This window comes from Cohaesibacter marisflavi (assembly GCF_963665895.2).
In the GTDB taxonomy this organism is placed as follows: Bacteria; Pseudomonadota; Alphaproteobacteria; order Rhizobiales; family Cohaesibacteraceae; genus Cohaesibacter; species Cohaesibacter marisflavi.
On sequence record NZ_OY762534.1, the window covers coordinates 4,949,979 to 5,065,321 of the forward strand.

General features: G+C 54.1%; 97 protein-coding genes, 1 tRNA gene and 1 pseudogene (2 of these 99 cut by a window edge). 43 read left to right on the top strand and 56 right to left on the bottom strand.

All coding sequences use genetic code 11. The annotated features are described in order from the left end of the window. The 11 genes and pseudogenes from ACKPCT_RS22960 to lgt form a co-directional block, all read right to left on the bottom strand. Window positions 1-544, bottom strand: the 5' portion of a protein-coding gene (locus tag ACKPCT_RS22960) for a 50S ribosomal protein L25/general stress protein Ctc (protein WP_090073081.1). The gene continues 77 nt to the left of window position 1, outside the view; 544 of the gene's 621 nt are visible here — the first part of the coding sequence; the start codon lies at window positions 542-544; its stop codon lies beyond the left edge, outside the window. Window positions 545-790: 246 nt separating this feature from the next. Continuing rightward, complete coding sequence (locus ACKPCT_RS22965) at window positions 791-2,656, bottom strand: tetratricopeptide repeat-containing sulfotransferase family protein (protein ID WP_319568075.1); 1,866 nt, start codon at window positions 2,654-2,656, stop codon at window positions 791-793. Window positions 2,657-2,710: 54 nt separating this feature from the next. Then, window positions 2,711-2,800, bottom strand: a pseudogene (locus ACKPCT_RS22970) (hypothetical protein); the annotation flags it as partial. A 473-nt stretch (window positions 2,801-3,273) separates the two neighbouring features. Then, window positions 3,274-4,077, bottom strand: a complete 804-nt coding sequence (locus ACKPCT_RS22975; protein WP_319568076.1) for a glutamate racemase — start codon at window positions 4,075-4,077, stop codon at window positions 3,274-3,276. A 108-nt stretch (window positions 4,078-4,185) separates the two neighbouring features. Further along, complete coding sequence (locus tag ACKPCT_RS22980) at window positions 4,186-5,118, bottom strand: ribose-phosphate pyrophosphokinase (protein WP_090073075.1); 933 nt, start codon at window positions 5,116-5,118, stop codon at window positions 4,186-4,188. A 332-nt stretch (window positions 5,119-5,450) separates the two neighbouring features. Next, window positions 5,451-7,832 carry an ammonium transporter gene (amt, locus tag ACKPCT_RS22985; protein ID WP_319568077.1) on the bottom strand — a complete coding sequence of 794 codons (2,382 nt, stop codon included), beginning with the start codon at window positions 7,830-7,832 and terminating at the stop codon, window positions 5,451-5,453. A gap of 389 nt (window positions 7,833-8,221) precedes the next feature. Further along, on the bottom strand, window positions 8,222-8,818 hold the full coding sequence (locus ACKPCT_RS22990) for a hypothetical protein (protein ID WP_319568078.1): 597 nt from the start codon (window positions 8,816-8,818) through the stop codon (window positions 8,222-8,224). A gap of 229 nt (window positions 8,819-9,047) precedes the next feature. Beyond that, entirely contained in the window at window positions 9,048-10,205 is a 1,158-nt protein-coding gene (locus ACKPCT_RS22995; RefSeq protein WP_090073071.1) for a M24 family metallopeptidase, read from the bottom strand. A gap of 47 nt (window positions 10,206-10,252) precedes the next feature. Then, on the bottom strand, window positions 10,253-11,020 hold the full coding sequence (pgeF, locus tag ACKPCT_RS23000) for a peptidoglycan editing factor PgeF (RefSeq protein ID WP_319568079.1): 768 nt from the start codon (window positions 11,018-11,020) through the stop codon (window positions 10,253-10,255). A 159-nt stretch (window positions 11,021-11,179) separates the two neighbouring features. Further along, entirely contained in the window at window positions 11,180-12,289 is a 1,110-nt protein-coding gene (locus tag ACKPCT_RS23005; RefSeq protein ID WP_319568080.1) for a class I SAM-dependent methyltransferase, read from the bottom strand. Then, entirely contained in the window at window positions 12,282-13,079 is a 798-nt protein-coding gene (gene lgt / locus ACKPCT_RS23010; RefSeq protein WP_319569455.1) for a prolipoprotein diacylglyceryl transferase, read from the bottom strand. Before lgt ends, ACKPCT_RS23005 begins: the two co-directional genes overlap by 8 nt. A gap of 220 nt (window positions 13,080-13,299) precedes the next feature. Here lgt and ACKPCT_RS23015 point away from each other — a divergent pair, with 220 nt between their 5' ends. From ACKPCT_RS23015 to ACKPCT_RS23030, 4 genes are all read left to right on the top strand, one after another. Further along, window positions 13,300-13,617 carry an accessory factor UbiK family protein gene (locus ACKPCT_RS23015; protein ID WP_319568081.1) on the top strand — a complete coding sequence of 106 codons (318 nt, stop codon included), beginning with the start codon at window positions 13,300-13,302 and terminating at the stop codon, window positions 13,615-13,617. Between the two features lie 241 nt (window positions 13,618-13,858). Further along, window positions 13,859-14,680 carry a pyrroline-5-carboxylate reductase gene (proC, locus tag ACKPCT_RS23020; protein WP_407062724.1) on the top strand — a complete coding sequence of 274 codons (822 nt, stop codon included), beginning with the start codon at window positions 13,859-13,861 and terminating at the stop codon, window positions 14,678-14,680. 240 nt (window positions 14,681-14,920) lie between these two features. Further along, window positions 14,921-15,643, top strand: coding sequence for a hypothetical protein (locus tag ACKPCT_RS23025; RefSeq protein ID WP_319568082.1), 723 nt, complete (start codon window positions 14,921-14,923; stop codon window positions 15,641-15,643). Between the two features lie 48 nt (window positions 15,644-15,691). Then, complete coding sequence (locus tag ACKPCT_RS23030; RefSeq protein WP_319568083.1) at window positions 15,692-16,045, top strand: tRNA-binding protein; 354 nt, start codon at window positions 15,692-15,694, stop codon at window positions 16,043-16,045. Window positions 16,046-16,134: 89 nt separating this feature from the next. On the opposite strand, the gene ACKPCT_RS23035 is transcribed toward ACKPCT_RS23030, so the two are convergent. Genes ACKPCT_RS23035 through ACKPCT_RS23045 form a run of 3 tightly spaced genes read right to left on the bottom strand, consistent with a single transcriptional unit; the run spans window position 16,135 to window position 18,921 of the window. Next, window positions 16,135-17,598, bottom strand: a complete 1,464-nt coding sequence (locus ACKPCT_RS23035) for an ATP-binding protein (RefSeq protein WP_175528064.1) — start codon at window positions 17,596-17,598, stop codon at window positions 16,135-16,137. Between the two features lie 53 nt (window positions 17,599-17,651). Continuing rightward, window positions 17,652-18,353 carry a response regulator gene (locus ACKPCT_RS23040; RefSeq protein WP_090073060.1) on the bottom strand — a complete coding sequence of 234 codons (702 nt, stop codon included), beginning with the start codon at window positions 18,351-18,353 and terminating at the stop codon, window positions 17,652-17,654. Window positions 18,354-18,366: 13 nt separating this feature from the next. Next, window positions 18,367-18,921 carry a MarR family winged helix-turn-helix transcriptional regulator gene (locus tag ACKPCT_RS23045; RefSeq protein ID WP_319568084.1) on the bottom strand — a complete coding sequence of 185 codons (555 nt, stop codon included), beginning with the start codon at window positions 18,919-18,921 and terminating at the stop codon, window positions 18,367-18,369. A 353-nt stretch (window positions 18,922-19,274) separates the two neighbouring features. On the opposite strand from ACKPCT_RS23045, the gene ACKPCT_RS23050 reads away from it, so the two are divergent. Further along, window positions 19,275-20,165, top strand: coding sequence for a branched-chain amino acid aminotransferase (locus tag ACKPCT_RS23050; protein ID WP_090073056.1), 891 nt, complete (start codon window positions 19,275-19,277; stop codon window positions 20,163-20,165). Between the two features lie 232 nt (window positions 20,166-20,397). Here ACKPCT_RS23050 and ACKPCT_RS23055 read toward each other — a convergent pair whose 3' ends face one another. The 10 genes from ACKPCT_RS23055 to ACKPCT_RS23100 form a co-directional block, all read right to left on the bottom strand. Beyond that, a complete protein-coding gene (locus ACKPCT_RS23055) occupies window positions 20,398-21,183 on the bottom strand; it encodes an SH3 domain-containing protein (RefSeq protein ID WP_407652447.1) in 786 nt (261 codons plus the stop codon). Between the two features lie 233 nt (window positions 21,184-21,416). Then, window positions 21,417-21,890, bottom strand: coding sequence for a molybdenum cofactor biosynthesis protein MoaE (locus ACKPCT_RS23060; protein ID WP_210186750.1), 474 nt, complete (start codon window positions 21,888-21,890; stop codon window positions 21,417-21,419). A gap of 101 nt (window positions 21,891-21,991) precedes the next feature. Then, window positions 21,992-22,243 carry a molybdopterin converting factor subunit 1 gene (gene moaD, locus ACKPCT_RS23065; protein ID WP_090073055.1) on the bottom strand — a complete coding sequence of 84 codons (252 nt, stop codon included), beginning with the start codon at window positions 22,241-22,243 and terminating at the stop codon, window positions 21,992-21,994. An 89-nt stretch (window positions 22,244-22,332) separates the two neighbouring features. After that, window positions 22,333-22,908, bottom strand: coding sequence for a CDP-diacylglycerol--glycerol-3-phosphate 3-phosphatidyltransferase (gene pgsA / locus ACKPCT_RS23070; protein ID WP_090073053.1), 576 nt, complete (start codon window positions 22,906-22,908; stop codon window positions 22,333-22,335). A 109-nt stretch (window positions 22,909-23,017) separates the two neighbouring features. Continuing rightward, complete coding sequence (uvrC, locus tag ACKPCT_RS23075) at window positions 23,018-25,015, bottom strand: excinuclease ABC subunit UvrC (RefSeq protein WP_407652448.1); 1,998 nt, start codon at window positions 25,013-25,015, stop codon at window positions 23,018-23,020. 108 nt (window positions 25,016-25,123) lie between these two features. Then, the gene (locus ACKPCT_RS23080; protein WP_407652449.1) at window positions 25,124-26,038 is read right to left on the bottom strand and encodes a calcium/sodium antiporter; all 915 of its coding nucleotides are present in this window, start codon (window positions 26,036-26,038) and stop codon (window positions 25,124-25,126) included. A gap of 434 nt (window positions 26,039-26,472) precedes the next feature. After that, window positions 26,473-26,871, bottom strand: coding sequence for a hypothetical protein (locus tag ACKPCT_RS23085; RefSeq protein WP_319568086.1), 399 nt, complete (start codon window positions 26,869-26,871; stop codon window positions 26,473-26,475). Window positions 26,872-27,133: 262 nt separating this feature from the next. Then, complete coding sequence (locus ACKPCT_RS23090) at window positions 27,134-27,817, bottom strand: ribonuclease T2 family protein (protein WP_175528063.1); 684 nt, start codon at window positions 27,815-27,817, stop codon at window positions 27,134-27,136. A gap of 69 nt (window positions 27,818-27,886) precedes the next feature. Beyond that, window positions 27,887-28,741, bottom strand: coding sequence for a 23S rRNA (adenine(2030)-N(6))-methyltransferase RlmJ (locus tag ACKPCT_RS23095; protein WP_319568087.1), 855 nt, complete (start codon window positions 28,739-28,741; stop codon window positions 27,887-27,889). A 148-nt stretch (window positions 28,742-28,889) separates the two neighbouring features. Beyond that, window positions 28,890-29,585, bottom strand: a complete 696-nt coding sequence (locus ACKPCT_RS23100) for a hypothetical protein (RefSeq protein WP_319568088.1) — start codon at window positions 29,583-29,585, stop codon at window positions 28,890-28,892. Window positions 29,586-29,845: 260 nt separating this feature from the next. On the opposite strand from ACKPCT_RS23100, the gene ACKPCT_RS23105 reads away from it, so the two are divergent. From ACKPCT_RS23105 to ACKPCT_RS23115, 3 genes are all read left to right on the top strand, one after another. Further along, the gene (locus ACKPCT_RS23105) at window positions 29,846-30,481 is read left to right on the top strand and encodes an MBL fold metallo-hydrolase (RefSeq protein ID WP_090073040.1); all 636 of its coding nucleotides are present in this window, start codon (window positions 29,846-29,848) and stop codon (window positions 30,479-30,481) included. Window positions 30,482-30,541: 60 nt separating this feature from the next. Next, window positions 30,542-30,781 carry a DUF2164 domain-containing protein gene (locus ACKPCT_RS23110; protein WP_090073038.1) on the top strand — a complete coding sequence of 80 codons (240 nt, stop codon included), beginning with the start codon at window positions 30,542-30,544 and terminating at the stop codon, window positions 30,779-30,781. A 136-nt stretch (window positions 30,782-30,917) separates the two neighbouring features. Further along, window positions 30,918-31,922, top strand: a complete 1,005-nt coding sequence (locus ACKPCT_RS23115) for a DUF1402 family protein (RefSeq protein ID WP_407062726.1) — start codon at window positions 30,918-30,920, stop codon at window positions 31,920-31,922. A 77-nt stretch (window positions 31,923-31,999) separates the two neighbouring features. On the opposite strand, the gene ACKPCT_RS23120 is transcribed toward ACKPCT_RS23115, so the two are convergent. Continuing rightward, the gene (locus ACKPCT_RS23120) at window positions 32,000-32,368 is read right to left on the bottom strand and encodes a septal ring lytic transglycosylase RlpA family protein (RefSeq protein ID WP_407062723.1); all 369 of its coding nucleotides are present in this window, start codon (window positions 32,366-32,368) and stop codon (window positions 32,000-32,002) included. Window positions 32,369-32,790: 422 nt separating this feature from the next. Here ACKPCT_RS23120 and ACKPCT_RS23125 point away from each other — a divergent pair, with 422 nt between their 5' ends. Then, window positions 32,791-34,119 (top strand): anaerobic C4-dicarboxylate transporter, encoded by a 1,329-nt coding sequence (locus ACKPCT_RS23125; protein ID WP_319568089.1) that lies wholly within the window; start codon window positions 32,791-32,793, stop codon window positions 34,117-34,119. A gap of 97 nt (window positions 34,120-34,216) precedes the next feature. Here the strand turns inward: ACKPCT_RS23125 and uvrB are convergent, their stop codons facing one another. Continuing rightward, window positions 34,217-36,907: an excinuclease ABC subunit UvrB gene (uvrB, locus tag ACKPCT_RS23130; protein ID WP_090073034.1), complete on the bottom strand. Its 2,691-nt coding sequence runs from the start codon at window positions 36,905-36,907 to the stop codon at window positions 34,217-34,219. Window positions 36,908-37,142: 235 nt separating this feature from the next. Between uvrB and ACKPCT_RS23135 the strand changes: the two genes are divergently transcribed. Beyond that, window positions 37,143-38,414: an NAD(P)/FAD-dependent oxidoreductase gene (locus ACKPCT_RS23135; RefSeq protein WP_319568090.1), complete on the top strand. Its 1,272-nt coding sequence runs from the start codon at window positions 37,143-37,145 to the stop codon at window positions 38,412-38,414. Window positions 38,415-38,523: 109 nt separating this feature from the next. Here ACKPCT_RS23135 and ACKPCT_RS23140 read toward each other — a convergent pair whose 3' ends face one another. From ACKPCT_RS23140 to ACKPCT_RS23150, 3 genes are all read right to left on the bottom strand, one after another. Then, on the bottom strand, window positions 38,524-39,471 hold the full coding sequence (locus ACKPCT_RS23140; RefSeq protein ID WP_319568091.1) for a DMT family transporter: 948 nt from the start codon (window positions 39,469-39,471) through the stop codon (window positions 38,524-38,526). A gap of 170 nt (window positions 39,472-39,641) precedes the next feature. Then, window positions 39,642-40,202, bottom strand: coding sequence for a class GN sortase (locus tag ACKPCT_RS23145; protein ID WP_319568092.1), 561 nt, complete (start codon window positions 40,200-40,202; stop codon window positions 39,642-39,644). A 144-nt stretch (window positions 40,203-40,346) separates the two neighbouring features. Beyond that, a complete protein-coding gene (locus tag ACKPCT_RS23150; RefSeq protein WP_319568093.1) occupies window positions 40,347-42,881 on the bottom strand; it encodes a marine proteobacterial sortase target protein in 2,535 nt (844 codons plus the stop codon). 256 nt (window positions 42,882-43,137) lie between these two features. Here ACKPCT_RS23150 and ACKPCT_RS23155 point away from each other — a divergent pair, with 256 nt between their 5' ends. Next, on the top strand, window positions 43,138-43,341 hold the full coding sequence (locus tag ACKPCT_RS23155; protein ID WP_090073024.1) for a YgaP family membrane protein: 204 nt from the start codon (window positions 43,138-43,140) through the stop codon (window positions 43,339-43,341). 123 nt (window positions 43,342-43,464) lie between these two features. Here ACKPCT_RS23155 and ACKPCT_RS23160 read toward each other — a convergent pair whose 3' ends face one another. The 4 genes from ACKPCT_RS23160 to ACKPCT_RS23175 all read right to left on the bottom strand — a co-directional run bounded on the left by ACKPCT_RS23160 (window position 43,465) and on the right by ACKPCT_RS23175 (window position 48,663). Then, the gene (locus ACKPCT_RS23160) at window positions 43,465-44,184 is read right to left on the bottom strand and encodes a cytochrome b/b6 domain-containing protein (RefSeq protein WP_319568094.1); all 720 of its coding nucleotides are present in this window, start codon (window positions 44,182-44,184) and stop codon (window positions 43,465-43,467) included. 12 nt (window positions 44,185-44,196) lie between these two features. Beyond that, window positions 44,197-45,951, bottom strand: coding sequence for a tetrathionate reductase family octaheme c-type cytochrome (locus ACKPCT_RS23165; RefSeq protein WP_319568095.1), 1,755 nt, complete (start codon window positions 45,949-45,951; stop codon window positions 44,197-44,199). A gap of 263 nt (window positions 45,952-46,214) precedes the next feature. Then, a complete protein-coding gene (locus ACKPCT_RS23170) occupies window positions 46,215-46,931 on the bottom strand; it encodes a cytochrome b/b6 domain-containing protein (protein ID WP_090073019.1) in 717 nt (238 codons plus the stop codon). A 13-nt stretch (window positions 46,932-46,944) separates the two neighbouring features. Further along, window positions 46,945-48,663 carry a tetrathionate reductase family octaheme c-type cytochrome gene (locus tag ACKPCT_RS23175; RefSeq protein WP_090073017.1) on the bottom strand — a complete coding sequence of 573 codons (1,719 nt, stop codon included), beginning with the start codon at window positions 48,661-48,663 and terminating at the stop codon, window positions 46,945-46,947. Between the two features lie 506 nt (window positions 48,664-49,169). Between ACKPCT_RS23175 and ACKPCT_RS23180 the strand changes: the two genes are divergently transcribed. The 4 genes from ACKPCT_RS23180 to ACKPCT_RS23195 all read left to right on the top strand — a co-directional run bounded on the left by ACKPCT_RS23180 (window position 49,170) and on the right by ACKPCT_RS23195 (window position 54,413). Continuing rightward, complete coding sequence (locus ACKPCT_RS23180; RefSeq protein WP_090073015.1) at window positions 49,170-50,369, top strand: pyridoxal phosphate-dependent aminotransferase; 1,200 nt, start codon at window positions 49,170-49,172, stop codon at window positions 50,367-50,369. Window positions 50,370-50,880: 511 nt separating this feature from the next. After that, window positions 50,881-52,935, top strand: coding sequence for an elongation factor G (locus ACKPCT_RS23185; RefSeq protein WP_090073013.1), 2,055 nt, complete (start codon window positions 50,881-50,883; stop codon window positions 52,933-52,935). Between the two features lie 270 nt (window positions 52,936-53,205). Beyond that, entirely contained in the window at window positions 53,206-53,529 is a 324-nt protein-coding gene (locus tag ACKPCT_RS23190) for a DUF190 domain-containing protein (RefSeq protein ID WP_090073011.1), read from the top strand. A 170-nt stretch (window positions 53,530-53,699) separates the two neighbouring features. Beyond that, window positions 53,700-54,413: a DUF554 domain-containing protein gene (locus tag ACKPCT_RS23195; protein ID WP_319568096.1), complete on the top strand. Its 714-nt coding sequence runs from the start codon at window positions 53,700-53,702 to the stop codon at window positions 54,411-54,413. A 606-nt stretch (window positions 54,414-55,019) separates the two neighbouring features. Here the strand turns inward: ACKPCT_RS23195 and ACKPCT_RS23200 are convergent. The 3 genes from ACKPCT_RS23200 to ACKPCT_RS23210 form a co-directional block, all read right to left on the bottom strand. Next, window positions 55,020-55,910 carry a LysR family transcriptional regulator gene (locus tag ACKPCT_RS23200; RefSeq protein WP_090073007.1) on the bottom strand — a complete coding sequence of 297 codons (891 nt, stop codon included), beginning with the start codon at window positions 55,908-55,910 and terminating at the stop codon, window positions 55,020-55,022. Between the two features lie 211 nt (window positions 55,911-56,121). After that, window positions 56,122-57,066, bottom strand: a complete 945-nt coding sequence (trxB, locus tag ACKPCT_RS23205) for a thioredoxin-disulfide reductase (protein ID WP_090073004.1) — start codon at window positions 57,064-57,066, stop codon at window positions 56,122-56,124. Between the two features lie 48 nt (window positions 57,067-57,114). After that, window positions 57,115-58,092: a mitochondrial fission ELM1 family protein gene (locus tag ACKPCT_RS23210; protein WP_319568097.1), complete on the bottom strand. Its 978-nt coding sequence runs from the start codon at window positions 58,090-58,092 to the stop codon at window positions 57,115-57,117. A 200-nt stretch (window positions 58,093-58,292) separates the two neighbouring features. On the opposite strand from ACKPCT_RS23210, the gene ACKPCT_RS23215 reads away from it, so the two are divergent. Continuing rightward, a complete protein-coding gene (locus ACKPCT_RS23215) occupies window positions 58,293-58,769 on the top strand; it encodes an Lrp/AsnC family transcriptional regulator (RefSeq protein ID WP_090073142.1) in 477 nt (158 codons plus the stop codon). Between the two features lie 150 nt (window positions 58,770-58,919). Here the strand turns inward: ACKPCT_RS23215 and greA are convergent, their stop codons facing one another. The 3 genes from greA to ACKPCT_RS23230 form a co-directional block, all read right to left on the bottom strand. Next, complete coding sequence (greA, locus tag ACKPCT_RS23220; protein WP_090073000.1) at window positions 58,920-59,393, bottom strand: transcription elongation factor GreA; 474 nt, start codon at window positions 59,391-59,393, stop codon at window positions 58,920-58,922. A gap of 124 nt (window positions 59,394-59,517) precedes the next feature. After that, a complete protein-coding gene (gene carB / locus ACKPCT_RS23225) occupies window positions 59,518-62,826 on the bottom strand; it encodes a carbamoyl-phosphate synthase large subunit (RefSeq protein ID WP_319568098.1) in 3,309 nt (1,102 codons plus the stop codon). Window positions 62,827-63,116: 290 nt separating this feature from the next. Next, window positions 63,117-63,410, bottom strand: a complete 294-nt coding sequence (locus ACKPCT_RS23230) for a helix-turn-helix domain-containing protein (RefSeq protein ID WP_244544696.1) — start codon at window positions 63,408-63,410, stop codon at window positions 63,117-63,119. Window positions 63,411-64,091: 681 nt separating this feature from the next. On the opposite strand from ACKPCT_RS23230, the gene ypfJ reads away from it, so the two are divergent. Then, window positions 64,092-65,000, top strand: a complete 909-nt coding sequence (gene ypfJ / locus ACKPCT_RS23235) for a KPN_02809 family neutral zinc metallopeptidase (protein ID WP_319568099.1) — start codon at window positions 64,092-64,094, stop codon at window positions 64,998-65,000. A 151-nt stretch (window positions 65,001-65,151) separates the two neighbouring features. Here the strand turns inward: ypfJ and carA are convergent, their stop codons facing one another. After that, the gene (gene carA, locus ACKPCT_RS23240; RefSeq protein ID WP_319568100.1) at window positions 65,152-66,375 is read right to left on the bottom strand and encodes a glutamine-hydrolyzing carbamoyl-phosphate synthase small subunit; all 1,224 of its coding nucleotides are present in this window, start codon (window positions 66,373-66,375) and stop codon (window positions 65,152-65,154) included. Between the two features lie 849 nt (window positions 66,376-67,224). Between carA and ACKPCT_RS23245 the strand changes: the two genes are divergently transcribed. From ACKPCT_RS23245 to rpoD, 3 genes are all read left to right on the top strand, one after another. After that, window positions 67,225-67,674 (top strand): GatB/YqeY domain-containing protein, encoded by a 450-nt coding sequence (locus ACKPCT_RS23245; RefSeq protein WP_090072991.1) that lies wholly within the window; start codon window positions 67,225-67,227, stop codon window positions 67,672-67,674. Window positions 67,675-67,921: 247 nt separating this feature from the next. Then, window positions 67,922-69,934, top strand: a complete 2,013-nt coding sequence (dnaG, locus tag ACKPCT_RS23250; protein ID WP_090072989.1) for a DNA primase — start codon at window positions 67,922-67,924, stop codon at window positions 69,932-69,934. A 484-nt stretch (window positions 69,935-70,418) separates the two neighbouring features. Beyond that, window positions 70,419-72,470 carry an RNA polymerase sigma factor RpoD gene (gene rpoD / locus ACKPCT_RS23255; protein WP_090072987.1) on the top strand — a complete coding sequence of 684 codons (2,052 nt, stop codon included), beginning with the start codon at window positions 70,419-70,421 and terminating at the stop codon, window positions 72,468-72,470. A gap of 186 nt (window positions 72,471-72,656) precedes the next feature. Here the strand turns inward: rpoD and ACKPCT_RS23260 are convergent, their stop codons facing one another. Beyond that, window positions 72,657-73,373 carry an SIMPL domain-containing protein gene (locus ACKPCT_RS23260; RefSeq protein WP_319568101.1) on the bottom strand — a complete coding sequence of 239 codons (717 nt, stop codon included), beginning with the start codon at window positions 73,371-73,373 and terminating at the stop codon, window positions 72,657-72,659. Between the two features lie 244 nt (window positions 73,374-73,617). Here ACKPCT_RS23260 and ACKPCT_RS23265 point away from each other — a divergent pair. Both ACKPCT_RS23265 and ACKPCT_RS23270 read left to right on the top strand, forming a co-directional pair. Then, window positions 73,618-73,694 (top strand) — tRNA-Ile (locus ACKPCT_RS23265). Between the two features lie 326 nt (window positions 73,695-74,020). Continuing rightward, on the top strand, window positions 74,021-74,731 hold the full coding sequence (locus ACKPCT_RS23270) for an SDR family oxidoreductase (RefSeq protein ID WP_090072890.1): 711 nt from the start codon (window positions 74,021-74,023) through the stop codon (window positions 74,729-74,731). Between the two features lie 100 nt (window positions 74,732-74,831). Here the strand turns inward: ACKPCT_RS23270 and ACKPCT_RS23275 are convergent, their stop codons facing one another. Beyond that, on the bottom strand, window positions 74,832-75,740 hold the full coding sequence (locus ACKPCT_RS23275; protein WP_319568102.1) for an AraC family transcriptional regulator: 909 nt from the start codon (window positions 75,738-75,740) through the stop codon (window positions 74,832-74,834). Between the two features lie 218 nt (window positions 75,741-75,958). Then, window positions 75,959-76,336, bottom strand: a complete 378-nt coding sequence (locus ACKPCT_RS23280) for a winged helix-turn-helix transcriptional regulator (RefSeq protein WP_319568103.1) — start codon at window positions 76,334-76,336, stop codon at window positions 75,959-75,961. Window positions 76,337-76,417: 81 nt separating this feature from the next. On the opposite strand from ACKPCT_RS23280, the gene ACKPCT_RS23285 reads away from it, so the two are divergent. Further along, on the top strand, window positions 76,418-77,923 hold the full coding sequence (locus ACKPCT_RS23285; RefSeq protein WP_319568104.1) for an amidohydrolase family protein: 1,506 nt from the start codon (window positions 76,418-76,420) through the stop codon (window positions 77,921-77,923). 89 nt (window positions 77,924-78,012) lie between these two features. On the opposite strand, the gene ACKPCT_RS23290 is transcribed toward ACKPCT_RS23285, so the two are convergent. Beyond that, a complete protein-coding gene (locus ACKPCT_RS23290; protein ID WP_319568105.1) occupies window positions 78,013-78,567 on the bottom strand; it encodes a DUF4865 family protein in 555 nt (184 codons plus the stop codon). Window positions 78,568-78,737: 170 nt separating this feature from the next. Between ACKPCT_RS23290 and ACKPCT_RS23295 the strand changes: the two genes are divergently transcribed. The 7 genes from ACKPCT_RS23295 to ACKPCT_RS23325 all read left to right on the top strand — a co-directional run bounded on the left by ACKPCT_RS23295 (window position 78,738) and on the right by ACKPCT_RS23325 (window position 87,012). Then, window positions 78,738-79,652: a LysR substrate-binding domain-containing protein gene (locus tag ACKPCT_RS23295; protein WP_319568106.1), complete on the top strand. Its 915-nt coding sequence runs from the start codon at window positions 78,738-78,740 to the stop codon at window positions 79,650-79,652. 181 nt (window positions 79,653-79,833) lie between these two features. Next, the gene (locus tag ACKPCT_RS23300; RefSeq protein ID WP_319568107.1) at window positions 79,834-81,255 is read left to right on the top strand and encodes a mannose-1-phosphate guanylyltransferase/mannose-6-phosphate isomerase; all 1,422 of its coding nucleotides are present in this window, start codon (window positions 79,834-79,836) and stop codon (window positions 81,253-81,255) included. A gap of 106 nt (window positions 81,256-81,361) precedes the next feature. Then, window positions 81,362-82,777 (top strand): phosphomannomutase, encoded by a 1,416-nt coding sequence (locus tag ACKPCT_RS23305; RefSeq protein ID WP_319568108.1) that lies wholly within the window; start codon window positions 81,362-81,364, stop codon window positions 82,775-82,777. Window positions 82,778-82,865: 88 nt separating this feature from the next. Next, the gene (locus tag ACKPCT_RS23310; RefSeq protein ID WP_319568109.1) at window positions 82,866-83,897 is read left to right on the top strand and encodes a glycosyltransferase family 10 domain-containing protein; all 1,032 of its coding nucleotides are present in this window, start codon (window positions 82,866-82,868) and stop codon (window positions 83,895-83,897) included. Window positions 83,898-83,901: 4 nt separating this feature from the next. Continuing rightward, complete coding sequence (locus ACKPCT_RS23315; RefSeq protein WP_319568110.1) at window positions 83,902-84,801, top strand: alpha-1,2-fucosyltransferase; 900 nt, start codon at window positions 83,902-83,904, stop codon at window positions 84,799-84,801. Between the two features lie 71 nt (window positions 84,802-84,872). Then, window positions 84,873-85,913, top strand: a complete 1,041-nt coding sequence (locus ACKPCT_RS23320) for a glycosyltransferase family 4 protein (RefSeq protein WP_319568111.1) — start codon at window positions 84,873-84,875, stop codon at window positions 85,911-85,913. A gap of 22 nt (window positions 85,914-85,935) precedes the next feature. Then, complete coding sequence (locus tag ACKPCT_RS23325; protein ID WP_319568112.1) at window positions 85,936-87,012, top strand: glycosyltransferase family 2 protein; 1,077 nt, start codon at window positions 85,936-85,938, stop codon at window positions 87,010-87,012. Between the two features lie 55 nt (window positions 87,013-87,067). On the opposite strand, the gene ACKPCT_RS23330 is transcribed toward ACKPCT_RS23325, so the two are convergent. After that, window positions 87,068-87,865: a glycosyltransferase family 2 protein gene (locus ACKPCT_RS23330; RefSeq protein WP_319568113.1), complete on the bottom strand. Its 798-nt coding sequence runs from the start codon at window positions 87,863-87,865 to the stop codon at window positions 87,068-87,070. Between the two features lie 449 nt (window positions 87,866-88,314). Between ACKPCT_RS23330 and gmd the strand changes: the two genes are divergently transcribed. Genes gmd through ACKPCT_RS23345 form a run of 3 tightly spaced genes read left to right on the top strand, consistent with a single transcriptional unit; the run spans window position 88,315 to window position 91,543 of the window. Then, window positions 88,315-89,436: a GDP-mannose 4,6-dehydratase gene (gene gmd / locus ACKPCT_RS23335; protein WP_319568114.1), complete on the top strand. Its 1,122-nt coding sequence runs from the start codon at window positions 88,315-88,317 to the stop codon at window positions 89,434-89,436. 5 nt (window positions 89,437-89,441) lie between these two features. Beyond that, complete coding sequence (locus tag ACKPCT_RS23340; protein ID WP_319568115.1) at window positions 89,442-90,374, top strand: GDP-L-fucose synthase family protein; 933 nt, start codon at window positions 89,442-89,444, stop codon at window positions 90,372-90,374. Further along, the gene (locus tag ACKPCT_RS23345) at window positions 90,371-91,543 is read left to right on the top strand and encodes a DegT/DnrJ/EryC1/StrS family aminotransferase (protein WP_319568116.1); all 1,173 of its coding nucleotides are present in this window, start codon (window positions 90,371-90,373) and stop codon (window positions 91,541-91,543) included. The genes ACKPCT_RS23340 and ACKPCT_RS23345 overlap by 4 nt, the downstream gene beginning before the upstream one ends. A 72-nt stretch (window positions 91,544-91,615) precedes the next feature. Here the strand turns inward: ACKPCT_RS23345 and ACKPCT_RS23350 are convergent, their stop codons facing one another. From ACKPCT_RS23350 to ACKPCT_RS23385, 8 genes are all read right to left on the bottom strand, one after another. Beyond that, the gene (locus ACKPCT_RS23350) at window positions 91,616-93,061 is read right to left on the bottom strand and encodes a pectinesterase family protein (RefSeq protein ID WP_319568117.1); all 1,446 of its coding nucleotides are present in this window, start codon (window positions 93,059-93,061) and stop codon (window positions 91,616-91,618) included. Window positions 93,062-93,119: 58 nt separating this feature from the next. After that, entirely contained in the window at window positions 93,120-94,343 is a 1,224-nt protein-coding gene (locus ACKPCT_RS23355; protein ID WP_319568118.1) for an efflux RND transporter periplasmic adaptor subunit, read from the bottom strand. A gap of 60 nt (window positions 94,344-94,403) precedes the next feature. Then, a complete protein-coding gene (locus ACKPCT_RS23360; protein ID WP_319568119.1) occupies window positions 94,404-96,767 on the bottom strand; it encodes an ABC transporter permease in 2,364 nt (787 codons plus the stop codon). Window positions 96,768-96,779: 12 nt separating this feature from the next. Beyond that, window positions 96,780-97,502, bottom strand: a complete 723-nt coding sequence (locus tag ACKPCT_RS23365; protein ID WP_090072856.1) for an ABC transporter ATP-binding protein — start codon at window positions 97,500-97,502, stop codon at window positions 96,780-96,782. A 172-nt stretch (window positions 97,503-97,674) separates the two neighbouring features. Then, window positions 97,675-98,799 carry an ABC transporter permease gene (locus ACKPCT_RS23370; protein WP_319513643.1) on the bottom strand — a complete coding sequence of 375 codons (1,125 nt, stop codon included), beginning with the start codon at window positions 98,797-98,799 and terminating at the stop codon, window positions 97,675-97,677. 1 nt (window position 98,800) lies between these two features. After that, a complete protein-coding gene (locus tag ACKPCT_RS23375) occupies window positions 98,801-99,739 on the bottom strand; it encodes an ABC transporter ATP-binding protein (RefSeq protein WP_319568120.1) in 939 nt (312 codons plus the stop codon). Further along, window positions 99,736-100,698, bottom strand: coding sequence for an HlyD family secretion protein (locus tag ACKPCT_RS23380; RefSeq protein WP_319568121.1), 963 nt, complete (start codon window positions 100,696-100,698; stop codon window positions 99,736-99,738). Before ACKPCT_RS23380 ends, ACKPCT_RS23375 begins: the two co-directional genes overlap by 4 nt. Then, window positions 100,695-101,306: a CerR family C-terminal domain-containing protein gene (locus ACKPCT_RS23385; protein ID WP_407652450.1), complete on the bottom strand. Its 612-nt coding sequence runs from the start codon at window positions 101,304-101,306 to the stop codon at window positions 100,695-100,697. The genes ACKPCT_RS23380 and ACKPCT_RS23385 overlap by 4 nt, the downstream gene beginning before the upstream one ends. A gap of 252 nt (window positions 101,307-101,558) precedes the next feature. On the opposite strand from ACKPCT_RS23385, the gene ACKPCT_RS23390 reads away from it, so the two are divergent. The 7 genes from ACKPCT_RS23390 to ACKPCT_RS23420 all read left to right on the top strand — a co-directional run bounded on the left by ACKPCT_RS23390 (window position 101,559) and on the right by ACKPCT_RS23420 (window position 109,182). After that, window positions 101,559-102,077, top strand: coding sequence for a GNAT family N-acetyltransferase (locus ACKPCT_RS23390; protein WP_319568122.1), 519 nt, complete (start codon window positions 101,559-101,561; stop codon window positions 102,075-102,077). Window positions 102,078-102,081: 4 nt separating this feature from the next. Next, a complete protein-coding gene (ung, locus tag ACKPCT_RS23395; RefSeq protein WP_319568123.1) occupies window positions 102,082-102,792 on the top strand; it encodes a uracil-DNA glycosylase in 711 nt (236 codons plus the stop codon). A gap of 111 nt (window positions 102,793-102,903) precedes the next feature. Then, on the top strand, window positions 102,904-104,004 hold the full coding sequence (locus ACKPCT_RS23400; RefSeq protein ID WP_090072846.1) for an AI-2E family transporter: 1,101 nt from the start codon (window positions 102,904-102,906) through the stop codon (window positions 104,002-104,004). Window positions 104,005-104,174: 170 nt separating this feature from the next. Beyond that, the gene (locus tag ACKPCT_RS23405; protein WP_319568124.1) at window positions 104,175-105,116 is read left to right on the top strand and encodes a sensor domain-containing diguanylate cyclase; all 942 of its coding nucleotides are present in this window, start codon (window positions 104,175-104,177) and stop codon (window positions 105,114-105,116) included. A 217-nt stretch (window positions 105,117-105,333) separates the two neighbouring features. Next, window positions 105,334-106,986, top strand: a complete 1,653-nt coding sequence (gene ettA, locus ACKPCT_RS23410) for an energy-dependent translational throttle protein EttA (protein ID WP_090072842.1) — start codon at window positions 105,334-105,336, stop codon at window positions 106,984-106,986. A 433-nt stretch (window positions 106,987-107,419) separates the two neighbouring features. Then, window positions 107,420-108,499, top strand: coding sequence for a DUF2336 domain-containing protein (locus ACKPCT_RS23415; RefSeq protein ID WP_090072840.1), 1,080 nt, complete (start codon window positions 107,420-107,422; stop codon window positions 108,497-108,499). Between the two features lie 332 nt (window positions 108,500-108,831). Next, window positions 108,832-109,182 (top strand): VOC family protein, encoded by a 351-nt coding sequence (locus ACKPCT_RS23420; protein WP_090072836.1) that lies wholly within the window; start codon window positions 108,832-108,834, stop codon window positions 109,180-109,182. Window positions 109,183-109,325: 143 nt separating this feature from the next. Here the strand turns inward: ACKPCT_RS23420 and galU are convergent, their stop codons facing one another. Then, the gene (gene galU, locus ACKPCT_RS23425; RefSeq protein ID WP_090072835.1) at window positions 109,326-110,225 is read right to left on the bottom strand and encodes a UTP--glucose-1-phosphate uridylyltransferase GalU; all 900 of its coding nucleotides are present in this window, start codon (window positions 110,223-110,225) and stop codon (window positions 109,326-109,328) included. 200 nt (window positions 110,226-110,425) lie between these two features. Between galU and ACKPCT_RS23430 the strand changes: the two genes are divergently transcribed. From ACKPCT_RS23430 to hisN, 3 genes are all read left to right on the top strand, one after another. Then, on the top strand, window positions 110,426-111,676 hold the full coding sequence (locus tag ACKPCT_RS23430; protein WP_319568125.1) for a lytic murein transglycosylase: 1,251 nt from the start codon (window positions 110,426-110,428) through the stop codon (window positions 111,674-111,676). A 42-nt stretch (window positions 111,677-111,718) separates the two neighbouring features. Beyond that, window positions 111,719-112,939, top strand: a complete 1,221-nt coding sequence (locus ACKPCT_RS23435) for an SGNH/GDSL hydrolase family protein (protein WP_319568126.1) — start codon at window positions 111,719-111,721, stop codon at window positions 112,937-112,939. A gap of 223 nt (window positions 112,940-113,162) precedes the next feature. Then, window positions 113,163-113,954 (top strand): histidinol-phosphatase, encoded by a 792-nt coding sequence (gene hisN / locus ACKPCT_RS23440; protein WP_319568127.1) that lies wholly within the window; start codon window positions 113,163-113,165, stop codon window positions 113,952-113,954. Window positions 113,955-114,004: 50 nt separating this feature from the next. Here the strand turns inward: hisN and ACKPCT_RS23445 are convergent, their stop codons facing one another. Together ACKPCT_RS23445 and ACKPCT_RS23450 are read right to left on the bottom strand one after the other, a co-directional pair. Continuing rightward, the gene (locus ACKPCT_RS23445; protein ID WP_319568128.1) at window positions 114,005-114,991 is read right to left on the bottom strand and encodes an alpha/beta hydrolase; all 987 of its coding nucleotides are present in this window, start codon (window positions 114,989-114,991) and stop codon (window positions 114,005-114,007) included. A gap of 195 nt (window positions 114,992-115,186) precedes the next feature. Further along, window positions 115,187-115,343, bottom strand: the final stretch of a protein-coding gene (locus ACKPCT_RS23450; protein ID WP_319568129.1) for a hypothetical protein. 503 nt of this gene lie beyond the right edge of the window; only the last 157 of its 660 coding nucleotides appear in the window; the start codon falls outside the window, past its right edge; it ends in the stop codon at window positions 115,187-115,189.

Consider the following 115,343-nt stretch of genomic DNA (forward strand, 5'->3'; position numbering starts at 1 on the left):
TAGCGATGGTGAAGTCGCGATCGGTAATGGTCGGGTTCACACCTTCCGGCAAGGTCGTTGCGGAAATGTGGATCGAATCGCCAAGATCGGCTTCTTTCAGATCGAATACGAAGGATTCCGGAATATCGGTTGCCGGGCATTCAACTTCGACGTCACGACGAACGATGTTGAGGGCGCCACCGCGTTTCAGGCCTGGGCATTCTTCTTCGTTGATAAATTCAACTGGAACACCAACAGTGATTCTGGTGGTGCGTGAAACACGCAGGAAGTCGACATGCATCGGGAAGTCACGGATGACGTCGAGCTGGTAGTCGCGAGGGATCGCGCGGATCTTGTCACCATCCACATCGATGGTCACGATGTGCGTCAGGAAACCGCCCTTATGGATCTGAAGGTTGGTTTCCTTGTAAGGGATAGCGATGGAGATAGGATCTTTCTTGTCGCCATAGATGACGGCAGGGATCTTGCCTTCGCGACGCAATGCACGAGCGGACCCCTTACCGACCCGGTCACGGCGTTCTGCTTTGAATTCAAAGTTAGCCATTGGATATACTCCTGAAAAAATAGAAAAAAGGCCGAATGTTCGGCCCCGCTGCTGCAACTCCTCCAAGGGTGTAGAGGCAGCTGGAGGGCTTATAAGACATAAGGGTGCTATTGGCAAGCGGTGGTAACGCAGAAATCAGCGATTTTTCGCGGCGACCTTTGCCCGTCCTGTTATCGGAGCCGGACAGGCTTGTCTGGCCTATGCAATCAAACTCTCATGCAACGGTGTTGCCGGCAACTGCGATCATTAAAGCAATTCGTCAAAAGCCCCATCAAGGAACGGCTTGAATTTGAGCCATTCTTTGGAACTGTTTTTGTAGATTGACTTTCTGACCTGCAAATTCGATGCGGTTTTGACCATGCGGCTGTTTGCATGAGGAGACAGACAAGCATCCTGCCAGTCGAGGTTCAAATAGCTGATCAGCTTTCTGATTTCAGTGTCATGGTCATTGGTCAAAGCATCATAATCGACTTCTATTATCCGGTCGCCATATGTCTGGTTCCAGAAGGTCATGAGGTCTTCATATAGCTTATAGAAGCGCACGACGGCTTGAAGATCATAACTGTATCCCAAACCGTTGCCGACGAAGCATGTCTTGAAATTCGACCAGCAGATCGCTGCTGCATCGCGCTTCACATGGATGATCTTCGCTTCGGGAAGCGCCGAACAGATAAGGCCGATCTGGCGGAAATTGTAGGGCATTTTGTCGGTGACATATGCTTTGCCTTCGGATGCTCTTTTCAGTTCCGACAAGTATGTCTGTCTGAAAATCTGTAAATTTTCAGTCGTTGCAGGAACGGTTCCCAAGCTGATTTTTAAACCCAAGTTCGTTGCATAGTCGAGTTCGCCACCTCCATGGACGTCACCATGGCTCGAAATGATTTGCTCAATCAATGTTGTGCCAGATCGCGGCATGCCGAGAATGAAAATCGGTGTGACAGTCTCATCGTCTCGGGAAGGAACCAATGCTTGTGCTTTGATGCCGGGCGCTGACTGCCGGATCTTTTCGAAAAGCTCTTCATCCTTTTCGATAGTGTAGTGCACACGGTTGATCTGCAGTGCGCCACCCGCTTTATAATGCTTGAGAGACTCCTCCAACTGGCCTGTTTCTTCATGGATTTTTGCCAGAGTGTAATGTAGCAGGATCTTGTCCTTGCTTGACAGATCCTGCTTGTTCAAAAGGCCTTCGATGAAGCCGATTTGAGGATCATCTGGAGTGTGGTCTAAATAGGAACCAATATTATGGAGCGTTTGTGCGTCATCTGGCTTGATGGACAGCGCTTTTGTGTAAGCCTCCATAGCCTTGTCGGGCTCGCCGGCCGATGTAAAGATAACGCCGAGATTGGTGTAGGCGCTTACATGCTCGGGGTTGAGAGACAAGGCTTTGTTGCAAGACGCAATGGCCTCCTCGATGTGACCTTGCTCATACAGGGCCGTTCCGAGATTGCTATGGGCTTCGGAAAATGCGGGACGATGGCGTATGGCCTTTTGGAATGCCTCGGTTGCCTCGTCAATTTTTCTTTGTTCCAGATAAACTGTGCCAAGATCATTGTTGGCCTCGGGCAGGTCTGGCTTTATGGACAGGACCTTTCGGTAAGCACTCTGCGCCTCTTCCATCTTTTCAAGATCCTGCCAGCTGCGGCCCAGGTTATACAATGCCTCGGGAAATGCCGGATTGATCGACAGGGCTTTCTGGTAAGCTGCAATTGCTTTGGTCAGCTTGCCCTGTTGGCGAAGAGCATTGCCGATATTGTTGTGGGCTTGCGGCAGATCCGGCTTGATGGATAAAACCTTCTGAAACGAAGAAATGGCCTGCTCGTGCAATCCCTGCATTTGCAGGGCGTATCCTTTGTTCAGGTGAGCCTCGATATAGTCTGGCTTGAGAGAAATTGCTCGATCAAAGGCAGCTATGGCCTGATCGAGCTTTCCAAGCTGGATGGAAGCAATACCGTGAATATACCAGATGACAAACACATCGGGGCGTTGCTTGAGGATTTCCTGAGACTGGTCAATGGCATCTTGGAAGAAGCCTTTGGAAAGCAATCCACCCAGTGTCCTGATCGTTTCGTTGATGGGGGTGTTCGCGCCTCTTATTTTAATCTGCTTTTCCACGAGAGCTAACCCCTGAACTGCGCGACTGTTGCCGGGGAAGACTTCCAATACAGTCTGATATAGCCTTCTCGCTTCGGAATAATTGCCCTTTTGGGCCAAGGCTTGAGCATTCTTGAGGGTGAGATCTACTTTTAGTTTTGCCAACGTGAATAGCCTTCAACAGTGAAAAGCGGAGATGTAAGATCAGACTTTGGCAATCTCAAGATGTGAAACAACAACTGCTGCCAAAGAATGAGCTTTGTATTGGGCGATGTGAAACGGCCCTCAGAATAGAAACAACCTTGAGCTCTTGGTACGTATAATTGTCAATAAGATGTGGTCAGCACACGTCATTGAGGTGGGCATTCTATCGGGGGATGTGTCGAACAAATCAGACAGGATGGCGGTAATTTACTCCAGATTCGCAGCAACGCAAGGAATGATTGTTATCCAATTGTAACCAAGCGTTTTCCGCGAGTTGGAGAAGAGCGTCGTCCCGGCCAATCAAGTAAATGACTCTGGGGAAGGGCGCTCAAACAAAAAGCACGCAGCATCAGATGAGACTGCGGGGTTATCGATTTTCGCGCTAACAGGGAGGGGGCTGAAGCAGCTTGAGCTATCCCGTGACTATTCAAGTGCTATTCCGTTTGAGGCACTATATTGGGCTCGATATGGGAATATCCAATCAGATCAAGCATCTTTTTCAGTTCTGGCTGCGTCATGCTTAGGTCGATATTCTCCGTTGTAAATGCTGTGATTTGACCGCTGCCATCATTGGGCAGGCGCATTTCCAGAACCAATTCTTCGGCTGGGTCCAAAAATACTTTATCTGGACAAGCTCTCTCGAAAGCAAATCGCAACCATGGTAAATGTGTGCTGGAGAGCGTATAGGCGGCGACCCCCATTTGTTGGGGTGTCAGGTTGCTCATATAGTCTCGCACACGCGCTTCCGTCCTGTCAGGATCTGAAACGAAGATGCCTGTTTCCACCAGCTCATCGATCAAGGGAGATGCGTTCGCAAAGCTGGCTTTGAGAGACGAGGGCTTTAAACGCTCAACAAACTCTCTTAGCTTTGGATCAGTAACCATTGCCTCTACGCCCAGAATACAGAAATTGCCGTATTCGGCAGCTCTTCTGACGGGCGGAGTTACGCCATATAGCTCCAACTCAGGAAAGGCTTCCTGCAATCGCTCCATAACAACCATGCTTAGCACATTGGCTGCGACAATGACTTTTTGGGCCCCATGAGACTGCAAGAAAGAGACGCTCTTTCTTCCTGTCTCAAATAGCTGATCTGGTGTCTTTTTGCCGAGAGGAAAGCTTGTTCGATCTGCAAACCAGATAATATCCTGATTGGGATAATGCTTCTTGACGGTTTCAACTATCCCAAAGCTGCCAATGCCAGCGTCGAAGATGCCCACCGGGGTTCCTAATTGATCCATACTGTTATGGCTCCAGAGAAACAAAAGCCCACAGCATTTATGCGATGCTGTGGGCAAATTTATTTAAGTTCCTTCGACATTTCGCGCCGAAAGACTTCAGCGTGCTGCCTAGTCGAACAGGGATGAAACCGACTGTTCGTTGGCTGTGCGGGAAATGGCTTCGCCGAGCAGGTTGGCGACACTCAGAACGCGGATGTTATGGGCGTTCAGAACCGCTTCAGTCGGCTCGATGGAATCGGTGATGACCAATTCGCGCAGCTTGGAAGCGGTAATGCGGGCAACAGCTCCACCAGACAGAACGCCGTGGGTGATGTAAGCTGTAACCGATGCTGCACCCTTGTTGATGAGGGCTTCTGCTGCATTGCACAGGGTGCCGCCGGAATCGATGATGTCGTCTACGAGTACGCAGTTGCGGCCTGTTACATCGCCAATGATGTTCATCACTTCGGATTCACCGGCGCGTTCACGACGCTTGTCGACGATGGACAGCGGGGCGCCAATGCGTTTTGCCAGAGCGCGGGCGCGAACCACGCCGCCAACGTCCGGAGAAACCACCATGACGTCTTCGACTTCGTTGCGTTCCAGAATGTCGCGGGAGAAAACCGGAGCGGCATAAAGGTTGTCAGTCGGAATGTCGAAGAAGCCCTGAATCTGGGCTGCATGCAGATCGAGTGTCAGGACGCGATCTGCGCCCGCATTCGAGATGAGGTTGGCAACCAGTTTTGCCGAGATTGGTGTTCTCGGGCCGGGTTTCCGGTCCTGGCGTGCATAGCCGAAGTAAGGCACGACCGCGGTAATGCGGCGTGCTGATGCGCGGCGCAGAGCGTCGATCAGGATCAGCAGTTCCATCAGATGGTCGTTGGCCGGATAAGAGGTTGGCTGAACCACGAAGACATCCTGTCCGCGCACATTTTCGTGCACTTCGATGAAGATTTCCTGGTCCGCAAATCGTCTTACGGAAACATCGCTGATTTCAATGCCGAGATAATCGGCAATGCGTTTGGTGAGAGTCGGATTGGAATTGCCGGCGAGAAGTTTCATGAACCTTATGCCCTGTCGCTTCGCAAGATTGGGGGAGCCGTTGGTCGGGGGATGGCTCCTATGGGCCCCTGATTAACAATCCCCTTTTCAACGATTGAGACTTTCAAAAGTTGAAAAACTGATTGCTTGAAAACTATTGGAGTGGATGCCGCGTTCCTGGAGGATGCGCTGTATTGTAGGGGCCTTGTAAACAACGAACCCCCGTCTTGTAAAGTTTATGTGACGCAGTGAACCGCTTTTTTCTCTAAAAATAATGCTAAAAAATGAGCCTCCGGCCCGCTTTCGGGTCGAAGGCTATAGGAAGGTCTTACGCCTTTCTGTCCGAATTACCGTCAGACCTTGAATTCGGCGACGGACTGGACAAGGCTCCGGGATACCTTTTTGAGCGATTGAGCACGGTCTCTTGTCTGGCTGGCGTTGCTTTCGCCGCTTCTGGCGCGACCATTCAGAATTCCGCTGGTTTCAGACAGGCCTTTGGAGGCGGTCGACATATCGTTGGCTGCCATCGAGATCTCGCCGATGCCGGAGGACAGTCCTGTGATTCTGTTGGTCATGTCCTCTGCCATGGAGCTGATCTGAGACGTGCTCTGGGCGATGTTGGAGGTCGACTGGCTTTGCTGATGAGTCGTCTCGCGGATCGTTTCCACGCCTTCGCGAATGGCCAGAATGATTTTGGAAACCTCATCGATGCCTGTCTGGGCACTGTTGGAGCCGCTCTGGATGCGGTTCACCTTTTCCTTGATTTCTTCCACGGCCTTGGAGGTCTGTACCGCTAGCTGCTTAACCTCGTCGGCCACAACGGCAAAACCTTTGCCCGCTTCGCCCGCGCGGGAGGCTTCAATGGTGGCGTTGAGGGCCAGCAGGTTCGTCTGGTTTGCCATATTCATGATGAACTGCACGACCACGTCAATTTCTTTGGATGCAGCCACCAGTGCTTCCATGGTGTCGTTGGCATTGGACGACAGATTGGCTGCCTTGAGTGAGATTTCCGAGGCATTGTCCGCGCTGGAGGCGATCTCCTCCACAGACTGGGCGAGATGGCCCACCGTATCGGATACTTCGCGGATCTCGTTGGACATGCTGCGGGCCGAGGAGACGATTTCCTCGCCATATTTGGCCATTTGTGATGAGGTGCTCTGGGCCGAGCCGATGCGGCTTTCAACGCCGGAGACCACTTCATGCATGCTGGAGGAATGACTGGCCAGCATTTGGGAGTTGTCGGTGAATTCCTGCGAGATCTCAACCAGATTTTGCGAGGTTTCGTCCACGGCCTCCGCCTGTCTGGATATTTCGGAGACGAGGTGATGGACCTTGTCGACAAAAGGGTTGATCACCTGGGCTAGCTCGCCCATTTCATCCCCGGAGCTTTCGTCAAAGCGGCTGGTCAAATCGCAGGTGCCTTCGGTCATTTCCATCAGCTTGCGCTGTAACTCGCCAGTGCCGAGGGTTGCGCCATGTTCGGAAATGTTGAGGCCGCGCAATTCGTCTTCAGCGTCAACGCGCAGGCCGACGGTCATATCAATCAGTTTGAACATGACGATGGCAGCAGTGAAGGCCCAGACAAAGCAGAGCAGCACGCCTTGTCCCTGAACCAAAAACTGGTCAACACGGGAGCCTGCGGCCAACTTGCTGTCAATGGCAAAGGGAGCAACGAGCAGGGTGCCCAATGCACCGCCCACACCATGAACCGAGACGGCGCCGACCACATCATCGAGCTTCAATACGCCAGCGATAAAGTCTTCGGCAAGGCATACGGCTAGGCCTGCGATGATGCCTATCATCACTGCGCCATGCGGGTTGACTGCATCACAGCCTGCGGTGATGGCGACCAGCGCCCCGAGCATGCCGTTGATGGAGCGGCTGGGTTCGAACACGTCATCCTTGACCCAGCCAAGCAGAAAGCCTGCCGTGCCGCCAAAGACCGCTGATAGCAATGTGTTGGCAATGATGCGGGCAAAGTCCGGTGTGCCTGCTGTGGTGGAGCCACCGTTAAAACCGATCCAGCCGAACAGCAGAATGATGGCCCCGGCAGAGGCAAGAACGATGGAATAGCCCTGGATCTTGTTGGGCGTACCGTCTTTATTGAAGCGACCGATGCGGGGGCCGATGATGATGATGCCAGCCAAAGCCACCCAGGCTCCGACCGAATGGACGACCGAGGAGCCTGCAAAATCGATGAAACCTTTGTCCGCGAGCCAAGCGGTGTTGTCGCCGCTTAACAGGTTGCCCCATGCCCAATGGCCAAAGACCGGATAGATGATCATGGAAATGAGCACAGAGCTGGCGAGATAACCGGTAAAAGTCATACGCTCGGCCACCGCGCCGGAGACAATGGTGGCGGCAGTGCCGACGAACACGGCTTGAAAGACAAAGAAGGTGTAATTCCAGTCGGGGAAAGAATCCCACGCGAACAGATCGGTTTGCCAACCGATCCAGCCGCCAAGACTGGTGCCAAACATGAGCCCGAAACCAAGCAGGTAGAAAAGGGAAATGGAAACCAGAAGGTCGAGAATATTCTTCTGGGCGACGTTGATGGAATTTTTCGAGCGCACCATGCCGCCTTCAAGCAAAAGGAAGCCAACCTGCATGAGCAAAACCAGCGCGGCGGCCGTCATGGTCCAGATGTGATCCGAGTTGACCTGCTGGGCGTGTATACCCTGTGCAATCTGGTTTTCAAGCTCGGTAATACGTGCCTCAAGCGCTGGCGTGGCCATGGCACTTGCAGATCCGAATAGAAAAGTAACAAAAGATACTGTAATACTACTGATATAAATAAAGCACGACTTTCGCTGCTTTATTGAAGAGAAGTATTGCATTATTTTATTCCCCTATAAAATTGCTTTATTTTTGTCAGGGATGATATTTTGTTGTTTTTTAAACGTGGTTAACAAACTAAAAATCAAGTATAGAGAGACAATTTGTCGCGCTGTTGTGCCGAATAATACAATTTTTAAATTATAGTTTTTCTAGATATCGGAAAAATATATTGGATTTTTGCCAATTCCGAATTTGTGTCGCCTCCACTAAGATGATGCATAGAAAAGCGCCCGCTGAGATCTGTGGGCGCTTTTGGGCAACTTGATTATTGTAAAGCTGTGCTGTTCTAGATGCTGGCGTGCCAGGTTTTAAGCTTGGCGGCTGTATCCGTTGCCACCTTGTCCAGAACTGGGCCGGTGACGCTATCCCATGGATCGGAAGAGACCATCTGGGTCTTTTGCGTTCCGGTCACGCGATTGACGCGTTTGCCCTTCGCATCGAAAATATCCCAGACATAGGAGACCACGCACTCGGAGCCGGATTTGCTGGCAGAGAAGTAGCCCTTGATCCGATGGGTGACCTTGCTGTCGGTGCGCTTGACCACAGGCAAGGACTGTTGTGCCACGCGCATGCCAAGCGCTGTTGCCAATTCGCGGGCAACACGGCTGGGTGCGCCAACCATAGGCTCGAATGTTAAGACCGCACGAGAGGCAGGAGCCTGATATTGCGTTGCTGGCTGGTTGGTGCTGGTCGCGTTGGGAAGGCTGGTGGCCGGGGGAAGACCTGCCGTGTCTGCTGCGGCCAGATTGGTCATGCCATCCTGACCGGTTTCATCAGCAGGAGCCTCTGCCGGTGGCAGGCTTTCCAGAATGGAAGGAGGGGTGTCTCCAATTGCTCCGGGAGGTGTGGGGGCTCCTCCGCTGGCGCATGCAGTTACGAGCATCGCCAGAGAAACCAAAGCTGAGACTCTGCTCAGTAAACCCAGGTGTTGATTATGCATGGTATCATCACTCCGCATTTCTGTGCGCTCAATGTCATTTTTGCCCAATGGCCTCATTGGCAAAAAGAAGGAACGGGGTCGGTTCACTTGAGCCAAGCGGACCCTGTTCCTGTTGCGTTGTGACCCTATCAAACAGGATTTGTTTTAACTCTTCTTTAAGAACAATAAATTGTTACCGAACAATCAATTCCAGTGGCAGTTTCGAGAGTGATTCTGGCTCGGATTCCGTCGTCAGATATGTCTGCCCCAAGGTCATGGCTACCTGTTCGTCGCTATCCATGATGATCATATGCGCAAACAGGGTCATGTTCGGGCAGATGGCATATTCGTTGCCGCGATAGATCAAGGGCCAGTCCATCCAATTGGGGGCAAAGCGGGCACCAACGCTATAACCGCAGGCATTGAGGCGATGGGCATGGGCGCCCATTTCATCGATAACCTTGGCATGGGTATCAAAGATGTCGCCAATGACGTGCCCCGGACGCATGACCTGTTCCACCGCCAGCAGCGCTTCTTTGGCAATTTCATACAATTCCAGATGCCTTGGGGATGGTCGTCCGATGACGAGGGTCCGCATTGCAGGTGCGTGATAATGGCGGAAGGCGCCGGACCATTCGATGGTCAGCTGATCTTGCGCATCAAGGGTGCGGCGGCCGGTCTTATAGCGGCAGAGCAGGGCCGATTCCGACGAGCCAATGGAGAAATGGTTGGCCGGATAGTCGCCGCCATGTTCCAGAACGACGCCTTGCATGGTTGCCAAAATCTTGCCCTCATCGGCGCCAGCCTTGATGAGTGGCAAAGCCTCGGTGAAGGCAAGGTCGGTCAATTCTGCAGCTTTGCGGGTATAGGCAATCTCTGCGCCGGACTTGATGGCCCTGAGCGGTGGGATGATTCTGGAAGCGTCCTCGGTGTCGGCAAAGGATTTGAGGGAATCGTCCAGCGTTTTGGCATCTTTGCCCGTTAGCCCGTGGGCGTCATATTCGATGCCGATGCGGCTGCCAAGCAGGTCCAGCTTTTCCAACAGGCCACGCAGTTGCACCGCCGGTGAGGCTTTCTTCTTCTTGCGGTCGGCCCAGATATGGATGGTGCCGATATTGGATGTCTGTTCAGCCTGGCGTACGTCGGCTGAACGGGTCAGCAGATCGGTGCTGCCATCCTTGCGCAAGACCAGACACTGGAACAGATTGAAGCCCGTTGTGTCATAGCCGGTGAGCCAATACATGGTTTCTTGAGCGAAGATCAGCATGGCATCGAGTTTGCGATCTGCCATTTTCGCCAGAAGAGAGGCCTTGCGGCTTTCGAATTCATCCGATGAAAAGTGTAGCGCCATGAGAAGCTCCTTGGTTGGCGGGCTCAAACCTGCCGGAATATAAATGGTCAGATGATTGCTATTGCTGAAATCAATCGGCCATAGTCGGGTTCATTGCGGTGTGTCGTCCGGCGATAGCTGAAGAACAACTCTTCTTCGCCATAGGTGCAACGATCGAGATTGATCGCGGTGCCAACACCGCTTTCCTTCAATCTTGATAATATGAAGGCTGGCAGATCAAACTGCACATGTCCATCCCTTTTGCCCGCGCTGAAAAAGCGGTTCCAGCTTGCGGATCTTTCAAGGAAGCGGTCCATGAAGGCCTGATCGACCTCGTAATTGTCACGTGAAATGGTGGGGCCGAGAATGGCCGTGATGGCTTCAGGCTTTGCTCCCAGCTCGCACATCTTGTCGACCGTATCGGCGATGACGCCTTCAAAGGCGCCGCGCCAGCCAGCGTGGGCCGCAGCTACGACGCCTGCCTGCTGGTCTGCGAATAGCAGTGGGCCGCAATCAGCGGTCAGGATCGCCACGGCAAGGCCGGGTGTGTTGGTGACGAGCGCATCCAGTTTTGGCGTTTCGCCTTCTCTGAAGGGAGCGTCGACGATCATCGCATCGGGGGAGTGGACCTGATAGGCGGTGACAAGCCTGTCGCTGGCAACGCCGAGGCTTTTGGCCACCAAAGCGCGATTTTGCCTTACCTGCTCTGTGTCATCGCCCGAACCGAAACCGCAATTGAGGCTATGATACGTCTCTTTCGAGCTGCCGCCTCTGCGCGTGAAAAATCCGTGCGCTATGCCATCAAGGGCCTCAAGTGACGGATGTTGAATGCGCATGCTGTCTCCCGGTTGTTGGTTCTGATTTGAGCGTTGTGGGCAGGGCTCCCCAAAGACTCTTTTCCTTTGAGAGGGAAGTCAACAGGAAAAAGAGACTAGTGAGACGCCCTGTCACATGAAAATACCCGTATTTCTCTATCTCCGCTTCCGCCCCGCTCACTATGTGAGCGTAGCTGGTGGCAGAGATGTCCCCTCAGGCATCAGGGCAAGACATTTGAACAGACTTCCCATTTGCTCTGGGCTTGCAAGCCGCTCAACCGCTTGTGATAGTCTCTCTTGCACTTGCTGGCTCTGCCCGGCTCCAATTTGCCCGGCGCGCTGCAAAAGCCCCATGGCAAGCAGGAAATCTCCTTGTGTCATCACCGGTGGGGCAATCATTCGGCTGACTGGAGCTTTAGCGAATTCTTCCTTTGCGCGATTGCGTAGAGCAGTAAAATTCACATGCGCCGTGAGGTCGTGCGCGCCGGGATTGGCGAGCGGATCAGCATAGGCGTGGTGGCGCATGGCCTGAAAGGTATCCCCATATGCGGGGGTATCATAGCCATAGTCGATGAAGAGTCCTGCGCCGCCATGGGAAGCAAGATGAGTGCTAATGCTGCCCATCATCGCGTCGCTGGCAGGCGCGCGCTCGAGAATGGCGCCGTCTTCAGCTGTCTCTTGCGGGGTGCCCAAGCCGCGGACAGGGCCAAGGCCGAAGCATAAGTGATCCTCAGCGTCGAGCCCGATCACCCGTTCATGCCAATGGCCTTTGTGAAAGACCCATTGATGGATAGGTAGGCAATCGAAAAATTCATTGCCGACTATAAACAGAGGGGCTTCTGGCAGACTGGCAAAATCTGTGTGCCACTCTTTGGAGGCGTCAAAGTTTGCCAAGGCTTTATTCTGCTCACGCTTCAATGTCGGGCTGATCTCAACAAGATGCACATGCAGATGCATGGCGGCGTCTGCGTCGGTGGCTATGGCGCGGATCATGTCGCTCATCAGCGTGCCGCGACCAGGGCCGAGCTCGACCAGATGAAACGGCTTCGGGCGGCCTGACTGTTGCCAGATGGCAAGCATCCAGATGCCCAGCAGCTCGCCGAAAAGCTGGCTGATTTCCGGTGCGGTTATGAAATCTCCTCCGGAACCGATCGGCTGCTGGCTTGTATAATAGCCATCTTGCGGATCTGAGAGGCAGAGACTCATATAATCGGCAACGCTGATCGGGCCGGTTGCCCGGATCATGCGCTTGAGGCGCTCATTTAGAGAGGTTCGTGCGTCTTTACCCATCGGATCGCTTCAGCTGGGCATGGATGATCATGGCCAGACCGGCGAAGATCATCGGGGCCGAGAGCCACATGCCCATTGTGGTACCAAGGCTGAAATAGCCAAGCTGGCTATCAGGCACCCGCACCAGTTCCACCAGTGAACGGAAAATCGCATAGAGAATGGCAAACAGGCCGGCAACGGTTCCCGGCTTTTTCAATGCGCCTGTCCAGTGGCTGAGGACGCGCAGGATGATGAACAGCAAGAGCCCTTCCAGTGCCGCTTCATAAAGCTGACTGGGGTGGCGCGGCTCCGGTCCGCCATTGGGGAAGACAACGCCCCACGGAAGGCTGGTGGGGAGGCCCCAAAGCTCTGAATTGATGAAATTGGCAATGCGTCCGAAAAACAGCCCGATGGGAGCGGCCATGGCGACAAGGTCGAACATGGACAGAAGCGAAATGCTCTTGGCACGGGCAAACAGGATCATGGCCAGTGTGACGCCAAGGAAGCCGCCATGGAAGGACATGCCGCCGGTCCATAGGGCCAGTATCTGCATGGGATGCTGTAGATAGGCATCGAGATTATAAAAGAGGACATAGCCCAGCCGACCGCCAAGAATAATGCCGATGGTGGCCCAGAAGACAAAATCATCCAGAGCTGCAGCCGAAAGAGGGCTTTCGTTGCCCGGCCAGAGCTGTTGTCTGGCAGCAAGGCGCTTGGTGTAGAACCACGCAAGCAGAATGCCCACGATATAGGCGATGGCGTACCAATGGATCTGGATCGGCCCAAGGGACAGGAGCACAGGGTCGATCATCGGGAAGGGAATGGCCAGAAGGGTCACGGCTCTGCCTTTTGAAAATGCTTCGGTGTGTCTGGATTTGTTGGTTTATCGACGTCAAGTCAAGGGAAACTGTAAATATTCATTGTGAAATACGCATAGGGCATTATATCTGGAGATAAAGACAGATCTAAGGCAGGATGGACGCAAGCCAGCCAAATCATGGGCTTGCCGCGCCAAGCGAGGGGAAAGTGTTATGACACAAACAAACAATCGGCTTTTTGATGAATTCGCCAAATTGATGAATGATGCCGCCGGTGTTGCCCAAGGGGTGCGCGATGAGGCAGAGGTCGCGATTCGTGCGCAACTGGAACGCCTGATGGGCGACATGGATCTGGTGATGCGCGATGAATTCGAAGCAGTCAAGGCCATGGCCGTTGCCGCGCGCGACGAAAATGACAAGCTCTCGGCGCGTCTTGCCATTCTTGAGGAAAAGCTCGGTGTGTTGGATGATCTTTCTTCCATCGATGGCGCTGATCTTGATGGCTCCGATAAGGCTCCTGAAAAGGAATAAGGTGCCTTATCGCGCATTGGTTTCGTCACGGATGCGTGGCGCGGGAAAGCCCGTCTGGTTTCAGGCGGGCTTTTTGATTGTCTGGTTGGTTTCTGGCGTCGGCCATTTTTCATCTGATGGCTGACTTTTATCACCTTTGGCACGATGAGAATTTGAAAAAGCCCGCAGTCTGTGGCACTCAAAAGGGATGACAAGATCTGCAAGGGCTGGATCTGAACATTAATTTGATGGAATTGACACAATGAAAATGAATGAGTTGTCGCTGGTTTTGGTTGGTGCTGGCAAGATGGGCGGTGCCATGCTCACGGGCTGGCTTGATATGGATCTGGAAGCCAAGAATGTTACGGTGATTGATCCCGGACAGCCAGAAGATATGAAAGCGCTTGCAGACAAATGCGGCTTTTCCCTAGTCTCCTCACCTGAAGCTGTTACGCAGCCGGATATTCTCGTCATTGCAGTCAAACCGCAGATGATGGCCAAGGTGCTGCCGGGCCTCACAGGTCTGGTTGGACCGAAGACCGTTGTTGTTTCTGTCGCTGCTGGCACGCCAATTGCGACCTTCCAGTCCTATTTTGGGGCGGACACGGGTGTCGCTCGCGTCATGCCGAATACGCCAGCTCAGGTCGGGCGCGGCATGTTTGCAGCCTTTGCCTCTGAAGGGGTGTCTGCGGAGATGTGTGAGGCGATTGCTGAACTGCTCTCTTCCACTGGTGAATTCACCTGGGTTGGCGAAGAAGCCCTGATCGACGCTGTAACGGCTGTTTCCGGCTCCGGGCCGGCCTATGTCTTCTATATGGTCGAGGCTCTGGCCAAGGCTGGTGAAGCGCTCGGGCTGGCGCCGGACGCGGCCAATCTGATGGCGCGGCAAACCATCGTCGGTGCCGGAGAGTTGCTCCATCAGTCACCGCTCAGTGCCTCTACCCTGCGCGAGAATGTCACCTCTCCGGGCGGGACCACTGCCGCAGCGCTTGCCGTGCTGATGGCTGAAGAGGGCGGGCTTGGCGAATTGCTGGCCAAGGCTACGGTTGCTGCCAGAGATCGCTCTATCGAGCTGTCGAAATAGGCTTTTGAGCCATTCTATATAGCCGTTCCGAACAGGTTTACCCTTTCGGAGCGGCTTTTGTCTGCCCGGTTTCACGCGATTGTGCTTGAAATGCCCCTGTTTGGGCCACATTTGTAGAGTAGACTGGTCAGAACGGCATGCATGATCAATGGGGCGTCCTGTTTTTCGTGTGATTTGATCCTGATTGTGCAAAGCATCGTATCAAACTGCATATGACGGGTTTAAGCGAGGGAGAGAAAGATGGATCACAATCCGGAAATCAGACAGCGCCTGTTTGAGGAGTTTTCTCAGGTCGTCATGACCAGAGGGTGGCGCTCCGTATCTTGCGCAGAGATTGCGACCAAGGCTGATATCGATATCAAGCTGGCCTTTCTCGAATATCGCGATCGCTATGCTTATGTTTCCGACCTTGTGCGCCGCATCGATCAAGCGATGCTGGAGTCCTATGACCCGGATATGGGAGACGAACCGGCACGGGAGCGTCTTTTTGATGTGATCATGGCGCGGTTCGACGCCATGCAGGGACATCGGGATCTCATTTTGGAGCTGAACAAGGCGGCGCGTCGGGATCCGATGCTTGGCCTCCATCTGCTAGCCCTGTCGCGCCTGACAGGAGAGTGGTTCCTTGATATTTCTCACATCTCTCCGGCTGGTCTTTCTGGCATGGCGCGCAGCAAGGGGGCTCTTTTGGCCTATGCGCGAGCCTTTTCGGTATGGATTGGTGATGACAGTGCCGACCTTGCCAAAACCATGGCAACCCTCGACAAGTTCCTCAAGAAGGGCGAGAAAGCCCTGCACCGCGCCGAGAAAATCGCTTGCGCTCTGCCTCGCATGGGTAAATCTTGTCGCAAATCCCGTCGCCGTTCCCGTTCCGGATCTGGCGATGATGCGGTGAAAGATGAGCCTATCGTCAGTGAGGGGCCTTCTGTGGACGGTGGCACCATGGCGCCCATGCCGTCTTGATATCCATTCGCAAGTCCGTGATTATTCCCTTTTTGCGAAAAGGGAATAATGATGACGGAAAAAGCAGCAGATATTGCGTTTGACGATTTTCTGAAAGTGGATATTCGCGTCGGTACGATCATCGAAGCCGAGGTTTTTGCCGAGGCGCGCAAGCCTGCCTATAAGATGAAAATCGATTTTGGCGCTGAAATCGGGGTCAAGAAAAGCTCCGCGCAGATCACAGTCCACTATACGCCCGAAGAGTTGGTTGGCCGCAAGGTGATGGGCGTTGTCAATTTCCCACCAAGACAGATTGGGCCCTTCATGTCCGAGGTTTTGACCTTGGGATATGAGGATGAAGAAGGCGCGATTGTGCTTGCCGGTGTCGACAAGCCGGTGCCAAATGGCTCCCGCCTCTGTTAGCGGTTTCACGCCATTGCTTTGCTGGAGGTGGAGGGCGAATGTCCACCTCGCAATGTCTCGCTTCCAAATTGTTCCTGCTACGAAAACGATCAGGATGGCAGGCGCAGGGTTGCTCTTAGTCCACCGAGTGCACTGCGGCTCAGTCTGAGATCTCCGCCATGGGCGCGGGCAATATCCCGGGCAATCGCCAGTCCAAGGCCGGTGTTGGGCGTGTTCTGGTTGCGCGCGGTATCAAGCCTATAGAAGGGCCGGAAGACACTTTCCAGCTCGTCTTCCGGAATGCCCGGACCATCGTCGTCGATATTGATCAGCCACCAATTGCCCAACCGCTCCGATGACAATTCAACAGTTTCTGCATAGCGTGTGGCATTGCTCAACAGGTTATGCAGGCATCGTTTGATGGTCTGCGGGCGTACCTCGATGCTTTCCCCTCCGGTATGCTCGATGGCCAATTCATGGCCCGACCGTTGGACATCGAACTGAAGCTCGGTCAACAATTGCGGGATGTCGATCACTTCGGCCTTTTCCGAAGACGTCCCCCGTGCAAAGGCCAGATAATCCTCCAGCATCATTTGCATTTCATCCACGTCGCGCTGCATCTCGGACGTTTCGGGGCTTTCTTCCAGAATGGCGAGCTGCAGTTTGAAGCGCGTGAGGATCGTACGCAGATCGTGACTGACCCCTGCCAGCATGACCGTTCTCTGTTCTATCTGTCGCTCGATACGGCGTTTCATTTCCAGGAAAGCGTGAGCGGCTTGCCGCACTTCTCGCGCACCTGAGGGGCGGAAATTAAGCGCTTCCTGCCCCTTGCCGAACCGTTCTGCCGCGCCGGCGAGGCGTTGGATAGGGCGGATCTGGTTACGCAGGAAGAGAATGGCAACAACCAGCAGCACCAGAGACGTGCCCGCCATCCAGACCAGGAAGATATGGGAGTTGGAGGCGTAGGCCTGTGAGCGGCGTGCAAATACACGCAGCACTTTGTTATCCAGCTTGATGCGGATTTCGACAATGTTGGAGCGGCCGACCGTATCAATCCAGAAGGGCTTGCCGATCTGGGCCGTTATGTGACGCGACAGGGCATGATCAAGCAGGTTGAAGAAGGGTTTCGGGCCGGGCGGGGGCAGCGGTCCGTCGGGCAGAATGGAGATGTTGAGGCTAAGCCTGTCCTGCGCGATCTTGATGACCTGACTATAGTCGTCGTCCTGCGGATAGGTTTCCAGAATGGCGATGATGGCAGCAATATCCTGCGTCACCGCAGTGGAAAGACGGTCTGTCACCGTCTGCCAGTGACGCTCCATGAAGACAAAGGCAAGGACAGACTGCAGGATGACCATCGGTGCAACGATGATGATGAGGGAGCGGGCAAACAGGCCCTTGGGCATGGCTCGCGCGAGCAGGCGAGCGCCCTTGCGGTAGCCTTTGTAGAGCAATTGCAGAGGCAGAATGGACTGGTGCAGCACACGAAGCCAAAGGGGCTTTAAAGCCTCCTCATGCGCTTTCTCAGCGGCGGTCTTCTCACTGCCGGTCTCTTTCTTGATATGCCCTTTGGTCATGCTTTACAGACCCCTGAATGGTGCTGCCGTGAAGGGAAGGCGACTACCTGCCATTAATCAGTCAATAGACGATAGCCAATGCCCCGGATGGTTTGCAAATAGATCGGGTTGGAAGGATCCGGCTCGATCTTGCGGCGCAGGCGGTTAATCTGTACATCAACGGTGCGTTCTCCCGTTCCGTCTTCTCCGGCAAGTGCCAAGCGGGTGACTGTTGCCCCCGGTTGAGAGGCAAACAGGCAGAGCAGTTCACGCTCCCTGTCCGTGAGGCGAATGACGTCTTCGCCGCAGAGCAGCTCCTGTCGTTCCAGCTTGAAGCAGAAGGGACCAAAGGTCACCTCGTCAATCGGGCTTTGGGGTTGGCTGACGTTGCGTTTGAGAATATTGCGGATACGCAACAGCAGCTCGCGCGGCTCGAAGGGCTTGGAGAGATAATCCGCCACGCCGATTTCCAACCCCTGAATGCGGCTTTCCGCTTCGGCGCGGGCTGTCAGCATGAGGATCGGCACAGGATTGGATTTGCACAAGTCTGCCGCCAGCTCCATGCCGCTTTCGCCAGGCATCATGACATCGAGGATCAGCATGTCGAAGGTCAGGCCGGAAATCGTCTTGCGGGCTTCCTGCGCATTCTGTGCCGTGGTTACGCGGAAGCCATTGTTGGTCAGATAGCGATGGAGCAATGTGCGAATGCGGCTGTCGTCATCGATGACCAGCAAATGCTGCGCATTGTCCGGCAGAGATTTGGCGTCACTTGGCATCAGGTCTTGTCTCTCATTTTCTTCGGCTGGAATCGTCCGGCTCGAACACAGTCAATGCTTCCAATCCGTGATTGAGGTTTCGCACCGTAGGGCGCCCTTGCGGCTCAATCATGGCGTAAAGAAAGGCTTTGCTTGCTTTCTTGGTCTCTGGCGGCAAGGTTTGCAAGGCTTCTTCTATGCGGCGCGCCTGACATTTGGAGATTTCCAACGCCAGTTCGCGTCCTTTTACCGTGGGGAAGAGGCGTCTCTGGCGCCGATCGGTTTCGCCGGGCTGTTGGGCGATATAGTCGTCTTCAATCAGCTGCTTGAGCACGCGGGCCAGACTCTGCTTGGTGATCTTGAGAATATCCAGCAGGGCAGCCACCGTAATACCCGGCCTGCGATTGACAAAATGCAGTACCCGATGGTGCGCTCGTCCATAGGACAATGTCGCAAGCATGGTGTCCGGATCGGCCACGAAATCGCGGTAGGCAAAGAAGAGCAATTCGATCATTTCGAAGGAGATGCCATCATCTTCCGACATGGGATGCGTGATGACCTCGTCGCTGTCCACCTTTTTCTCGGTCATTTTATTTTTTCTCTTGTTACGAATTGCGGGCGATCAACAGTTCGTCTCTCGTGGCTCAAGTAGGAAAAATCTTCTAACTTCATTGAATATCCGGTCAAAACCATTTTGTCACTCCCTGTGTCTGGAAGGGCAATATATGTCAGTAATGTTGACTTAATTTGTTTCATTTGTTACACATTGATCAACATCCGGGTAATGATTGAACAAATATCGACGAAAAAACATATCATTTCAATCTTGCTACGGAATAAATGGAATTGGATCGGTTTGAGTGAATTGTATCAACAAGGCTCATTTTCCGGTTCAAAAATATCCATCGGCGAAGAACCGACGGAATTGTCAGGAGTGAAACGATGGCCGATTTAGCATTTGATCAGCGCGAAGGTAGAATCTGGTATAACGGTGAATATGTAGACTGGAAAGACGCGAAAGTACACGTTCTTACCCATGGCCTGCATTATGGTTCCACCGTGTTTGAAGGTGTGCGCGCCTATGGCGGCGAGATTTTCAAGCTCAAAGAGCATACCGAACGCCTGATTGCTTCGGCCAAAGCGCTTGGTTTCGACCTGCCATACAGCTGCGAAGAGCTGATGGAGGTTCAGAAAGATGTTCTGATTCAGAACAATCTCACCGACGGCTATCTGCGTCCGGTTGCATGGCGCGGTGCTGAATCCATGGGTATCGGCGCGCATGACTGCAAGATTCATGTTGCTGTTGCTGCTTGGGACTGGCCTTCCTACTTCTCTCTCGAAGAGCGCATGAAGGGCCTGCATCTGATGATCGCCGACTGGCGTCGTCCGGATCCGCGCACCATTCCATGCAAGGCAAAGGCTGCTGGTCTTTACATGATCTGCACCCTGTCCAAGCATGCTGCCAACGACAAGGGCTTCACCGACGCCATCATGCTCGATCATGAAGGGTATGTTGCAGAAGCTACCGGCGCGAACGTCTTCTTCATCAAAGACGGTGTTATCCATACGCCTCGTCCGGACAGCTTCCTTGATGGCATCACCCGCCAGACGGTTATCGATCTGGCCAAACGCCGCGGCATTGAGGTTCAGGAACGCAAAATCCTTCCTGAAGAAATGGCCGACATGGAAGAATGCTTCCTGACCGGCACTGCTGCTGAGATCACGCCCGTTGCGTCTATCAGCCAGTATACCTTTACTCCGGGCGCTGTTACCGAGCGCCTGATCCACGATTATAACGACGAAGTAACGCCAAAGGCTGTTGCTGCAGAATAGTTAAAGAAATAAGCAATCATCCCTTCCTGAAGTAGAAAGCGCCGTCCAATTCGTTGGGCGGCGCTTTTGTCTGGGGGAGGACTGCTGCTCTTGAAAGCCAACTTGCGGATTTGCTCAGACGATCAACTTGGTTTCACAAGGGAGGGACTTGGGCTTTTGACAGGCGTTCTTGTCAAAGATCGGCTATGCCAGTGTGCGGGTATAGCCGATCTATGTTGCCTATCACCGTGGTTCACTGCTTGCAGCGCGGATCTCCCGGGCGGCATTCAATGCGGCGTTTGACGCCGGGTTTTTGTCCGGATGGTCTGTTCTGTCCTGCCTTGGGGCGGTTGTGGGTTTGAGCTGCGCGACTGTTGCGGTCTATTGGTCGCTTGCGTTCTACGTTAGGCCGCAAGTTTCTGTCTGTTGGCCGCTTGCGCTCGATGTCCGGTTTGTTGTTTCTTGCGTCCAGGCGTCTGGTGCCAGCCGTTGGTTGACCTCTCTCGAGACGCGGAGAGACTACCCGGGGTGGCTTATTGTTACGGTTGAACGGGCGCGCAGTCGGTTTGTTCCAGTCGTGCGGGCGAACATCCGGCCTATGTGGGCGTACATCCGGCTTCCGTTCATAATGGCCCCGCTCTCCGCGGCTCCATCTATCCCGATCGCGATAGAATGAGCGGTTTCTATAGTGATTGTTCCAGTAGGTTCCGATGCTGAAGACCACGGAGGGAATGCCGAGGGAGCGGTAATAGTCTGGCTCGACTCGCACGCGTCTGCTGCGATAACTCGCCTGAACATAATGGCCGGATACCCAACCTCTGTTACCAAAGAAGCTCACATCGCACCATGGTCTATCGCTCAGGCAGCCGTGTATTTCGACTGATCGGCCGTCAGGAATGACCGTGATTACGGGGAAGTTTGTGCTGGGGCCAGCGCGCATGTTGACGTTTGCTGTCGCAAAGCCCTCTGCTGCCTGCGCGAGGGCTGGCATGAAAAATGCGGCGCCAATCGCTATGCACTTGAAGAACAATTGTCTCAAGGTTTCACTCCTAAAATCTTATTTCGTTGTGTCTGCCCGTATCTAGCAAACACGCGGGGCACCCTGATTGTTCCGCTATTGCTGCATGGATATGCTTGCGGCCTACATGTCGGAAGGCCAAGGGTGTGCAGGGCTGTAAACATCAACCTCTAGTGACTTTGCGGAAAAATATTGGACAAACTAAGGCAAGTTGTCGGGTGGCTCGAAACATCCACTCAGCCGTGGTTTTGCCGCTATTGCTCTTTCCAGCGGTCCAGGGCTTCGTCATCCTTGAGGCTGGCTTTTACCCAGTCGCTTTGGCCATCTGCGAGGCTTTCCTTTTTCCAGAAGGGGGCGCGGGTCTTGAGGAAATCCATAATGAATTCTGCCGCCTCAAACGCCACTTGCCGGTGGGAGGAAAGGGTGATGACAAGCACAATACGGTCGCCCGGTTCGAGCGTGCCGAATCGATGGATGATGCGGCTGTCTGTCAAATCTGGCCATTTGGCATGGGCCTCCGCCTCGATGCGTTCCAGCTCGGCTTGTGCCATGGCCGGATAATGCTCCAGCGTCATGGCCGAGATCCGCTGATCCTTGACCATGTCCCGCACGAGCCCGGTGAAGGTCACTGCTGCGCCGACAGATGTGCGGCCGCCAATGAGGGCGTCAAGTTCACTGGAAATATCGAAATCATCAGGCTGTAGGGTAACGCTCATATGAGAGTCCATATTGGCTGGCAATTGCTGCTGCCGGTCGGTCAATGAAAGCCGGTTTGGCCGTTTCTCAGCTTCCCCATATAGTATTGTCGGGCGGATTGAACAGCGGCCATTTAACCTCCGGTCATGGGCGGGAAAAAGGCAATTTCCTCCACTCTGTCCACCGGATCGTCCTGTTCGGCATGGAACTGGTCCAAAGCGACCCTGACGGTCTCTGGCTCTGAAAAGGCGATGGCATAGCCATCGCCGCGACCTTTCTGCCAGATGAGTAAGTCTCCAACGGTATCGATCGTTGCGGGCAGATCAACCTGCTCTTCGTCAATGCCGATATGTTCGCGCAACCAGGCAAAATAAACAAGTTTCATAGTCCGGTCTCCTGATGTAATTGGTCCATTACATAGAACGGGAAAAACACGCCAGAAGTGTGGTACGCGCATGTTTCGCGTGTTTGGAATCAGTCTTCAAGCAGATACTGCATGCCTGCGCGGAAATAATCGTAGCCGGTATAAAGGGTCAGAAGCGCGGAAATCCAAAGCAGAACCAAACCCAGATCCGATACAAAAAACAACACCTTGTCTCCTGCCGGACCGGCGAGCAAAAAGCCGATGGCAATGAGCTGGGCGGTTGTTTTCCACTTGGCCAGCTTGGTGACGGGAACACTGACTTGCAGCCCTGCGAGAAATTCGCGCAGGCCCGAGACGAGAATTTCGCGGCATAGAATGATGACGCCTGCCCAGATTTGCCATCCGGCAAGGGTGTGATCATTGGTCAACATGAGGATGCTGACGGAAACCAGCAGCTTGTCGGCAATCGGATCCAGCATTCGGCCAAGGGCGGACTGGAGATTCCAACGTCTGGCCAAATAGCCATCGAGAAAATCAGTTATGGCGGCGGCGCTGAACAGGCCCAAGGCGGTCCAGCGGGCCCAATCATGGGTTGGCCAAAGCATGCAAAAGACGATCGCCGGAACCGCTAGAATACGGGCGATGGTCAGAATGTTTGGTATGTTGAAGGTTTTTGAGCCGGTCATGGCGGGCAGCTCCCTTCTCGGACTGGACTGAACTGTATGATAGTATCTCGCCCCTTTCAAAGCACGTCCAGTGCGTTCTCGTCAATGCGGCTAAACACTTGATCCGCAATCAGGTGGCATCTTCATGAAAATAGGCGTGAATATTTCTGGCCATCTGTTCAGATATGCCATCTACGGCGAGAAGGTCTGAGAGGGCTGCGCTGCGTACGGCCTTGGCTGTGCCGAAATGATGCAGCAAGGCGCGTTTGCGTGCAGGCCCAATACCCGGGATATCCTCAAGGCCGGTTTGCGATATGGCCTTGGAGCGACGCGCCCTGTGGGTGCCGATGGCAAAGCGGTGGGCTTCATCGCGCAGGCGCTGGATGAAATAGAGCACCGGATCGCGCAAAGGAAGCATGAAACTCTCTTTGCCGGGAACAAAGAAATGCTCGCGACCCGCATCGCGATCTGGACCCTTGGCGACGCCGACAAGGGGTAGGTCGTGGACTCCGAGGTCAGCGAGGATCTCGCGCACGGCGTTGAGCTGCCCCAGACCGCCATCGATGAGAAGAAGGTCTGGCCAGGCCGGGTCAGGCACATGACCGTTCTTTTCCTCGTCCAGCGCTTCAGCAGCCTCGCTGGCTGAGGGGCGCTTGCCATTTTCCTTGAGCAGGCGTGAAAAACGGCGTTGGAGCACCTCGCGCATCATGCCGAAGTCATCGCCCGGGGTGATGTCCTGCGATTTGATGTTGAATTTGCGATATTGGTTCTTCATGAAGCCTTCCGGCCCCGCCACGATCATGCCGCCCACGGCATTGGTGCCCTGAATGTGACTGTTATCGTAAACCTCGATGCGGTTGGGCCGGTTTGCCAGCCCAAAGACTTTTGCAACACCATCCAGCAAACGGGTTTGACTTGAGGTCTCCGCAAGGCGTCGTCCCAGCGCTTCCCTTGCGTTGGAAAGGGCGTGGTCGACGAGTTCTTTCTTCTCACCACGCTGGGGCACCATAACGGAAATTTTCTGTTCTGATTTGCTGGTCAGAGCTTCGGCGATCAGGTCCTGTTCCTCAATGGTGTGAGAGAGGAGCACGAGGCGCGGGCAGGGCTTGTTGTCGTAGAACTGGGCAACGAAAGCGCCCAGCACTTCGGCTTCGTCCTGCGTCTTGTCCGCCTTGGGGAAGTAGGCGCGGTTGCCCCAGTTCTGACCGGTGCGGAAGAAGAAGACCTGAATGCAGGTCTGGCCGCCATCCTGATAGCAGGCAAAGATGTCGGCTTCTTCGGTATTTTGCGGGTTGATGCCCTGATGGGACTGGATGTGGCTAAGGGCTGCCAGACGATCGCGATAGATCGCCGCACGCTCGAAATCCAGTTCTTCGGCTGCTTGCTGCATGCGATCGGACATTTCTTTGCGCACGGTTTGGCTCTTGCCCGTCAGGAACAGATGGGCCTCCTTGACGAGGGCGCTATAGTCATCAATCGAGATTTCGCCGGTGCAGGGTGCTGCGCACCGCTTGATTTGATGCAGCAGGCAGGGGCGGGTGCGGCTTTCATATACCGAATCTGTGCAGGTGCGCAAAAGGAAGGCCTTTTGCAGGGCATTGATGGTGTCATTCACCGCGCCAGCCGAAGCAAAGGGGCCGTAATATTTTGCCTTGCGCTTGCGAGCGCCACGATGTTTGGCGATTTGTGGGGCTTCGTGATCTTCACCGATCAGAATATAGGGGAAGCTCTTGTCATCGCGCAGCAACACGTTGAAACGCGGACGGAGGCGCTTGATAAGGTTTGCTTCCAGCAACAGGGCTTCGGTTTCGGTTGCCGTGGTCACAAATTCCATGCTGGCTGTCAGCTGGATCATCCGCAAGATGCGGTTGGTCTGGTTGCCGTGGCGGGAATAGTTGGTGACGCGCTTTTTGAGATTCTTCGCTTTGCCGACATAGAGCACATCGCCATTGGTGTTGAGCATGCGATAGACGCCGGGGCTGTTTGGCAAGCGGCGCACAAAATCGCCGATCACCTCAAAGCCGTTCTTCGGGCGAGCCTGTTGCTCCTCGCTCTTATCCTCTGCATCTGGGGATGGGGGCATCCCTTCTTCTGCGTCGGTCTGGGGTGTCTTTGTCTCTTCGCTCATGGTCTCTGATGGGTTGCCATAGATTCTGATCTGGCAGTCTACAGGCTATGACTCGGAGCGGAAAGTCAATTCCACCCGGCTCGATTCCGACGCTTCGTGCAAGCGTTGTCAGTTGACAACAAAGGCAAGCGTCACATAGGCAACATAGAGCAGAACCATGAGAATGCCCCGTGCTCTGGTCAGCTCCATCTTGAAGACGGTGAAGAGCAGCATGAGCATCGCCGTCGCGAGCATGAAGAGCAGATCCTGACCGATGACCCGTTCGGGAACAGGCACAGGAATGATCGTCGCGGTCAGGCCCATGATCGCCAGAATGTTGAAGATGTTCGAGCCGATCACGTTACCAAAGGCCATGGCACCCTGATTGCGGATCGCGGCGACAAGCGTCGTGGCCAACTCCGGCAGTGACGTGCCCAGAGCAACCACTGTCAGGCCGATAACCGCTTCTGATACGCCCCAGGTGCGGGCGATGGTTGAAGAGCCTTCAATGGTAAGATGTCCGCCCAGAGGCAAGCCGATCAAACCGATGATGATGAAGGCAATGGCCACACCCAAATTGGAAGGGGCTTCTTCGAGCAGGTCGTCATCAACCAGATCGCAGGGCTCGCCACGCTGTTTGCGCGATGTCCAGACGGTCCAACTGAGAAAGAAGATCAAAAGGGAGAGCAATACGATACCCGATGTCACATCGAGCACCCCTTGCAGGCAGAGTGCGGAGAAAACGACGGAAATCGCAATCATGAAAACCGTGCTGGATCGCGTGCCGCTTTCCGAACACTGGGTCGGGCGGATCAGGGCTGGAAGGCCCAGAACAAGCAGGATGTTCGTGATGTTGGAGCCAACGACATTGCCAATGGAAATGCCGCCAAGGCCTTTAAAGGCTGCGTCGAGCGAAATGATCAGTTCGGGGGCGGAGGTGCCAAATGAAACGATAGTCAGGCCGATGATGAGTGGAGGGATGCTGAGTCGTGTTGCGAGCGTGATAGCTCCACGAACAAGTAGGTCGCCTGCAACTAGGAGCAAGACGAGGCCTCCAACGAGGTACAGGTACATCATCATGAGTTGGACTGGATCCGTTTTTATTTTGTATTTGGCAGCTCTTTTTTCTGCAAAGCAGTAGTTATCCGCAGTATATAAGAAGATGCAAGGGACATTTAAAGGCTTGATGTATAATTATTTTTGGAGAGTTTTTTAAAGTCTTTCGAATGTAATGAATTGTTTTTATTCGTTTTTGTGCAACTCACCCCGTTTCTGATAAGGTTAAGAGCACGCTTGCGCAAGAATGTCTGCAAAGAATGGTAGAAGAGTCAAAACTGGCTCGTGAGCGGAGCTGTTTCGCTGTCAGGTGCGCGCTTTGCGTGAGCGGTTGGAGCGACGTCTCTTTTTCGTGCAAAAAAAATACACCGATCCATTGCTGAACCGGTGTATCAATAGTCTCGATATAGGGCGCGAGGCTCCTAGCGCAGAGAGCGGCAATAGGCTCCATAGATGCGCCATGGATCTCGCCCCAGTATGCACGCTTCCACATTGTAGCTATAACCAGCAAACCCGGCTTTGGCTTCAATCAGATAATAGACAGTCTTCTTGTTGCCCTGCTGGGTATAGCCGGTTGCCTGACAAAAGCGGCGCGGGAAATATGGCTCGGACAGATCTTGCGTTTTGGCGTGACGGACATGATCCAGAGTGATGATCGGATCGCCCGACTGGATGACATTGGATTCGGCGATGGCCAGTTTGCTGTCCACGCGGGAGAGAATGCTTGAACTGTCACACTCTGGCAGAACAGCAGCAGTGGCAGCTCCGGCAAAGGCCGAGAGCAGCAAGGCGCCCGCCAAAGAAAAGAAATGGTGTTTCATGCTGTCAGCTCCTATTGACTGAGGGGCCCGGCGCATGGCGGCGGGTAATTGAAAAGTGAAATGCAGACTTTATTTGGTCGCTAGAACAAACGCTCCAGATGATGACCCTGGACATGAAATCAGGCTCAAATATTTGGTTAACACAAATACTGTTCCTGTTTCCTGCCGATCCGTCAAGCTGGAAAGGGACTGGGGTCTGCTTCGAGGCAGATTGCTGGCGACTATTGACGTGAAATTGGGGAAAGTCCCCAAGTTGCGCCGGTTAGCGCACCGCCAGAATACGCAGCTTGTCTTTCGAGCGGCATTGTCCCTTGAGAGCAGAAGCGCTGCAGCGCCTTGGCTCGCCCGCCTTATCCAGACAGACGCGCACCTCCCGCAGCTTCTGCCGACCGCAGGTAATAAAGAGGCTATCTTTGGGCAGATCTGGGTTGGCGTTGTAAAAGCTTTGCTCGATCTGACTTGCCGTCATCAGGAGAGGGCGGGCCAGATCCTTATACTGCTCAGGTCGATTGAGCTTCTTGAAGCTTTTGACGGCAAGGCGGAAATAGTCGAGCGCATTGAGGCCGCTGCATGTGCCGTGTTTGTCCCATTCATGATGGATGAGGCTTTCGCTGGGCGAGAATTTGAGCATTTGGGAGACCAGCTTGTCAGATGGATCGCGAAAGCGGGTTGGGCACCGATCCGGATAGCCTTTCTCATATTGAGGCCAGAGACCATGTATGACAAAGCCGTAGGACCGCTCGGAGAAGCATTGAAGCTGATCGCGATTGCGCTTTGCCTGATCGGCGCAATAGGTGGGAGACCACGAAAGGGTCAGGATGTAATAGTCGAAGTCACCGGCCTCATCGGCCAGCGCTGGGCGGGATGAGCCCGCGAAGCTTACCAAGCCCGCCAAGAAAATGAGGCATGCCATGAGCGGAAGGAAAGGGGCGGACCTTTGTTTCATGATGGGCCTCATCTAATGGGTGACCTGAGTGACTTGGGGCTGTCCATGATTGGCGCGCTAACGGGCGTCTTATTTGGGTGGCGCAATCCATTCAAGGGTTGAGCGATGCGCGGTTTGTCCGAATATGTCGGCAAGCACGGGCAACAATGCCTTTAGTTCGTCATGCAATGTGTAGGGCGGGTTGATGATGAATAGCCCCGTCCCATTCAACCGCTTTGCTGTGTCGAGCTTATGAATGATCATTTCGGCGCGCAGGATATTGTCCACGCCGGATTCGGCCAGCATTTGTGCGGCGTCATCCACGTCTCGTCGTGCCTTGATAGGATACCAAAGGCAATAGATGCCGGTGGACCAGCGCCGATAGCCCTTGAGAAATGCGTCAACCATGCGGATATATTCGTCTGGCTCCTCAAAAGGCGGATCGACCAGCACCATGCCGCGGCGCTCTTTAGGCGGCAAGTCGGCGCGCAAGGCTACCCAACCGTCATCTTCGCGTACATGGATCTGTCGGTTGCGACCCATGGTGATGGTCAGCGTTTCGGCATCCTGGGGATGCTTTTCGATGAATGTGGCCCTGTCGACAGGCCGCAGCATCTGTTCGATGAGACGGGGGGAGCCGGGATACAGCGCCATCTCCCCATCCGGGTTGAGCTCGTCAATGATGCGCAGATAGTCAGAAAGGCACTCTGAAACAAGCGGAGGGAAGCGCTTGTCTGTTCCTCGTAGGCGCGCGATGCCCTCCTGCCATTCGCCCGTCTTCTGGGCCTCTTCACTGGACATATCATATTCCCCGATGCCTGCATGGGTATCGAGCACAAAGCAGGCTTTATCCTTCTTTTGCAGATAGGCAAGGATGCGCGTGAGAATGATATGTTTGAGGCAATCGGCAAAATTGCCCGCGTGATAGATATGGCGATAGTTCATCTGGATGGCAATCGGGTTGAATAATGGGTTCCGCTGCTATGACCTACCAGAGGCCGCCTGTCAAACTATGCTTGCAGGCAGGGCGCAATTTGCACTCTCTTTGGTTTATCGGCTGGTTGATGAGCATCAGAAAGGGAGACAAGGTGCGTTATTTTTGCTCTTTGGCGTCTTTGCCCTTTTCATCCGTACTTTTTTCTGATGCACCCTCTTGGGTTACGATGCCGGATGCTTCGCCCTGCTCAACTTCGTCAACGAAGGGATAAATGATCAGATCTTTGTCATTATCCTTCTCTTCGCAATCTCCGGAGAGGCCGATCTGGGCGATGTAGAAGCGGCCTTTCTGCCAGGAATAGATGCTATATTGGCGGCAGGAGCTGGTGCTGCCCTGTTTGGGAAACTCGGAGCGGAGCAGCTTTTTCTTCTCGTCCCATGTGGGTTTTTGAAGCTCGGTTGACGCATACCAGCCCAATTTCGTGTCGAGTTGCGGGAAGGTCACCAGATTGGCCCATTCCGCCCGGCCATCTTCCACCTGATAAAGCCGGTAGCTATCGCCATAGAGGTTGCTGGCACAGACCAATCCATAGAATGTCTGCACCCCTAGGCGGATGATCAGTGCCTTGTCTGCCAGCTCTTCATCATCAAATTCTGCCAGCCAGCAGCCCATGGTGGCGCGGTGGTTATCCAGAATGCGCTGCGGGATCTCTTGCGCCTTGCCTTCTGTGACGGTTGCAGCGAAAAGGAGGCTTGCCAGACAAGCCAGCAGGAAAAAGCCGTGAACCGTTTGCAGCCACAAGCCCATGCCATTAGCGATTGCTTTAACAAGGATTTTCTGTCCGGATCTCATTTCGCTTTCTCCTGAGGAGGGTGACGCCAAAAGAATAACTGACTCGCCATGATTGGCCAATTGCTGCTGTTTGATATTTGTTCAACTCGTCGCGATGTTGCCACTTTACTCCAGTTTAGTCATGCTGCTGCCAGTTTTGGACAGCTTATTCACGGTTGCTTTTGCAGCCAAGTGCTTTATGCATGAAACAATCACCTCTCAAATTGTTTTTGAGCATTTTTTCCCGAAGAGACAGGCCCCGAACAGACAGGATTGGTCACATGAAAGTTGCAATCATTCCCGTAACATCATTCCAGCAGAATTGTACGATTATCTGGGATGAGGAAAGCGGAAAAGGCGTGGTCATCGATCCGGGTGGGGACGTGGAAAAAATCCTGCAAGTGCTCGACCATGAAAAGATAACCGTCGAGCGCATTCTGATTACCCATGGGCATATCGACCATATCGGTGGCGCGGCAGAATTGCGTGACGCTCTGGATGTCGATGTTGAAGGCCCACATGAGGCTGACAGGGAACTGATCGAGCGGGTGGCTGATCAGGCTCTGCAGTTCGGTGTGCCTGCGGCCAAGCCATGCGAGCCGGATCGTTGGCTCACGGAAGGGGATACGGTTGATATTGCCGGTATGCCTTTTGCCGTTCTGCATTGTCCGGGGCACGCGCCGGGGCATGTGGTTTTCTACAATGAGGAAGCCCGTTTTGCGATCATGGGAGACGTCCTGTTCAATGGCTCCATCGGCCGTACGGATCTGCCGGGGGGCAATCACGAAACGCTGCTGGCGTCCATCCGCGACAAGATCCTGCCTCTAGGCGATGATGTTGCCTTTATCTGCGGACATGGGAACCATTCCACCATTGGTGACGAACGAGTGAATAACCCATTCCTCAAGGGACTTTGAGACTTTTCTGGAGCACGCCTTCCAAGCTGGGGGCGTGCTTTCGCGTTCCGGGAGGCAGGGATGAGTGAGATTTCTTTTTCGAAGGAAGACAAGGCGCGTCTTGTCGGAATCCTTCAAGACTATCTGCGTGATGAACTCGATCTGGATCTCGGGCGGTTTGAAGCCGAATTTTTCCTTGATCATCTTGCAACCCATCTAGGGCCGATCTTTTACAACAAGGGCTTGCTGGATGCGCAAGCGCTGCTGCAAAAGCATATGGATAGTTATAACGACGACCTCTACAGTCTTGAAAAAGGGTAGAAACAGGCGGTTTTATGGTCGCTTCTTGGCTGTCTGTTGCATAAATGCACTACGTAAATGGGCGAATTGCTGATAGGTTGCAATCCAATCGGGTGAGATTTGATTCCATTGAAAGTTGGGCATTGAAATGAAATTCATATTGGCTGTGTGTTTTGCATTTCTGGCTGGAGCATTTGTGCTGTCTGATCAGCAGGCTCTTGCCAAATCTGTACAGGTGGTGCCCTCGGGAAACCGCCAGAAGGTTCAGCCCAAGATCCCCAATGGATCCCATTTGCGCACCAAGGCGCAGAAATTGTCGTTTGAGAAAAAATACGACAAGGTTCATGCCCTTTTGCAGAAGGACAAGAAGCTCCTTGCCAAAATCAAGGATGCAGCTGATGTCTATTCCATCGATCCGATCCATATGATTGGTGCGATTGTTGGTGAGCACACCTACAATATCAATGTTTTCGACTATCTTCAGACCTATTACACAAAGGCTGCCATCTATTCAGGCATGGATTTGAAATTCGCCTATGATGGCGAAGATATCGAGACCTTCCTCAAGCGGCCACAGTTCGAAGCCTGTGACGAACACAAGGATTCTTACTCACTCTGGTCCTGCCGTCAGGCGGTCTGGAAAAAGGACTTTCAGGGCAAGAAAGTGGACGGGAAGACCTTCCCGAGAGATCGTTTCAGCAAGGTGTTCTTCCAGCCCATTTATGCTGGCCAGACCTTCGGCCTGGGGCAGATCAGCCCGCTAACGGCGCTCAAACTTTCCGATCTGGTGCATCAGAAGTCTGGTATTCGCAAGCTGGATGCCGACAATGCTGCCGGGGTCTACAATGCGATCATGAAACCGGATATTTCTCTGGCCTTTATGGCCGCGATGATCCGCAAGGCCATCGATGATTACCGCAGCATCGCAGGTGTCGATATTTCGCAAAATCCTGGAATTACGGCGACACTCTACAATATCGGTGATTCCGATATCCATGCTCGTGAACTGCGCGAGAAACGGAAGAAATCCGGTCGCACAGTCTGGCCCCAAGAGAATTATTACGGCTGGCTCGTCAACGACAAGGCAGAAGAGCTGGTGGCTCTGGTCGACGAAGCCGGCGGGGCTAAGAAGCGCATCAAGCAGGCGAATGCGCGTCAGTAGCCTGCTCGTTCGCTCGGATCTGTTTTTCAAAATACAATCTAGTAGAAGCCAGCCATGGTGGCATTACTTGGGGCGCCTTATGATGCGTTCCGGATGCAGACCTTTGTGGTACCGGCATTCTTGAAGCCCAGACGCTTGGCCGCCTGACGGCTGACATCCAAAATGCGCCCCTTGATAAAGGGGCCGCGGTCATTGACCCGAACAATGACCTTTTTGCCATTGCGCATATTCGTCACTTCGATTTTCTGGCCAAACCGAATAGAACGATGGGCCGCCGTCATCTTGGTGGGGTTGGCCATTTCGCCCGATGCTGTTCTCGTCGTTAATTGATACCAGGATGCCGTCCCGCAGTGGCTCTTGTCTGCAGCGTGGCTTACATCCTGCAATACCATAAGGAACAGGGTGGCCGCGATAAGGCCTATGCCGGTTGATGCAATCTTGTTCACGCTTGATTTTCTCACTCTTTGTTTGTTGCGCTTGGTCGGTCTCGCGTTTGAGGCTCCTTGTCATCTGTCTTATGGGCGGGAGTGTGATCGAAACATGGCCATTTTCAATCGATGCGTGATTTGGACGCCCTGAGAGCAGAAAAAGGCGGAACTGTTGCAGATTTGCTACATTATTCAGCGTATGTCTTGTAAAAAATGACGATGCGTATGATAATCGTGGATAGTCTTTCTATGTACGTAAAAGACCGGCTGGTAAAATTCTCGTATCTCCGCTTAATGCGACGCAAACATGAAATGAGAATTGCAGAGATCGCTTGAGATTCTCATTTGTCTCACGCGCTGGCATGGTTGCAAGTTAGTCGTTTATAGCGGATCGCCAGCGAAATCTATGCCTGATTTGGCCGCCGAAAGGACCCCGTCAGATGCTTTATCTTGAATTCCTGTTTTTGCTGGTCATGCTCTATATCGGCTCCCGTTTTGGCGGGATCGGTCTGGGCGTGGTGTCCGGCATTGGCCTGGTCATCGAAGTCTTCATCTTTCAGATGCCGCCAACGTCTCCACCCATCACCGTCATGTTGATCATCCTGGCAGTGGTGACCTGTGCCTCTATCCTGGAAGCCGCCGGTGGCTTGAAATACATGCTGCAGGTCGCCGAGCGCATGCTTCGCTCTAACCCGAAGCGCGTTACGCTGATCGCTCCGTTTGTAACCTACACCATGACCTTCATGTTGGGCACGGGCCATGCGGTTTATTCCATCATGCCGATTATCGGTGACGTAGCTCTGAAAAATGGTATCCGCCCGGAACGCCCCATGGCAGCCGCGTCGGTTGCTTCTCAGGTTGGTATTACAGCCTCGCCGATCTCTGCTGCGGTCGTCTATTACCTGGCACAGTTGTCAGATATCAATCTTGATATCACGCTGCTTTCCATTCTGATGGTTACCGTTCCAGCCACCTTGTGCGGGACGCTTGCCATGGCGCTTTATAGCATGCGTCGCGGCAAGGAACTGAATGAAGATCCGGAATATCAGCGACGTCTGCAGGATCCAGCGTGGGCGGAACGGATCAAATCTACCACGGCGACCTCTCTCAACGAGGCTCTGCCAACTTCCGCACGCAACGCCGTGCTTCTGTTTGTCCTCGCCATTCTGACGATTGTCTTCATCGCCATGGTGCCCGAGGTGAGAACTGTCGCCGGAGCTGAGAAGCCGATCAGCATGTCCGTTGTCATCCAGATGATGATGCTGTGCTTTGGCGGTATCATCATGTTGGCCACAAAGACGCATCCGCGCACGGTGCCTGACGGGGTCGTGTTCAAGTCGGGCATGGTTGCCGCGATTGCCATTTTCGGTATTGCTTGGATGTCGGACACCTATTTCAAATATGCCATGCCGCAGTTCCAGGCTGGTATCGTTGATATGGTGACCCAATATCCGTGGACCTTCGCACTGGCGCTGTTCATCGTGTCTGTTGTGGTGAACTCTCAGGCCGTGACGGCGCGCATGATGTTGCCGGTTGGTCTGGGGCTAGGCTTGGAGCCTGCGCTGCTGATCGGGTTGATGCCTGCAGTTTATGGCTATTTCTTCATCCCGAACTATCCATCCGACATTGCCACCGTCAACTTCGATGTGTCCGGTACAACGAAGATCGGAAAATGGTACTTCAACCACTCCTTCATGGCAGTTGGCTTGATTGCCGTGGTTACCGGTTCGGTCGTTGGCTTCTTGCTGGCCGAGATTGTGATTGGCTGATGGACACCTCGTTTGGGTGACGCGATGAATGAGAAAGGCCCCGCTTTCAGAGTGAAGCGGGGCCTTTTCTTTTGACTATTTATCTGCCGATTACGGGTCAGCTCTTTGGGCGCTTGGGGCGCGGAGCCTTGCTGGCGCCTTTGGGACGGGGCATGTCTGTGCCTGGGCCCATATCGTCCAGATCGGGCTGCTGGATACGGCTTCCTTTGCTGGAGCCTGATTTCGGCATATTCGCCGAGGTGCCATATTTGCGTTCGCCGCGATAGCCACCGGTCTTCCCGTCGACTGCCGACTGGCGAGCCAATGGGTCATCGGCAATGGCCAGCTCGGTTTCGCGCAGGCGCTTGACTTCGTCTCGCAAACGAGCGGCTTCCTCGAATTCGAGGTTGGCAGCGGCGTCCTTCATGCGGCTTTCCAGATCCTCGATATGGGCTTCCAGATTGTGCCCGATGCCAGCCTCTGTTTCTTCGGCCAGGCCTTTGTCGACGGTGACATGATCGCTTTCATAGACCGATCCGAGAATGTCGCCGATATTCTTCTTGACCGTCTGCGGCGTGATGCCATGCTCTTCGTTGTAGGCAAGCTGCTTTTCACGACGGCGATTGGTCTCGGAGATGGCGCGGTCCATGGACCCGGTCATCTTGTCCGCATAGAGAATGACTTTGCCGTCGGCGTTACGAGCGGCACGGCCGATGGTCTGGATGAGCGAGGTTTCCGATCTGAGGAAGCCTTCCTTGTCGGCGTCCAGAATAGCGACTAGGGCACATTCGGGAATGTCGAGACCCTCGCGCAGCAGGTTGATGCCCACGAGCACGTCGAAGGCCCCAAGGCGCAAATCGCGAATGATTTCGATGCGCTCGATGGTGTCGACGTCGGAATGCATGTAGCGCACGCGCACGCCCTGCTCATGCAGATATTCGGTAAGATCCTCAGCCATGCGCTTTGTGAGGGTCGTCACCAACGTTCGGTAGCCCTGCGCCGCCTTTTCCTTGACCTCGCCGAGCAGATCGTCAACCTGCGTCTTTGCGGGGCGGATTTCGATGATCGGATCGGTCAGGCCGGTGGGGCGAATGACCTGTTCGGCAAAGACGCCACCGGCTTCTTCCATTTCCCAGTTGCCCGGCGTTGCGGAAACCGCCACAGTCTGTGGACGCATGGCGTCCCATTCCTCAAAGCGCAAGGGACGGTTGTCCATGCAGCTTGGCAGGCGGAAGCCATATTCGGCCAGCGTTGCCTTGCGGCGGAAGTCGCCGCGATACATGGCGCCGAGCTGGCCGATGGTCACGTGGCTCTCATCGACAAAGATGAGCGCGTTGTCGGGCAGATATTCAAACAGGGTTGGCGGTGGCTCTCCGGGCAGGCGGCCTGTGAGATAGCGTGAATAGTTCTCGATGCCCTGACAGGCGCCGGTTGCTTCCATCATTTCCAGATCAAAGCGGGTGCGCTGCTCAAGACGCTGGGCTTCTAGTAGGCGGCCATGGGCTTCCAGCTCGGCAAGGCGCTCGTTGAGCTCCTTTTTGATGCTCTTGATCGCCTGATTAAGCGTCGGGCGCGGGGTCACATAGTGCGAGTTGGCGTAGAGCTTGATCATCTCAAGCTCGCCCATTTTCTGACCGGTCAGCGGGTCGAATTCCTTGATTTCCTCAACCTCGTCACCGAAGAAGGAAATGCGCCAGGCACGGTCTTCATAGTGGGCCGGGAAAATCTCGACCACATCGCCATTCACCCGGAATGAGCCGCGATGGAAATCCATGTCGTTGCGCTTATATTGCAGCGCCACCAGATCGGCCATCAGCTGGCTCTGGTCGATCTCGTCGCCGGTCTCGATCTTGAAGCTCATTTCGGTGTAGGTTTCCACCGAGCCGATACCGTAGATACAGGAGACCGAGGCGATGATGATCACGTCGTCGCGCTCGAGCACGGCGCGGGTCGCTGAGTGGCGCATACGGTCGATCTGTTCGTTGACCGTGCTTTCTTTCTCGATGAAGGTGTCGGTGCGCGGCACATAGGCTTCCGGCTGGTAATAATCGTAGTAGGAAACGAAATATTCCACCGCGTTGTTGGGGAAGAAGCTCTTGAACTCTCCATAGAGCTGGGCTGCAAGGGTCTTGTTAGGCGCAAGGATCAGAGCAGGGCGGTTGGTCTGGGCGATCACCTGCGCCATGGTGAAGGTCTTGCCCGAACCGGTAACGCCGAGCAAAACCTGCGTTGCTTCGCCATCACCGATGCCTTCCAGCAGATCGGCAATTGCAGTTGGCTGGTCGCCCGCCGGTTCATATTCGGTTTTCAACTCGAAGGAAACGCCGCCTTCCGATTTTTCCGGACGATCCGGACGGTGAGGGCGCCATGGTTCAGAATCCATGAATTCCGGTCGGCCATGCTCGATGAGGGATTCCAGCGCGCGCACGGTCTCTGTGACGCCCGAGCGGTCGTCATTCTTGCCCTTTTTCTTCTGGGCCTTCTTGCGCTCCTTGGTGACACGTTCCAGCTCTTCAGCTTTCTCGAGCGAGATGTCTAGACCGGCAACCGGATTCAGCCCGCCGGCAGCGCGGTCTCGGGCGGAGGCCTTCTGGTCGTCAGCTTTCTTGCTGCGCTTGGCAGCGGGCTTTTTGCTGGCGCTCTTAGGCTTCGGTGCTGGTTTGGGCTTGGCATCCAGATTGGCGGCCTGAGCGATTTCGTCAGCCCAGTCTGCAATCGAGTCAGAAAGCGGGGCTCCTTCAAAGGAGGCTTGAGGCGCTTCGCCCAACCCACTTTGCTTATCAGCCTCTTCCTGTTTCTTGGACGCCATGTGCTTACCTCTCGGAGCTGTTAAGCACAATGTAAGGGAACAAAGCGAGAATATGAAGGGGGCTTGGCAAAATTTTTCCGATGGCCCTTTTGTCCCTCCAAAGCACATCAGCCGAATTGATTATTTCTCTTTGTATTAAATAGTCCTAATATTCGAAATAACTAAAATAAAAGGGATGCAATTGATTGCGAGGAGCGCCTCATTCCGGGGGGAAGGGTGCTGAAAGGGAGAGAATATGACGCATGTAGTGGTTTTGGGAGGAGGCCTGGGCGGCCTTTCAGCAGCTTATGAGATCCGCCAGCAACTGTCAAAGGCTGGTAAGGTGACCGTGATTTCAAACAAGCCGTTTTTCCAGTTCACACCATCCAATCCATGGGTCGCCGTGGGATGGCGCAAGAAGAAGGACATCACACTCGATCTGGCAACGGTTTTGCCAAAGAATAAGGTGGACTTCATCTGCTCCGCCGCCACGAGCCTTGATCCTGAGAATAACACTGTCGGTCTGGAAGATGGCTCATCGGTTTCCTATGATTATCTGGTGATCGCAACGGGTCCTGAGCTTGCCTTTGACGAGATCGAGGGCTTGGGCCCAGAGGGCAACACCATTTCTGTTTGCGATGTTGACCACGCGACCGCAGGGCATGAGAAATGGGAAGCCTTCTGTGCTGATCCTGGCCCGATTGTGGTGGGTGCCGTGCAGGGGGCATCCTGCTATGGCCCCGCCTATGAAACAGCCATGATTTTCGACACCGATCTGCGCAAGCGCAAAATCCGTGACAAGGTGCCCATGACTTTTGTGACCTCGGAGCCTTATGTGGGCCACCTGGGCCTTGGCGGCGTGGGTGACACCAAGGGCATGCTGGAATCGGCCATGCGCGACCGGACCGTGAAATGGATCACCAATGCCAAGGTCGACAAGATCGAAGAAGGCATGATGTATGTCACCGAGGTTGACGCTGACGGGAACGAGAAGAAAAAGCATGAGTTGCCCTTCAAGCATTCCATGATGCTGCCAGCTTTCCGCGGTATTCCAGCGCTGCGAGGTATCGAAGGGCTGGTCAATCCGCGCGGCTTTGTCATTGTCGACAAACATCAGCGCAATCCGAAATATCCCAATATTTTCGGCATCGGCGTTTGCATCGCCATTCCGCCTTATGAGGCGACCCCAGTGCCGGTGGGTGTGCCGAAGACGGGTTACATGATCGAATCCATGGTCACTGCATCGGCCAAGAATTTGGGTGAAATTCTGGCGGGTAAAGATCCGACCCATGAAGCGACTTGGAACGCGATCTGTCTTGCCGACTTTGGCGATTCAGGGCTGGCCTTTGTGGCCATGCCGCAGATTCCGCCGCGCAACACCAACTATTCAGGGCAGGGTAAATGGGTGCATCTGGCCAAGATCGCTTTTGAGAAATATTTCCTGCGCAAGATCCGTAAGGGCGAGACCGAGCCATATTATGAAAAGGCCGTTTTGAGTCTGCTGGATATCGCCAAGATCAAGAACTGAGTAACCAACTTCCTGGTTTCCCGTGTGGAAGGCACCCTTGGCCGCTGTTCTTTTGAGCAGCGGTCTTTTTGTTGTCTGTCTCTTGTTTGCTTTGATTGAGCGATTTGCGTCAGGCTGGAATGTCTGCCGAAGCTTCTGTGGCTTCTGTGGCTTCTGTGGCTTCGGTTGTCTTTTTGGCGCGACGCAGGCGCTTCTGAATCTGTGGCAAAAGCTCGACCAGCAGAATGCAGGAGAAGATCAGGAAGCAGCCCAGATACTGGGTTGACGTCAGGCGTTCGCTCAACAACAGAGCACCAAAGATGGCTGCAAACACGCTTTCGCCGGACAGGATGATTGCGGCGTCCGCAGGCGGCGTGTAGCGCTGCCCGATGGCTTGCAGACCGAAAGCAAGGGCACCGGAAAAAACGCCGGTATAGATGATCTGGAACCAGGCGCCCTGAAGGCTGGACAGGTCCATCGTTTCAAAAGGCAATCCACCAAGGAAGCCGAGTACGCCAGCGGTGGCAAACTGCAGGAAGGCAAAAGCCAACGGGTTGCCATATTTGCTGACCATGCGTCCCACGAAGATGATCTGCAACGCCCATGACAGAGCGCTGAACAGCATCAGGATATCGCCCTCTTTCATGGTTTCCAGACTGCCTGCCAGCAGATAGGCACCAAGCACAGAGATGGCTACAATCGGCCAGATGATCGGGGTTGGCCAACTGCGGAAAATCAGAACACCGATGACCGGTGTCAGGGGAACATAGAGAGCTGTGAGAAAGCCTGCGTTGGTGACCGATGTCGTGGCAAAGCCGAATTGCTGGAACGCCATGCCAGAAAAGAATACAACGCCCACCAGAATGCCCTTGCCGATCACCGGCAGAGGGATCGGATTGCTCACCCTACGCCGTTCGAAATAGGCAAAGGGTGCTACAGCCAAGGTCGCAAGAAGGAAGCGCACGCCTGTGAAGTTCATCGGACCGATGGACTCCATCGCAGTGGACTGGGCGACAAAGGCCGCACCCCAAACGATGGCAGCGGTCAGCAACAACAGGTTGGCGGTCATTCTTGGCATTGATTGCAGCTTTCCAGTGTGAGGAGGGGGAAATGCGGGCGTGGCGCCAGCAAGAATGACCGATTTCTAAGGCAAGAGTCTCACCACTGCAACCGAATTCTATTCATCAATCAAGCAAGAATTTTGATGGATTGGCTTGGCATGCTGCCGCCCGTTCAAACTGCTGCGTTTTAGCGGATCAACTGAGCTGTTTTACGGTCTGGCGTGGCCTCGGCGATGAAGCGCAAGGGGCCGCTGGTAAGGCCATCAAATGGCCAGCAGGAAGAGAGGACGAGTGAAGAACTCAGCGTATTCCTGACAAGGCCGGATCGATCCCAGCGGGCGATGCGGCTGGCATCGATGGTGTAATGCAAAGTCGGGCCGTGCATTGGCTCCAGCGACACCTGCATGCCAACTTGCAAATTGGCAAGAGCCTTGAAATGGGTATCTCTGTGCGCCGAAATGACGCTCGTTCCCCGTTGGCCCAGCGGGGCGGACTGATCTAGCAGAATTGGACCGAAGGCGAGGCCTTCGCCGCCGGATTCCTTGAGAATGATCGCTTCAAAATCAAGGTCCGGGATGGTCAGTTTGGCAACTGGCCAGCTGTCTGCCCATGGCCATGCCTTGTGGGGCGCGCCATCGCTCTTGCTCTGCTGCCACGCCCTCTCCAGCAGATATTGAGCGAGTTCGGCCTTGACGGGGATCCAGCTTCCCCAAATGAGTAACCCCAGCCCCAGCAGTCCAAGAGCCATGGCGCTGACTGCGCCTATTTTAAACTGCGTGGGGCTGGGGGCTGGTTTTTCCATACTGTCCTTGGTGTGTGCGTTTTTTTGAGAATGTGAGAAAAAGGCGCGTGGACCGAAGCCCACGCGCAGGCTGCTACTCTAAGGACAGACCTAGCGCAACTCCGGTCGGATCTTCCGCCATTGTATCCATGCCATCAGGACACCGGCCAGGGTCAGCAGGGCGATACCCAGGAGGATGAGAAGATCCGACCGCGTTGCGGTCTTGGGGAGAAGAATCTGGTTGCCGCCGGTCGGGGCAAGGGCAACCTGAGCGGGGCCGCTCTGGGGGGCTGAAGCCACTTTCATGGCCTTCATGGCGGCGGGAGCAAGCGTCATCAGACCGGCCGTGCGGTTGCCTGCCTGAGGTGCCGGGGCAATGGCAGCATCAATGCCGGTGTCCATCATCGGAGCACTCTCACCAAACACGCTTTCCATGTTCCAGCCATCGGGGAGATTCAGTGGAACCTTCTTGCTGTCCAATGTCTGATTTTGCGGGCGTGATGGGGTGACGTCGACGGCGACGAGGCTCGTCAGGCGCGTGACCAGATGATGTGTGAGTCCGAGGGCTTCGATCCCCTTGTCGAAAGACGCCGGATCTGTCGCAAGCAGGCGTTCATTCTCCAACTGGCGGATCTTGCCTCGGGCCCACAATTTGTCGATTGCATCGGATGGGGAAGCCTTGGTGATGTCGACAGTCATAGACCATGGCTGGTTGTCAAAACGGCCTGTAAGGGTCAGTTCCTGACCCAGATCTTTGCCCTTGAAGGCAACCACAACCGGCTCTCCCTTATAGAGATCTGGCAACGCACTCGGAGAGGCCTCGATATCCTTGCCGTTAGCAAAGGTGATGCTGAGGTCGGTGGCGACTGGCGTGGTGAGCTGGGTGAAAAGCTCTGCCATCTTGCTCTTCACTTCGGTGATATTGCCGATCTGGGTGAAGGTGCCGCGTCCGACTTCTGCTGCGCGGGACATGAAGAAGCTGTTCGGGGCAGATCCGATGCCGACCGTGAAGATGCGAGAGCGGCCCATGCCGGATTTGACGGTTTCAAACAGCTGGCGCTCGTTGCCGATGGCACCGTCGGTGAGGAAAATAACCTGACGCAGGGTCGGTGAATCGGGATTTTGATCCTTTAGGGCGGCCTGCATGGCGGGCAACATTTCCGTGCCGCCGTTTGCTTCAATTGCTGCCACCCAATAGCGCGCGGTGGCAATATGCTCTTTATCTGCCGGTTGGGGCGAAGGGAAGAGCTGCGCCATGTCATTGTTGAAACGGATGATCTGGAAGGTGTCTTCCGGCTTGAGCTGGCCCAGCGCTTCGATCAGGCTCTCGCGTGCCTGCCGGATGGAGGGGCCATCCATGGAGCCAGATTGGTCGATGACGAAAATCACTTCGCGTGGGGGTACCTTAAGCTCGGTCGCCAGTTTGTAAGGTGGAGTGATATAGGCGAGCAGATACTGTTCTGCTTCGTTTTCGAGCAGACTTTCCTCTTCCTCATTCTCATCTCTGGCGTCTTTGCTTTGACCATCGCCGGTCTGGCGCTCGTTGGGGGCGTCTGTGAGGGTCTGGGTAAAGAGGCCAAGATTGGGCGTTTCACTTGGCTTGCCACTCCATGTGAGCAGGAAGTCCTTGTCGGCTGGTACGGCTTCACCCTTTAGCGAGAGGGTCATGGTGTCGCTGCCTTCGGGCTTTACCACCACATCATGATAGTGGCTGACGACATTATCGAGAGGGAAACCGGCCTTCAGCTTGATGCTGAGTGTAACAGGATTGCTCTTGCCCTCTGTTTTCGGGTCCAGCACGGGGGCGGTGATCGCCTCGCGATCAGGAACCGGATCTGTCGTACCCCAGCCGCTCGCATTGTCGGACTGGTTGGGCTTGAGATCAATGACGGGCTTGAGGGGCTTGAGGGGCTTGTTGAGGGGATTGTAACGCGGCGCGACGACCAGCGGCACACGTAGAGAGAATTCTTCATCCTTGCGCGGAATGCTCTGCTGATACTCGATCTGGATGGTAATGGAATCCCTCGGACCTATATTGGCGACGGCGTTGGTGAAGAGATTGGGGCGATGCTGCTCCAGCAGGCTGGCCTTCTTGCCTTGCTGTTTGGCGGTTTCGTAAATCTGGCGGGCTTCTTCTTTGGGCTTGATCTGGCCTTCGATCATGCGCTCACCGATTTTCATTCGCAGTTCATCCGCGGCGGCGGAGTCTGGCAGGGGGAAAACATAGATGCCCTCGACCCAGGCGTCGCTCGGGTTGAGGAATTTCTGCGTAACCACAGCGCGGGCGATCGGTCCGGTGACGTCGATCTTGATGTCGGTCGCCACCTTCGGCGCCTCGATATATTTGCCCGCTTCCTTGGCCTTGAACAACAAGCCTCCCGATTGCATGTCATCGGGCGTGATCAGCAGTGGCTGCGCCGTGGGGGTGTCCTGTGCAACAGGCATTTGTGAAGGGGCCGAATGGGCTGGCGTGCCAGTGGCGATAGCGATGGCAGCACAGATCGCGAGCGCATAGGCTGCGATCCAGAGTTTGAAAATTCTTGAAATGGGGCTCTTGCGTTCGGAATAGGTGCTTAGCTCGATTGCGTGGCGTTTTCTTATCCGATTATGGGGCCGGTCATTTGCGTTGGTGTCAGGCAATGTCATTGTTTTAAATCCCGTGGCAGGGTTGGTCCAATGATACTGTCTCACGGGATTACGGCCCGGATTTGCGGGAAAGAGGGCGCAAAGGGATCAATATTGTGACAATTTCGGGGCGCTTGGTACAATTGTATGTGATGGCTATGAGACTTTCGAATGGGCGCGACAGCTTGCCTCAGCAGCATCCCTGATCTTTCCTCTTTACCTTAAGGATGTTGTTTGTTATGTATATTCGCAAGTTCTAATTTAATGGAGTTCTAAAATGTCGCTCGATCGTTCCATTCTCGCATTTGCAGGCTTCATGGTCCTGCTGTCCGTCGTTCTGACGGTCTATGTTCATCCGCTGTTTATCTGGCTGACGGTCTTTGTTGGCGCCAACATGATGCAGTCTGCTTTCACCGGCTTTTGTCCGGCCGCCATGATTTTGAAGAAAATCGGCGTCAAGCCCGGCACCGCCTTTGAATGATGCAACAAGGACGAGGCATCGCCTGATGCCTTGATACCTCGCTCCAAAGAAAAAGCCGCGGCATTCGCTGCGGCTTCTTTATATCTTTGGTGATTTTGCCTTTGGATTTTGCTTTTGCTTTGGCTATTTGGTGTCTTTTTTCAGCATGCCCGGCTGCTGCTCTTCCAGATAGGCTTCTTCCGCGGGTGTCAGTTCGATCTTCTCGTAGCCGGTGATCATGGTCTTGATATAGTGGAACACCGTTTTGCCTGTGGTCGTCATATAAACATGGATGACGACAAAGGTGATCATCGCGAAGGCTGCTGCCGTATGCACAAAGGCCACCAGAGTGAAGATCTGTTGGCCATTCTGGATGTTTTCCCAAAGGCCGTAGAGCAGATAGGCAATGCCCGAGAGCCACAGGGCCGGGCCGATGATGACCATGAAGGTCAGGTAGGCCAAAGACTGCAGGGCATTCTGCTTGCGATTAAGGCTCTTCGAGTAGGGGTGCGGTGCGCCGGTGATGATGCCATAGGCATAGAATTTGATCACCGCGAACAGTCCCTTGTTCTGCGGCAGATAGTGGCGCCACTGCCCTGTGGTGAAGTTCCAGAAGGTGGTGAAGAGCCACAAGAGCAGCAACAAAATGGCTGCATAGGTGTGGACCATGACCGCCAGCGGAAAAGGTACCAGCGTGAGTGAGCCGTGCAGATTGAAGCCCGAAAAGGCCAGAATGAAGATCAGCAGGGCCTGGGACCAATGCCAGAAACGCTCATAGCGCGTATAGATTTTCACGGCCCGCTTTTTGACGTCGGGCTTGTTGGCCAATTCTTCTGATTGGGCAGAAGACGGTATGTCTGTCATGATAATGTCTCCTCAAGCCTGTGTCTTGCGATTGCGAAAGATGATGCGCAGCAAGGCGTGGATCAGAACGCCCAGCAAAGTCAGCCCGAAGGCGGCATAACCAATCCAGTCGAGCCATTTGAAATTGTCACGTCCCGGCATGTAGATTCCGGTGATGCCGTCGAGCCGTCCTTCCTTGGCGTGGCATTCTGTACAGCGCACAGCCTGTTCTTTGGGGGCGACCATATGGGTGATCGGCCAATACATGTAGGTATCGACAAAGCCCAACTCGCCGGAGAAGTCCTTGCCGATGAACTCCATGGCAGCAGGCACCGATTTGTCCCAGTCGAAATTGGTCCAGAGAGCCGTGTCGTCCTTGCCGAAGACATGGTTATAGACCAGCTGATTGTTTGCCTTGTCATATGGCTGACGCGAATGCATGCGTTTGAATGGCCAGATGCGGGATTTGCCATCGGTGGCTGATCCGCCAAGGGCGTTGATCTCGACAACCTTGGTCGGGTCGATTGTGTCGTCGAGCAGGGTCCATGTCGTCTCGCCATTGAACCATGAATAGAATGGCTGGACATTCTCGGCATATTCAAAATCGCCCTTCTCGGACATGTAGCTGGGATGGCCATGCTCATCCATGACCTTGTAGGGCTTGCCATCCTTCAACTTGCCAGCCGTTGACCAGTCCCAAAGGGTTTTGGTGGCAACACCCCCTCGAGCGAATTCGGGCACATGGCAGGTCTGACAGGCGACCGTGTCGGTATGATCATTGAGCTTGATGCCCATGATGTCATTCCCATCATGCGGGCGCGCCGAATGGCAGCTCTCGCAGGAGGCGGACGGTTCCATCAGGCCGGCATGCTGATCGAGGGAGCGGATTTTGGCGGTCTTGGTTTCCTCACCATCGTTGGTGATTGTAGTGGGTTTTGCCTCGGTGCTGTAGCGCGAGCCGGGCCATTGGTGGCCGGAGCCTGAATGGCAGGCTGTGCAGGCCATGTTGAGGCCGTCTGCATTCATATGCACGTCAAGGGCAGCATCGGGATGGTTCAGGGAACTGTCCAGATCCCCATGTTTGACGCCGTCACCGCCGCCGCCATAATAGTGGCAGGAGCCGCAATTCTCACGTTGCGGATTGGTGACCGACTGAGCTGCCATGCTGAGATTTGGCGGCTGGACGATCTTGCCGTTCCACGGGGTCGGTTCATAGAGCGGGTGACCGGCCTTGGTGGGGAATTTCTTGTAAAGCGCTGTATCCGCATGACAGACGAGGCAATCGACTGCTTCGGGGTCGGAAGGGGGAGGCTGGCGCATATCCTCCCAGCCATACCCTGCATGGCAGGATGTGCAGCGCGGCTCGTTTGAGGCGACATTGCCGCAAAAGCTGTTGATGACGGTGCGCTTGCCGAGGGTCTGGCCAGTGGCCTCATTCTTGGTTTCCCATTTCCAGTGCAGAGTGTGCTGCACCTGATCGGCTGCTTCCGTGTGGCAGGAGAGGCAAGCCTTGGTGACCTCTGGGCCGGATTTGAAATCCTGTTGCAGAATTTCAAACTTGGAATGGTCTGCCGTGCCGCCAGCGGGTTTGCCGGACAGTTGCAATACTGACGCCTTGGCATCCGCATTAACGGGGGAATGGGGGAGCGCTTCCTGTCCGGATGCCGCAAGGGCTTCGATGTTGGACAGGGATAGCAGTGATACAAAAGAAAGGGCAGACACAGCCATAACAAGACCCTTCAGGGCTCTGATATGCGGCCGTCTGCCCCTATATGCAAAGTTCGCCATGTGGTCCTCCGAACAAATGCAAAAGGCAAGAAAATCAGCATTCCCGGCAGAAACTGATCTGGTTGTCGTGAAAAGCGGAATCGGCTCCGGACCGGTTCCGACAGGTCTCTTTAAACAAGACTATAAAATGCTTATTTTGGATATTCGAATTAAGTAGATGAGACATGTTGTCACGCGCGGTAAGTCGTAGGTATTTTTGCGCATGTAAGAAAAGGCCGCAGGGTGCGCCCACGGCCTTTGAAAGTTTGCTCGGTGCTACGCCGCTATTTGATGCGGTCTGGTTCATGTGCTTCCAGGTAGGTGACTTCTGCTTCGGTCAGTTCCATATCCTCAAAGCCGGTGATCATGGCCTTGGTATAGTGGATCAAGGTTTTGCCCGTGGTGACCATATAGATATGACCAATCACGAAAGCGACCATCAGGAACGCTCCTATGAGGTGGAGCAGCACCACGAGGCTGAAGATCTCGTGGTTGCCGGAGTTCCCAGCCCAGAAGCTATAAAACATATAGGCAAGCCCGGAGAGCCAGAGGAGTGGCCCGACCAACGTCATGATGGAGAAGTATGCAAAGGACTGCAGCGGGTTCTGCTTGCGGCTGAGAGTCCGTTTATAGGGATGGGGCTGGCCGCGCATCATGCCAACGAGATAATGCATGATGACTTCCCATAGCCCTGCGTTGGTTGGCACAAAGTGACGCCACTGTCCTGTGGTGAAGGTCCAGAAGGCTGTAAACAGCCACAGGAAGATCAGAACAAAGGCAGCGATGTCATGCATCATGACCGCAGAGTGGAAGGGAATGAAGCGGATCGTTCCATGCACCGTAAAGCCGGAGAAGGCCAGCACGAAAATGAGGATCGCCTGCGACCAGTGCCAGAAGCGTTCATATCGGCTGTAGTTTTTCACCTTGCGATGAAAGACCTTGGATTTTGCCTCTTTGGCTTTGCTTGCCGCAGGGCCAGAGGCAGAAGAGATGTCCGTCATGAGTCTGTCCTCCTTAATGATTGCGCTGTTTGCGCGTGGCGAAGCGGAAGATGGTGTGGATAGCAACGCCCAGAATGGTCAGGATGATCAGGCCGTAGCCCAGCCAGCTGATCAGAGGAAGGTCGTCGCGCCCCGGAATATAGACCCCTTCTATATTCTCAAGGCGTCCACCCTTGACGTGGCATTCGTCACACTGGACGGCCTTGTTCGCGGGGGCAACCATGTGAGTGATGGGCCACCACATGCGGGTTTCGATAAACTCGAATTTGCCCGAATAGTCCTTGCCCATATAGTCCTGACCGCCCTGAATGGCCTTCGCCCAATCGAAATTCTTCCAGAAGGCATTGGCGTCCTTGCCGAACAGATGCATATAGACCAGCTTCTTGTTTTCAGCGTCGATGGGTTGTTTGGTATGCATCAGCTTGAAGGGCCAGATGCGGGCATTCTCGTCTTCCGCGCTGCCGCCAAGAGCGTTCAGCACCACCGGTTGGGTCGTATCAAGCCTATCCTCGTCGGTGACATAGTTGACCTTGCCGTTGAACCAGCTGTAGGTCGGCTGGACATTCTCTTCATAGATGAAGTCACCCTTCTTGGAATCGTAGCTGGGGTGGCCCTTGTCATCCTTGATCGCGAATGGTTTGCCGTCTTTCAGCTTGCCTGCCGTTGACCAGTCCCAGAGCATCTTGGTGGCAACGCCACCGCGTGCGAATTCGGGAATGTGACAGGTCTGGCAGGCGACCGTATCGGTGTGGTTGTTCAGCTTGATGGCTTCCAGCGTCTTGCCCTGATGAGGAGCGTCTGTGTGGCAGCTCTCACAGGAAGCGGTTTCATTCATCCGGCGCATGGCGAAGGAAGGAAGCTTCTTGCCTTCTTCGTCGCGAGCCTGCGGTTTGGCATCCATGTCATAGCGAGAGCCGGGCCAGACATGGCCAGAGCCGGAATGGCAGGCTGAGCAGGCCATGTTGCCGCCATCAGCCGCCATATGTACGTCCAGATCAACGGATGGATTGTCCAGCGAACTGTCGATATCACCATGTTTGACGCCATCGCCGCCGCCGCCATAATAATGGCAGGAGCCGCAATTGTCGCGCTGGGGCAGACTGACGGACTGGGCCGCTTCAATCAGGTTGGAGACCTTGAAGGGCTTGCCACCAAACATGGTTGGTTCGGTGACCGGCAGACCGGCCTTGGTGGGGAACTTCTTGTAATATTGCGTGTCTGCATGGCAGACGAGGCAATCCACCGCTTCCGGTGCGGAAGGGGGATTTTCGCGCATGTCTTTCCAGCCATACCCTGCATGGCAAGAGGTGCAACGGGCCTCGTTGGAGGCGACATTGCCGCAAAAGGCATTGATGACATAACGCTTGCCGAGCTTCTGGCCGGTTTTCTCATTGTCATATTCCCATTTCCAGTGAATGGAATCATGCACCTGAGTGGCCGCTTCGGTGTGGCAGGAGAGGCAGGCCTTGGTGACCTCGGGGCCACTTTTGAAATCCTGTTGCAGAATTTCAAATTTGCTGTGGTCAGCGGTTTCACCGGGCTTCTTGCCCGTGATCTGCTTTTCGGCAGATTGATTTGTGCTTTCTGTTTTGTTTGCGGCGGTGGGGGAAGCATTGGCGTTGCTCCATCCAATCACCGGTCCTGATATGGATGCTAGTGCAGTCAGCAGGATTGCCGCAGACAGATGTCTGAAGGCAATTCCCAAGCCCCTAAAGGCTGCATGGTCCGTCATTTGGTCCTCCCAACGGATGCAGTATGTCCGATCAGGGAGAGTCGGAGGGCTGTCCCATGATCAGTTCGAGCCTGTGCGCAGGGGCGCTTGGCGGGCGCATGCGCAATCTGGAATTGGGGCGCCAGACTCGCCCGGTCCGTAATCCAATATATTGCAAGATTAGAAAATTACAGATTTGTAATGTTGGACAGAATGTCGCATCTGTGGCAAAAGCGGCGGGATTGGGCGGTCTGCCTAATCTTATTAGGAGAGTGTGAGCGGACGCTGCAACGCATGATCTACGGAATTTCCTGTAGCTTGAAACAAATGTAGGCATCCCCTTGTTAGTTGGATACATTTGTGCGCAAGATTCTCGACGTCCAGAAGGCGAAAACGGCCAAATCTTGCCCGGATTGCCTTGAATTGTCTTCAGGGCTGCACTAGGGTGCGCGGGCGGACTGGCTTGGTAATTATGCCAGCCTGTAAGTCCGTTTGTCTTTTTTTTAGCTGAAAATTTGGAGGGCTCAATGAGCTTTATCGCCGAGCAGCTTTCGCGCGTGAAACCATCCGCGACCATTGCGGTCACCAACAAAGCTCGGGAACTGAAGGCCGCTGGACGTGACGTCATCGGTCTTGGTGCCGGGGAGCCGGACTTCGATACACCGGACAATATCAAGGCTGCTGCGATCAAGGCCATCAATGAAGGCAAGACCAAATACACTGCTGTTGACGGTCTGCCTGAATTGAAAGAGGCCATCTGCGCCAAATTCAAACGTGAAAACGGTCTTGATTATCAGCCAAACCAGATCACGGTCGGTACCGGCGGCAAACAGGTGCTGTATAACGCACTGGTCTGCACCCTGAACCCGGGTGATGAGGTTCTTATTCCGACCCCATATTGGGTGTCCTATCCAGACATGGTGCTGCTTGCCGGTGGCGAGCCTGTTGTCGTGGAAGCTGACAAGGCAACCTTCAAGCTGACGCCGGAAGCGCTGGACGCTGCGATCACGCCAAAAACCAAATGGCTGATCTTCAACTCCCCTTCCAACCCGTCAGGTGCAGCCTATTCGGAAGCCGAACTGAAGGCGCTCACCGATGTTCTGCTCAAGCATCCTCATGTTCTCATCATGAGCGATGACATGTATGAGCATCTGGTTTATGACGACTTCAAATTCACCACACCAGCCCAGATCGAGCCAAAGCTCTATGATCGTACGCTGACGGTGAACGGTGTTTCCAAGGCCTATGCCATGACTGGCTGGCGTATTGGCTATGCTGGTGGACCTGTTGAACTGATCAAGGCAATGGCCAAGTTGCAGTCCCAGTCGACCTCCAACCCGAGCTCGATTTCGCAGTATGCATCTGTTGAAGCTCTGAACGGTCCGCAGGATTTCATCGCCGAACGCGCAGAAGTGTTCAAGCAGCGTCGTGACCTGGTGGTAAACGCTCTTAACGACTGCGAAGGTATTTCCTGCCCGATGCCTGAAGGGGCTTTCTATGTCTATCCGTCTTGCGCGGATTGCATCGGCAAAACCGCTCCATCCGGCAAGGTGATTGAAACCGACGAAGATTTCGTAACCGAGCTTTTGGAAGCGGAAGGCGTTGCCGTTGTGCAGGGCTCTGCTTTCGGTCTTGGTCCGAACTTCCGTATTTCCTATGCGACGTCAACCGAGGCTCTGACTGAGGCTTGCGCACGCATCAAGAAATTCTGCGCTTCCCTCAAATAAGGGATGCTGCCAGGGAGACTGGCCAAAATTGATCTTTGATATCGAGAAGGGGCACCTAGGTGCCCCTTTTTGTTTATGTGAGCCACTCGGCTCAGTCGGTTCGAGGCTTTCGGTTGCGTCGGCTGTCTGTTCCTGCTGTCAGCTCTGGGCTTGAGAGCGGATTCGGGCTCGATGCTGAAGCGATATTTCCTTTTTAATTCAACTAGATAATTCGTCTTATAGACGAAAGATTAGTCTTAGACGAAGGGCTGTCATCAAACCGTCAAATTGCAGTGAGTCCATAATGCAATCTCGGATTCTTTTGCGTTTGATCAAACAGACAGGGCAAATCTCGTTTAAGCTGAAAGAGTACTGTCCGCGCTTTTTGACAGTTTGGCGCGTTTATTCAAGGCAAGAGGAGTAGGGTCAAACTTACAAGAAAACACCAGGAGGAGCTGATGGCTGATCCCATGAGAGCAGTTGATCAGGCTGGTGCCGGACATCATGCAGAAAACAGAAAGGAGGATCTGCCATGGGACAAGCTGGCAGAAGAGTCGAGGGTCCACGTTGCGTAGCCATCGTCGGGCCCTTTGGTAGCGGTAAGACAACTCTCCTTGAAGCCTTATTGGCGCGAACCGGTGCAATCAACAAGTTCGGATCAGTCGACAGTGGAGGGTCTGTTGGCGATGCATCCGAGGAAGCACGCGCGCACCATATGTCGGTGGAAGCCAATATCGCCGAAACGGAATTTCTTGGAGATCCCTATATCTTCGTTGATTGCCCTGGCTCAGTCGAATTTCAGTTTGAAAGTCTTCCAGCGCTCTCCGCCGTCGATCTCGCAATCGTCGTTTGCGAACCGGACGAGAAAAAAATTCCAGCCTTGCAGGTTATTCTCAGGCAGCTTGAAGAGCGCAACATTCCCAGAATTCTCTTTATCAATAAACTGGACAAATGCACGACACGGGTGCGTTCTGTCGTCGAGGCCTTGCAGCATGCCTCCAACACGCCGCTTCTGCTGCGTCAGATCCCGATCTGGAAGGGCGAACAGGCCATAGGCTATATCGATCTGGCTCTGGAACGATCCTTCCTTTACAAGGAGCATGCGCCCAGCGAGCTGGTGGACATGAGCGCGGATGATCAGGAGCGCGAATGGGAAGCCCGCTATTCCATGCTCGAAACGCTTTCCGATCATGACGATAAGCTCATGGAGATGCTGCTGGAGGATATGGAGCCCTCCAAGGAGCAGGTCTTTACCGATCTGGTGAAGGAAATGCGCGAGGGGCAGGTCATGCCGGTGCTGATCGGGGCTGCCGAACAGGAAAATGGTGTGACGCGCCTGTTGAAGGTTCTGCGCCACGAAGGGCTCGGTGTCGGCTATACGGCGGAGCGTCTTGGTTGCCCTGAAATGCCCAATGGCGAGCCTGTGTTGCAGGTGATGAAAAGCATTCACACCTCTCATGGTGGCAAGCTGTCCATATCGCGGGTGCTGAAAGGCTCGGTGAAGGATGGCGATGTCTTTTTCGCAAGCGCAGGCGAGGAAATCGGCCGCGTGTCAGGTCTCTTCCATGTGCAGGGACAGAAAACCATCAAGGAGAGCTCTGCCGGCGTTGGTGAGGTCATCGCCTTGGGCAAACTGGATGATGCTCACACGGGCATGACCCTGACAACGGCGAAGGAAGGTGTCGCACAGCTCGACATGTATGAAGCGCCATCTCCGGTGTTTGCCATGGCCGTTAGGCCCAAGGAACATCGCGATGAGGTCAAGCTCTATGCCACCTTGCAAAAGCTGGTTGAAGAGGATCCCTCTCTGATCGTCGAGCAAAATCAAGATAGCAGCGAGACGATCTTGCGCGGGCAGGGAGAGATGCATTTGCGTGTGGCTCTTGAGCGATTGCAGGGGAAATATTCGATCAATATCGAAAGCCATGTTCCGGCCATTCCCTACAAGGAGACCATCCGCAAAGGAACATCGGTGCGTGGGCGCCACAAGAAGCAGTCTGGTGGCCATGGCCAGTTTGGGGATGTGGTTATCGAGATCAAACCCTTGTCCAGTGGAGAGGGCTTTCAGTTTAGCGAGAGCATCACTGGGGGCGTTGTGCCCAAGCAGTATTTCGGCTCTGTCGAGAATGGCATCAAGGATGCGTTGATCAAGGGGCCGCTGGGCTTTGAAGTTGTCGACCTGGCGGTCAATCTTAGTGACGGGTCCTACCATACCGTGGATAGCTCCGATCAGGCCTTCCGCTCGGCAGGCACGTTGGCCATGCGTGAGGGGCTGCCGCAATGTAGCCCGGTGCTGCTGGAGCCAATCGTGAATGTGAAGATCGCTGTGCCCAATGATGTAACGCCCAAGGTCAACACTATCGTGGCTGGCAGGCGTGGTCAGTTGATGGGCTATGATGCCCGGCCCGGTTGGGAAGGCTGGGACGTCGTGGAAAGTCTGATGCCGCAATCCGAGATCAGTGATCTGATCATCGAGTTGAGATCTATCTCCGCCGGTGTTGCCTCTTATGAAGCTTCCTTCGATCACATGCAGGAGCTGACGGGGCGACAGGCCGACCTCGTGCTCGAGGCAGCCAAGGAAGCTTGATAGAGACAATCGTCATGTCGGAAAACGGGGCTGCGGCTCCGTTTTCCTATTGATAATATTACCAGTGACAATAATCAGACTTTTGTCAGATTTTTTGTTGCCTTTTGGCTTTTGAAGTCCGATAGTGTTGGAGCTTCTTTCACGATCTTGTCTTTGCTTGGCGCAAAGACAATTGACCTGCCCGCAGTTGAGCATGGTTTATCCAAGCCGCCCAAACGAGCAAGAAGTTCTCGCAAACAATAAACATTATAAATTGGCGTCTGGGGTCTCATGACTAAAGGATTTCTTATTACCCTATTTATGCAGCGTAGCCGAGAGCATGAAGATCGCCCTCTTGCACGCTGGATTATTGATCAGGCTATGCAGTTGGGCATTCGTGGTGCAACGCTGTCTACGGCCCAAGAAGGGTTCGGCCATGATGGTCGCTACCATTCCAACGGCTATTTCGATATGCAAGATCCGCCGCAGAGATTGACCATGGCGGTGACAGCCAGCGAATGTGATGCGTTTTTTGCGCTCATGAGGTCGAATGATCTGAAGGTGTTTTTCACCAAGGAAGAAATCGAATTCGGTTTCACTTCGGAAGAATTATAAAAGAGCTGGCGAGGCGATATTGCTTTGTTAGGCTCTTAAAGTGTTAGTCTATGCGAAGGTGGTTGGGAGGACTTTGCCTTCGCTGGTGGCGTGCGCTGTCAAAAACCAGTAAATCAATGGCAATCTGAGCCATTTGCAGTGGCAATCATAAGCCACAAAAGGAAAAAATAATGATAGGTCCTCTCATCAACGGTGCCGCAATTGTGGTTGGCTCCGTGGTCGGCGCTTTCATCGGTGCCAAAATCAAGGAAAATGTAAAACAGAATATGCCGATGGTATTCGGCATTGCCTCCATGGGGCTCGGGGTTGCGATGGCTGGTAAGGTGGTGGCCTTGGCTCCGGTGGTGCTTGCATTGATCGTCGGCTCGCTGGTGGGCGAGATTTTCGACCTCGAAAAGTCCATTCACAAAATGTCTTTCAAGACCAAGAGCCTCCTGTCCAAACTGACACCATCTGACGGTGCGTTGCCACAGGATGAATTCCTAAACCGGTTTGTGGCCCTGCTGGTGCTGTTCTCCATGAGTGCGACGGGCATTTATGGTGCGATGGTGGAAGGCATGACCGGGGATACGACCCTGTTGGTCGTCAAGGCCATCTTGGACCTTTTCACCGCCATGATCTTTGCAGCGACGATGGGCTATATCATCGCGCTGCTGGCGGTGCCGCAGCTTATCGTTCAGGCGCTGTTCTTTTTCGCTTCGGTGCTGATTATTCCCCTGACTACGCCGGATATGCTGGCTGACTTCTCGGCTTGTGGTGGCTGTATCATGCTGGCTGTGGGGATGCGCATTTGCGGCATCAAGCAGTTTCCTGTGGCCAACATGATCCCGGCGCTCTGGATTGTCATGCCAATCTCATGGGGCTGGGCAACCATTTTTGCCTGATATCGCCTCTACAGCATCGGCTCTGAGGGGGCTGGTCGTTTAAATGGGCTGGTACTGTGTGGTATGTCCGCGCGTGCCAGCCCTTTTGTTTGCGTATCCTACAGGATTGTCGTCGTCATTGCGCGGTGGACTAGGAGAGGGTCAAAAGGAGAGCTGATCTATTTCAATGGCCGCGAGAATAAGTATTTTTTCAAGGGCTCGCGCGTGGGATTTCATGGGAAGAATTCACAAAAGCGCATAGCGCGCGTTGAATAAATAATAGCCATGCCTATTATTTAAACAAATTTTGGTAATAATCGAAAAAGCAGGTAGAAAGAAAAAAAGCCGGACAAAAGTCCGGCTTATAAAGTTTATTCCGCACAAAAGTGCGGAGCAATCACCTTCCAGAGGGGAACAGCTGGCTACAAACATCGTCGCAGGGAGGAGGTTAGCAACGATTATTGCCTTCAGCTGAGGCATATATGCCTATTAAATAGACGGTTTTCAATGTTCGCAGATGCAGTTCTGTTATGCGTTTCGTGCATAAATATACGTTTAAATACGTAAAGACCCATGAGCCGAAACTCATGGGCGCAATATATCTTCCAAAAAGACCTGAGTTAGAGCTTAATAATGCCAGCTGGCTGCCTTTGACAGCAGAAAATCGCGTACGGCATTAATGCGCATCGAATTTCTGAGCTCCGCCGCATAAACAAAATAGGTTTCAAAGCTTGGCATTTCCACACTTGGAAGCAGCTGAATCATCTCATCGCGTGGATGAACCACGTAATCGGGCAGAATCGCGATGCCTGCACCACGCATAACCGCATGGCGAATGCCTAGTAGGTTGTTTACCTTCAGCGCCATTTGACGTTTTTTGCCCGGGGGCATCTGGGCTGTTTCGAGCCAGTTGACGTCCTTGAGATAGTTGGGGTGGTTGTCACCAAAACAGATCAGGCGATGCTGCTCCAGTTCATCCATGGAGCGGGGCTGGCTGAATTTCTTAAGATAGCTGGCTGAGGCATACATATGGAAATGCACGGTGAAGAGCTTGCGCTGAATGAGGTCTGGCTGTGTCGGCTGGTGCAGTCGGATGGCCACGTCGGCCTGTCGCATGCCAAGGTCGAGATCCTCGTTCTCCAGCAAGAGCGTGAGCGCGATGCCTGGGTAAAGCTCCATGAACTCGGCCAGATGCGAGGTCAGCCAGGCTGACCCAAGCCCCACCGTCGTGGTAACGCGCAACTCGCCGGTCGGCTTTTCCTTGGAGTCAGTCAAATGGGTGCGGACGGTTTCCAGCTTCATGAGCACGTCATGGGCTGTGCGGTAAAGCAGTTCGCCCTGTTCGGTCAGGATTAGACCGCGTGCATGTCGATGGAACAACGTGACCCCGAGGTCCGATTCCAGAGCGCTAACCTGTCGGGAAATCGCGGATTGGCTCATATGCAATTTGTCGCCAGCGTGCGTGAAGCTGCCAGCGTCGGCGGCCGCATGAAAAATGCGTAGTTTGTCCCAATCCATAGTTTCCTCCGGCTGAATTGCTGGTCCTGCAATCCATGCTAATGTCTGATTCTTAACGAGCCTTGACTAGCCGTAGTGGACGCTGCCCATGTTATGCGTTTGGGCTACGCCAGATATGCGGATTCAAGCGTAGCCCTTAGTCTAATAAGTTTCAAACGCAAAACAAGCTAGCCGGAGGTCTTAGGACGTTATTTCTGGGCAAAACCCGTTATTATTCAGCGTCTTCTTGTTCTGCAAGGAAGCGTTCTGCTTCCAAAGCGGCCATGCAGCCCAAACCGGCAGCCGTTACGGCCTGCCGATACTTGTCATCGGTGACGTCTCCTGCGGCAAAAACGCCTGGAATTGAGGTCACTGTCGAATCAGGTGCGGTCCAGATATAGCCGTTTTCCTTCATTTTCAGCGTGTCCTTGAACAGCTCGACGGCGGGCGCATGGCCAATGGCAACGAAAATGCCGTCTGCGGTGATATCGGTCATCTCACCGGTTTTGACATTGCGCAGCTTGGCACCGGTCACGCTTGGCGGGAATCCTTCCTTGCCGATGAATTCTTCAACCACGGAATCCCAGATCACTTCGATTTTCGGGTTCTTTTCCAGGCGGTTTTGCAGGATCTTCTCGGCCCGGAATTCATCGCGGCGATGGATGACCGTCACCTTGCTTGCATGGTGCGTGAGATAGAGCGCCTCTTCCACAGCGGTGTTGCCGCCGCCGATGACCAGCACTTCCTTGCCACGATAAAAGAAGCCGTCGCATGTGGCACAGGCGGAGATGCCGAAGCCCTTGAATTTCTCTTCGGTTTCCATGCCCAGCCAACGCGCCTGTGCGCCAGTGGCGATGATGATGCTGTCGGCCGTATAGTCCGCGCCGGAATCGCCTTTTGCCTTGAAAGGGCGTGCGGTGAGATCCACGTCGGTGATAATATCCGAAACAAGGTTGGTGCCAACATTCTTGGCTTGAGCCTTCATTTGCTCCATCAGCCATGGGCCCTGAATTTCTTCAGCGAAGCCGGGATAGTTTTCCAGCTCGGAGGTGATGGTCAACTGACCGCCTTCCTGCATACCGGCAACAAGCGTCGGCTCAAGCATGGCACGGGCAGCATAAATGGCGGCTGTGTACCCTGCTGGTCCAGAGCCAATGATCAAGACTTTGCTATGCATCGGATTATCTTTCATTGATGATGGCCATGAAGGGGAGCGGTCTCCGCTTCATTGAGATCCTTCAAGAGGGGTCGGGTTGAGCAGAAGCCGGATTTCCTCTGCTATCAGTTCTGTTGAATTTATGGCGGGCCGGGCTCCCGTTTCAAGAGGGGCGGGGAGAAGTTGTACAAAAGGGTGTTGGACGAGTTGATTGATCGTCCGTTTCAGCTTCTTTGGATAGGCATCCGGCTCGAAAATGTAAACAGGAACTTCGCACGATAGGACATCGGAAAGCATGGAATGGGAATCAGCTGTAACGATGATCACATCGGCGAGGGCGAGCATCGAGAAATAGGGATTGTCACCCTGCTCATCCCAGATCCAGTGAGGGTGTCCGATGAGCGCCTTCTTAACGGCGGTTTTCAAGTGGTCCGGCGTTCGTCTGGAGGGGGTGACCATCACGGAAACATGGGGGGGCAGCTCGTGGCTTAGATAGTGCGCAAGCCGTTTCGATGCTTGCTCGCCGAACTTCTCCTTTGCCGTATCGCCGCCCAGAATAAGCGCCACGCGCGGGGCTGGCAGATGAAGCAGGGCCTGAGGTGCCTTGGTTCTTGCTGCGGTCAGCTGGCTCGGCGTGATGCGGGTCGGGCCTGTCAGTGAGACGATTGTGCGAGAATCCCGGCGTTTGTCGTGGAAGGGAACCCAGACAAGATCCGCATTGAAAGAGGTAAGGCGTGGATCTTTGAGGAAGACCGTTATGGTTTGCGGGCTGACTTTCTTGAGCTTTCTCAGATAAGCTACGGTCCGGCGGCCTGATGCTATGGCCACATCGGGAAAGGGACCATGAATGGGGGAGGCTGGATTTTTGGGGCTGTCCGATGGCGGTATCGGCCCATGCGGCATGAGCCAGACCCATGGTGCTGACGGGGCCACATGACGCAGTTCTATGGAGCCGCCCAATCGCTCAGCAACGCTGAGGCATTGATTCTCGTCGCCAGGCTTGCCATCGCTCAGAACCCAGATTTTCATGCCTGTTGTGGCTACCACTTTCGACTCTCCTGGAGGGGTGATCTTTCCAAATAATTCACCGAAACGGCGTTCTGTGTCCTAAATGGGCACAGAAATATGTCTAAACTTTCCAGATTTGTCCAATTAGCGCTATGATCGTGTGTCGCTGCGCGCTATACCTTGGTATGGACAACAGCTCAGGTTCCCATGAGCTTCTCGAAAATAAGAGACCTTTCGCCTTGAAAGCAAGACTTGATCCAATTGACTGGAAAATCCTGAAAGAGCTTCAGGATGATGGTCGTATCACAAACGTAGAACTGGCGCGTCGCGTTGGTATTTCTGCGCCTCCATGCCTGCGCCGCGTTCGCGCGCTGGAAGAAGCTGGAATCATCAAAGGCTATCGTGCCATTGTTGACGAAAAGCAGATCGGCTTTGACGTAACAGCGATTGCTATGGTCGGGTTGCATAGTCAGGCTGAAGCCGATTTGGTGGCCTTTGAGGAGCGTGTCAGAGCATGGCCGCAAGTCCGGGAATGCTACATGCTTTCCGGGGATATCGACTTTGTTCTGCGCTGTGTGTCGCCTGATTTGCAAGCTTTTCAGTCTTTCGTCATTAATGAACTGACGTCTGCGCCCAACGTGGATAGCGTGCGTACATCGCTGACCATCCGCTTGAGCAAGAATGCGCCGAACGTTCCGATCAATCTGGGTGACTGACGCGATACAGACAGAAGAGCAGCGATTGTTTAAAAGCGCATGGCGGGAGCAACGCCGATGCGCTTTTTTATTGGCTATGAATGTCTTCCATTGGATCTGAGCAGCTTGTTAAGCTGACAGTTTTCGGGAAGGAACAAGTCCAAAGACCTGTTAGATATATTTGATTTCGAGGATCTCGTAGGATTTCGACCCGCCGGGGGCCATGACTTCTACGGAATCTTCAACCTGTTTGCCGATCAGTGCACGTGCGATCGGGGAGGACAGGGAAATCTTGCCTTTTTTCAGATCAGCTTCGACATCGCCAACGATCTGATAGGTTTTCTCTTCATCGGTGTCTTCATCGACCATGGTCACTGTGGCGCCAAACTTGATGGTGTTGCCACTCATCTTGGTTACGTCGATGACTTCCGCACGCGAAAGCTTGTCTTCGAGCTCGGAGATACGGCCTTCATTCAGGCTCTGCTGTTCCTTTGCAGCATGATATTCGGCGTTTTCGGACAAATCGCCATGGGCACGCGCTTCGGAGATCGCTGCGATAATCCGCGGGCGTTCTTCGCTGCTGCGCTGTTTCAATTCTTCACTAAGAGCCTGATATCCGGCAGGCGTCATTGGGATTTTTTCCATTGCCTTCGGAAAGCCTCCTGTTAAACGGGGTACGAGGCCCCACAAAAAAGTTTAGCGTCCCGAGGGTTTCGTGCCCTCGAGACGCACATGAATGTTCTATGCAAGACGGTGTTGGTCTTGCCAATCAGGAGAAATAGTCCTGCAGAGGCCGGACTTCAATATCTCCCTTCTTATAAGCTTCAATGCCCTGAGCTGCTGCCAATGCTCCGGCAACAGTCGTGTAGTAGGGTACCTTATGCAAAAGTGCAGCGCGGCGCAAATCCCGGCTGTCGGAAATTGCCTTGGCGCCCTTGGTTGTGTTGAAGACCAGGTGCACTTCGCCATTCTTGAGAGCATCAACGATATGGGGGCGGCCCTCAAGCATTTTATTGATTTTTTCGCACTCTATCCCGTTTTCAGACAGATAACGCTGTGTACCACCGGTCGCGATGATGCGGAAACCGACATTCTTGAGGCGGCGGACGGCAGGCAGAATCGCCGGCTTGTCGTCATCCTTGACCGAAATAAAGGCTGTGCCCTTGCTTGGAACCTTTGTGCCACTGCCCAGCTGTGACTTGGCAAAGGCAACCGGGAAGTCCTTGTCCAATCCCATGACCTCACCAGTCGAGCGCATTTCCGGGCCGAGAATGGTGTCGACGCCAGGGAAGCGGGCGAATGGGAATACGGCTTCCTTGACGGCGATATGGTCAAGTTTGTCATGCTTGACGTCCTGATCGGAAAGCGGTTCGCCGGTCATGACGCGCGAGGCAATGCTGGCGATCGGTTTACCAACAGTCTTGGCCACGAACGGTACGGTACGGGATGCACGCGGGTTGACCTCGATGACATAGATGTCGCCATCCTTGACTGCGAACTGCACGTTCATCAGGCCGACCACATTGAGGGCAAGCGCCATTTCCTTGGTCTGGCGCGCCAGTTCATCCTGAACGTCCTGAGACAAAGAGTAAGGTGGCAGGGAACAGGCGGAGTCACCGGAGTGAATGCCGGCTTCCTCGATATGCTCCATGATACCTGCGATCACCACTTCCTTGCCATCGCACAAGCAATCCACGTCAACCTCAATGGCTCCGGAAAGGTAGCTGTCGAACAGCAGGGCATTCTGGGCGAGAACGGCGTTGATCTGGCCGGTTTTGTCATTCGGGTATTTGAGGCGGATATCTGGTGGGACCAGTTCGGCCAACGTCAGCTGGATATATTTCTCGAACGCTTCCGGGGTGCGCACGATTTCCATGGCGCGGCCGCCCAACACGTAGGATGGGCGCACGACAACAGGGAAACCGATCAGATCAGCCACGATGCGGGCCTGTTCGATGGAATAGGCAATGCCATTGCGTGGCTGCATAAGGTCGAGCTTATGCAGAAGCTTCTGGAAGCGATCGCGGTCTTCGGCCAGGTCGATGGCGTCCGGAGAGGTGCCAAGGATCGGAATATCTGCATCCTGAAGCGCCTGAGCCAGTTTCAGTGGCGTCTGGCCACCAAACTGCACGATGACGCCGATGAGTTCGCCTGTTTCCTGTTCCTTGCGTAGAATCTCGATGACATCCTCAGCGGTCAGCGGCTCGAAATAGAGACGATCGGAGGTGTCATAGTCAGTAGAGACCGTTTCGGGGTTGCAGTTGATCATGATGGTCTCATACCCGGCTTCGCTCATGGCAAAGCAGGCGTGACAGCAGCAATAATCGAACTCGATACCCTGACCAATACGGTTTGGCCCACCGCCGAGAATGGCAACCTTCTTGCGCTCCGAAGGATTGGCTTCACAGGCCGGAGCGCCGTTGAATGGCATCTCGTAACTGGAATACATGTAGGCGGTTGGTGACGCAAACTCGGCAGCGCAGGTGTCAATGCGCTTGTAGACCGGGCGCACGTCAAGATCCTTGCGAAGGGCAGCGACTTTCTTGGCCGAGGTGCCAGCCAGCTCTGCAAGGCGCACATCTGAGAAGCCCATGCTCTTGAGCTTGCGCATATTGTGCGCATCCTTCGGAAGGCCGTGAGCCCGTACCCTCTCTTCCATGTCGATGATGCCCTGAAGCTGCTCAAGGAACCATGGATCATATTTACAGGTCTCGAAAATCTGCTCGTGGCTGACGCCAAGGCGGATGGCCTGTGCGATCTTGAGCAAACGGTCCGGAGTCGCCTTGGCGAGCGCCGCGCGAATAGCGTTCTTGTCATCGCCCTGATCCAGCCCTTCGATTTCCACCTCATTGAGGCCGGTAAGGCCCGTCTCCAAGCCACGCAGGGCTTTCTGAAGGGATTCCTGGAAGGTACGACCAATGGCCATCACTTCGCCAACCGACTTCATGGCAGTGGTCAGGGAAGGCTCTGCGCCCGGGAATTTCTCAAACGCAAAGCGAGGGATCTTGGTGACCACATAGTCGATGGATGGCTCAAAGGAAGCCGGCGTTGCGCCACCGGTGATGTCGTTGGCCAGTTCGTCCAGTGTGTAGCCGACAGCCAGCTTGGCGGCGACTTTGGCAATCGGGAAGCCGGTCGCCTTGGATGCCAGAGCCGAGGAACGGGACACACGCGGGTTCATTTCGATCACGATCAGGCGGCCGTTTTCCGGATTGACGGAGAACTGCACGTTGGAGCCGCCGGTTTCCACACCGATCTCGCGCAGAACCGCCAGAGAGGCGTCGCGCATGATCTGATATTCCTTGTCCGTCAGCGTCAGGGCTGGTGCGATGGTAATCGAATCGCCGGTATGCACGCCCATCGGGTCGAGGTTTTCGATGGAGCAGATGATGATGCAGTTGTCGTTCTTGTCGCGAACGACCTCCATCTCATATTCTTTCCAGCCGATGATGCTTTCTTCCACCAACACTTCGGTGGTTGGAGAGGCATCAAGGCCACGCTCGATGATTTCGAGATATTCTTCGCGGTTATAGGCTACGCCACCGCCGGTGCCGCCCATGGTGAAGGATGGACGCATGATGGCGGGCAGGCCAACAACTTCGAGCGCTTCAAGCGCCTCGGGAATGTTGTGGGCCAACCGGGAAACCGGTGTGTCGAGACCGATCTTGTTCATCGCTTCGCGGAACAGTTCGCGGTCTTCAGCCTTATCGATGGCTTCAGCCGTCGCGCCGATCATCTCGACATTGTATTTTTCCAAAACGCCCATTTTGCGCAGGGAAAGAGCGCAGTTGAGTGCCGTCTGGCCACCCATGGTCGGGAGCAGGGCGTCAGGGCGTTCCTTCTCGATGATCTTGGCTACGATTTCCGGAGTGATCGGCTCGATGTAGGTTGCGTCCGCCATGTCCGGATCGGTCATGATCGTCGCCGGGTTCGAGTTGACCAGAATGATGCGGTAGCCTTCTTCTCGGAGAGCCTTGCAAGCTTGTGTTCCGGAATAGTCGAACTCGCAGGCCTGACCGATAATGATGGGTCCGGCACCGATAATAAGGATGGATTTTATGTCTGTCCGCTTTGGCATCGTTCTTCGCGCTCACGTCGAGGCACCGCTCACCCTTGTCTTGAAGAGGAGCCTGGCCGTTGCTGGTCGGGGTGTGCAGATGAGATTTGGATCGCTATAGCGAAATATTGCCCATATTGCCATAGGGAAAGGAAGTTTTTTTGTCTCTATCTAGCACTTTTTCGGATGATTGTTTGGCTGGTGTCAACAGATAGCCGTTTTCTTGTCAGGATTGAGGCATGTCCCGCAGAGTCTGGGGAAAATACGTAATGACGACTCACTAGGACGGAAGAAAGGGCCTCCCGGTCCTGTCAGAGGGCTCCCTGATCGGAAGGGGGCGTCTCGTCTTCCTGCGAGAAAGGCTGTTGCTCCACACCTTGCTCTTCGCCTTGGTCGTCGGTCTTGTCTTTAAATATGGCTGGGTCGAATTTGCTGACCGTAGTGCCGTCAAAGTCGGAAATACCGATTGTCAGCGCATAACAGGCAAGGCGGACCGACTTGGGAATGGTGACTGCCTTTCCATCCCGATTGCCCTTCTCGTAATACTGAATCATGCGCTTTTTCAAGCCGAGCAAGTCTGCTGCGTCTTTCTGTTTTAGCCCCATTTCTTTTCTCCACGCGCGAAATTGCTGCGCGGACATGGGTTCATCGTCTTGTTTTTGTTCAGATTTTGCCACGGCTTACTTCTTTTTGCGCAAAAAGTGCGCCTTACTGTTGACATTGATGCACTTAGTGCGCATATTTACTGACATAAGCGCACTGAGTGCAGTCTGTTCAGCTTATTTAAAACCTACCTTCGCAATAAGGTCAATGGTTGATGCTGCATAAGAGTGTGATGAAAACCGGGATCCCGACAAGAACCCATTATATGGAGTGCCCCCAATGTTAGTCGACCTCATGGTAAGTCGCGAAACACTGGGCGTTCGTCGTCGCTGCGACGTTCACAGATTTGCCCAGCTTCGTTGCTATCTTGCACGCGTGTTCAAAGACCTTGGCGCGTAGCGAATAGGTGCCAATTCTTGCTGTGATGCAGAATGGCCCGGGATTTAAAAATCCAGTCTCTCAAAGAAACGGCCCGACAAATTGTCGGGCCGTTTCTTTTTGTATCCAAGTTGGCACTATGTCTGTCTTTGAAAGAGGCTCAGGCATAATGGGGCATCACCGTTGGACAAGGGACTGCGGGCCAGAAGAGGCAATTTCCGATTGCCGTGCGCTGTTCTTTTGCTCATTGTAGAGGCGTGTGAAAGTTTGCATTCCAATTGGGGCTAAATCGGGGGCGTGGGGCTATGCGGTGGCGTGGACGTAGACAGAGCAGCAATGTTGAAGACCGGCGAGGGCAATCATCCGGGCGCTATGCGCGCTCGGGAATGCGTTTGCCGATTGGGCGTGGTGGCGGTCGCCCCAGTCTCCTGATTTTGATTGTTATAGGCGGTGTGCTTTGGATGATGGGTGTCAGCCCGACGACGATCCTGTCCATGCTTCTGGGAGGAGAGGGTAGCTATACGCCCCAAACTCAGACCTCGCAAAACACCCAGACACAACGCTCTGCGGCCGAGAATGAAATGGCATCCTTTGTGAAAGTGGTTCTGGCAGAGACAGAAGATGTTTGGGGCACGATTTTCCAGAATGCGGGACAAACCTATCCTCAGCCAAAGCTGGTGCTTTTTTCCAATCAGATTAGCTCAGCCTGCGGATCGGCGTCTTCTGCTACAGGGCCATTCTACTGCCCCGGTGATCAGAAGGTTTATATTGATCTGAGCTTCTATCAGGAGCTTCGTACCCGATTTGAGGCGCCGGGCGACTTCGCGCAGGCTTATGTCATTGCCCATGAGGTTGGGCATCATATCCAGAATGTGACCGGCATCCTGCCCAAATTCAACGAAATGCGCCGATCAATGAGCGAGACTGACGCCAACAAGATGTCCATCCGGGTGGAGCTTCAGGCCGATTGCTATGCGGGTGTCTGGGGGCATTATACAAATCAGAAAGGCTTGCTGGAGAATGGCGATCTGGATGAGGCGCTTAATGCTGCCACCCAGATTGGTGATGATGCCTTACAGCGGCGAACACAGGGCTATGTGGTGCCTGACAGTTTTAACCATGGCACCTCGGCTCAGCGCAAGAAATGGTTTGCCAAAGGGTTCGAGAGTGGAAAGGTCGGGTCATGTGATACATTCTCCGTTGCCAACCCTTAGGCCGTTTCGACCCTTTTCTTTCAGCACGGTCTGAAGGCAACGACTTTTAGGTAAAGAATACAAGCCTTTCCGATGCCAATAAAAAAGCCCGCCCCATGATTTGCATGGGCGGGCTTCGTTATATTGATATGAAGGTTTTTGAAAGCCGCTCTTACTCTGCGACCTGTTCAATGCCCTTGCGTTCCCGCATCAGATTGGTGAAGCGGGTAAAGAGATAGTGGCTGTCTTTCGGCCCTGGAGAGGCTTCCGGATGGAACTGCACCGAGAAGATCGGCTTGCCTTTTACAGCCAGACCACAGTTAGATCCGTCAAACAGGGAAATGTGGGTTTCCTCGATGCCTTCTGGCAGGCTTTCTCCATCCACGGCAAAGCCATGGTTCATGGAGGTGATTTCCACCTTGCCTGTGGTCTTGTCCTGAACCGGATGGTTGGCTCCATGGTGACCCTGATGCATTTTGGTGGTCTTGCCGCCAAGGGCCAGAGCCAGCATCTGGTGCCCAAGGCAAATGCCGAACAATGGAATGTCTGCCTCAATCACCGCCTTGATAGCATCTACCGAGTAGGTGCCGGTGGCTGCAGGATCGCCCGGGCCATTGGAAAGGAAAACCCCATCAGGTTTCAGCGCAAGAATGTCTTCGCCGGTTGCCGTGGCAGGCAGGACTGTCAGTTTGCAGCCATGATCTGCGAGCAGACGCAGGATGTTGCGCTTTAGGCCGTAGTCAATAGCGACCACATGGAACTGTGGATCCTTGAGCTTGCCGTAGCCTTCATCCCAGACCCAAGTGCTTTCATTCCAATCGAAGGTCTTGTTGGCGGTCACATCCTTTGCAAGGTCTGCGCCTACCAGTCCGTTCCAGCCAGCCGCTTCGCGTTTGAGAGCCTCAACATCGAACTTGCCGTCAGGCGAATGGGCGATGACCGCATTGGCCAGACCCTTCTCGCGGATCAAGCTCGTCAATGCGCGCGTGTCCACACCTGCGATGCCAACAATGCCGCGCGACTTCAGCCACGCGTCGAAATGGCGCGTTGCGCGGTAGTTGGAGGGCTCGGTGATGTCCGTCTTGATGACGGCGCCTCGGACGCCTGCATCATTATCGAGATCGATGGTTTCTACATCTTCCTCATTGGTGCCGACATTACCGATATGAGGGAAGGTGAAGGTGACAATCTGGCCTGCATAGGAAGGATCGGTGAGGATTTCCTCATAGCCGGTCATTGCCGTATTAAAACAGACTTCCGCGACGGCGGAGCCGGTCGTGCCGATTCCCTGTCCTTCAATGACAGTGCCGTCTGCCAAAACCATGAGAGCGGTCGGTTTGAAGTCGTCCCAAGGGGCCGGTGTCGTCTGAGCCGGTGAAGTAGCGGGGTGAGCCATGCCGTGGGTGTCCTGAAAATGCTGTTTGTCTGATTTCTGTGCCCGTTCTCGTCCGCTGGAGCCCTTTGGGCACTGCGTGAATTGCAACGAGGATGGAGACAGGGAAATGCTTGTTCTCAGAGGTGATGATCTATGACAAAAGTGCTCGAGCGTCAATGAGTCTGGGATAAATAATTCGAAAAAATATTTTTCAAAATGATGCGATTTCAAAATTTTGTGCTGTTTTGAGGTTTTGTATTGCTCTTATGCATATTATGCGGTGATGGTGCTGGCTTTTTCCCCATGCTATGCGCCGTAGCAGCATATTGTCCGTTCTTTAGCGGAGCCCTGCATAGCTGGCCAAATGCCTGGCCTCTGTTGGTCTGTCTGAGGCTGTCTCTTTCGCAATGGGGACTTTCAAAGCGTCGGCTTTATCTTATTGGTTAGCCGTGGCTTTTATGCAATTCTACATAGATAGGGTTCTGAGGAGCGTAGGTCCTGCTCTCACCTTTCAACAGTGGAGGCGCTGTGAAGAAATAGGGGCGCGGGGCGGTGTAACGCTAGGAACGCGCTGGAATTCTCCATGTTTTTGCGCTGTTCATTCTTTGTTAACGCTTTGCCAAACAAGTGGCGGACTAAGACGTAAGTGCAATGCCGACTTGCCTAACATTGAAAGTCACTGTATCAAACATTAAGTTTTTTCGGTGGCAAAGCCATGCTAACGTGGCTGGAAACTGCCGATATAGTGGCGAAATTGCGCCGCTTTACAGGAATTTTGCTCTTGGCCTTCAAAACGGGAACCGCTTTCTTGCCGAGAGCGTTTTGTGATTCCTGGCAATGAAAGGCCAACAGAGATGAGAGGCCAGCAATATGCGTGAGCAGATTACCGAAAGCCTGACAGAGGCAATCAAGGCTCAGGACAAACGCCGTATGGCAACCCTGCGTCTGGTGACCGCCGCTATCAAGGACCGCGACGTCGATGCACGCGGTCAAGGTAAGGAAGGGGTCTCGGACGACGACATTTTGCAGATCCTTGCCAAAATGATCAAACAACGTGAAGAATCCATCCGTGTTTATGAAGAAGCCGGACGGGAAGAACTCGCCCAGCAGGAACGCGAGGAAGCCGAAATCATCAAGGAATTCCTGCCCCAGCAGATGGGGGAAGAGGAAGTCTCCCAGACTTGCGCCAAGGCCGTTGAAGAGCTTGATGCTGATGGCCTGAGGGATATGGGCAAGGTGATGAACCACCTCAAAGCCACCTATCCGGGGCAGATGGATTTCGGCAAGGCAAGCTGCATCGTCAAGGGCTTGTTGCTCTAGCGCTACCATCACAACAGTTTATCGCTTTCTTCTGGGGCCTCTTTAAAGGAGGCCCCGAAACCGTCTACGGTTCAATGGTTGCGTTGAAGTGACCTTTGTGCTTTTGGAAAATCTGATATTATCATCGGATCGTGTTAGCCTGCAGGGATGTCGCAAGAGATCCGTGTGGGTATCTTGTTCTGGAATATGCCTGCTGTTGGTCTGACATGGTCTAACCACATGCGGCTTTTGAGTTCGAGCCTTGCTTATGAAATTTCCGCAAAGTCTGCTGGAAGAAATAAGAGAACGCATTCCTGTGTCCGACGTGGTCGGGCGCAAGGTTAAATTGCGTCGTCAGGGGCGGGAATATGCCGGTCTTTCGCCCTTTAACAAGGAAAAGACACCCAGCTTCTTCGTCAATGACCAGAAGCAGTTTTATCATTGTTTTTCCTCTGGCAAGCATGGCGATATTTTCAAATTCTTGATGGAAACCGAAGGGCTGAGCTTTCCTGAGGCCGTCGAGATGCTGGCAGGGCAAGCGGGGGTTCCGCTACCCGATCCGGACCCGCAGGTGCAAAAGCGCGAGCGCGAGCGGGCCAGTCTCTATGACGTCATGGAGATGGCGACCAAGTTTTTCCAGCTTCAGTTTCATTCGGAACTGGGGCGCGAGGCGCGCACTTACGCCAACAACCGGCGACTGACAGAGGAAACCATGCGGACGTTCCGTATGGGATTTGCTCCCAACAGCCGGGATCACCTGAAGAGCTATTTGCTTGAGCATGGCGTCAGTGAACAGGATATGCTGGACACTGGCCTGATCATCAAGCCTGATGATGGCCGCCCCACCTATGACCGCTTCCGCAATCGTCTGATGATCCCCATTGAGGATGAACGCGGACGGGTCGTGGCTTTTGGTGGTCGTATTCTGGACAAGGATGGCAAGCCGAAATATCTCAACTCGCCGGAAACGCGCCTCTTCTTCAAGGGCAATATGGTGTTCAACGCCCATCGGGCGCGTCAGGCGGCCTATGAAGCCGGGTCAGCGATCGTGGTGGAAGGCTATATGGATGCCATCGCGCTCTATCAGGCCGGTATCCGTCATGTGGTTGCGTCTCTGGGGACGGCCTTCACCGAGCAGCAGATTGCACGCATGTGGCGCTTTTCCAATGAGCCCTATATCTGCTTTGACGGTGACCGCGCCGGTCGGCAGGCGGCTCATCGCTCGATTGAACGCATTCTGCCCAACCTGAAGGCTGGTTATTCCTTCCAGTTTGTCTTTCTGCCCAATGGTCAGGACCCCGATGATCTGGTGCGCGAAGGCGGCGCGGATGCCTTTGCCCCGGTTTTGGGGCAGGCGCGCAGCCTATTTGACGTGATCTGGGAGCGGGAACTGGAAGCCCAACCGGCAGATACACCCGAACGCAAGGCCGCTCTTGAAAAGCGCATCGAGGATCTGGTGCGTCTGATCAAGGATGAGCGCGTGCAGCGTCAGTATCAGATGAGCTTCAAGTCGGCTTTGTCGAATTTTTTCTGGCAGCAGGAGCGCGATCGCCGCGATCAGAACCGCAACCGCTTCTTTACCGGTGGCGGTGCCCGTGCGGGCAAGGGGGCCGGACCCTCCAGCGCTCTACAGGCTTCGGGTAATGTGTCCCGTGCGCCAGAGATCGGGCAGTCGACGGAATATGAATATTGCCTCATCGGGCTCTCTATTCATATGCCCTACCTGTTTGAACAGTTTGCCGAGCAGGTTCTGTCCGTGCCATTTCAGAAGGAGAGCCTCGAAGCCTTCAAGTTTGTGCTCTCGCACATTATCTTTGACCAGAAGGCGCGCACCTACAAGGATATCTATGATCAGTGCCCGGACAATCTGCGGGAGCTGCTTGATGATATGCATGGGGTTGAGGTGCGTGATGGTAATGGCAAGGTCATCCATCCATGGGGTTGGCGTCTTGCTGGACGCCGCAGGGTGCATCAACTGGTCTATAAGCCCAGCCGGTTGTTTCTGGAACGGCTTTTCCAATCCTATCTCAATGTACTCGAAGTGCGAGAGACAGAGAAGGATCTGGAAAGGGAGATGGCTACTCTTTCTGCCGGAGTGGACGAGGGGGCGTTTCATCGCATCCAGTATCTGACCAACGAATTGCATCGGCGCAGGGAAGAAAATCTGCGCGAGGAGCAGGAACTCAGCGAGCTTTACGACCAGATGAAAAGCGGCAGCGAAAGGGTTTCTCTGGAAGAGGTGCTGCTGCAATTGGCTGCGCCGGTCGATGAAAGCGCCTGAGTCTATCTGATTCGTATTTCTGGCGAATCAGATGCACGCGTCGGGTTTTGTCCTGTTTTTTGCGGATTTGAGAATAAAAACCGTAAAAATGATTCGAAAAGTCTCCCAAAACAATGTTTTTTCTGCTCTTGGGGGTTGCCGAATCGAATCGCTGCGCTAAATATCTAGTTCCGACAGCCCCATGCGCCAAATGTCAAGTTGGCGAAGAAGTGATTTATGCTGCGGATAATCGAACGTGATCTGAAGCCGGGGACTTTGCCGTCTAACCGGCCTGTTTTTGTGGATATATGTGCAGGGGATCGTTGTGACTGCACCAAGCAGGCTTGGGTTAAGAGGCGTTTAACGAACCCATCTATATGAATGTACGTGAGTCCTGAACATCATGCGGTTGTTGCGAGCACCGGCATAATTGCATGACCTACCGTTCGTACGAGTGGATGCCGAAGCAGACGCCCCACTAAACCGGGTGTCTTTGGAGACAGGAATGGCAACAAAGGCAATGCAAAACGACGACAAGACCAACAGCGAAAGCTCCAATTCGGACGCGCCGCTGTTGGATATGACGGACACTGCTGTCAAGCAGATGATCAAAACCGCCAAGAAACGCGGTTACGTCACTTATGATGAGTTGAACGAAGTTTTGCCGTCGGAAGAAGTTTCATCTGAACAAATCGAAGACACGATGTCCATGCTATCTGACATGGGGATCAATGTGATCGAGTCAGAGGAAGCTGAAGACAACGAGTCGGAAAGCAATTCAAAGGATCTGGTCGAAGCCAAGAGCTCGACCGCTGTTGCTAAGACGACAACCAGCAAGGAACCGACAGATCGGACCGACGACCCTGTGCGCATGTATTTGCGCGAGATGGGCTCGGTGGAGCTTTTGTCGCGCGAAGGCGAAATCGCTATTGCCAAGCGCATAGAAGCCGGCCGCGAGGCTATGATTGCCGGTTTGTGCGAAAGCCCTCTGACCTTTCAGGCTATCATCATCTGGCGTGATGAATTGCTTGAGGGCAACATTCTTCTGCGCGATATTATCGATTTGGAAGCGACCTACGCCGGCCCCGGCAACGAGGACGAAGAGGAGGACGATTCCGACGATGAAGCAGATGGCGAAGAGGAAAGTGCAGCAGCGACCCCTGTGGTTGAGGCAGCCGCCAAGCCTGCCGCTGTCGCCGGGCAGAAGCCTGCCAACGATGAGGAAGAAAAGGCCGAAGGGGAAGGCGAGGGTGATGATGATGAGGATGACGAGGATGATCTCGAAAACAACCTCTCTCTTGCCGCAATGGAAGCCGAGCTGAAGCCTAAGGTTCTGATCATTTTTGACCAGATTGCTGAAGATTACAAAAAGCTGCGTCGTTTGCAGGATCAGCTTGTCGAGCAGCGTATGGCCAACAAGTCTCTGTCTCCCAGCCAGGAGCGTCGCTACGACAAGCTCAAGGAAGACATCATTGTCGAGGTCAAGAGCCTGTCCTTGAATCAGAATCGTATTGATGCTCTGGTCTCCCAGCTCTATGAAATCAACAAGCAGCTGGTTGGCCGCGAAGGACGTCTTCTGCGTCTGGCTGAAGCCTATGGCGTCAATCGGTCCGAGTTCCTCAAGAACTATCAGGGCAACGAGCTGGATCCGAACTGGATCGAACGCGTTTCCCAGTTGACGAGCCGTGGCTGGAAAGAATTTGTCCATCACGAAGGCGATCGGATTCAGGATCTGCGCGAAGACATTCAGGTGCTCTCTACCGAGACCGGTCTGGAGATTGGCGAATTCCGCCGCATCGTATCCTCCGTGCAGAAAGGCGAGCGCGAAGCCCGTCAGGCCAAGAAGGAAATGGTGGAAGCCAACCTGCGTCTGGTTATCTCCATTGCCAAGAAATATACCAACCGTGGTCTGCAGTTCCTCGATCTTATTCAGGAAGGCAATATTGGCCTGATGAAGGCGGTCGACAAGTTCGAGTATCGCCGCGGTTACAAATTCTCGACTTATGCCACATGGTGGATTCGTCAGGCGATCACCCGCTCGATTGCGGACCAGGCCCGTACGATCCGTATTCCTGTGCATATGATAGAGACGATCAACAAGATCGTGCGGACGTCGCGTCAGATGCTGCATGAGATCGGTCGTGAACCAACACCGGAAGAGCTGTCTGATAAATTGCAGATGCCGCTTGAGAAGGTGCGCAAAGTCTTGAAAATTGCCAAGGAGCCAATCTCTCTTGAAACCCCGATCGGGGATGAGGAGGATTCCCATCTGGGCGATTTCATCGAGGACAAAAATGCGATCCTGCCCATCGATGCGGCCATTCAGGCGAACCTCAGAGAGACCACGACCCGTGTTCTGGCTTCCCTGACGCCGCGTGAAGAACGCGTGTTGCGTATGCGTTTCGGCATCGGCATGAACACCGACCACACTCTGGAAGAGGTTGGTCAGCAGTTCTCCGTGACGCGCGAACGTATTCGTCAGATCGAAGCCAAGGCGCTGCGAAAACTCAAGCATCCAAGCCGCAGCCGCAAGCTGCGCAGCTTCCTTGATAGCTAGAATCAACTGACTATCAATCTGAATCACGAAGCCCGGACAAGTCATTGTCCGGGCTTTGTTTTTTTGGGGCTTTCTTAAAGTGATTTCAGGCCGAATGTCATGTGCGATCAGCCTTGAAAAGACAGCTCTCTTCTGGCTTTAAGTTCCACAAGAGAGTCCGCTTGTTCACAAAAGGATTCAGGTTGGTTAGTCGTCCTTGAGGAACCAGCTGGCATTCACCGTGATGGTGATTTCCATCTCGCCCTTTGCGACGGGGACGGCAGAGTCAACGGCTTCCATTTTGGCCGCGCGCATCATCATCGGCTGAGGGCTTCTGAAACCACCTGACTCCGAGAGGCTCTGAAGAGAAGAGAGATCGGTGCCAAGTTCCTTGGCATAGAGCTCGGCCTTATGACGCGCATCGGACAGGGCTTCCTTGCGGGCTTCGTCGAGCAGCTCATCCTTGTTGGAGATGTCGAAGTTGAGGCCGGAAATATCATTGGCGCCCGCATTGACCAGTGCCGTCAACACCGTACCGACCGATCCCAGATCATGGATGCGCAGGGTTGCCCGATTGCTGACGACATAGCCGACCACTTCCGGTGCGCGGGGCTGGGTGCTGCTATCAGGATAGACCAGTTGTGGATGAATGTTGAAGTTGGAGGTTTGAATATTCTTTTCTTCAATGCCTGCCTTTTTCAACTCTGCCATCAGCTTTGCCATCTTGTCATTGTTGTCTGCCAGAGCAGACTTGGCGTCCTTGGCTCTGGATTCCACACCTGCCGACAGGATGGCCATATCAGGAGCGGCGCTCAGGCTGCCTGTGCCGGATACAGAGATGGTTCCGGTATTCGTCTCTTCGGCGCCTGCGGGCAGTGCAGTCAGGAAAAGAAGAGTGGTCAATGCGATCAGGCTTTTGTTCATGATACTGGGGCTCCCCAAAATAAATAGGACCCTGCCTTGATAGTCAGAATGCCGGTAGGTCCGGCTGTCTCTGGCAGGTGGTTTGATAAAGAGGGCCATCTTTTTCCAGCTTTGTGGCCGGAGTAGGGTAGGGAGCGGGCTTGTGTATTAGAAGGTGCAAGAATGCGGTGGCTATCCACTGATCGCTTTGTCGGGGCTTGCCTGCAAAGACAATTCAGTATAGTTGAAATGCACCTGAAATTCAGGGCCTGTAGCTCAATTGGTTAGAGCCGACCGCTCATAACGGTCTGGTTGGGGGTTCGAGTCCCTCCGGGCCCACCACTCTCCTTTAAAATCTATGCAGATACAATATCTTACAAAGAAAATGCCCCACGAAAATTGGGCGCGTGGGACAGTTTTTACCAATTCAGTGTTTTCAGTCTGCTCATCGCAGTGAATGCGCGCTGCCATCTTCCGACGCCTTTTGTGCAAATTTCAGACACTTAGCTTCCTGTTGCGGCACTGTTGACCAGCTTGTCTTTTCCCTTCAATGCCTCGTTGTCGGGGGCATAACCGTCGCTCTTGCCCTATACCGGCGATTTAAAAGGCGGTAGGTTGGGCGGTGATTGCAAAATATAAAGACACACGCATAATCAAGGAATTGATCAATGACGAGAACCGTTTGGATTACGGGGGCCGGCTCAGGGATCGGCGCAGCAATGGCCGTTGCATTTGCAAAGGCGGGCGACCGGGTTGTCCTTACCGGACGCAGCGAAGACAAGCTGCTGGATGTGGCCCGTAGCTTGCCTGCTGGTGCTGATTATCTGGTTCTGCCGGGCGATGTTGCGGATCGTGAGGGCATGGTTCTGGCTGCAGAAAAAATTGCAGACTGGGGGGACGGCTTGCATGTGCTATGCAACAATGCCGGTCTGAATGTTCCCAAGCGCTCGTGGGCCGAGCTGGATTGGCCGAGCTGGGATAAGGTCATCGAGGTGAATATCACCGGTGCGCTGAATGTGATCGCGGCCTGTCTGCCGGTGATGCGGGCGCAAAAAGATGGTGTTCTGATCCATACATCAAGCTGGGCGGGGCGCTATCACTATTCGGTGGGTGGAGTTGCCTATGGCGCTTCCAAACATGCCTTATCGGATATCTCTGCCAGTTTGAATGATGAAGAAGGCAAGAATGGCATCCGCTCGACCGCTTTGTGCCCTGCTGAAGTGGCAACGCCATTGCTCAAACAGCGCCCGAATTTCGATGAGAGCACGATGGTTGGCATGATCCAGCCGGAAGACATGGCGAAAACTGCCCTGTTTGTTGCAGATATGCAGCCCGGTGTGGCTCTGCATGAGATCGTGCTGGCTCCGGTGCGGAAATAGCATTTGCTTTGCCGAAATATTGGTTGTGGGGCGTCTTCTTGTGAGAGACGCCCCTTTTCATTTGTGCCATTTGTGGCTCAAATTTCTGGTGTGAGATCTATCAGACCAGTGGAATACGGATCTCGGTGAGGTTGTCTTCCGGCCTGGTTGTGGACGGGTCTGTCAGATAGACCTCAATGGAATTCTCATCGGTTGCCTCGCGCCCTGAATGCGGTAGCCATTGGCCAAACAGCCAATCATAGGCTGCCTGCAGGCCGTCATAGGATCCCTTGTGAAGCGCCACAGCATAGTCACCCGCAGGGATGGTTTTTCTCTGCATGGGGGCCGTCACCGTGGTGTCTTCGGGCAGGGTGATACAGACATCGCATCGCAGTTTTTCTGCCTCCACCGAATGGGGATCGTCATAGCAGATGGACATGGATACCGTATCCTGTCGGAACAAATTGTCTTGGGCAGCTTTGCTGCAGAGCTGTTCGAATGCAGCGCCGCATTCGTTGTAGGGGCCGGTGTGACGCATGCTGGCCACATGAATTTCGGGAATGTTTTTGATTTCAACGTCGAACATGGTTCGTCTTCCTTCAGTTGCCATATAGTGGGCGAGGGCACGGGCTTGCGAATGAAGCATCCCCAATCGGGCGGCTTTGAGCGCCCTTGAGGTCATTAGCGATTTTCCCGTGCTTCGGTACTGGCTTGGAGACATGCCGAAATGAATCTTGAAAGCACGAGAGAAGCTCTCGCTATTTTCAAATCCGGCATCAAAGGCAACGCATGTGACGGAGTGATCTTGTGAAACCAGCTGCTCTCCGGCCACCTCAAGGCGACGTCGCCGGATGTATCCACCGATGGTTTCTCCTGTCATGCCTTTGAAAATTCGATGAAAGTGGAACGGTGAAAAGTGGGCAATGCTCGCCAGCTCCTGCAGACTTGATGGGTCTGTCAGGTTGGCATCAATATGCTCGAGAACCCGGAGCAAACGGGTCTCATACTCTTTCACACTGCTTGTCTTCATGGTTCATCCTTCATCGCTCTTGTTCCCAAAAACAGGACGGCGTTGATCTTTTGCGCTACTTGGGCAATTGGGGTTTGACCTCTGCCCATCCTGTTTTGCCAGTGGTCGCAACCTAGCGGCTTCGTGAGCCTCATACTTGACATGGCTTGCTGACTTTTCGAGAGATGGAGAAATGAATGCTGGCCGTACGCTTGGAAGAAGGCTGTGTGACGAGTGCCTTAAGCGTCGGCCTGCTCGGCTTCATATTTCTTGCGGTTTTCTTCGATTGCGTCGCAATTTTGCGATGCCCAGAGGCAAAGGGCATAGAGTGGATCGATCAGGGTTTTCCCCAAGTCCGTCAACTCATATTCTACCTGAGGCGGATTTTTATCGGCGTGGACAGTACGCAAAATCAGTCCGTCGCGCTCCAAAGCGCGCAAGGTCAGTGTCAGCATGCGTTGTGAAATGCTCTCTATTTCTCGTCTCAAAACGCTGTAACGCTTTGGTCCTTCTGATAAAACCAGAATGATAAGGGTCGACCACTTGTCGCCTATACGGGCCAGAATCGGAGAGATGCTGCCGCAGTCTCCGGGAACACTCATGTTACCTAGCTTCAAAGTTGTGCCTCCTTGCGCGGCTCTATAACGCTACTATTGTATGTAACATACATTTTGTTCGTTATAAAGGAGAAGCAAGACATGTGTGAATTCTGTAAGGCGGGACTTCCTCATCGCGAAACGGGCACCTCACGCAGAAACATCCTGAAGAGCGCGATGGCCGGAGCGACGGCAGCCGCGCTATTTCCCACCCTGCTCAACCGTTCGGCCGAGGCCTCTGAATTGCCCAAGGGTGTGGGCACTTCAGGTCGGCGTACACTTGTAAAAGGCGGCTATATTCTTTCTCAAGACCCCTCTGTTGGAGATTTCGTTGGGGACGTGTTGGTCGAGGGGCAGAAAATCCTTAAAGTGGCTCCCTCTGTCGAGGCCTCTGATGCTGCGGTCATCAATGCCAAGGGGCGTGTCGTCATGCCCGGTTTTGTTGATACCCATCATCACCAGTTCGAAACGGCGCTGCGTTCCTTCCTGCCCAACGGTATCATGTTTGCCGATCCGACCCGCTCGGGAGAACCGAACTATCTCGATGACATTCTGGGCAAATTCTCAAAGGTCTATCGCCCCGAGGATGTCTATATCGCCGAGTTGTTCGGCGGGCTCAGTCAACTTGATGCCGGTGTGACGACGGTGCTCGATGTGTCCCAGATCCACCATTCGCCAGAGCATTCGAATGCCGTCATCGAGGGCATGAAAGATGTGGGCCGCCGTGGTGTCTTTGGCTATTTCGAAGGTTATGGTCCGGATCTGGCCTATCCGCAGGATGCGCGCCGCATTCGCGATGAGTATTTTGCCTCCGATGATCAGCTCCTGACCATGCTGATGGGCGGGGAAGCCTATTTGCCTAACATCGACCCGCTGGACCTCTGGAATCTGGGCAAGGAACTCGACCTGATGGTCGGTCTGCATGTGGTCGGCTCATTGGGTATGCAGGAAACCATGGATCGCCTCATTCCGCATTATACCGACAAGCATCTGTTCATTCACATGACCGGTATGTCGGATAGGGCCTGGGATCGTGCCAAGGAAGTTGGTGCCCATGTTTCCCTCTCGGTGCCTATAGAAATGCAGATGCGCCATGGCATGCCGCCGATCCAGAAGGCCATCGACATGGGCATGGATCCGTCCCTGTCGGTTGATGTGGAATGTACCATGACCTCGGACTTCTTCACCCAGATGCGCAGTGCCATCACCCTGCAGCGGGCCATGGCCAACCAGCAGGCGCTGGAAGATGGGCCGGAGAATGCACCAGCATTGCTCCATGCGCGTGATGTGCTCAAGTTAGCCACCATCAACGGTGCAAAGGGTTTGAAACTGGATCACAAGACCGGCTCTCTGACGCCGGGCAAGGAAGCGGACATTATTCTGCTCGATGCCGAAGCCCTCAACGTTGCCCCGCTCAACAATGCTCCGGGGGCTGTTGTGACGTTGATGGAACGCTCCAATGTCGAGACCGTCATGGTTGCCGGTCAGATCAAGAAATGGCAAGGCCAGCTGGTCGGACAGGATATCGCTGCGCTGCGCGACAAGATCACGGCATCGCGCGATTATTTGTTCGAGGCTGCCGGGATCGAAATCCCTCTTTTTGATTGATTCTTTTTGTGGAGTTTTACCAACCATGAAAAGAAAGCCTCGCGCGGAAATCGCGCGGGGCTTTGTTGTCGGTTCCTCACAGGGGGGGCTTACTGCGCGATATAGCCAACGCGATAGATTTGAGTGGTCTCATCAGGCTGAACAGGAAGGGACTGAGCCATTTCAAAGTAGATCTGGCGCCATGTGTGAGGGTCAAAGCCCGCAAAAACGGCTGTTACCCCGCGTTTGCAAGCGTTACTGACGGCTTCCTCCATGTCTTTGCGCAGATCGGCAAGGCTGGCTTGCTGTGTGATGGGGGCAATGTGGCGCGTGGCGAATTGGCTTTTCGCTACATCATCGGTTATGCAATGAGCAAGGGGAAGCCAGACATCGATCTCGGGCCTGCCGAAACTGTCTTTAAGCGCTTCAAAGCCCTGACTGGCAAGAAATGCGCTTGCCCCTTCAGCGTCATCCCAAATATAGAATGGTGCATAGAGATTGTGCTGACTGCTATAGGCCTCATCCTGCCTCTTGGCAGACAGATAGGCCTTGCATTTGAGATGCGGAAATCCGTTGAGCAAATGGCCTTTGCTTTCGATGCGCTCATCAATGCGCGTCATGTCGTAGTCGGCAGGCAAGGTGAAGCTATATTGCATTGCGATCATTGAAACGCTCCGTATCAAGGGGGTGGCAAGGCACCGAATGGACCGCGCACATATCGCGTTTTCATCTTGTCCATCTTGGTGATCCTGATTGACATCTCTTGTCTACCGCATCATGATTGTGCTGAAAATCGCATAGTTTTTGAGTGATGGTCCTGAAAAACGGGATAATAATGCAGAAAATCAATCTGGATATGGCCGCCCTGCGCACATTCGTGACGGGCATTGAGGCGGGCTCATTTGCTATTGCTGCGGATCGTTTGGGGCGTTCTACTTCTGCGGTCAGTGCGCAACTTAAAAAGCTGGAAAACCAGATCGGCAGCCCCTTGACCCAGAAGTCTGGGCGGGGTCTTGCCCTGACCGATACGGGTGAACAGCTATTATCCTACGGGCGTAGGTTAATCGAGCTGAATGATGAAGCCATCAGCGCCTTGTTTGACCCCGATCTGGAAGGCTGGGTCCGAGTGGGCCTGCAGGAAGATTTCGGCGAACGGCTGCTTCCCTCCATTCTTAATCTGTTTGCGCAGGCGCATCCCAAGGTTCGCATAGAGGGGCGCATTGCCCGCAACAAGGAATTGCGCGAAAAGGTTGCCAACGGACAGCTTGATCTCGCTCTGGCTTGGAGTGATGGTGGATTGGGGGCCAATGCGGAAAAGCTCGCCGATATTCCGCTTCGTTGGCTGGCCAGTGACAATGGTGCGCTTCTTTTAAAGCAGAATGCTGATAGCTTCGTGCCGTTGGTTGCGTTGGAGATGCCATGTCAGATGCGTGTCATCGCGTGCGATAGTCTCGACAGGCAGGCCTCCGCCTGGCGTATTGCCTTTGAAAGCCCCAGTCTTGCAGGCCTTTGGGCGGCAACCGAGGCGGGGCTGGGCATCGCGCTGCGAAGCGAGATCGGCAGACCTGCCAATGTGCACCCGCTTTCCTGCGTAGACCATGGCTTGCCGGAATTGCCATCTCTTGGGGTGGCGCTGCATTATTCCAGCCGTGCGCCAAGTCTTGTGACCCAGCATTTTGCTGCGATTCTGAAGAGGGAAGTTGCAGAGGCGGTGGCTTCCATATCTTCGCCAGAAAAGGCGGCCATATAGAGGGGCTGATAAGCGGCTTTGGACTGGCTGGTGAGGAGACTTTTCCCCGCTCGGAGACGATTTGTCCCAGTCCTTCTTTCAAACCATCCTCAGCCAGTCTGGCACCTTGCTACAGAGGGCATGCTGGCTTATAGATCAGAAACTTTCATATTCTCATTTGTTTGCACGGATACGAGACGTCATGATTACTCCGGTTCTTTTATGTGGTGGGTCTGGTACGCGCCTTTGGCCTCTTTCTCGCAAAAGCTATCCCAAGCAGTTTGTGCCTCTGATTGGTGAAGAGACCCTGTTTCAGGCCTCTGCCAAGCGGTTGTCCGGAGAGGGGTATAATGAACCGGTTATAGTGACCAACGCCGACTTCCGCTTCATTGTGCCGGAACAGCTTCTTGAGGTCGGCATCGATCCGGGGGCGATTCTGATCGAACCGGATCGACGCAACACGGCCCCGGCGGTTTTGGCCGCGGCGCTCTATCTGGCAGAAAAAGACCCCGATGCCCTCATGCTGGTGGCGCCTTCGGACCATGTGGTGCCGAATGCAGATGCCTTCCGCGCCGTGGTCAAGATTGGCGAAGCTGCAGCCAAGGAAGGCAAGCTTGTTACCTTTGGCATTGAACCAACCCATCCGGAAACCGGTTATGGCTATCTGGAGCTTTCCGACTGTCTGGGGGCTGACAAGGCGCGGGCTGTGAGCCTTGAACGCTTTGTCGAGAAGCCGGATCTACCGGACGCGGAGAAAATGGTTGCGTCAGGGAAGTTCCTCTGGAATGCGGGCATTTTTCTGTTCTCCGCCAAGGCGATCATCGAGGCGTTCAAAAAGCATGCTCCCAATCTGATGGAGCCAATCGAACATTCCGTGCGCAAGGCTGTGCCTGATCTGGGCTTTCTGCGTCTGGAGCCGGAAAGCTGGGCCAAAGCGGAAGATATCTCGATTGACTATGCGGTGATGGAGCGGGCGGATAATCTGGCCGTGGTGCCTTTTTCTGCTGGTTGGTCTGATCTTGGCGACTGGGGGGCCGTCTGGAAGGAAAGCGAACGGGACGACAAGGGCGTGGCGCTTTCTGGCAATGCGACCTCTATTGACTGCTCCAACTCGCTGCTCCGCTCCGAGGCTGAAGGCCTGGAGATCGTCGGCGTCGGGCTGAATAATGTGCTGGCTGTCGCGATGCCTGATGCCGTTCTCATTGCCGATGCAAGCCGAACGCAGGACATCCGCAAGGCCGTTGATGCTCTCAAAGAGAAAAAGGTGCGGCAGGCCGAGGCTTTCCCGCTTGATCATCGTCCGTGGGGTTGGTTTGAAAGTCTGGTTGTCGGCGGGCGTTTTCAGGTGAAACGCATCGTGGTCAAACCCGGCGCGGCCCTGTCCTTGCAATCGCACCATCATCGGGCCGAGCACTGGATTGTGGTTGAAGGAACTGCCAAGGTTACCATCGGAGCAGAGTCTAAGCTGCTGACGGAGAATCAGTCGGTTTATATCCCCCTTGGAGAAACCCACCGTCTGGAAAATCCGGGCAAGGTGCATATGGTGCTGATCGAGGTGCAAACGGGTTCTTATCTTGGCGAAGATGATATCGTTCGCTATGAGGATATCTATTCAAGAGACTAGGGTATCGCTCCGTGCTATGGCGGTTGGAGTGCCGATCTTGCCAGACCATAAGAGCAGGGATAATTGATCCTTCAAGCCGTATCTCTCAGGCATTTGGAATGAAATTATGGATGTGAAATTTGGGACAAGTGGTCTGCGCGGGCTTTCAAGCGAGTTGGTGGGGCTTCCAAGTGCTTTATATATGACCGCTTTTTGCCGCTTTCTGGAAGAAAAAGGGCTTGCTCAAAAGGGGGACGTCCTTCTGGTGGGGCAGGATCTGCGCCCATCCAGCCCGGAGATTGCGGCTCTGTGCTTTGGAGCCATCAAGTCTTGCGGCTTTGTGCCGGTTGATTGCGGCGTTCTGCCGACCCCGGCGTTGGCCCTTTCTGCCATGGGGCGGAACGCGGCCTCGGTGATGATCACCGGCTCGCATATTCCGGCAGATCGCAATGGCATCAAATTTTATGTGCCTTCTGGCGAGATTACCAAGGAAGATGAGCTTGCGATTGTTGCGTGGGCCGAAAAGCTGAGCGGTTCGGTTCTCGAGGAAAAGGGCGTTGCAGAAAGCGATGGCGGTGCAGCCATTGCGGCCTTTTTGCAGCGGGCTGCATGCCTTTTGCCAGAAGGGGCATTCAAGGGCAAAAAGATTGGTGTCTATCAGCATTCCACCACTTGCCGCTCCATGCTGGTTTCTTGCCTTGAGGATTATGGCGCAGAGGTTGTTCCTCTGGGGTGGTCTGATGCGTTTATTCCGGTCGATACGGAAGCCGTATCGAGCGAGACTGTTGCCCTGCTGCAAGGCTGGGCCAGGGAGCATGGTCTTGACGCTGTTGTCTCGGCTGATGGCGATGCAGACCGGCCCTTGGTGGCCGATGAAACCGGCCTGCCGCTGCGGGGGGATCTTGTCGGCCTCATTACCTCCGGCTTTATTGGTGCTGAGGTGGCGGTTACGCCCATCACTTCCAATTCCGGCATTGAGAAAAATGGCGCCTTTGACGTGGTGCGCACCAAGGTTGGCTCGCCCTTTGTCATCGCCGGCATGATGGAAGCCCTGTCTCAAGGCAAAAGCAATATCGTCGGGTTTGAAGCCAACGGCGGCTATTTGACGGCGACTGCCTTTGCTCCGAACAGACATCCGCTTGCCGCTTTGCCCACACGGGATTGTTTCCTGCCTATTCTTGCTACGCTCCATAGCGCGTCTAGCGCGAACAAGTCTCTGTCCGAGCTTGTTGCGGACTATGCGTTGCCTTATGCGGATGCTGACCGGATCAAGAATTATGCGCAGGAGCGCAGCTCTGCCCTGATGACATTTTTGCGCGAGAGTGATGATAATCTTGCGCAATTCTTTGAGCCTATTGGCGCTGTGGCTTCCAAAAGCGACATTGATGGACTGCGTGTTTTGCTAAAGAGTGGCGAGATGGTCCATTTCCGCCCCTCGGGCAATGCACCTGAAATGCGTTGCTATGTGGAAGCGGAAAATGAAGCGGCAGCCAAGGCACTTTTGCAAAAAGGGCTGGGGCTGTTGAAAAATTTCACTGTCTGATTTTGCCTAAGTATTGCGATTATTTGATTTAAAGCCGCAGACTTGATGATCAAGCGGAGCCTTCAGGACTAACCAAGAGAACCAGCCGGTGACCAGAAAAATCGTCCAACTGACAAGCAACAACAATCTGGAGTTTTTCTTCCGTCAAACGCCGAAGGGCGATGGGATATGGGGAGACAATCAGTTCGATCTGGTCGATGGACGGCACCATGCCGACTGGCTCGTCGCCTATGATGAGCCCAACAAGATATGTGAAACAGATTTGCCCAGGGAGCGTCGGATTCTGTTTCGTACCGAACCCAAGAGTATCAAATATTATTCGGCGGACTTTCTGAATCAGTTTGGGGCTGTTGTCTCCATTGATGACAATCCGTCGTTTGAGGGGCAGACGATCTTGTCTCAGGTGGCTTTGCCCTGGATGTATGGTCTTGATTTTGAACGACCCCAAGAGGCCTATCAATGGGACGCGCTGGCCGCCGATAGAGCCGTGCCGCATAAGGGCGAGCTGTCGGTCGTCTGTTCCACCAAGAATATGAATATCAACCAGAGCCGCCGCATCCGCTTTCTCTCTATGCTGAAAGAGGCGTTGGGCGACCGGATTACGCTGTATGGCCGTGGTTTTCGTCCTATCGCGGACAAGAGGGAGGCCATCGACGGCTATCGCTATCATCTGGTGCTGGAGAATAACCTGCTCAAAGATGGATGGACCGAAAAGCTGGCTGATCCTATTCTGGGCGGGGTTTTTCCGATCAGTGCCGGGAGCCCCAATCTGGGTGATTATTTCAACCCGGAAGGCTTTGCCTCTATCGATATCACCAAGCCTAGGCAAGCGGTTGCGAAAGTCCTTGATATTCTTGATCGCGATCTTGCCATGAAGGCAGGTGCGGCGATGAAGGAAAACAAACAGCGCCTAATGCAGCAGAACAATTTCTTCTCTCTATGCAGCCGGGTCATTGAGACCATTGAAACCCGTCAGGGGGATGGTGATTTTCAGAGGCTGGAAAGGGCCTTTTCTTTCTGCCCCAATCGCGTGCCGAAATGGAAAAAGCTCTGCTCTGTGCCCAAGCCTTTGCGCCCAGTGTCTCGCAAGATGTATCTCTCCCTCTTCGAAAGGCAGTAGCTCCATGCAAGCAACGTCTAACAGTCCGGAGCTGAACAAGGTCATCGTAACGAAGCTGCAGGGCGGGCTGGGAAATATCCTGTTTCAATATCTGGCCGGTCTGGCCCTGGCGCACAAGCATGATTGCCCTTTGTACTGTGCGCAGGATGGCGGCATTATGCACCAGTCAGGGCTTGAGTTGGTTGGCATAAAGCCTGATTATATCGAGCTGCCCGATGCCCTGATGCGTCGTTCCCGCCGCAAGAAGGATCACCGGTTGGGCGATCACTTCAGAACGATGCTGGGTCTGTGGCCTTTAAAGCCGGTAACCGAGCCGCATTTTCACTATTGGTCGGGCTTTGAAAATCTGTCGAAGGGCATTCTGTTGTCAGGCTATTGGCAGAGCCCGCGCTATTTTGCATCCCTTGTCGATCAGCTGGCCGAGATTATAAAGTTGCAGCCCATTCTTGAGACGTGTGATCCGGCTTTGGTTTCTCAATTGACGGGCAATAACACGGTCAGTGTTCATATTCGCCGTGGGGATTTCTTGAAAAACCCCGAGGCTCTGGCCGTTCATGGTATTGTTGAAGCGGACTATTATGATCGGGCACGAGAGCAGTTGGAGCGGGATCACCAACCGGATCTTTATTGCATTTTTTCCGATGCTCCGGAGGCGGCAAAGGACATGCTGTCCCACTGGGATCGAACGCTCTTCATTGAGGGTAACAACCAACAGCAAGATCTGGCACTGATGAGCTGTTGCCGTCACAATATTATTGCCAATAGCAGCTTCAGCTGGTGGGGGGCTATGCTCAACCAGAGTGGTGACAAGCAGGTTTTGGCTCCGAAAAACTGGTTCACGCCCGAGGCCTTGAAACGCCGATCTGTGGCAGATCTGTTCCCTGAGGGGTGGCTGACGATCTGACGTGCCCTTTGCAACGGGCTTCTATATGCTCGCCACATAGCGAAAAAAGACTATCTCATGAGAGCGTTTCGATGAAAGTTTTGAATTATTTGCCACGCAACATGCATTTTGGACCGGCCAGAGCCACGTCCATTGATCTGTGCGTTCATCAGCAGAGCGTGAGAAGCGAGCATGAAATTCTGGTGGTCTGCGACGAAATCGATAAGCCCTTTGACGATGTGGCGCTGAGGATGCTGTTTAGTGGCAGCCGCAAGCAAAAGCTGCGGCAGCTGCAAGCCATCGTTGCCGAGTTTCAGCCAGACCTGATCGTGGTCCAGCAGCACGGACCGACGGCGCAAAATGTTGCAAAGCTCTTTCGCCCCGTTCCGGTTATGCTTCATCGGCATAATTTTGAAGATGGTGGCAAGCTGTCCTGGTTTAAGAAGTGGCGTCATCAGAAGCGCTATGAAGCCTTGCAGGGGCTTATCTTCGTATCAGACACGTGCCGGACGAGCTTTCTGGAGCGATATCCAGCCATCAAGACGCCGCTCTATACGGTTTTTAACGGGATCGACTGTTCGCTCTGGCATGCCGATGCAGACAAGAAAAACGAAGTCCTTTTTATCGGACGCATCGAGCCACAGAAGAATGCGCTTCCAGCGGCTGAGGCGATGGCGCAATTTGTCGCGCAGCGGCCTGATTGGTCGGGCTGTCTGGTCGGTGGGTTTAGCGGGTCTGATGAATATGTGGCAAAAGTGAAGCGGGCCGTTGCAGGCAGTGAGCGTCTCACCTTGCTGGATGGATTGCCCCATGAAACCATAAAGCAACGTTTGCAGGAGGCAAAAATATCGCTTATCTGCTCGGAGCGTGAGAGCTTTTGCCTCGTCGCCATTGAATCTTTCGCCGCCGGGGCCGGTGTGGTTTCCACGGCGAATGGGGCCTTGCCAGAAACCATCGGTAAGGCAGGTATCTTCCTTGAAAGTCTCGATGTTGAGGAGATTGCCGCTTGTTTGATGAAAATGGCCGACGAGCACGCGCATTTTGCGGCTCTTGGGGCGCAACAGGTCCAGAAATTCGACTTGCAGCAGACCGTCCATTGTCTGGACGATGTCTATAGAAAAACTGCCGGATAAAGGCGAAGACCGGATGGTGGACATGGCGGAAAAATTACCCGAAATCTCAGTCGTCTTGCCGGTATATAATGGCGAAAAATATATCGAAGCAGCCCTGATCAGCATTCTGGAGCAGGATTTTACCGACTTCGAACTGCTGGTCATCAATGACGGATCGGTTGATGGCACTCAGGCGATATTGGAGCGGCTTGCCGCGCAGGATGATCGTGTCCGTATTCTTGCTCGCGACAATGGCGGGCTTGTTTCTGCCCTCAATTGGGGGCTTGAGGAAGCGCGTGCGCCGCTGATCGCCAGAATGGATGCCGACGACATTTCCTATCCCAATCGCTTTTCCCGGCAGTGGCAATTTCTCAAAGACAATCCCGATGTCGGGCTGGTTTTTGCCCAGATGAACAAGGTCGATGCGCAAGGCAAGTCGATTGGCAAAGTGACCAATACGCGTACATCTCCGCAAGATGTGGCCGCAGCGCTAAGCAAGGGCAATTGTCTGCCCCACCATCCCACAGTGATGGCCAGACGCTCCGAGATGTTGGGTGCTGGCGGCTATCGGGACGTCTTCAAGGGCGCAGAGGATCTGGATCTCTGGTATCGCATGAGCAAGAGAACCAAGCTGGCTGGCTTGGCAGATGTGCTTCTGGATTACCGGCTGCATGAGGGGCAGGTCACCCAGACATCCATCGTGCGGCAACGCTTCTCTCAGGATCTGATTATTCTCATTGCTACAGAATTGGAAGCCGGTCGGGATGATCCTTCAAAAGGGTGGGATTGTGTGCCCTCATTTGACTGGACTGCAACGTCGCCCCAGCTTCGGGCTGCGCCAGAGAATATGGTGGCGCTTTTTCGCTACTACCATCTGATTGACTGCATTTTGACGCACACCGGCATTAAGGACCTCGCGTCAGAGGATCTTGATGCGCTGATTGATGGATTAAAGAGAAAGTCTTTCTTTGGGAGCGCCAAGGTACGGCAGGTGCTCGCCCATCACATCGTGCAGGAAGCCAAACGGCGCGGCCTGCGCGGACTGGCACTAAAAGCCATGCTTTTTGCGCTCAAGACCAACCCATCCCGCGCCCTTCGCTATGGCTTCAAACCATTCTGATTGGGTGGCTGGACGGGGTAGAGCTTTGGTTTCATTCTACAGCAGGCTCGCACGCTTATTTCTTATTAGCGTCACTCAAAAGCTGATACTCGTAGATCTTGGCGATGCGCAAGAAGCGTGAATAGGCATAATTGTGAGCCAGCACCAGCCCCCAGAAGCCATAGCGGTAGCTGCGGCGCAGGATATAGCTTTTCAGGAAGCTAAGCGGAAATTCATAGACCAGACGCCAGCGAGAGATATGGCGTCCCTTTGCGACGATGTCGTCTCTCTGCATGTCCGAATAGCGGTTCATCTTCTCCACGGCCCACTGGACCGAACGAATGGAGTAATGTGCAATCTTTTCGTCGAGCTTCTTGATCGTTGCGTCTTTCTCAGGCCTTACCGTGTCATGCACGGTGGATTCGGAAAAACGGCCCTTGTTACGGTTATAGAGACGGTATTGCCAATAGCCGTAAGCCCATTTCTTTGGCTTGTCTTCATGCGCGAAGACGTCAAGGATCTCGATCTTGTATATGTCGACATCCGGGCCGATCTTGAAAATGGAGCAAATTTTATCACGCAGTTCCGGGGTGACTTCTTCATCTGCGTCAATATTCAGGAGCCAGTCATTGCGACACAAATCTTCGCCGAAGCGCTTTTGCCGCCCATAACCCGGCCAGGTATTGAAATGCACCTTTGCGCCCAAGGCCTCGGCAAGCGCGGTCGTGTTGTCCGTTGAGCCGGAATCGACGACGATTACCTCATCCACCCAATCGATAACGCTGAGAATGGCCTTTTCTATCCGGTCCTCTTCATTGAGCGTAATGATAAAGGCTGAAACCGGAATGGAAATTTTGTCATTTGAATTCTGCATGCAAACGCTCATTGTTACCGCGTGCCTGTGTTGATCATAGCGGCTGGAAGGGGCCTTTGGAATTGCCGGATACACCCGCGGCCCAGAGCGTCCGAGAATAGACCATTTGTTTCCGGCCTGTCATCCATTGAATGGCCATATTTGGTGTGCCTAGAGTGGAACTCCCCAGCTGGGTTGAACCTGTAAATCCAAATGCAAACAGGCTTTGCGCAAAGCTTGGGTAAACAGGTGACAGGTTGAGCAGAGTTGGTCTATGATCGCGCCAACTTGGCCATGGTCTGACCAAACCGGTTTGACCTTGCTTCCGATGTGCATGCGCCATCTCTGCGGCTTCCTTTATAGGCTGCGAGGGTCCTGTGCCTGACGACGAATTTTGGCTGGAAATTGGAGCTGGTTTTTGCGGCGATCCTTTTCACGGGCCAACAAAATTGAACTTGAAGAGAGCAAAGATGACAAAACGGGCGCTTATCACCGGTGTCACTGGGCAGGATGGCTCATATCTGGCCGAATTCCTGCTTGAAAAAGGCTATGAGGTGCATGGTATCAAACGCCGCGCATCCTCTTTCAACACCCAGCGTATTGATCATATTTTTGAAGATCCACATACCGATAATGTGCGTTTCAAGCTGCATTATGGTGACCTGACCGATAGCTCGAACCTGACCCGTATTTTGCAGGAAGTGAAGCCGGACGAGGTTTATAACCTTGCGGCGCAAAGCCATGTGGCCGTGAGTTTCGAGAGCCCTGAATATACTGCTGATGTGGATGCAACCGGCGCCTTGCGCCTGCTGGAAGCCATCCGCTTTTTGGGGCTAGAGGAAAAGACGCGCTTTTATCAGGCATCCACCTCCGAGCTTTATGGTCTTGTTCAGGAAACCCCCCAGACCGAGACCACGCCGTTCCACCCGCGCTCTCCTTATGCGGTTGCCAAGCTTTATGCCTATTGGATCACGGTCAACTATCGTGAGGCCTATGGAATGTATGCCTGCAATGGCATCCTGTTCAACCATGAATCCTCGCGTCGTGGAGAAACCTTCGTCACCCGCAAGATTACCCGTGGCCTTGCCAATATCGCGCAAGGGCTGGAGCCTTGCCTTTATATGGGCAATATCGATGCTCTGAGGGACTGGGGTCATGCCAAGGACTATGTCCGGATGCAATGGATGATGCTGCAGCAAGATGAGCCGGATGATTTTGTCATCGCGACCGGCGTGCAATATTCCGTGCGCCAGTTCATCGAATGGTCTGCCGCCGAGTTGGGCATTACTATTCGCTTCGAAGGTGAGGGGCTCAAAGAGGTTGGTATCGTGGAGGCCATCTCTGGCGAGGACGCGCCTGCGCTCAAGGTCGGGGATGTGATCGTGCGGATCGATCCGCGCTATTTCCGGCCCGCCGAAGTGGAGACCCTTTTGGGCAATCCGGCCAAGGCCAAGGAAAAGCTGGGCTGGGAGCCGGTCATTACCGTGCAGGAAATGTGTTCTGAAATGGTCGCCAATGATCTCAAGAATGCCCGCCGTGCGCGGCTCTTGCGCGAGCATGGGCTGGAGCTGCCTGTGTGCACGGAAAGCTGACATCAATGACTAAGAAAACACTGCTCCTTACCGGAGGCTCCGGTATGGTCGGGCGCAATATTCTCGAGCATCCGACAGCCAGCGCTTGGCATATTCTTGCTCCGGGGTCCAAGGAACTTGATTTGACGGATGCTGGGTCTGTCGATGCCTATGTTGCTGAGCATAAGCCGGACCTTGTGATCCATGCTGCAGGGCAGGTGGGTGGCATTCAGGCCAATATGGCCCACCCAGTGGCGTTTCTGGAACGGAACATGGCCATCGGCCGCAATATTATCATGGCGGCGCACAAGGCTGGCGTGAAGAATTTCCTGAATTTGGCCTCGACCTGCATGTATCCTCGGGCGGCGGAAAATCCGTTGCGCGAAGACATGATCCTCATGGGCGAGTTGGAGCCGACCAACGAAGGCTACGCCCTTGCCAAGATCATGGCGACCCGCCTTTGCCAATATATTCGCCGCGAAGACGCAAGCGCGAATTACAAGACCATCATTCCGTGTAATCTCTTCGGGCGTCATGACAAATTCGACCCAAAGCATTCCCATCTTCTACCCGCCATCATTCACAAGGTGCATATGGCCAAGGAAAAGGGTGAGGAGACGGTTGAAATCTGGGGCGATGGCACGGCACGACGTGAATTCATGTATGCCGGTGACCTTGCCGATGCTGTCATGAAGGCGGCAGGTGATATCGACGCCTTGCCCGAGCTGATGAATTGCGGGCTTGGTCATGATCACGAAATCAATACCTATTATCAGAGCGTTGCCGATGTTATCGGTTGGGATGGAGACTTTACTCACGATCTGTCCCGCCCCGTGGGCATGAAAAAGAAGCTCTGCGCAACGGATCGTCAAACCGAATGGGGCTGGTCGGCCTCAACCTCGCTGGTTGATGGCATCCGTGCGACCTATGATTTTTATCTCAATGAGGCTACGAAATGAGTGTCCGTTTTCCGCTTGCCACCTCTTCCTGGGATCAGAAAGAGCTGGATGCCATTCAGCGCGTTGTTGCGTCAGATCGTTATTCCATGGGCAATGAAGTTGCTGACTTTGAGCAACGCTTTGCGGACTATTTCGGCTCGAAATATGCCGTCATGGTCAATTCGGGCTCTTCGGCCAATCTGTTGATGACCGCCGCTTTGGCCTTTACCAAAAATCCTCAATACAAGCTCTCCCGCGGTGACGAAATCATTGTGCCCGCCGTGAGCTGGTCAACGACCTATTATCCGCTCAATCAATATGGGCTGCATCTCAAATTTGTCGATATCGATCTGGAAACCCTCAATTATGATCTTGAGGCGCTGGAAGCGGCCATCAGCGACAAGACCCGTGCGATCATGGTGGTCAACCTGCTTGGCAACCCCAATGATTTTGACGAGATCAAGCGGATCATTGGCGAACGGGAAATCGTCGTCATCGAGGATAATTGTGAATCGATGGGCGCAACGTTCGGTGGCAAACAGGCGGGTACCTTCGGTGTGATGGGCTCCTTCTCCTGTTTCTTCTCGCACCATATCTCCACCATGGAAGGTGGCGTGGTGGTGACCGATGATGAAGAGCTCTACCATGTCATGCTTGTGTTGCGAGCCCATGGCTGGACGCGGAATCTGCCCAAGTTCAATCAGGTGACGGGCGAGAAATCAGATGATCCCTTCGAGGAAAGCTTCCGGTTTGTCCTGCCTGGCTACAATTTGCGCCCGCTTGAAATGTCCGGCGCTCTGGGGATCGAGCAGTTGGAAAAACTGCCTGCTCTCATTGAAGGGCGACGGGCGAATGCGGCGCTGGTGCAAGCGCAGCTATCTGATCATCCGGTCTTCATGATCCAGAAAGAAATCGGAGCTGCCAGCTGGTTCGGCTTCTCGCTGGTGATACGCCCCGAGGCCGAGGTTGCGCGCGCGGATCTGGTCAAGGCCCTCGTTGCGGACGGATTTGAATGCCGTCCTATCGTCGCGGGCAATTTCGCCAGAAACGAAGTGATGCAGTATTTTGATTATTCGATCCATCAGGATCTGAAGAATGCCGATTATATCGACCAGCATGGGCTGTTTGTCGGCAACCATCATTATCCGATTCCGGAGGCTGTTGAGGCCTTGTCGCAATTGATGCGTTAAACCGGATATGGCCTTCCCCAGTATGCGGCTAAGGCCGTCCGGGGGAGGCTGAAAACTATTCCCGATTGCCGCCTAGCTGTTGCCATATTCGGCAATGAAGGGCAGGGGTATTTCCTCGTTGGGGTATGAAAGCCGCTCAGCTTCCAGCCAGTTTGACAGAGTGCGGTTGAAGTCCTCTATGCCATATTGCACAGGACGGAAGCGCGGCGCCCAAGGCGCTGGATGATAAGTGCCGTCTTTATCGAAATCTCCGCCGTTCCAGTCTGTCCATGGGGCGCAAGGATTGATGTGTGCGCCAATCCGGCTATGCAGTACCGCGACCTTGCCGACCGCTTCCAGCGTCTTGAGCGCTATGGTTCCAGTGGGGGCTTCATAATGGGATAGCTCGCCCAGCGTGCAGCGATAGCCCTTGACGGGGGAGATGCCGTAAGGGGTTGCGCGCACGCGCTCGAACCATTGCCGGCCAAGATAGAAGCGTCCCTGTTGTGCGGCTTTACTGTCATCATGGGTGAAACTGCAATCCCAAAAGACAATGCCATAGGGAATATGGATGTTGGTGCTGGGAGCTGCGACATAGCTGTCCGCGGTGCGCGCTCCTTTTGAGCGGATTTCGCAATGGTCGAAAAAGGCAGTGCTGTTGCCAAAGATGAAATCGACATCGCCCTCGATAGTGCAGTTTTTATAATAGGATTTGACGGTGACGCGTGGTTCGTTGGTCTTGAAATAGAACGTATCCTGATCGCCCAGCAAGCGGACATTTTCAAACATCACACGATCAGCTGCATCCACGAGCACAGAAACCGCCTGATGCTGCCCGTGAGACAGCTGGCCTTTTGCGTTGCGGGTCACATCTGCCCTGTCGACGATATCCGGTGTGACACGGTCTTCGTTATAGCTGTTCTCGATTGTGAGGTTCAGTGCTTCGAAACCGTCGTTGCGCACGCGCATGACGCAGGAATTGGTGGTGCCGATGTCAAAGTCACCCCGAGCGGAAACCTCATCGAACATCGCCCTGATGCTCTCCTCGGTATTAAGGAAAGCCGAGCCGAAGCGCATGGTGTAAGCGTCGGCGGTAAGGCCCTGATCGATATCCACCGAGATGATGGTTTGGCGTGCATCTTCGGCGCGGCCATAGAGTGTGATCGGCACCTTCTGCCCGTTGATTTCGAGCGCTGGGATATAGACCAGCTCGTTATAGGTGCCCGGCGCGATTTCGATAACGATGCGCCTTGTCAGCCCTTTGCTTTTGGCCTCGGAAATGGCGTGGCTGATGGCCTGCTGAATGGAGGCAAAGCAATCCGGCTTGCTCATGTCGCCCGGATCAACGCGATAATCGGGTTTCAGAGTGCGGGCGTAGCCGTGAAGGGCAGGGCCAATCGGATCCCAGTCTGGGGCTGATGTGAGGCCATCCAGAGGGGCGCCGTCATGGCTGAGCACCAGCTCAGGGCGGTAGAGGTCCGCCATGTCTTTTGCCATCTGTGGACGGGTCGGCGTACTGGCGATGGACTTGTCTGTCATTTTCGGGCCTTTGGTGACGGGATTGCTGCCATTTTGCTCGGAGGCGTTGAGACCCTCTTTACTGCACCATTCTGCGCACCACCTTCGCGCCATCTGCGAGGCCTGCGGAAGGATAGAGGACGATCTGGTCTCCTGCGCTTAGACCATCAAGAATTTGCGCTGAAATGCCATTGTCTTTTCCGACCTTTACACGGGTTTGATATGCAGTTTTGTCCACGACCCTGAAGACCGCCCATGTCTCGCCATCCCTGAAGAGAGCATTGGATGGAATGAGCAGGGTATTATCATCGGACCAGATGACGATTTTTACTTCCACCCGATAGCCATGCCCGAGCTTCTCGCGTTCGCTTTTGGGGCTGGTGAAGCGGATGATCGCCTTGACGCGTTGTTCTTCCACCCCAAGGGAGGAATATTTGGTGTAACCCCACGGCTCGACCCGCTCCACGGTGCCTTCCAGTTCGCTGTTGCCACCCCAATCTGCGATCATGACGCGGTCTCCCGGGCTGACCTGTACGGCGTCGGTGGAGAGCAATTCCACGACAACTTCCAGATCATGATCGATATTGCCAATTTCCATGATGTCGGTGCCCGCAGAGAGCGTGGTCTCGCTTTTCTGGATGACGCGCAATACGGTTCCGGTAGTCGGTGCTGTCAGGGGGACAGGGGCGGAGCTGTCACTGGTTGCGCCTGCGGCATCCTCTTCAAAGCCGATCAGGCGGGCGCGGGCATTGTCGAGTTCTGCTTCTCTTACGGCGATCACCGCTTCGGCATTGTCCTTGGTTGCGCTGGCTGCGCGATATTCCGCTTCAGCGCGATCCAGTGCGGCCTTGCTGGCGGTGTCTGTTTCGGCAAGCCTGCGTGTGCGGTCCAGCTCTTGGCTGGCAAGGTCAAGATCGGATTTGGCCTTGTTGAGGTCGGCTCTTGCTACCCGCAGGGTGGCTTCTGCAGCGGTTACAGATGCGCGGGCCTGCTCGCGGGTTCTGATATCCAGCATGGCTGGGCTTGAGGGGCGCATCTGGGCGATGACAGTCTCTCCCTTGACCACAGGGTCTCCGGGTTCCACTTCCACACGCAGCAGCCGCCCGGCAACAGGGCTGGATACCACATAGGCATCATGAACGCGGGTGAAGCCTTCTTCATTGACGGTGACCTGCATGGCCCCCATCTTCGCTTCGCCCATATCGACAGACGTGGGCCGCGGCCAGAAGGCATAGGCCAGAGCAGCCACGACGAGAACCGTTGCCGTGATGGCGAAATAGGACCGGGATCTTTTTCTGGCCATGACTGTTAGCCCTTTCGGTTTGCAATTGCCGCTGTGTTGATGTTCATTTCTGCCTCTTGCTTACTCCCGTATCTTTAGGGCCGAGACGAGATCTGCGCGATCAATATCGCGCCGCACGATCCAGCCTGAAAAAACGGAGGCAGCAAGGACCGCAAGCGCCGCTCTGCCGTAGCTTTCGGGGATGAAAAGGATCGGGATCTGGTAAAGATCCGTGCTGAACCCCTTGGCAATCACCATGGTGAAATAATAGCCCAGAATGGAGCCGATTGGCAGGGCGGCCAGCGTGATGACGGCCAGTTCCCCCAACAGAACGAAAGAGACTTCCGATCGGGTGAAACCCATCACCCTGAGGCTGGCAAGGTCGCGCTGGCGTTCGGCAAAAGCGATGCGGGCGGCGTTATAGACGATGCCGAAGGTGATGACGGCTGCGATGATCAACATGATGTAGCGCATGGAGCCTGCGCCGGTATCCATCATTTTCTGGAAGGCGGCTCGAGCGTCTGATTTCATGCTGACACCGGCCACATAGGGGCGGCTCTTGAGCGCCCTGAAGATGGCGCTGGCTCTGTTTTTGTCAATGCGTAGATAGACAGCAGAAATGCGTCCCGGTTCGCCCAATAGTCTGGTCAGTGTATCCATCTGCATATAGGCGGGGGAGCCCAGCAGGCTCTCGGCCACGCCGCTCACCGGAACGCGCAAGCTGGGGCGGGCGCCTTCCAGCACATCGATATTGAGGATCTCTCCGGGTTGGATATCCAGTTCTGTCGCCAGAGACCGCGACAGGATGATGCCGCGCTCGGGCAGGGTAATGGGCGCGCTCTTTTCATCGAGCGCCCGTTTCAGACGCGGGTGGGGTACAAGTCCGGTGATGGTGCCGCGATAGCTTTCCACGCCATTGTGAAAGACGACGGCGATGCTGCGCTCAGGCTCTGTTGCAATGATGCCGGGGATGCTTTCCAGTTCGTGGATGGTTTTTGCCCCCAAGGGATGGGTGAAGGTTACGGTCACATCGGATCGGTCCATCACCGTGTAGGTGAGATCAATAGTATGGTCAAAGCCTGCCAGCATGGAAATCATTGAAACTGAAAGCGCCATGCCGCAGGCGATGCCCATAAGAGAGCCGATCATCCGTCCCGGTTGACGGGTGATGCGCCTTAGCACCATGCGGCTGGGTTGATCGAGCAGACGGTTGAGGCGTTTGCCGAAGCGATTGGTTCTGGAATAATCCGGCGGCGCTGGCGGGCGCATGGCAACCGCTGGCGTGAGGGCAAAGACCTTGCGCAACACCAGAAGACCACCGGCAGAGGCCGCCGCGATGGATGTGAGGATTGCCGTGGCAAAAGAGGCCGGGTCAAGCCGGAAGACCAGCATGGGGAATTTGTAATAGGTGAGGTAAAGCGGCATCATGGCTCGCCCAAGGGCTATGCCGCCGATATAGCCCAGAAGGGCGCCGCCGATGGCGATGACCAGCACAAACTTGAAATAATGCAGGCCCACTTCCCTGTTGGTGTAGCCGAAGGCCTTGATGAGGCCGATCTGTTCGCGCTCTGCTTCCACCATGCGGGAAATGACGATGTTGAGCAGGAAGGCCGCAACGGCCAGAAATAATGGTGGCACAACACGAGACGAAGAGCGCATGCCTTCGATTTCTTCGGTGACGAAGCGGTTGGACGTAAGGTCCTTGAGGCCATAGGAACCGAGCCCACCATAGGGCGAGAGAATGCTGTCGACCCGATCTAGCGTTGCCTGCAGATTGTTGCTGCGCCCGATGGAGAGAATGGCTTCGTTGAAAGCCCCTTGCATGTCGAAGGCGGCGGCAAGGGCGGTGCGGCTCATCCAGATGACACCGAAGCGGCTGTCATCAGAGATCATTTCCCCCGGTGCGACGCTGTAGAGATATTCCGGCGACTGGGCGAGGCCGACGATGGTCAAGGTGCGTTTGGCGCCGTTCATCGTGGCCGACAGAGTATCGCCTGGTTTGAGATTATGCGCATGGGCAAAACTGTTGAGCAGGACGATCTCGTCGGCATCCTTGGCATCCATCCGACGTCCGTCGGTAAGGTGAATGGCGTTAAGGCGTGGTTCTCCACTGTCGGGCAGGGAGATGGCGATGGCACGTAATGGCAGATCAAGGCTCGGCAGGCTGATCAATGCGGAACCGGTGATACGCCCCTCGGCTGCGGAAATGCCGGGCAGGGCTGCCAGTTTGCGGATAATATGGGAAGGGGCGCGCTTGACTGGAGCGAAGACATCCCCGAGACGGTGGCGCTCATAATAGACCCGTCGGGTTTCTTCCAGCGAGTTGATGACACCGGCCATCATCACCAGCAACGTGACGCCGGTGGCGATCACCATGGCAATTGCAATGGCTTGCCCCTTGATGCGCCAGAGATCGCGTGCCAGCTTTTGGTCAAGTGGTGACATGGGATGCCTCTCCTACCACTCGATGTCTTCAGGGTCGCGCTTTGCGTCATTCTCCACCACTTCCCTGATGTGACCATCGGCGAAATGAATGACGCGGTCAGCCATGGCAGCGGTGTTGGCTGCATGGGTGACGATGAGTACGGTCGCGCCCAGCTTCTCGTTGATATCCTTGAGCACCTTGAGCACCACCTTACCGGTCTTGCTATCGAGCGCGCCGGTAGGCTCATCACAGAAGAGAACGGTGGGTTGCTTGGCAATGGCGCGTGCGATGGCAACACGTTGCTGTTCGCCGCCCGAGAGTTGGGCAGGGAAATGATCGGCGCGCTCGGCAAGGCCAACCAGCGCCAAGGCTTCTTCTGGCTCCAATGGATCATCGGCAATCTCGGTGACGAGCTCGACATTCTCATGGGCCGTCAGGCTTGGCATCAGATTGTAGAACTGGAAAACAAAGCCCACATGATCGCGGCGATAGAGGGTCAGCTTGTCGTCCGGCAGATCGGATAGGCAGAGGTCTTGAAAATAGACGTCGCCATCGGTGGCGCTATCCAGTCCGCCGATGATGTTGAGCAAGGTGGATTTGCCGCTGCCCGAGGGGCCGAGCAAAACCACGATCTCGCCAGCAGGAATTTCCAGATCCACGCCGCGCAGGGCGTGAACCGCTGCATTGCCCTCGCCATAGACCTTGGTGAGGCCCTGTGTTCTGAAGGCGAAAGGCTTGCCTGAATTGTCCTGCATCTGAGTTGCCTCACTGAGGGGTCGGGTAGGGGAGCCTTATTGAGCGTACCGCATCAGGGTTGGTTTGTATCTCAACCTGTTCGCGCTCCGGTTATCATACATCATTTCTTCGCTTCTTGCTGGCTCTTTTCCCAAACAAATCCAAGATTCAATCCTGAGATCAGTTCCCGTATCAATCCAGAGTCTTGCGGAAACGGGCAAGGGAGAGAATGACGAGAAGGATGGTAAAGCCCATGAGGGCCAGCATGGGGGAACGCATCGCCTCCAGATCGGCCCCCTTGAGCATCACCCCGCGCACAAGGCGCAAGAAATGGGTGAGCGGGAAAATCTCTCCAATCATCTGGGCCCAATGAGGCATGCCCTTGAATGGGAACATGAAGCCCGACAGCATCAGGGAGGGCAGGAAGAAGAAGAAACTCATCTGCATGGCCTGCATCTGGCTGCCTGCAACGGTGGAGATGAAATAGCCGATCAGCACAAGCGAGGAGATGAAAACCAGAATGCCGCTGATCAGCAGCGCCAGAGAGCCCACAAAGGGTACATGGAAGACCATCTTGGCCGCAACCAGAATAACAATGACCTGCACGGCACCAACGCCGAGATAAGGCAATATCTTGCCTAACATGATCTCGAAGGGAGTGGCGGGCATGGCAAGCAGATTTTCCATCGTGCCGCGTTCCACTTCGCGGGTGAGGGCCATGGCGGTCATCATCACCATGACCAACTGCAGGATAACGCCGAGTAGACCGGGGACGATGTTATATTGTGAAATGCCTTCGGGGTTATAGCGACGATGGACGACGATATCCAACTGGCTGTCTTGCTGGCTCTGGGTGCCCAACTCGCGGGTGAGGGCCTGCTTGGCAACGGTCGAAAGCGTGGACACGGCGCCAGATGACGCAGAAGGGTCCGACGCATCGGCCTCTATGAGAATTTGCGGTTCATCGCCACGCAGCACCCGCTTTGAGAGGTCTGCCGGAATGGTGACAATGAAGGAGACCTTGCCTTCTAGCATCAGCTCGTCGGCATCTTTAGCCGAAATGCCGACATAGTCGAAGCGGTAGTAATTTGTGACCTCAAGGGCGGAAACGATGGCGCGGGTAAACTGGTCCTGCGATGTCGTCACCAGCGCCGCTGGCAATTGTTTGGGGTCGGTGTTGATGGCAAAGCCGAACAGGGCCAATTGCACAAGGGGAATGCCTATCATCATGCCGAAGGTGATGCGGTCGCGCATCATCTGGGTCATTTCCTTTGCGAGCAAGGCAAAGAGGCGGGAGAAGGAGAAGAGATGGTTCATATCACTTTCCCTCCAGTTCCGGCTCGGCCATGTTGTCTGTGGAGCCACTCATATATTGGATGAAAACATCCTCAAGGGTGGTCTGGCCGGGCTCGCAACGGACGTCAAACTGATGGCTCGCCTTGTTGACTGCGGTTTCCAGCAGGGCCTTGTTCTTGCCCACCACATGCAGGCTGTTACCGAAGGGGGCGATCTGGTCGACCCCGTTCTCAGTCTGCAACATGCGTGACGCCGATTGAGCGCCTTTGCCCGAGAGAATGAAGGTGTGAAGGCCCGCCTGGGCGACAACCTCATCAACGGTGCCCGAGGTGAGCAATTTGCCATAGGCGATATAGTTGATACGGTGGCAGCGTTCGGCTTCGTCCATATAGTGGGTAGAGACCATGACAGTCATGCCTCCGGCTGCGAGATCGTGGATTTCATCCCAGAATTCCCGTCGCGCCTTGGGGTCAACTCCCGCGGTAGGCTCATCGAGCAGCAGCAGCTTTGGTTTGTGCATGATGCAGGCGGCAAGCGCCAATCGCTGCTTCCAGCCGCCTGAAAGCAGGCCCGCCAGTTGATGGCGCCGAGAGGTGAGGCCGAGTTTATCCAGTGTGTCACGCACATAGGTGCGGGCGGGCGACAGGCCGTAAAGACGGGCAACAAAGTAGAGATTCTCCTCAATCGTCAGATCGGTATAGAAGGAGAATTTCTGTGTCATATAGCCCACCTGCCGCTTGATCTTGAGTTGATCGGCATGCAGATCATACCCCAGCACAGAGCCTTCGCCTGCATCGGGGGTGAGCAGACCACACATGACGCGGATGGTGGTCGTTTTACCGGACCCGTTAGGGCCGAGGAAGCCGGAAATCTCGCCTTCCTGAACTGACAGGGTTACATTGTCGACCACCGTCTTGTCGCCAAAGCGTTTGACCAGATTGCGGACGTCGATCACCTTCATCTGCTGCCTCCGCTCCCTGCATCTGTCAGCCATGCCGAGACGATTTGACCGGGATTGAGTTTTGATCCCTCGCTGGCTTTGGCTTCGATGAGATAGACGAGTTTCTGCCGGTTCTCGAGGGAATAGATCACCGGTGGGGTAAATTCTGGCCCGTCTGAAATGTAGCTTACGGTAGCGCTGAGATCATCGCCGCATGAATCGCAGGTGATGGTCAGTTTGCTGCCCATCTGGATGCTGGCGAGGCTTTCCTCGGGAATGTAGAGCTTCAGCTTGATGCCATCATCGGGCAGAATTTCTAGAATGGGCACCTGAGGGCCGGCCATCTCTCCTGCTTCGTGGATGATGTCGGTCACCACACCGGTGACGGATGCCACAAGAGTGCGTTGTTCCTCTTTCCATTGCGCAGATTTGAGCGCGGCCTCGGCCTGTTCTACCGCAGCCTTGGCTGCTGCGATTTCATTCTCGCGGGCTGGCAGGCTGGTATAGGCCAGATTGGAGCGGATTTCCTCGGCCTGTGCCTTGGCCACGTCATAGGCTGTGCGGGCGGTGTCATAAACGCTTTGGGCAACAGACCCCTTTTCAAGCAGGGTGCGCTGGCGCGTCATGTCACGCTCTGCTTGCCGTGCGCTTAATTCGGCGGCTTTCAGAGAGGCCTGAAGGGCCGCGATCTTCTCCGGTCGGGCGCCCTGCTCCAGATTGGCCAGCGTGCTTTTGGCCTGCGACAGGGCGGCCTTGGCATTGTCTACGGCGATGGCTGCATCCTGTTTTTCAAGGCGTGCGACGATCTGGTCAGGAACGACATGATCGCCCCTTTGCACAGGTACGTCGATGATCCTAGCCGTCTCTATGGGAGCGACTTTGATATAGGTGCCTTCCACATAGCCTGTCGCCAATGGGGAGGGGGGCAGGCATGCGGCGATCAAAACGCCGATGACGGGAAGGGAGCAGAGAAAACTCATGTTTTTCTCCTGTAGGTTTCAACGATATTGCGAATGTTGGTTTGTAAAACCTGAAGGATGATATCGATTTGGCCAGACTGATAGGAGGACCAGTTTTGGTGGCGCAGAATGACTGGCTCGCCGATGCGGAAATAGGCGAGCATGCTGATCTGGGAGAAAATCGCGACCTTCAACTCCTCTCGCTCCGCCTCGCTATCGTCTCTGCCGGTTGCTTGCAGGAAAAGCTGGTAGAGCATGGTGAAGGTGGGATTGAAGAAATGTGCATAGACATGCTCAAAGACTTCGCCTTCTTCATGGGCTTCGCGCAACATGAACCGCATGATCGGCTGCGCTTCTTCAAGGCTCAAGATTACGACAGCTTGTCGCAGCAAGGCATTCTCAAACAGGGACTGTGGCTCTTTGAGACAAGTGGGCAGTTGGATCGCTTCGGGGTCCTGCCGCAGGCGGTTGAAGCGGGCGACGATGGTTTCTGCGCATGCCAGCCGCAAGCCTGCCTTGCCGCCGAAATGATAGTTGATCGAGGCGATGTTGGTTTGGGCCGCTGCGGCAATTTCGCGCGTGGAAGCACCCTCATAGCCTTTTTCAGCAAAGAGCTTGAAGGCTGCCATTATGAGCAATGTTTTAGTTGTGTCCGATCGGGTTTGTGCCATGGGATGTCGCTGACTGGTTGCGCATTTTGCTATTGTCTGAAGCGCAATGTAGCACCGACATAAAATTTAATCAATCGATTGATTTAATTTTGAGATGGAGGGTGTTGTTGGAGATGCCGCACCCATGGGGCGGGGCAAGGTGTGTTTGATTGTTGGGGCAAAGCTCTGTATGGTCCAAGCCAAAATCAGACATTCTGCAAGGCTCTTCTCATGACCTCTTCATCTGACACCACGTGCGATACCAATGGTGCGTCTGTTTCCTTCCGTCTTGCAAAGCGGGAGGATGCAGCGCTTATCCATCAGATGGTTGCCAAGCTTGCCAACTATCTGGATGAGGCTGGCAAGCACACGGCCAGCGTGGCCGATTATGAGATCCATGGCTTTGGTGATCGACCCAGATTTGAGGCGATCATTGCCGAGGTCGCGGGGGACGCGGTGGGCATGTGCCTGTTCTTTGACAGCTTCTCGACATGGGCGGGTAAGCCGGGGCTTTATGTTCAGGATCTTTATGTCTCGCCCAAGGCGCGCGGCCTCAAGCTGGGACGCTTGCTGCTTGAGCAGGTGGCGCAGCATGGCCTTGCGAAGGGCTATGCCTATGTGCGCTTGTCTGTTGATGCCAACAATGTCAACGCGCAGGGCTTCTATGAAGCGTGCGGGCTTGAATGGTCCGATACGGAACGTCTTTATGTGGCGCGGGGTGATGCCTTTGCTGTGCTGGCTGGGAATTGACCTGATGGAAAGCTTGCTTGACGAATTGGCCGCCTGCGCAGGGTGGCGCGAGGCTTTGGCTGCAGAAAAGCCCCGCCTTGCAGAGATTGAACGCTGGCTGAAAGAGGAAGAACGGCTTTATCAGATTTTGCCCGAGCGTGGGCTGCGTCTGAATGCCTTGCGCAAGACACCGCTGGAAAAGGTGAAGGTGGTCATCACCGGTCAAGACCCCTATCCCGGTCTTGAGGGCATGGTGCCTCACGCCATGGGGCTCTCCTTTTCCGTGCCGCATGGGGTGAAGCCTCCGCGCTCGCTCAATAATATCTACAAGGAACTGGCCGCAGATTATGGCCTTGTGCCGCCCGGCCATGGAGATTTGTCTGCATGGGCTGAACAAGGCGTCTTGATGCTCAACAGCACCATGACACTGCGACAAGGCGCTTCCGCCTCCCATGCCAAACGAGGGTGGGAAGCTTTCACCGCAGCGGTGCTTTCCTGTGTCAACAGGGCTGCTGATCCGGTGGTCTTTCTGGCCTGGGGCAAGCATAGTCACAAGCTGGCTGCGGGCATCGACGAGGGCCGGCATCAGGTGATCCGCACCTCGCATCCGAGCCCCTTGGGCGCACGCAAGGCGGGCGTTGATTTCGAGGCCTTTCTGGGGTCTCACTGTTTCCTTCGGGCCAATCGGTTTCTTGAGGGAAACGGCCGTGCGCCCATCGACTGGTGCGCACTCTGAGCTTTCTCTTGCGCAGTGCTATGGGCACAAGCTACTCCGCTTCTTTGGAACAAAGGTGCGGTCTCTGGCGTTGAATGTGGGTACAAGCAGTCATGTTCAGAGAGCTATTTTATGTCCAATTCGCTTCCCACTGCCCAATCCGGATCTGTCCGCGCAGAAGTTACGGGGATCACAACCGAAGAGCGGTTGCGGCGCGTCGCTTATAGCGCGCTGATCATAATCGGTTTTGTAACGCTCGTGGCGGCGCTGGACTTCGCCCAGTCCATTCTCTCACCGCTGGTTCTGGCTGTGATTATCGGCTTGGTTTTCGGGCCGTTGGTTGATCGCATCGAGGCCTATGGAGTCCCGGCTTGGTTTTCAGCCATGACTGCGGTCTTGCTGCTTCTTGCGCTTATCGGTGTTGCCATTACGGGCTTTGCAGTGCCGTTGGCCGACTGGATGGATCGGCTGCCGGTGATTTGGTCGCGCTTGCAGGCCGAGCTGGCCAACTGGAAGGGGCTGTTTGCCTCGCTCGCCAGCCTTCAGGATCAGTTCAGTGAAATTGCCGGTGGTGATCCTGCCTCAATGACTGTCAATGTCGCTGGTGGCGATACCGTCAAGCAGGTTGCCTTTTTTGCTCCCTCGCTTGCGGCCCAGATCATCCTGTTTCTGGCGGGACTGTTTTTCTTCATCGCCACGCGGCATCAGGTGCGCTATTCGATCCTGACGCGCGCGGACCATGGCACACGTCGCAAGAAGCTTGCGACCATGTTCGATGATGTCGAGAGCCGCCTTTCCAGCTATATGCTGAGCGTTTCCATGATCAACCTGCTGCTGGCTGTGGTTGTTTCCGGCGCTATGTGGATGCTTGGGGTGCCATCACCCATGCTATGGGGGCTTCTGGCTGGTATGCTCAACTTCATCATCTATATCGGGCCTGCGATTATGGTCTGCATCATGCTTGCGGTGGGGCTTTCGCTCTATGGGCAGTTTTCGATGATCGTGGCACCAGCTGCTGTTTATCTCTTTATCAATTTCCTCGAAGCGCAGTTTGCGACGCCTCTGGCGCTTGGGCGCATCATGACGGTCAATCCGTTTCTGATCTTCCTTTCTCTGGTCGGCTGGATCTGGCTGTGGGGGCCAATTGGCGGCTTCATTGCTGTCCCGGTCCTGTTGATCGGGCAGATTGTTGTCAATCACAGCGATTTTATCGACTCAGAGAAAAATGCTTAAATCCTGACAGTTAGCATGCTGAAAATTTTCTCGCTCTCCGTGCAAAAAGTCGGTTGTGCATTACCAAATTTAAACAATTCAAAACGATACTGAATAAAATATTCTGATGTTCGAAACCTTAAATATTTCCAGAAGGGGGGCTCATTCTGGGGATTGATCGGGATAAATTCGTGCCACATATATTGGAAAATCTGGACAAGTCCTTTTATATGACTGTCCTTGATGCGCTGAATGACGGGGTTTATTTCGTCAACCGCAAGCGTCGGGTTCTATATTGGAACAAGGGGGCCGAACGGCTTAGCGGCTTTACTGCAGAAGACGTTTTGGGCAAGAGCTGCGCAGACCATACGCTTAATCATGTTGACGATGAAGGCAATTGCCTGTGTCTACAGGGCTGTCCATTGGCTGCTTGCATGCGCGACGGACAATCACGTGAAGTCGATGTCTATATGCATCATAAGGCGGGACATCGGATACCGGTTAGCATCCGGTCCTTTCCCATTCGCAATGAAGTTGGGAAAATCACCGGTTCTGTCGAGGTGTTCAAGGATAACAGCCAACATCTGACGATGGTTTCCGAATTTGAATCCCTGCAGCAGGAGGTGGTTACCGATCCTCTGACTGGCGTCGGAAACCGGCGCTTTGCCGACATTTCGCTGGACCGCTTGCAGGTGATGCAAAGCAGAGAATATAAGCCATATGGCGTGATTGTGGCGGATATCGATAATTTCAAGTCCATCAATGACACATGGGGTCATGGCGTTGGCGATCGCGTGATCGTGGCCATTGCCAAAACGATGGCGGCCATCCTGAGGCCTTCCGACATCGTTTGCCGACTTGGCGGTGATGAATTTCTTATCCTGCTGCCGAATGCAAGCCCACGAGGGCTCGAAATCGTGGGGAACCGGCTGGATCTTCTCATTAAGGAATCCTGGATGGATCTCGAAGGAGAAATGCTCTCCTTCTCGGTATCCATAGGGGCGGCCCTTTCTGATATGGGCAAGTCAGCCGAAGCCGTCGTCGAGCAGGCTGACAAACAGCTCTATCTGAGCAAAGCTGAAGGTCGCGGATGTTTTCACCTTGATGGCAAGAAGCTCAACGCGTCTCGCTAGATGCATGGTGTTTGTTCGTTCGCGGCGGCGAAAAGTCTCCAGAATGGGGATTGAAACGCCGCGCAGAGGTCTTTACAACGAGGCAACTCATGATTTCCCTCGTGCAATTTCCATGATTCCAGAATCGCGGGTGAGGCGGAAATCCTTTGGAACCACGCGTTTGGTCCCCACGGTGACCAATTTGCGCGCAAACACTCTATTCGGACGGTAGCGATATATGGCGCGACAATTCATTTATCACATGCATGGTCTTTCCAAGACCTACGGTGGCGGCAAGAAGGTTTTGGAGAATGTCCATCTTTCTTTCTACCCTGATGCGAAAATCGGTATTCTCGGCCCGAACGGTGCAGGTAAATCCACCGTGCTTCGGATCATGGCCGGGCTGGACAACGAATTCACTGGTGAAGCCTGGGCCGCAGATGGGGCCAAGATTGGCTATCTGCCTCAGGAGCCGGTTCTTGACGAGAGCAAGGATGTTCTTGGCAACGTGATGGAAGGGGTTGCCGAAAAGCAGGCCATTCTGGATCGCTACAATGAACTGATGATGAATTATTCCGATGAGACCGCGGAAGAAGGTGCCAAACTTCAGGATGTCATCGACAGCCAGAATCTGTGGGATCTGCAGTCTCAGGTAGAGATGGCCATGGACGCATTGCGTTGCCCGCCGTCTGATGCCGATGTATCTGTTCTTTCCGGTGGTGAAAAGCGCCGCGTGGCTCTTTGCAAACTGTTGCTCGCAGAGCCGGATTTGCTGCTTCTCGACGAACCGACCAACCATCTGGATGCTGAAACGGTCAACTGGCTTGAAAAGCATCTGCGCGAATTCAAGGGCGCCGTGCTGATCATCACCCATGACCGCTACTTCCTTGACAATGTGACGGGCTGGATTCTCGAGCTCGACCGTGGCCGCGGTATTCCTTATGAAGGTAACTATACGGCCTATCTCGAAGCCAAGGCAAAACGCCTGGCTCAGGAAGGGCGTGAAGAGGCTGCCCGTCAGCGTGCCCTGTCGCGCGAACAGGAGTGGATTGCTGCCAGCCCGAAAGCCCGTCAGGCCAAATCGAAGGCTCGTATCAAGGCCTATGATGAGCTGCTCAAGCGCAATGAAGAGCGCGCACCGGGGACCGCCCAGATCATCATTCCGCCAGGAGAGCGTCTTGGAGATGTGGTGATTGACGTCGAGGGGCTCAAAAAGGGCTTCGGCGAGCGTTTGCTGATCGATGGTCTGGATTTCAAACTGCCACCGGGTGGCATTGTTGGTGTGATCGGTCCGAACGGCGTTGGTAAAACCACCCTGTTCAAGATGTTGACCGGCCATGACCAGCCAGATGAAGGCTCCATCACTCTGGGTGAGACTGTACATCTTGGTTATGTTGACCAGTCTCGTGATGCTCTGGACTCGGACAAGACCGTTTGGGAAGAAATCTCCGAAGGGGACGACATCATCAAGCTGGGCAAACGCGAGATGAACAGCCGCGCCTACTGCTCCGCCTTCAATTTCAAGGGCGGCGACCAGCAGCAGAAAGTGGGCTCTCTTTCTGGTGGACAGCGCAACCGTGTGCATCTGGCCAAGGTTCTGAAATCGGGCGCCAACGTGTTGCTGCTCGATGAGCCGACCAACGATCTGGATACGGAAACCCTTGCCGCTCTGGAAGATGCTCTCGAGGATTTTGCCGGTTGCGCCGTGGTCATCAGCCATGATCGTATGTTCCTTGACCGTCTTGCCACGCATATTCTTGCCTTTGAAGGCGATAGCCATGTGGAATGGTTTGAAGGTAACTTCGAGGATTACGAGAAGGACAAAGTGCGCCGTCTCGGCCCGGATGCTGTCAATCCCAAGCGTGTCAAATACAAGCCATTCACGCGCTGATCTTGCATACGCATTGACAGTCTGAATTTCAAAGAAAGCCCTGCTCCTCCGAGCAGGGCTTTTTGTTTGGGAATTGTTAAGATTTGACCTCTCTGGATGTGCTCTGGGCGGCGTCTTTTGGGCACTGACAGCTTTCTTCCACATGTGATTGCAGGGGCTGTTTTTCCGTAAAAATTGGCCTTCAAGCAATATTGCAACTTTTGATAAACATGCGGTGGATTTGAGTTTAGTTGTTGAAATATTTGATAAATCACATGTTTTGAATGTATTGAAATGAAGTATTTCAAATTTTAATTGAATTTATCTATATTTTTCAGGAGTTTATCTTCAAATTCTGGTTTGCTGTTTAGGCGTTTATAGATCGCTTGTCTGTAGTTTGGCCTGAAATCGAATTTCCAAACGGGGATTTCATATCAGAACGGGAATTGTCAAAATGCAGGCTGCCAACGTAAAAACCGAACTTGTGGACTGGAAAGTTCTTAGCGGTCAGAGCGATAGTGGTAAGAGCGACGAATTGATGCGCCATGTCGCGTCCTTGTTTTCGCTGACAGCGTCTCATTGCGATGATGAGCAGTTAGCCACCTATGACACGGTTATGCAGCGGCTTGCAGATCTTGTGTGTGAGGATACGCGTTCTTTTGCTGCACAAAAGATCTGCCATCTCGAAAATGCCCCGCATAATATCATTCGCCGCTTTGCCTTTGATGCCATCAAGGTTGCTGACCCCGTGCTGCGCCATTCGCCGGTTTTGACGGATGATGATTTGATTGAACTCACCGAGGCGAATAGCGAAGATCATATGGTCTCTATCTGCACGCGCAAGAGCATCAGCAGCGTGGTAACTGATGTGCTTGTCAAATCCGGGCGTGAAACCGTGATGATCAAACTGGCAGCCAATTGTGGCGCCGATCTCTCCGAAGATGGTCAACGGCTTCTGGAGCAGGCTGCGGACAATGACCGTTTTCTTGCTCGGGAACTGGCCAACAGGATCGCGGACAATCAGCGCTCTGCTCCGGTTCTGAGCAAACAGGCTTCAGCTAGAAAGCATGTTGATCTCAGCGGTGTGTGGGCCTGCATAGAACCGATGGTTGACGAGCATTTCTACAATCTGTCGCGCCATTCCTATCTGGCGCGATACCGGTTTGATTCCTCTTTGACCAAAATTGACAAGCTTCATATGCAGGGATTTCTGGGCAATGGCGTGTTGCGGCAGTTTGCCTGCAATGATCAATTTGCCGATCTGGTTTGTGGCATTGCCAAGATGACCGGCTTCCCTCATCAGATCATCGCGCGCATGATGGCGTGTCTGGAGTGGGATCAGGTGCTCAGCCTGTTTCGTTTGCAGTCTTTCTCAGACGAGCTGGTGCGCGACGTGTTGGAATGCGGGCCCTGGATGTTGTGCCTTTCTGCCAATCAATGCAGCGCTGTTCTCAAGCGTTATAGACAATTGAGTACGGATGAAGCCCTTAAAATCGCCAATAGCTGGCCAAAAACGGGCCTGATACTAGACTGACAGGCGCTTAAACCGGTTTGAGTTCATTGGTGATTGCTTGATGCTCTTGATCCGCAAGTAAACAAAAGGTGACCGCTTCATTCGGTCACCTTTTTCTGTTTGTCACTTCTATTTTCAGTTTCACCATTTGTAGTGTCCCGGTTCTTGAAAATTCGTTGTATTCTCGGTTCGATACCACTTTCACTCAAGACAACTTGTAAAAACAAAGCTTTGATGTGCTTCGATGTTCGGGTAAAATTGGTAGGCACTGAGTTGATTACAACTGTTTTGCCTGCTATGGATTTCGAGTGTCGGTGTTTAAAAGGTCCGACAGGCAGTATGGGGGCCAGCCAATGCATGTAACCGCATTCCGGATTTTCGTTAGAGATCTTGCAGTCGCACGCGATTTTTATGCCAATTCGCTCAAGTGGCCCATGGTCTGGGACCGCTTCGAACAGGGAGCCGTCGGTTTTGAGCCGGGCATGCTGGTCATTATCGAAGAAGAAGATGCGCGAGGCCCTCAGGCGTCCCTGATCGGTCGTTTTACCGGTCTTTCACTGGCCGTTGATGATCTGCCGACCTTGTATCAGACTCTCAAAGCGCGTGGGGTTCCCTTTGTTGCGCCACCTGAAAGACAATTCTGGGGCGGATCGCTTGTGCATCTGATCGATCCCTCAGGCAATATCATCACGCTTGTTGAATAAGGGGCTTTGGCCTGTCTTCAATGCCGTTGCTGCGACCGGAACAGATCGAACAGCTTGTGTCTTTGTGATTGCCCTATCATCCTGATATGAAAAAAGCGGACCATATGGCCCGCTTTTGTTGTTTTGACAGAATGTCAGCCACTTTATTTGTGCCCATTCTCCGCATCATATTTCTCAATAATGGAGCGGATGGTGCACGCCACATTCGGTGCAATGTCATCGCGGTCCATGCCGTAGGATACGTTGGCCATCAGGAAGCCTGATTTGGACCCGCAGTCATAGGTTTCACCATCATAGATCATGCCGGTAAAGGACTGATCATTGTTGAGGCTGATCATGGCGTCGGTCAACTGAATTTCGTTGCCGCTGCCCGGTTGCTGGTCCTTGAGATAATCAAAGATTTCAGGCTGCAGGATATAGCGGCCTGACAGGATCAGGTTGGACGGTGCGGTGCCCGGCTCCGGCTTCTCGACCATGCCGTTGATCTCTACGCTGTCTTCGAATTTTTCGCCCGGCTGAATGACACCATATTTGAAGGTCATTTCCATCGGTACTTCTTCAAGTGCAACGACGTTGCCTGCGCGCTTGTTGTAGACGTCCATCATCTGGGCGAGGCAGCCCTTGGGCGATTTCATGATCATATCTGGAAGAAGCAGCGCGAATGGTTCATGGCCGACAAGCTCTTTGGCGCACAAAACGGCATGCCCGAGACCCAGCGGCTGCTGCTGACGGGTAAACATGGTGTGGCCTGCCTTGGGTAGGTCTTTGCGCAAGCTTTTGAGCACATCATATTTGCCGCGCTGTTTGAGCGTGTCCTCCAGCTCAACCTGTACGTCGAAATGGTCCTCGATGACGGCCTTGTTTCTACCGGTAACGAAAATGAATTGTTCGACCCCCGCAGCCCTGGCTTCGTCAACGACATATTGAATAACTGGTCGGTCGACAATCGTAAGCATTTCCTTGGGCAGGGCTTTGGTCGCTGGAAGGAAGCGTGTTCCAAGACCTGCTACAGGGAATACGGCTTTGCGGATTGGCTGTACCATTTGATTTTGCTCCAATAAGTGATTTTGTTCTTCAAAAATTGCTACGTTTCAAGAAAAGTGCGCGTCCATTCAAACCAGAAAAACGCAAATTATGCAAATGTGGAGAATTAATTTGAGTGGTGAACTGTTACTATCTTGGCCATAATTTGGCAGCATAGTGATTCACACTGCTGCTTTGTTTGCGATAACAGGGATTGTTTATGCCTATACGAATTTGGACAAGTCTTTTTGGGTTCACCTCCGTTCGGGGACTAATTTCCACAGGCTTTCTGCTGCTTGCACTTCTCTCTACAGAGTCCAACGCGCAAACGGCGCAAGGGTTCCAAAATTGGATACGGAATTTTTGGCCAACGGCTCAATCGGCCGGTATTACGGCAGAAACTTACAATGCGGCTTTTGCTGGTGCGCAGTTCGATAGCTCCGTGATCAAGCGGGCGACCAACCAGCCGGAATTTGTCAAACCCATCTGGTCCTATATGGATGGCGCGGTCAGCGACCTGCGCATCAAGAATGGCCAGAAGATGCGAAGCAAATATGCGTCCCTGCTGGGTAGACTGGAAGATTCCTTTGGTGTCGACCGGTATGTCCTTTTGGCGATCTGGGGCATGGAAACCGCTTACGGCTCCATTTTCAGCAACAAGGCTTTGATCAAGCCGACCATTCAGTCGCTCGCGATGTTGGCCTATGCAGATCCCAAGCGTTCACAGTTTGGGCGCACGCAATTGATTGCTGCGTTAAAGATCCTGCAGAATGGTGATGTTGCTCCTTCCGAAATGGTTGGCTCGTGGGCTGGAGCCATGGGGCACACCCAGTTCATTCCCACCACCTTCCTGAGTAAAGCGGTGGATTATGATGGTGATGGACACCGGGATATCTGGAACTCCATTCCGGATGCTCTGGCTTCCAGTGCGAATCTCTTGAAAGAAGCTGGGTGGGAAACCGGCAAGACATGGGGTTACGAAGTGTCGCTGCCTAACAACTTCCCCTTTGAATTGGCCGATGGAAAAATCACGAAGACGCTTGCCGAATGGGAGAAGATGGGGGCCAAGCGTGTGCACGGGCGCGCCTTCCCGCGGCCAAGCGATCAGGCCCAGTTGATCATGCCTGCTGGCCACCGCGGACCAGCCTTCCTCATTTTGAAGAATTTCTCGGTCATCAAGCGCTATAACAATGCCACATCCTATGCTTTGGCTGTTGGCCATCTGGCAGATCGTATTCGCGGTGGGCAGGGCTTTGCGCATGAATGGCCACGTTCTGACCGGATGCTCACAACAACCGAGCGAAAGGAGCTTCAGACTATTCTGAACCGCCTTGGATATGATACAGGTGGCATCGACGGGCGGCTGGGCTCCAAGTCTCGAGCCGCTATCCGTCATTGGCAAAAACGCAACGGTCATGTGCCGGACGGATTTGCCAGTGGTGATCTGTTGGAAGCTCTGCGCAAGAGCTGACAATCCCGCTTTTGCGGTGGCGATATAGTTGGAGACGGGCCAATGGGCTTGAAGAAGGGACAATCCGGTTTTGCCTTTGTGCATGTGGCGCTATGCCTCGTGACGGTAATCTCATTGTTGCTTCCGCTTCTGCTGGCCGGGCCCGTTCAGGCAGCCCCATCTCTTTCCGGCTCTAGCATGAATGGGAAGCCCGCAGCCCAGCAGCGGGCCACCCCGGATGATGGGCGCTATGATGTGGCGTTGGGATTCTTTGAATTTCTCTTCAAACGCCGCACGCCCAAAAAGGAAAAGAAGCCCGACACCTCTGACAATAAACCGGTGAAGCGTGGGCCGGTCGTGCCGGTGATCAAGACCGTTGAAAAGGACCCAGATGCATCTGTGATCGCGGTATTCGGCGATGAATTTTCGCAGGATATTGCATGGGGGCTTCAAGATGCTTTTGCCAAAGCGCCTGATGTCAGGGTGGAGATTCATTCCAAGCCCAATAGCGGACTGATCTATCGGGCCAAGAACAACCCCTTGAGCGACGCCGAGGATTATTTTGCAGCCCATCCCTTCAACTTCGCTGTTGTGATGGTAGGGCTGAATGATCGCCGGGAGATGCCTGCGCGCAAAGATGCCGAGGGCAATGAGATTACGCCGGCTTATGAATTCCGCACCGATGAATGGGCCCGTGCCTATCAGCGCGAGATCGATCGGGTGCGTCTTGCTTTTGCCAAGCAAGACAAGCCTGTCTTCTGGGTTGGATTGCCGCCCGTGGGCAATGAGCAACTTGCTGCTGACATGCGTTATCTCAACGACCTTGTTTCCAGCCGTCTGACCGAGCGGGACGAAGAGTTTATTGATATCTGGGACGCCTTTTCCGATGAGGAGGGGAACTTCTCGTTCCGTGGTCCGGATTTGTCGGGGCAGGATGTCCGGTTGCGCTTAAAGAACGCCATTCGCTTCAATAAGGAAGGGCGACGCAAGCTCGCATTCTATGTTGAGAAGCTGGTTATCCGTGTGCTGTCCCAGTCAGTTGATGAGGATGTGTTGCCCAAGACGCTCGCCAAGGCCGATGAGACCGCCTTGCGGGAAGGGTTGGGAGCGCGGCGCGATATTTATGCTTTGCGCAAGCCACCGCTTGAGTCGGAAGACTTAATCAATCCCAGTGTCTTTACCCTGTCTTTCTCGTCCGGAATAGACGGCGAAGATCAGCTGGCGGCCGCAGAGAATGCTCCCAAATATCGAAGCGATAATTTTGCCTGGGGTGGCAAGCACTAAGCCTGTTCTGTGCATTGAGAGCTGTGCTTTTGTCCCCCTTTGCCTGATCTGTGATTGCCCCTCTGCGTCTCATTGGGTATGAGTCTTTCCCATACAGAAACAAGGCCTCTCTATGTGGCCTTGCATGTTTTCATTTCGATCCTCTGAAGAAGAGGGCGGAGCGCGTTCGTCTTGCGCTTTTCGCCTTGAGCCTTCGGACCGTAAGCAAATTGGAACTTTCATCATGAGCATTGAGCGCGCACCGGATTTTGATTTTCTGCACCAACTCGCTGATCTGGCCGGAGAAACGGTCATGCCGCTTTTCCGCAGGGCAATCGAGATTGAAAACAAGCTTGAGGGTGGCTTTGATCCGGTGACCGATGCGGACAAGCAGGCCGAGCTGAAACTGCGCGGGCTTATCCAGGAGCAGTTTCCAAGCCATGGCATTCTGGGGGAAGAATTTGAGGGCAAGGATCTTGATGCCGATGGCCTGTGGGTTCTTGATCCGATTGACGGTACGCGCGCGTTTATCTCCGGCCTGCCAACCTGGGGGACGTTGATCGGCTATCGACATTCTGGTGGTCAGAGCCTTGGCATGATGAGCCAGCCTTTCACCAAAGAGCGCTTTTTCGGCGATGGCACGCGTGCCTTTTATCAGGGGCCGGATGGAAAGCGGCCGGTGAAGACACGGTCTTGCAAGGCGATCGGTGACGCGACTTTGTTCACCACCGCTCCGGATATTTTTGCCCCCGATGAGCTCAAGGCCTTTCAGCGGGTTGAGGATGCAGTGCGCCTGTCGCGCTATGGCGTTGATTGCTATGCCTATTGCATGTTGGCCATAGGCATGGTGGATCTGGTGATCGAAGCGGCTTTGAAGCCGGTTGATATTGCGCCGCTTATTCCGCTGATCGAAGGAGCTGGCGGTGTGGTCACCAACTGGCAGGGTGGCTCAGCCTTTGATGGCGGACAGGTGGTTGCAACGGGCGACCCCGATCTGCATCAGTCGGTGCTAGATCTTCTCGCCAGCAAAGGCTGAGAAAGCCGACTGGCTATTTTAGAGATGCTTTTCCGAGCGCATTATATCGCTCAGGCGCTTTCCTGCCTGAGCGTATTTTCGCCGGGAATAAAGCTGTCAAAGGCAGCCCAGAACTGCTCACGAATGATCTCTCGCTCCATCATGATTTCATGCTTGCTGCCGGTAATGGAGATGGCGCCTGCTGCCCGTGTGGTTTTGGCAAATAGTTCGGCAGCGGCCGAGTTCACCACAGTATCGTTGCCTGCTGTGACGATGAGCACCGGGGTGTGGATTGAGGATTGGAAATCGCTCGATTGCAGGCGGTCCATCGCCTTGCAGACTTCATGGGTCCACAGAACGGTAGGCCCACCGATCCCCAGGGCCGGGCAATCGATGAGAAATTGGCGGTTCCTGTCATAGCGGGGGCCGTCTGAGGTGAGCTGATTGGTGTAAAAGCCACCTCGGTCAAAAGGAGTGTGGCTGGCGCCGGGCACATAGCTTTCGCCAAACCCCGAATAGCGCAGAAATCCTGCCAATCTTCGGATGGTGGATTGGCGAGGCTTGATACCCAAAAAACTATGGCCCCCTGTTGAGAGTTCAATCAGAGGAGCGCAGAGCACAGCGCGATCAATCTTGATTCTGAGATCGGGCAAATTGGTAAGCAGGATGAGGCCGCCCATAGAGTGGCTGAGGGCAAAGCAGGGCGGAGGACAGTCCGGTAGGATGACTTCTTCGATGAACTGTTCGAGATCCTTGCCATAGTCGGAAAAGCGCCGAACATGTCCTTTCATGCCATTGCGGGTCAAACGATCTGACAAGCCTTGCCCGCGCCAATCCATGGTGGCGACAGCAAAGCCACGCTGGCGTAGCTCGGTGATGACTTCATAATATTTTTCGATGAATTCGGACCGGCCATGTAACAGACAGATCGTGCCTTTGGGATCTGGAGCCAAGGAAGGCCAGCGGGCAACGCGCACTTTGTGTTGATCCCAGCAGACCATTTCATGGCAGACGCCATCTGCCAGCTCGGGAAATTTGTCGAGATTATTCAGCTGCATATCTGCCCCAGACGCCTTTAATAGCCCTTTTGACATGCAGTTTAGCGAAAAGTGATCTCGATGGGAGGGGAAAATGCCCGTTCTTGGGGTTTTTCACGAATAACCGTAGTGCGAGATATATCAAGGTGGGGGAATGGTGCCGTACACGTCAATCGGCCCCACCGGAGTGGAGCCGAATATCGACGGTGGCATGTTTTAGAAGGCCCAATAGGCTTGCCCCTGATCCAGAAAGGAATTGAGGCGCAGAATGAAGGAGTAATTCACATCATTGCTTGGGCGCGCATGGGTGCTGCCATAGCTGTGTGAATAGCGGCCGGAATAGTGGCGGTCGTTGCTCCAGTTGTGGTGTGGC

Excerpts from the sequence above, each read along its gene's own strand:
- ACKPCT_RS23025 (WP_319568082.1), top strand. The coding sequence starts at position 14,921 with ATGGATCACAATCCGGAAATCAGACAGCGCCTGTTTGAGGAGTTTTCT.
- ACKPCT_RS23330 (WP_319568113.1), bottom strand. The coding sequence starts at position 87,865 with ATGCAGAATTCAAATGACAAAATTTCCATTCCGGTTTCAGCCTTTATC.
- rpoD (WP_090072987.1), top strand. The coding sequence starts at position 70,419 with ATGGCAACAAAGGCAATGCAAAACGACGACAAGACCAACAGCGAAAGC.
- ypfJ (WP_319568099.1), top strand. The coding sequence starts at position 64,092 with ATGCGGTGGCGTGGACGTAGACAGAGCAGCAATGTTGAAGACCGGCGA.
- ACKPCT_RS23435 (WP_319568126.1), top strand. The coding sequence starts at position 111,719 with ATGGGCTTGAAGAAGGGACAATCCGGTTTTGCCTTTGTGCATGTGGCG.
- proC (WP_407062724.1), top strand. The coding sequence starts at position 13,859 with ATGAAAATGAATGAGTTGTCGCTGGTTTTGGTTGGTGCTGGCAAGATG.
- pgeF (WP_319568079.1), bottom strand. The coding sequence starts at position 11,020 with ATGCGCATTCAACATCCGTCACTTGAGGCCCTTGATGGCATAGCGCAC.
- ACKPCT_RS23145 (WP_319568092.1), bottom strand. The coding sequence starts at position 40,202 with ATGGCTCTTGGACTGCTGGGGCTGGGGTTACTCATTTGGGGAAGCTGG.
- ung (WP_319568123.1), top strand. The coding sequence starts at position 102,082 with ATGGAAAGCTTGCTTGACGAATTGGCCGCCTGCGCAGGGTGGCGCGAG.
- ACKPCT_RS23430 (WP_319568125.1), top strand. The coding sequence starts at position 110,426 with ATGCCTATACGAATTTGGACAAGTCTTTTTGGGTTCACCTCCGTTCGG.
- ACKPCT_RS23140 (WP_319568091.1), bottom strand. The coding sequence starts at position 39,471 with ATGCCAAGAATGACCGCCAACCTGTTGTTGCTGACCGCTGCCATCGTT.
- ACKPCT_RS23445 (WP_319568128.1), bottom strand. The coding sequence starts at position 114,991 with ATGCAGCTGAATAATCTCGACAAATTTCCCGAGCTGGCAGATGGCGTC.
- galU (WP_090072835.1), bottom strand. The coding sequence starts at position 110,225 with ATGGTACAGCCAATCCGCAAAGCCGTATTCCCTGTAGCAGGTCTTGGA.
- ACKPCT_RS23370 (WP_319513643.1), bottom strand. The coding sequence starts at position 98,799 with ATGAACCATCTCTTCTCCTTCTCCCGCCTCTTTGCCTTGCTCGCAAAG.
- ACKPCT_RS23175 (WP_090073017.1), bottom strand. The coding sequence starts at position 48,663 with ATGACGGACCATGCAGCCTTTAGGGGCTTGGGAATTGCCTTCAGACAT.
- ACKPCT_RS23345 (WP_319568116.1), top strand. The coding sequence starts at position 90,371 with ATGAGTGTCCGTTTTCCGCTTGCCACCTCTTCCTGGGATCAGAAAGAG.
- ACKPCT_RS23230 (WP_244544696.1), bottom strand. The coding sequence starts at position 63,410 with ATGGGGCTAAAACAGAAAGACGCAGCAGACTTGCTCGGCTTGAAAAAG.
- greA (WP_090073000.1), bottom strand. The coding sequence starts at position 59,393 with ATGGAAAAAATCCCAATGACGCCTGCCGGATATCAGGCTCTTAGTGAA.
- ACKPCT_RS23375 (WP_319568120.1), bottom strand. The coding sequence starts at position 99,739 with ATGAAGGTGATCGACGTCCGCAATCTGGTCAAACGCTTTGGCGACAAG.
- ACKPCT_RS23315 (WP_319568110.1), top strand. The coding sequence starts at position 83,902 with ATGCAAGCAACGTCTAACAGTCCGGAGCTGAACAAGGTCATCGTAACG.
- ACKPCT_RS23365 (WP_090072856.1), bottom strand. The coding sequence starts at position 97,502 with ATGCAGGACAATTCAGGCAAGCCTTTCGCCTTCAGAACACAGGGCCTC.
- gmd (WP_319568114.1), top strand. The coding sequence starts at position 88,315 with ATGACAAAACGGGCGCTTATCACCGGTGTCACTGGGCAGGATGGCTCA.
- ACKPCT_RS23290 (WP_319568105.1), bottom strand. The coding sequence starts at position 78,567 with ATGATCGCAATGCAATATAGCTTCACCTTGCCTGCCGACTACGACATG.
- ACKPCT_RS23045 (WP_319568084.1), bottom strand. The coding sequence starts at position 18,921 with ATGACCGAGAAAAAGGTGGACAGCGACGAGGTCATCACGCATCCCATG.
- ACKPCT_RS23420 (WP_090072836.1), top strand. The coding sequence starts at position 108,832 with ATGCATGTAACCGCATTCCGGATTTTCGTTAGAGATCTTGCAGTCGCA.
- ACKPCT_RS23390 (WP_319568122.1), top strand. The coding sequence starts at position 101,559 with ATGACCTCTTCATCTGACACCACGTGCGATACCAATGGTGCGTCTGTT.
- moaD (WP_090073055.1), bottom strand. The coding sequence starts at position 22,243 with ATGAAACTTGTTTATTTTGCCTGGTTGCGCGAACATATCGGCATTGAC.
- ACKPCT_RS23165 (WP_319568095.1), bottom strand. The coding sequence starts at position 45,951 with ATGGCGAACTTTGCATATAGGGGCAGACGGCCGCATATCAGAGCCCTG.
- ACKPCT_RS23040 (WP_090073060.1), bottom strand. The coding sequence starts at position 18,353 with ATGCCAAGTGACGCCAAATCTCTGCCGGACAATGCGCAGCATTTGCTG.
- hisN (WP_319568127.1), top strand. The coding sequence starts at position 113,163 with ATGAGCATTGAGCGCGCACCGGATTTTGATTTTCTGCACCAACTCGCT.
- ACKPCT_RS23380 (WP_319568121.1), bottom strand. The coding sequence starts at position 100,698 with ATGAGTTTTCTCTGCTCCCTTCCCGTCATCGGCGTTTTGATCGCCGCA.
- ACKPCT_RS23185 (WP_090073013.1), top strand. The coding sequence starts at position 50,881 with ATGGGACAAGCTGGCAGAAGAGTCGAGGGTCCACGTTGCGTAGCCATC.
- lgt (WP_319569455.1), bottom strand. The coding sequence starts at position 13,079 with ATGATCGACCCTGTGCTCCTGTCCCTTGGGCCGATCCAGATCCATTGG.
- ACKPCT_RS23090 (WP_175528063.1), bottom strand. The coding sequence starts at position 27,817 with ATGAAACAAAGGTCCGCCCCTTTCCTTCCGCTCATGGCATGCCTCATT.
- ACKPCT_RS23320 (WP_319568111.1), top strand. The coding sequence starts at position 84,873 with ATGAAAGTTTTGAATTATTTGCCACGCAACATGCATTTTGGACCGGCC.
- ettA (WP_090072842.1), top strand. The coding sequence starts at position 105,334 with ATGGCGCGACAATTCATTTATCACATGCATGGTCTTTCCAAGACCTAC.
- ACKPCT_RS23325 (WP_319568112.1), top strand. The coding sequence starts at position 85,936 with ATGGCGGAAAAATTACCCGAAATCTCAGTCGTCTTGCCGGTATATAAT.
- ACKPCT_RS23300 (WP_319568107.1), top strand. The coding sequence starts at position 79,834 with ATGATTACTCCGGTTCTTTTATGTGGTGGGTCTGGTACGCGCCTTTGG.
- ACKPCT_RS23350 (WP_319568117.1), bottom strand. The coding sequence starts at position 93,061 with ATGACAGACAAGTCCATCGCCAGTACGCCGACCCGTCCACAGATGGCA.
- ACKPCT_RS23060 (WP_210186750.1), bottom strand. The coding sequence starts at position 21,890 with ATGGACTCTCATATGAGCGTTACCCTACAGCCTGATGATTTCGATATT.
- ACKPCT_RS23050 (WP_090073056.1), top strand. The coding sequence starts at position 19,275 with ATGGCCGATTTAGCATTTGATCAGCGCGAAGGTAGAATCTGGTATAAC.
- ACKPCT_RS22990 (WP_319568078.1), bottom strand. The coding sequence starts at position 8,818 with ATGCTCGTAACTGCATGCGCCAGCGGAGGAGCCCCCACACCTCCCGGA.
- ACKPCT_RS23195 (WP_319568096.1), top strand. The coding sequence starts at position 53,700 with ATGATAGGTCCTCTCATCAACGGTGCCGCAATTGTGGTTGGCTCCGTG.
- ACKPCT_RS23030 (WP_319568083.1), top strand. The coding sequence starts at position 15,692 with ATGATGACGGAAAAAGCAGCAGATATTGCGTTTGACGATTTTCTGAAA.
- ACKPCT_RS23295 (WP_319568106.1), top strand. The coding sequence starts at position 78,738 with ATGCAGAAAATCAATCTGGATATGGCCGCCCTGCGCACATTCGTGACG.
- ACKPCT_RS23415 (WP_090072840.1), top strand. The coding sequence starts at position 107,420 with ATGCAGGCTGCCAACGTAAAAACCGAACTTGTGGACTGGAAAGTTCTT.
- uvrB (WP_090073034.1), bottom strand. The coding sequence starts at position 36,907 with ATGGCGTCCAAGAAACAGGAAGAGGCTGATAAGCAAAGTGGGTTGGGC.
- ACKPCT_RS23095 (WP_319568087.1), bottom strand. The coding sequence starts at position 28,741 with ATGAACTATCGCCATATCTATCACGCGGGCAATTTTGCCGATTGCCTC.
- pgsA (WP_090073053.1), bottom strand. The coding sequence starts at position 22,908 with ATGACCGGCTCAAAAACCTTCAACATACCAAACATTCTGACCATCGCC.
- ACKPCT_RS23190 (WP_090073011.1), top strand. The coding sequence starts at position 53,206 with ATGACTAAAGGATTTCTTATTACCCTATTTATGCAGCGTAGCCGAGAG.
- ACKPCT_RS23160 (WP_319568094.1), bottom strand. The coding sequence starts at position 44,184 with ATGACAGACATACCGTCTTCTGCCCAATCAGAAGAATTGGCCAACAAG.
- ACKPCT_RS23245 (WP_090072991.1), top strand. The coding sequence starts at position 67,225 with ATGCGTGAGCAGATTACCGAAAGCCTGACAGAGGCAATCAAGGCTCAG.
- ACKPCT_RS23110 (WP_090073038.1), top strand. The coding sequence starts at position 30,542 with ATGAGTGAGATTTCTTTTTCGAAGGAAGACAAGGCGCGTCTTGTCGGA.
- ACKPCT_RS23270 (WP_090072890.1), top strand. The coding sequence starts at position 74,021 with ATGACGAGAACCGTTTGGATTACGGGGGCCGGCTCAGGGATCGGCGCA.
- ACKPCT_RS23275 (WP_319568102.1), bottom strand. The coding sequence starts at position 75,740 with ATGAAGACAAGCAGTGTGAAAGAGTATGAGACCCGTTTGCTCCGGGTT.
- ACKPCT_RS23200 (WP_090073007.1), bottom strand. The coding sequence starts at position 55,910 with ATGGATTGGGACAAACTACGCATTTTTCATGCGGCCGCCGACGCTGGC.
- ACKPCT_RS23155 (WP_090073024.1), top strand. The coding sequence starts at position 43,138 with ATGTCGCTCGATCGTTCCATTCTCGCATTTGCAGGCTTCATGGTCCTG.
- ACKPCT_RS23400 (WP_090072846.1), top strand. The coding sequence starts at position 102,904 with ATGTCCAATTCGCTTCCCACTGCCCAATCCGGATCTGTCCGCGCAGAA.
- carA (WP_319568100.1), bottom strand. The coding sequence starts at position 66,375 with ATGGCTCACCCCGCTACTTCACCGGCTCAGACGACACCGGCCCCTTGG.
- ACKPCT_RS23125 (WP_319568089.1), top strand. The coding sequence starts at position 32,791 with ATGCTTTATCTTGAATTCCTGTTTTTGCTGGTCATGCTCTATATCGGC.
- carB (WP_319568098.1), bottom strand. The coding sequence starts at position 62,826 with ATGCCAAAGCGGACAGACATAAAATCCATCCTTATTATCGGTGCCGGA.
- uvrC (WP_407652448.1), bottom strand. The coding sequence starts at position 25,015 with ATGAGCGAAGAGACAAAGACACCCCAGACCGACGCAGAAGAAGGGATG.
- ACKPCT_RS23005 (WP_319568080.1), bottom strand. The coding sequence starts at position 12,289 with ATGGGTAAAGACGCACGAACCTCTCTAAATGAGCGCCTCAAGCGCATG.
- trxB (WP_090073004.1), bottom strand. The coding sequence starts at position 57,066 with ATGCATAGCAAAGTCTTGATCATTGGCTCTGGACCAGCAGGGTACACA.
- ACKPCT_RS23150 (WP_319568093.1), bottom strand. The coding sequence starts at position 42,881 with ATGACATTGCCTGACACCAACGCAAATGACCGGCCCCATAATCGGATA.
- ACKPCT_RS23385 (WP_407652450.1), bottom strand. The coding sequence starts at position 101,306 with ATGGCAGCCTTCAAGCTCTTTGCTGAAAAAGGCTATGAGGGTGCTTCC.
- ACKPCT_RS23085 (WP_319568086.1), bottom strand. The coding sequence starts at position 26,871 with ATGAAACACCATTTCTTTTCTTTGGCGGGCGCCTTGCTGCTCTCGGCC.
- ACKPCT_RS23305 (WP_319568108.1), top strand. The coding sequence starts at position 81,362 with ATGGATGTGAAATTTGGGACAAGTGGTCTGCGCGGGCTTTCAAGCGAG.
- ACKPCT_RS23135 (WP_319568090.1), top strand. The coding sequence starts at position 37,143 with ATGACGCATGTAGTGGTTTTGGGAGGAGGCCTGGGCGGCCTTTCAGCA.
- ACKPCT_RS23355 (WP_319568118.1), bottom strand. The coding sequence starts at position 94,343 with ATGGCCAGAAAAAGATCCCGGTCCTATTTCGCCATCACGGCAACGGTT.
- ACKPCT_RS23170 (WP_090073019.1), bottom strand. The coding sequence starts at position 46,931 with ATGACGGACATCTCTTCTGCCTCTGGCCCTGCGGCAAGCAAAGCCAAA.
- ACKPCT_RS23035 (WP_175528064.1), bottom strand. The coding sequence starts at position 17,598 with ATGACCAAAGGGCATATCAAGAAAGAGACCGGCAGTGAGAAGACCGCC.
- amt (WP_319568077.1), bottom strand. The coding sequence starts at position 7,832 with ATGGCCACGCCAGCGCTTGAGGCACGTATTACCGAGCTTGAAAACCAG.
- ACKPCT_RS23105 (WP_090073040.1), top strand. The coding sequence starts at position 29,846 with ATGAAAGTTGCAATCATTCCCGTAACATCATTCCAGCAGAATTGTACG.
- ACKPCT_RS23360 (WP_319568119.1), bottom strand. The coding sequence starts at position 96,767 with ATGTCACCACTTGACCAAAAGCTGGCACGCGATCTCTGGCGCATCAAG.
- ACKPCT_RS23340 (WP_319568115.1), top strand. The coding sequence starts at position 89,442 with ATGACTAAGAAAACACTGCTCCTTACCGGAGGCTCCGGTATGGTCGGG.
- ACKPCT_RS23015 (WP_319568081.1), top strand. The coding sequence starts at position 13,300 with ATGACACAAACAAACAATCGGCTTTTTGATGAATTCGCCAAATTGATG.
- ACKPCT_RS23180 (WP_090073015.1), top strand. The coding sequence starts at position 49,170 with ATGAGCTTTATCGCCGAGCAGCTTTCGCGCGTGAAACCATCCGCGACC.
- dnaG (WP_090072989.1), top strand. The coding sequence starts at position 67,922 with ATGAAATTTCCGCAAAGTCTGCTGGAAGAAATAAGAGAACGCATTCCT.
- ACKPCT_RS22975 (WP_319568076.1), bottom strand. The coding sequence starts at position 4,077 with ATGGATCAATTAGGAACCCCGGTGGGCATCTTCGACGCTGGCATTGGC.
- ACKPCT_RS22980 (WP_090073075.1), bottom strand. The coding sequence starts at position 5,118 with ATGAAACTTCTCGCCGGCAATTCCAATCCGACTCTCACCAAACGCATT.
- ACKPCT_RS23260 (WP_319568101.1), bottom strand. The coding sequence starts at position 73,373 with ATGAACAAAAGCCTGATCGCATTGACCACTCTTCTTTTCCTGACTGCA.
- ACKPCT_RS23100 (WP_319568088.1), bottom strand. The coding sequence starts at position 29,585 with ATGAGATCCGGACAGAAAATCCTTGTTAAAGCAATCGCTAATGGCATG.
- ACKPCT_RS23285 (WP_319568104.1), top strand. The coding sequence starts at position 76,418 with ATGTGTGAATTCTGTAAGGCGGGACTTCCTCATCGCGAAACGGGCACC.
- ACKPCT_RS22995 (WP_090073071.1), bottom strand. The coding sequence starts at position 10,205 with ATGGCGCTACACTTTTCATCGGATGAATTCGAAAGCCGCAAGGCCTCT.